The sequence below is a fragment of the Pseudomonas sp. MS01C9 genome (genome assembly GCF_058202755.1).
The window spans coordinates 1,465,001-1,577,124 of sequence record NZ_CM177073.1 but is presented as its reverse complement, the minus strand read 5'-3'; the positions used below and the strand labels follow the sequence as shown (position 1 = coordinate 1,577,124).

Annotated in this window: 104 protein-coding genes, 4 tRNA genes and 1 pseudogene (2 of these 109 running past the window's edge); 61 read left to right on the top strand and 48 right to left on the bottom strand. The window is 61.3% G+C overall.

Going from position 1 to position 112,124, the window contains the following annotated elements; genetic code table 11:
• A protein-coding gene (gene cydB / locus AC1M7R_RS07285; protein ID WP_053151661.1) for a cytochrome d ubiquinol oxidase subunit II crosses the window boundary here: on the top strand, positions 1-669 show its 3' portion. The gene continues 339 nt to the left of window position 1, outside the view; the window shows 669 of its 1,008 coding nt (coding positions 340-1,008); its start codon lies off the left edge, out of view; the stop codon is at positions 667-669.
• A gap of 21 nt (positions 670-690) precedes the next feature.
• Positions 691-855 carry a DUF2474 domain-containing protein gene (locus AC1M7R_RS07280; RefSeq protein WP_072396102.1) on the top strand — a complete coding sequence of 55 codons (165 nt, stop codon included), beginning with the start codon at positions 691-693 and terminating at the stop codon, positions 853-855.
• A gap of 39 nt (positions 856-894) precedes the next feature.
• Here AC1M7R_RS07280 and AC1M7R_RS07275 read toward each other — a convergent pair whose 3' ends face one another.
• Both AC1M7R_RS07275 and AC1M7R_RS07270 read right to left on the bottom strand, forming a co-directional pair.
• Positions 895-2,019 (bottom strand): methyltransferase, encoded by a 1,125-nt coding sequence (locus tag AC1M7R_RS07275; protein ID WP_165887265.1) that lies wholly within the window; start codon positions 2,017-2,019, stop codon positions 895-897.
• A gap of 181 nt (positions 2,020-2,200) precedes the next feature.
• Complete coding sequence (locus AC1M7R_RS07270; protein ID WP_072396050.1) at positions 2,201-2,914, bottom strand: autoinducer binding domain-containing protein; 714 nt, start codon at positions 2,912-2,914, stop codon at positions 2,201-2,203.
• A 295-nt stretch (positions 2,915-3,209) separates the two neighbouring features.
• Between AC1M7R_RS07270 and AC1M7R_RS07265 the strand changes: the two genes are divergently transcribed.
• On the top strand, positions 3,210-3,986 hold the full coding sequence (locus AC1M7R_RS07265; RefSeq protein WP_123595250.1) for a ferredoxin--NADP reductase: 777 nt from the start codon (positions 3,210-3,212) through the stop codon (positions 3,984-3,986).
• A 41-nt stretch (positions 3,987-4,027) separates the two neighbouring features.
• On the opposite strand, the gene mscL is transcribed toward AC1M7R_RS07265, so the two are convergent.
• Complete coding sequence (mscL, locus tag AC1M7R_RS07260; protein ID WP_072396058.1) at positions 4,028-4,441, bottom strand: large-conductance mechanosensitive channel protein MscL; 414 nt, start codon at positions 4,439-4,441, stop codon at positions 4,028-4,030.
• Positions 4,442-4,722: 281 nt separating this feature from the next.
• Here mscL and katB point away from each other — a divergent pair, with 281 nt between their 5' ends.
• From katB to radA, 3 genes are all read left to right on the top strand, one after another.
• Complete coding sequence (gene katB, locus AC1M7R_RS07255; protein ID WP_072431378.1) at positions 4,723-6,264, top strand: catalase KatB; 1,542 nt, start codon at positions 4,723-4,725, stop codon at positions 6,262-6,264.
• Between the two features lie 66 nt (positions 6,265-6,330).
• Positions 6,331-6,879 carry an ankyrin repeat domain-containing protein gene (locus AC1M7R_RS07250; RefSeq protein ID WP_072396082.1) on the top strand — a complete coding sequence of 183 codons (549 nt, stop codon included), beginning with the start codon at positions 6,331-6,333 and terminating at the stop codon, positions 6,877-6,879.
• A gap of 59 nt (positions 6,880-6,938) precedes the next feature.
• Positions 6,939-8,306: a DNA repair protein RadA gene (radA, locus tag AC1M7R_RS07245; RefSeq protein WP_072396084.1), complete on the top strand. Its 1,368-nt coding sequence runs from the start codon at positions 6,939-6,941 to the stop codon at positions 8,304-8,306.
• 229 nt (positions 8,307-8,535) lie between these two features.
• Here the strand turns inward: radA and AC1M7R_RS07240 are convergent, their stop codons facing one another.
• Positions 8,536-8,892, bottom strand: a complete 357-nt coding sequence (locus tag AC1M7R_RS07240; protein WP_165887267.1) for a PilZ domain-containing protein — start codon at positions 8,890-8,892, stop codon at positions 8,536-8,538.
• 160 nt (positions 8,893-9,052) lie between these two features.
• Here AC1M7R_RS07240 and AC1M7R_RS07235 point away from each other — a divergent pair, with 160 nt between their 5' ends.
• The 3 genes from AC1M7R_RS07235 (at position 9,053) to yjiA (ending at position 12,571) form a co-directional block, all read left to right on the top strand.
• Complete coding sequence (locus tag AC1M7R_RS07235; protein ID WP_072431377.1) at positions 9,053-11,119, top strand: carbon starvation CstA family protein; 2,067 nt, start codon at positions 9,053-9,055, stop codon at positions 11,117-11,119.
• 16 nt (positions 11,120-11,135) lie between these two features.
• Complete coding sequence (locus AC1M7R_RS07230) at positions 11,136-11,333, top strand: YbdD/YjiX family protein (protein ID WP_072390895.1); 198 nt, start codon at positions 11,136-11,138, stop codon at positions 11,331-11,333.
• A gap of 269 nt (positions 11,334-11,602) precedes the next feature.
• Complete coding sequence (yjiA, locus tag AC1M7R_RS07225) at positions 11,603-12,571, top strand: GTPase (RefSeq protein ID WP_072459669.1); 969 nt, start codon at positions 11,603-11,605, stop codon at positions 12,569-12,571.
• A 140-nt stretch (positions 12,572-12,711) separates the two neighbouring features.
• On the opposite strand, the gene AC1M7R_RS07220 is transcribed toward yjiA, so the two are convergent.
• The 3 genes from AC1M7R_RS07220 to AC1M7R_RS07210 form a co-directional block, all read right to left on the bottom strand.
• On the bottom strand, positions 12,712-13,257 hold the full coding sequence (locus AC1M7R_RS07220; protein ID WP_490610318.1) for a hypothetical protein: 546 nt from the start codon (positions 13,255-13,257) through the stop codon (positions 12,712-12,714).
• Between the two features lie 228 nt (positions 13,258-13,485).
• Positions 13,486-14,739 carry a serine hydroxymethyltransferase gene (glyA, locus tag AC1M7R_RS07215; RefSeq protein WP_053153674.1) on the bottom strand — a complete coding sequence of 418 codons (1,254 nt, stop codon included), beginning with the start codon at positions 14,737-14,739 and terminating at the stop codon, positions 13,486-13,488.
• A 231-nt stretch (positions 14,740-14,970) separates the two neighbouring features.
• On the bottom strand, positions 14,971-18,819 hold the full coding sequence (locus tag AC1M7R_RS07210; RefSeq protein WP_072432005.1) for a bifunctional diguanylate cyclase/phosphodiesterase: 3,849 nt from the start codon (positions 18,817-18,819) through the stop codon (positions 14,971-14,973).
• Positions 18,820-19,153: 334 nt separating this feature from the next.
• Between AC1M7R_RS07210 and ettA the strand changes: the two genes are divergently transcribed.
• Positions 19,154-20,818 (top strand): energy-dependent translational throttle protein EttA, encoded by a 1,665-nt coding sequence (gene ettA, locus AC1M7R_RS07205; protein WP_072398583.1) that lies wholly within the window; start codon positions 19,154-19,156, stop codon positions 20,816-20,818.
• Between the two features lie 160 nt (positions 20,819-20,978).
• On the opposite strand, the gene AC1M7R_RS07200 is transcribed toward ettA, so the two are convergent.
• The 4 genes from AC1M7R_RS07200 to AC1M7R_RS07185 all read right to left on the bottom strand — a co-directional run bounded on the left by AC1M7R_RS07200 (position 20,979) and on the right by AC1M7R_RS07185 (position 24,443).
• Positions 20,979-21,470, bottom strand: a complete 492-nt coding sequence (locus tag AC1M7R_RS07200) for a GreA/GreB family elongation factor (RefSeq protein ID WP_072398584.1) — start codon at positions 21,468-21,470, stop codon at positions 20,979-20,981.
• 71 nt (positions 21,471-21,541) lie between these two features.
• Positions 21,542-21,898 carry a hypothetical protein gene (locus AC1M7R_RS07195; RefSeq protein WP_072398585.1) on the bottom strand — a complete coding sequence of 119 codons (357 nt, stop codon included), beginning with the start codon at positions 21,896-21,898 and terminating at the stop codon, positions 21,542-21,544.
• Between the two features lie 109 nt (positions 21,899-22,007).
• Positions 22,008-23,861, bottom strand: a complete 1,854-nt coding sequence (locus AC1M7R_RS07190; protein ID WP_072459673.1) for an Lnb N-terminal periplasmic domain-containing protein — start codon at positions 23,859-23,861, stop codon at positions 22,008-22,010.
• A 93-nt stretch (positions 23,862-23,954) separates the two neighbouring features.
• The gene (locus AC1M7R_RS07185; RefSeq protein WP_024780764.1) at positions 23,955-24,443 is read right to left on the bottom strand and encodes a DUF3015 domain-containing protein; all 489 of its coding nucleotides are present in this window, start codon (positions 24,441-24,443) and stop codon (positions 23,955-23,957) included.
• 281 nt (positions 24,444-24,724) lie between these two features.
• Between AC1M7R_RS07185 and AC1M7R_RS07180 the strand changes: the two genes are divergently transcribed.
• The 4 genes from AC1M7R_RS07180 (at position 24,725) to bamJ (ending at position 29,252) form a co-directional block, all read left to right on the top strand.
• Positions 24,725-27,163: a Lon protease family protein gene (locus AC1M7R_RS07180; RefSeq protein ID WP_072398587.1), complete on the top strand. Its 2,439-nt coding sequence runs from the start codon at positions 24,725-24,727 to the stop codon at positions 27,161-27,163.
• 307 nt (positions 27,164-27,470) lie between these two features.
• The gene (locus AC1M7R_RS07175) at positions 27,471-27,809 is read left to right on the top strand and encodes a PA4575 family protein (protein WP_072398660.1); all 339 of its coding nucleotides are present in this window, start codon (positions 27,471-27,473) and stop codon (positions 27,807-27,809) included.
• A gap of 131 nt (positions 27,810-27,940) precedes the next feature.
• Positions 27,941-28,429, top strand: coding sequence for a TIGR00645 family protein (locus AC1M7R_RS07170; protein WP_042731944.1), 489 nt, complete (start codon positions 27,941-27,943; stop codon positions 28,427-28,429).
• Positions 28,430-28,634: 205 nt separating this feature from the next.
• A complete protein-coding gene (bamJ, locus tag AC1M7R_RS07165) occupies positions 28,635-29,252 on the top strand; it encodes a BamJ family beta-barrel-assembly machinery protein (RefSeq protein WP_072398588.1) in 618 nt (205 codons plus the stop codon).
• Positions 29,253-29,400: 148 nt separating this feature from the next.
• On the opposite strand, the gene AC1M7R_RS07160 is transcribed toward bamJ, so the two are convergent.
• The 3 genes from AC1M7R_RS07160 to AC1M7R_RS07150 all read right to left on the bottom strand — a co-directional run bounded on the left by AC1M7R_RS07160 (position 29,401) and on the right by AC1M7R_RS07150 (position 31,409).
• Positions 29,401-29,658, bottom strand: coding sequence for a PA4570 family protein (locus AC1M7R_RS07160; protein WP_072398589.1), 258 nt, complete (start codon positions 29,656-29,658; stop codon positions 29,401-29,403).
• A gap of 202 nt (positions 29,659-29,860) precedes the next feature.
• Complete coding sequence (locus AC1M7R_RS07155; RefSeq protein ID WP_490610317.1) at positions 29,861-30,202, bottom strand: zinc ribbon domain-containing protein YjdM; 342 nt, start codon at positions 30,200-30,202, stop codon at positions 29,861-29,863.
• Between the two features lie 238 nt (positions 30,203-30,440).
• The gene (locus AC1M7R_RS07150) at positions 30,441-31,409 is read right to left on the bottom strand and encodes a polyprenyl synthetase family protein (RefSeq protein WP_072398591.1); all 969 of its coding nucleotides are present in this window, start codon (positions 31,407-31,409) and stop codon (positions 30,441-30,443) included.
• A 253-nt stretch (positions 31,410-31,662) separates the two neighbouring features.
• On the opposite strand from AC1M7R_RS07150, the gene rplU reads away from it, so the two are divergent.
• From rplU to AC1M7R_RS07125, 5 genes are all read left to right on the top strand, one after another.
• Positions 31,663-31,977, top strand: a complete 315-nt coding sequence (gene rplU, locus AC1M7R_RS07145) for a 50S ribosomal protein L21 (protein WP_007950961.1) — start codon at positions 31,663-31,665, stop codon at positions 31,975-31,977.
• Positions 31,978-32,012: 35 nt separating this feature from the next.
• Positions 32,013-32,270: a 50S ribosomal protein L27 gene (gene rpmA / locus AC1M7R_RS07140; RefSeq protein ID WP_053153633.1), complete on the top strand. Its 258-nt coding sequence runs from the start codon at positions 32,013-32,015 to the stop codon at positions 32,268-32,270.
• A 189-nt stretch (positions 32,271-32,459) separates the two neighbouring features.
• Positions 32,460-33,683 carry an Obg family GTPase CgtA gene (cgtA, locus tag AC1M7R_RS07135; RefSeq protein ID WP_072432001.1) on the top strand — a complete coding sequence of 408 codons (1,224 nt, stop codon included), beginning with the start codon at positions 32,460-32,462 and terminating at the stop codon, positions 33,681-33,683.
• Positions 33,684-33,894: 211 nt separating this feature from the next.
• A complete protein-coding gene (gene proB, locus AC1M7R_RS07130; protein WP_072398593.1) occupies positions 33,895-35,013 on the top strand; it encodes a glutamate 5-kinase in 1,119 nt (372 codons plus the stop codon).
• A 9-nt stretch (positions 35,014-35,022) separates the two neighbouring features.
• Positions 35,023-35,487: a CreA family protein gene (locus AC1M7R_RS07125; RefSeq protein WP_072398594.1), complete on the top strand. Its 465-nt coding sequence runs from the start codon at positions 35,023-35,025 to the stop codon at positions 35,485-35,487.
• 117 nt (positions 35,488-35,604) lie between these two features.
• Here the strand turns inward: AC1M7R_RS07125 and rpsT are convergent, their stop codons facing one another.
• The gene (gene rpsT, locus AC1M7R_RS07120; protein WP_020798646.1) at positions 35,605-35,883 is read right to left on the bottom strand and encodes a 30S ribosomal protein S20; all 279 of its coding nucleotides are present in this window, start codon (positions 35,881-35,883) and stop codon (positions 35,605-35,607) included.
• Between the two features lie 253 nt (positions 35,884-36,136).
• Between rpsT and murJ the strand changes: the two genes are divergently transcribed.
• From murJ to ispH, 6 genes are all read left to right on the top strand, one after another.
• Positions 36,137-37,675, top strand: coding sequence for a murein biosynthesis integral membrane protein MurJ (gene murJ, locus AC1M7R_RS07115; protein WP_072398595.1), 1,539 nt, complete (start codon positions 36,137-36,139; stop codon positions 37,673-37,675).
• 108 nt (positions 37,676-37,783) lie between these two features.
• Positions 37,784-38,722, top strand: a complete 939-nt coding sequence (gene ribF / locus AC1M7R_RS07110) for a bifunctional riboflavin kinase/FAD synthetase (protein WP_072398596.1) — start codon at positions 37,784-37,786, stop codon at positions 38,720-38,722.
• Positions 38,723-38,735: 13 nt separating this feature from the next.
• Positions 38,736-41,567 carry an isoleucine--tRNA ligase gene (gene ileS, locus AC1M7R_RS07105; protein WP_165887271.1) on the top strand — a complete coding sequence of 944 codons (2,832 nt, stop codon included), beginning with the start codon at positions 38,736-38,738 and terminating at the stop codon, positions 41,565-41,567.
• Positions 41,560-42,084: a signal peptidase II gene (gene lspA, locus AC1M7R_RS07100; RefSeq protein ID WP_092181880.1), complete on the top strand. Its 525-nt coding sequence runs from the start codon at positions 41,560-41,562 to the stop codon at positions 42,082-42,084. The genes ileS and lspA overlap by 8 nt, the downstream gene beginning before the upstream one ends.
• Positions 42,077-42,514 carry an FKBP-type peptidyl-prolyl cis-trans isomerase gene (gene fkpB, locus AC1M7R_RS07095; protein ID WP_072398599.1) on the top strand — a complete coding sequence of 146 codons (438 nt, stop codon included), beginning with the start codon at positions 42,077-42,079 and terminating at the stop codon, positions 42,512-42,514. The genes lspA and fkpB overlap by 8 nt, the downstream gene beginning before the upstream one ends.
• A gap of 144 nt (positions 42,515-42,658) precedes the next feature.
• Entirely contained in the window at positions 42,659-43,606 is a 948-nt protein-coding gene (gene ispH / locus AC1M7R_RS07090; protein ID WP_072398600.1) for a 4-hydroxy-3-methylbut-2-enyl diphosphate reductase, read from the top strand.
• On the opposite strand, the gene AC1M7R_RS07085 is transcribed toward ispH, so the two are convergent.
• Entirely contained in the window at positions 43,583-44,098 is a 516-nt protein-coding gene (locus AC1M7R_RS07085; protein WP_072398601.1) for a GspH/FimT family pseudopilin, read from the bottom strand. The genes ispH and AC1M7R_RS07085 overlap by 24 nt on opposite strands.
• A 154-nt stretch (positions 44,099-44,252) precedes the next feature.
• Between AC1M7R_RS07085 and AC1M7R_RS07080 the strand changes: the two genes are divergently transcribed.
• The 8 genes from AC1M7R_RS07080 to AC1M7R_RS07045 all read left to right on the top strand — a co-directional run bounded on the left by AC1M7R_RS07080 (position 44,253) and on the right by AC1M7R_RS07045 (position 52,174).
• The gene (locus AC1M7R_RS07080; protein ID WP_072398602.1) at positions 44,253-44,726 is read left to right on the top strand and encodes a GspH/FimT family pseudopilin; all 474 of its coding nucleotides are present in this window, start codon (positions 44,253-44,255) and stop codon (positions 44,724-44,726) included.
• Entirely contained in the window at positions 44,723-45,181 is a 459-nt protein-coding gene (gene pilV, locus AC1M7R_RS07075; RefSeq protein WP_072398603.1) for a type IV pilus modification protein PilV, read from the top strand. The genes AC1M7R_RS07080 and pilV overlap by 4 nt, the downstream gene beginning before the upstream one ends.
• Complete coding sequence (locus AC1M7R_RS07070; protein WP_072398604.1) at positions 45,178-45,891, top strand: PilW family protein; 714 nt, start codon at positions 45,178-45,180, stop codon at positions 45,889-45,891. The genes pilV and AC1M7R_RS07070 overlap by 4 nt, the downstream gene beginning before the upstream one ends.
• Positions 45,892-45,902: 11 nt before the next feature.
• A complete protein-coding gene (locus AC1M7R_RS07065; RefSeq protein ID WP_072398605.1) occupies positions 45,903-46,382 on the top strand; it encodes a pilus assembly PilX family protein in 480 nt (159 codons plus the stop codon).
• Positions 46,369-49,473 carry a pilus assembly protein gene (locus AC1M7R_RS07060; RefSeq protein ID WP_072459675.1) on the top strand — a complete coding sequence of 1,035 codons (3,105 nt, stop codon included), beginning with the start codon at positions 46,369-46,371 and terminating at the stop codon, positions 49,471-49,473. The genes AC1M7R_RS07065 and AC1M7R_RS07060 overlap by 14 nt, the downstream gene beginning before the upstream one ends.
• A 9-nt stretch (positions 49,474-49,482) precedes the next feature.
• A complete protein-coding gene (locus AC1M7R_RS07055; RefSeq protein ID WP_490610316.1) occupies positions 49,483-49,884 on the top strand; it encodes a type IV pilin protein in 402 nt (133 codons plus the stop codon).
• A gap of 53 nt (positions 49,885-49,937) precedes the next feature.
• On the top strand, positions 49,938-51,038 hold the full coding sequence (gene thiO, locus AC1M7R_RS07050; RefSeq protein WP_072431998.1) for a glycine oxidase ThiO: 1,101 nt from the start codon (positions 49,938-49,940) through the stop codon (positions 51,036-51,038).
• 770 nt (positions 51,039-51,808) lie between these two features.
• The gene (locus AC1M7R_RS07045) at positions 51,809-52,174 is read left to right on the top strand and encodes a DUF6124 family protein (protein ID WP_072398609.1); all 366 of its coding nucleotides are present in this window, start codon (positions 51,809-51,811) and stop codon (positions 52,172-52,174) included.
• A gap of 98 nt (positions 52,175-52,272) precedes the next feature.
• Here the strand turns inward: AC1M7R_RS07045 and AC1M7R_RS07040 are convergent, their stop codons facing one another.
• From AC1M7R_RS07040 to AC1M7R_RS07025, 4 genes are all read right to left on the bottom strand, one after another.
• A complete protein-coding gene (locus tag AC1M7R_RS07040; protein WP_072398610.1) occupies positions 52,273-53,619 on the bottom strand; it encodes a sigma-54-dependent transcriptional regulator in 1,347 nt (448 codons plus the stop codon).
• On the bottom strand, positions 53,616-55,205 hold the full coding sequence (locus tag AC1M7R_RS07035; RefSeq protein ID WP_072431995.1) for a sensor histidine kinase: 1,590 nt from the start codon (positions 55,203-55,205) through the stop codon (positions 53,616-53,618). The genes AC1M7R_RS07040 and AC1M7R_RS07035 overlap by 4 nt, the downstream gene beginning before the upstream one ends.
• A complete protein-coding gene (locus AC1M7R_RS07030; RefSeq protein ID WP_072431994.1) occupies positions 55,195-55,428 on the bottom strand; it encodes a PP0621 family protein in 234 nt (77 codons plus the stop codon). Before AC1M7R_RS07030 ends, AC1M7R_RS07035 begins: the two co-directional genes overlap by 11 nt.
• A gap of 126 nt (positions 55,429-55,554) precedes the next feature.
• Entirely contained in the window at positions 55,555-56,571 is a 1,017-nt protein-coding gene (locus tag AC1M7R_RS07025; RefSeq protein WP_072398613.1) for an outer membrane protein assembly factor BamD, read from the bottom strand.
• Positions 56,572-56,721: 150 nt separating this feature from the next.
• Here AC1M7R_RS07025 and rluD point away from each other — a divergent pair, with 150 nt between their 5' ends.
• From rluD to AC1M7R_RS06980, 9 genes and pseudogenes are all read left to right on the top strand, one after another.
• Positions 56,722-57,684, top strand: coding sequence for a 23S rRNA pseudouridine(1911/1915/1917) synthase RluD (gene rluD, locus AC1M7R_RS07020; protein ID WP_072398614.1), 963 nt, complete (start codon positions 56,722-56,724; stop codon positions 57,682-57,684).
• Positions 57,681-58,406 carry a peptidoglycan editing factor PgeF gene (gene pgeF, locus AC1M7R_RS07015; RefSeq protein ID WP_072431993.1) on the top strand — a complete coding sequence of 242 codons (726 nt, stop codon included), beginning with the start codon at positions 57,681-57,683 and terminating at the stop codon, positions 58,404-58,406. The genes rluD and pgeF overlap by 4 nt, the downstream gene beginning before the upstream one ends.
• Before the next feature lie 130 nt (positions 58,407-58,536).
• Positions 58,537-61,101 carry an ATP-dependent chaperone ClpB gene (gene clpB / locus AC1M7R_RS07010; RefSeq protein ID WP_072398616.1) on the top strand — a complete coding sequence of 855 codons (2,565 nt, stop codon included), beginning with the start codon at positions 58,537-58,539 and terminating at the stop codon, positions 61,099-61,101.
• A gap of 308 nt (positions 61,102-61,409) precedes the next feature.
• Positions 61,410-61,485 (top strand) — tRNA-Asn (locus AC1M7R_RS07005).
• A gap of 7 nt (positions 61,486-61,492) precedes the next feature.
• Positions 61,493-61,569: transfer RNA gene (locus AC1M7R_RS07000), tRNA-Pro, on the top strand.
• Between the two features lie 5 nt (positions 61,570-61,574).
• Positions 61,575-61,650, top strand: a tRNA-Lys gene (locus tag AC1M7R_RS06995).
• A 94-nt stretch (positions 61,651-61,744) separates the two neighbouring features.
• Positions 61,745-61,821 (top strand) — tRNA-Pro (locus AC1M7R_RS06990).
• A 155-nt stretch (positions 61,822-61,976) separates the two neighbouring features.
• Positions 61,977-62,699 (top strand): annotated as a pseudogene (locus AC1M7R_RS06985) (MCP four helix bundle domain-containing protein); the annotation flags it as partial.
• 39 nt (positions 62,700-62,738) lie between these two features.
• A complete protein-coding gene (locus AC1M7R_RS06980; RefSeq protein WP_490610479.1) occupies positions 62,739-63,602 on the top strand; it encodes a methyl-accepting chemotaxis protein in 864 nt (287 codons plus the stop codon).
• A 125-nt stretch (positions 63,603-63,727) separates the two neighbouring features.
• Here AC1M7R_RS06980 and AC1M7R_RS06975 read toward each other — a convergent pair whose 3' ends face one another.
• From AC1M7R_RS06975 to AC1M7R_RS06965, 3 genes are all read right to left on the bottom strand, one after another.
• On the bottom strand, positions 63,728-65,026 hold the full coding sequence (locus AC1M7R_RS06975) for an NAD(P)/FAD-dependent oxidoreductase (protein ID WP_072431991.1): 1,299 nt from the start codon (positions 65,024-65,026) through the stop codon (positions 63,728-63,730).
• Positions 65,027-65,107: 81 nt separating this feature from the next.
• Positions 65,108-65,281, bottom strand: coding sequence for a DUF3094 domain-containing protein (locus AC1M7R_RS06970; protein WP_003205686.1), 174 nt, complete (start codon positions 65,279-65,281; stop codon positions 65,108-65,110).
• Positions 65,282-65,410: 129 nt separating this feature from the next.
• Entirely contained in the window at positions 65,411-66,037 is a 627-nt protein-coding gene (locus tag AC1M7R_RS06965) for a DUF1780 domain-containing protein (protein WP_047229866.1), read from the bottom strand.
• A gap of 142 nt (positions 66,038-66,179) precedes the next feature.
• On the opposite strand from AC1M7R_RS06965, the gene AC1M7R_RS06960 reads away from it, so the two are divergent.
• Positions 66,180-66,866 carry an energy-coupling factor ABC transporter permease gene (locus tag AC1M7R_RS06960; RefSeq protein ID WP_072398619.1) on the top strand — a complete coding sequence of 229 codons (687 nt, stop codon included), beginning with the start codon at positions 66,180-66,182 and terminating at the stop codon, positions 66,864-66,866.
• A gap of 63 nt (positions 66,867-66,929) precedes the next feature.
• Positions 66,930-67,145: a hypothetical protein gene (locus tag AC1M7R_RS06955; RefSeq protein ID WP_072398620.1), complete on the top strand. Its 216-nt coding sequence runs from the start codon at positions 66,930-66,932 to the stop codon at positions 67,143-67,145.
• Here the strand turns inward: AC1M7R_RS06955 and yacG are convergent.
• From yacG to pilB, 5 genes are read right to left on the bottom strand one after another with little or no spacing between them, the layout of a single operon-like run.
• Complete coding sequence (gene yacG / locus AC1M7R_RS06950) at positions 67,142-67,348, bottom strand: DNA gyrase inhibitor YacG (protein WP_072398621.1); 207 nt, start codon at positions 67,346-67,348, stop codon at positions 67,142-67,144. The genes AC1M7R_RS06955 and yacG overlap by 4 nt on opposite strands.
• Positions 67,345-67,968 (bottom strand): dephospho-CoA kinase, encoded by a 624-nt coding sequence (coaE, locus tag AC1M7R_RS06945; RefSeq protein ID WP_165887272.1) that lies wholly within the window; start codon positions 67,966-67,968, stop codon positions 67,345-67,347. The genes yacG and coaE overlap by 4 nt, the downstream gene beginning before the upstream one ends.
• Positions 67,968-68,837, bottom strand: a complete 870-nt coding sequence (locus AC1M7R_RS06940) for a prepilin peptidase (protein WP_072398623.1) — start codon at positions 68,835-68,837, stop codon at positions 67,968-67,970. The genes coaE and AC1M7R_RS06940 overlap by 1 nt, the downstream gene beginning before the upstream one ends.
• 1 nt (position 68,838) lies before the next feature.
• Complete coding sequence (locus AC1M7R_RS06935) at positions 68,839-70,056, bottom strand: type II secretion system F family protein (RefSeq protein WP_490610315.1); 1,218 nt, start codon at positions 70,054-70,056, stop codon at positions 68,839-68,841.
• A 2-nt stretch (positions 70,057-70,058) separates the two neighbouring features.
• Positions 70,059-71,759 carry a type IV-A pilus assembly ATPase PilB gene (gene pilB, locus AC1M7R_RS06930; RefSeq protein ID WP_490610314.1) on the bottom strand — a complete coding sequence of 567 codons (1,701 nt, stop codon included), beginning with the start codon at positions 71,757-71,759 and terminating at the stop codon, positions 70,059-70,061.
• A gap of 222 nt (positions 71,760-71,981) precedes the next feature.
• On the opposite strand from pilB, the gene AC1M7R_RS06925 reads away from it, so the two are divergent.
• Both AC1M7R_RS06925 and AC1M7R_RS06920 read left to right on the top strand, forming a co-directional pair.
• The gene (locus AC1M7R_RS06925) at positions 71,982-72,407 is read left to right on the top strand and encodes a pilin (protein WP_072398626.1); all 426 of its coding nucleotides are present in this window, start codon (positions 71,982-71,984) and stop codon (positions 72,405-72,407) included.
• 289 nt (positions 72,408-72,696) lie between these two features.
• The gene (locus AC1M7R_RS06920) at positions 72,697-73,050 is read left to right on the top strand and encodes a BON domain-containing protein (RefSeq protein ID WP_072398627.1); all 354 of its coding nucleotides are present in this window, start codon (positions 72,697-72,699) and stop codon (positions 73,048-73,050) included.
• A gap of 171 nt (positions 73,051-73,221) precedes the next feature.
• Here the strand turns inward: AC1M7R_RS06920 and AC1M7R_RS06915 are convergent, their stop codons facing one another.
• The 15 genes from AC1M7R_RS06915 to dksA form a co-directional block, all read right to left on the bottom strand.
• Positions 73,222-73,518, bottom strand: coding sequence for a DUF2845 domain-containing protein (locus AC1M7R_RS06915; protein WP_072398628.1), 297 nt, complete (start codon positions 73,516-73,518; stop codon positions 73,222-73,224).
• Between the two features lies 1 nt (position 73,519).
• The gene (locus AC1M7R_RS06910) at positions 73,520-76,453 is read right to left on the bottom strand and encodes a DUF748 domain-containing protein (RefSeq protein ID WP_072459662.1); all 2,934 of its coding nucleotides are present in this window, start codon (positions 76,451-76,453) and stop codon (positions 73,520-73,522) included.
• A gap of 118 nt (positions 76,454-76,571) precedes the next feature.
• Complete coding sequence (locus tag AC1M7R_RS06905) at positions 76,572-77,588, bottom strand: class I SAM-dependent rRNA methyltransferase (protein WP_072398630.1); 1,017 nt, start codon at positions 77,586-77,588, stop codon at positions 76,572-76,574.
• A 211-nt stretch (positions 77,589-77,799) separates the two neighbouring features.
• The gene (acs, locus tag AC1M7R_RS06900; RefSeq protein ID WP_490610313.1) at positions 77,800-79,737 is read right to left on the bottom strand and encodes an acetate--CoA ligase; all 1,938 of its coding nucleotides are present in this window, start codon (positions 79,735-79,737) and stop codon (positions 77,800-77,802) included.
• Between the two features lie 188 nt (positions 79,738-79,925).
• Positions 79,926-81,590 carry a glucose-6-phosphate isomerase gene (gene pgi, locus AC1M7R_RS06895; protein WP_072398632.1) on the bottom strand — a complete coding sequence of 555 codons (1,665 nt, stop codon included), beginning with the start codon at positions 81,588-81,590 and terminating at the stop codon, positions 79,926-79,928.
• 300 nt (positions 81,591-81,890) lie between these two features.
• Positions 81,891-82,271 (bottom strand): aspartate 1-decarboxylase, encoded by a 381-nt coding sequence (panD, locus tag AC1M7R_RS06890; protein WP_072398633.1) that lies wholly within the window; start codon positions 82,269-82,271, stop codon positions 81,891-81,893.
• Between the two features lie 176 nt (positions 82,272-82,447).
• The gene (panC, locus tag AC1M7R_RS06885; RefSeq protein WP_072431988.1) at positions 82,448-83,308 is read right to left on the bottom strand and encodes a pantoate--beta-alanine ligase; all 861 of its coding nucleotides are present in this window, start codon (positions 83,306-83,308) and stop codon (positions 82,448-82,450) included.
• A complete protein-coding gene (panB, locus tag AC1M7R_RS06880) occupies positions 83,305-84,105 on the bottom strand; it encodes a 3-methyl-2-oxobutanoate hydroxymethyltransferase (protein WP_072398635.1) in 801 nt (266 codons plus the stop codon). The genes panC and panB overlap by 4 nt, the downstream gene beginning before the upstream one ends.
• Positions 84,106-84,372: 267 nt before the next feature.
• Positions 84,373-84,858 (bottom strand): 2-amino-4-hydroxy-6-hydroxymethyldihydropteridine diphosphokinase, encoded by a 486-nt coding sequence (gene folK / locus AC1M7R_RS06875; RefSeq protein ID WP_072398636.1) that lies wholly within the window; start codon positions 84,856-84,858, stop codon positions 84,373-84,375.
• 3 nt (positions 84,859-84,861) lie between these two features.
• Positions 84,862-86,259, bottom strand: a complete 1,398-nt coding sequence (locus tag AC1M7R_RS06870) for a polynucleotide adenylyltransferase PcnB (protein ID WP_072398637.1) — start codon at positions 86,257-86,259, stop codon at positions 84,862-84,864.
• A 727-nt stretch (positions 86,260-86,986) separates the two neighbouring features.
• Positions 86,987-88,423 (bottom strand): sigma-54-dependent transcriptional regulator, encoded by a 1,437-nt coding sequence (locus AC1M7R_RS06865; RefSeq protein WP_076406253.1) that lies wholly within the window; start codon positions 88,421-88,423, stop codon positions 86,987-86,989.
• 22 nt (positions 88,424-88,445) lie between these two features.
• Positions 88,446-91,400 (bottom strand): sensor histidine kinase, encoded by a 2,955-nt coding sequence (locus AC1M7R_RS06860; RefSeq protein ID WP_165887275.1) that lies wholly within the window; start codon positions 91,398-91,400, stop codon positions 88,446-88,448.
• The gene (locus AC1M7R_RS06855) at positions 91,384-91,560 is read right to left on the bottom strand and encodes a hypothetical protein (protein ID WP_003176118.1); all 177 of its coding nucleotides are present in this window, start codon (positions 91,558-91,560) and stop codon (positions 91,384-91,386) included. The genes AC1M7R_RS06860 and AC1M7R_RS06855 overlap by 17 nt, the downstream gene beginning before the upstream one ends.
• Before the next feature lie 77 nt (positions 91,561-91,637).
• Entirely contained in the window at positions 91,638-92,528 is an 891-nt protein-coding gene (gluQRS, locus tag AC1M7R_RS06850) for a tRNA glutamyl-Q(34) synthetase GluQRS (RefSeq protein ID WP_072459664.1), read from the bottom strand.
• 244 nt (positions 92,529-92,772) lie between these two features.
• On the bottom strand, positions 92,773-93,216 hold the full coding sequence (gene dksA, locus AC1M7R_RS06845; protein WP_072398641.1) for an RNA polymerase-binding protein DksA: 444 nt from the start codon (positions 93,214-93,216) through the stop codon (positions 92,773-92,775).
• Between the two features lie 324 nt (positions 93,217-93,540).
• Here dksA and AC1M7R_RS06840 point away from each other — a divergent pair, with 324 nt between their 5' ends.
• On the top strand, positions 93,541-94,713 hold the full coding sequence (locus AC1M7R_RS06840; RefSeq protein ID WP_072398642.1) for a pyridoxal phosphate-dependent aminotransferase: 1,173 nt from the start codon (positions 93,541-93,543) through the stop codon (positions 94,711-94,713).
• Positions 94,713-95,468: a DNA/RNA nuclease SfsA gene (sfsA, locus tag AC1M7R_RS06835; protein ID WP_072459665.1), complete on the top strand. Its 756-nt coding sequence runs from the start codon at positions 94,713-94,715 to the stop codon at positions 95,466-95,468. The genes AC1M7R_RS06840 and sfsA overlap by 1 nt, the downstream gene beginning before the upstream one ends.
• Here the strand turns inward: sfsA and AC1M7R_RS06830 are convergent.
• Positions 95,424-95,741 (bottom strand): Rieske (2Fe-2S) protein, encoded by a 318-nt coding sequence (locus tag AC1M7R_RS06830; protein WP_072398644.1) that lies wholly within the window; start codon positions 95,739-95,741, stop codon positions 95,424-95,426. The genes sfsA and AC1M7R_RS06830 overlap by 45 nt on opposite strands.
• A 173-nt stretch (positions 95,742-95,914) precedes the next feature.
• On the opposite strand from AC1M7R_RS06830, the gene AC1M7R_RS06825 reads away from it, so the two are divergent.
• From AC1M7R_RS06825 to AC1M7R_RS06810, 4 genes are read left to right on the top strand one after another with little or no spacing between them, the layout of a single operon-like run.
• Positions 95,915-96,790, top strand: a complete 876-nt coding sequence (locus tag AC1M7R_RS06825; protein WP_072398645.1) for a heme/hemin ABC transporter substrate-binding protein — start codon at positions 95,915-95,917, stop codon at positions 96,788-96,790.
• Positions 96,787-97,824: a FecCD family ABC transporter permease gene (locus tag AC1M7R_RS06820; RefSeq protein WP_072398646.1), complete on the top strand. Its 1,038-nt coding sequence runs from the start codon at positions 96,787-96,789 to the stop codon at positions 97,822-97,824. The genes AC1M7R_RS06825 and AC1M7R_RS06820 overlap by 4 nt, the downstream gene beginning before the upstream one ends.
• Positions 97,824-98,591 (top strand): heme ABC transporter ATP-binding protein, encoded by a 768-nt coding sequence (locus AC1M7R_RS06815; RefSeq protein ID WP_072431982.1) that lies wholly within the window; start codon positions 97,824-97,826, stop codon positions 98,589-98,591. The genes AC1M7R_RS06820 and AC1M7R_RS06815 overlap by 1 nt, the downstream gene beginning before the upstream one ends.
• Before the next feature lie 23 nt (positions 98,592-98,614).
• Positions 98,615-99,457: a ChaN family lipoprotein gene (locus AC1M7R_RS06810; protein WP_490610312.1), complete on the top strand. Its 843-nt coding sequence runs from the start codon at positions 98,615-98,617 to the stop codon at positions 99,455-99,457.
• A 239-nt stretch (positions 99,458-99,696) separates the two neighbouring features.
• Here AC1M7R_RS06810 and AC1M7R_RS06805 read toward each other — a convergent pair whose 3' ends face one another.
• The 3 genes from AC1M7R_RS06805 to AC1M7R_RS06795 all read right to left on the bottom strand — a co-directional run bounded on the left by AC1M7R_RS06805 (position 99,697) and on the right by AC1M7R_RS06795 (position 102,159).
• On the bottom strand, positions 99,697-99,969 hold the full coding sequence (locus tag AC1M7R_RS06805; RefSeq protein WP_072398649.1) for a TfoX/Sxy family protein: 273 nt from the start codon (positions 99,967-99,969) through the stop codon (positions 99,697-99,699).
• 203 nt (positions 99,970-100,172) lie between these two features.
• Positions 100,173-100,514, bottom strand: a complete 342-nt coding sequence (locus AC1M7R_RS06800; protein ID WP_072398650.1) for a pentapeptide repeat-containing protein — start codon at positions 100,512-100,514, stop codon at positions 100,173-100,175.
• 91 nt (positions 100,515-100,605) lie between these two features.
• Complete coding sequence (locus tag AC1M7R_RS06795) at positions 100,606-102,159, bottom strand: bifunctional aminoglycoside phosphotransferase/ATP-binding protein (protein WP_072398651.1); 1,554 nt, start codon at positions 102,157-102,159, stop codon at positions 100,606-100,608.
• 139 nt (positions 102,160-102,298) lie between these two features.
• Between AC1M7R_RS06795 and mrcB the strand changes: the two genes are divergently transcribed.
• From mrcB to AC1M7R_RS06780, 3 genes are read left to right on the top strand one after another with little or no spacing between them, the layout of a single operon-like run.
• Positions 102,299-104,617 (top strand): penicillin-binding protein 1B, encoded by a 2,319-nt coding sequence (gene mrcB, locus AC1M7R_RS06790; protein ID WP_072398652.1) that lies wholly within the window; start codon positions 102,299-102,301, stop codon positions 104,615-104,617.
• 16 nt (positions 104,618-104,633) lie between these two features.
• Positions 104,634-105,368: a tetratricopeptide repeat protein gene (locus AC1M7R_RS06785; RefSeq protein WP_072398653.1), complete on the top strand. Its 735-nt coding sequence runs from the start codon at positions 104,634-104,636 to the stop codon at positions 105,366-105,368.
• A complete protein-coding gene (locus tag AC1M7R_RS06780; protein ID WP_072398654.1) occupies positions 105,368-105,697 on the top strand; it encodes a YqcC family protein in 330 nt (109 codons plus the stop codon). Before AC1M7R_RS06785 ends, AC1M7R_RS06780 begins: the two co-directional genes overlap by 1 nt.
• A 6-nt stretch (positions 105,698-105,703) precedes the next feature.
• Here AC1M7R_RS06780 and AC1M7R_RS06775 read toward each other — a convergent pair whose 3' ends face one another.
• The gene (locus AC1M7R_RS06775; RefSeq protein WP_072398655.1) at positions 105,704-106,129 is read right to left on the bottom strand and encodes a DUF4124 domain-containing protein; all 426 of its coding nucleotides are present in this window, start codon (positions 106,127-106,129) and stop codon (positions 105,704-105,706) included.
• A 400-nt stretch (positions 106,130-106,529) separates the two neighbouring features.
• Between AC1M7R_RS06775 and AC1M7R_RS06770 the strand changes: the two genes are divergently transcribed.
• From AC1M7R_RS06770 to msrQ, 6 genes are all read left to right on the top strand, one after another.
• Positions 106,530-108,254 carry an acetolactate synthase 3 large subunit gene (locus AC1M7R_RS06770; protein WP_072398661.1) on the top strand — a complete coding sequence of 575 codons (1,725 nt, stop codon included), beginning with the start codon at positions 106,530-106,532 and terminating at the stop codon, positions 108,252-108,254.
• Between the two features lie 2 nt (positions 108,255-108,256).
• The gene (gene ilvN / locus AC1M7R_RS06765; RefSeq protein ID WP_003205610.1) at positions 108,257-108,748 is read left to right on the top strand and encodes an acetolactate synthase small subunit; all 492 of its coding nucleotides are present in this window, start codon (positions 108,257-108,259) and stop codon (positions 108,746-108,748) included.
• A gap of 45 nt (positions 108,749-108,793) precedes the next feature.
• Positions 108,794-109,810, top strand: coding sequence for a ketol-acid reductoisomerase (gene ilvC, locus AC1M7R_RS06760; RefSeq protein ID WP_072398656.1), 1,017 nt, complete (start codon positions 108,794-108,796; stop codon positions 109,808-109,810).
• A 143-nt stretch (positions 109,811-109,953) separates the two neighbouring features.
• The gene (gene pssA, locus AC1M7R_RS06755) at positions 109,954-110,799 is read left to right on the top strand and encodes a CDP-diacylglycerol--serine O-phosphatidyltransferase (protein WP_072398657.1); all 846 of its coding nucleotides are present in this window, start codon (positions 109,954-109,956) and stop codon (positions 110,797-110,799) included.
• 75 nt (positions 110,800-110,874) lie between these two features.
• Complete coding sequence (msrP, locus tag AC1M7R_RS06750; protein ID WP_072398658.1) at positions 110,875-111,891, top strand: protein-methionine-sulfoxide reductase catalytic subunit MsrP; 1,017 nt, start codon at positions 110,875-110,877, stop codon at positions 111,889-111,891.
• Positions 111,891-112,124, top strand: the beginning of a protein-coding gene (msrQ, locus tag AC1M7R_RS06745; protein ID WP_490610311.1) for a protein-methionine-sulfoxide reductase heme-binding subunit MsrQ. It continues 387 nt past the right edge of the window; 234 of the gene's 621 nt are visible here — the first part of the coding sequence; the start codon lies at positions 111,891-111,893; the stop codon falls past the right edge of the window. Before msrP ends, msrQ begins: the two co-directional genes overlap by 1 nt.

The following is a 112,124-nucleotide window of genomic DNA, read 5'->3' as shown; positions in this document are numbered from 1 at the left end:
CTCTGGGACAAGGCCTTCATCGGCGGCTCGCTGGCGGCCACCTTCTTCCAGGGGGTAGCGCTGGGCGCGTTCATCGACGGCTTCGAGGTGGTCAATCGTCAGTATGCCGGGGGCTCCCTGGACTGGTTCACGCCGTTCACCGTGTTCTGCGGCCTGGCACTGATCGCTGCCTATGCCTTGCTCGGTTGCACCTGGCTGATCATGAAGACCGAAGGCAAGCTGCAGGAACAGATGCACGACCTGGCCCGGCCGCTGGCGTTCGTGGTGCTGGCGGTGATCGGTATCGTCAGCATCTGGACACCGTTGGCCCACGCCGATATCGCGGCCCGCTGGTTCACCCTGCCGAACCTGTTCTGGTTCCTGCCGGTGCCGATCCTGGTGCTGGTAACCATGTACGGGCTATTCCGGGCGGTGGCCCGCAACGCCAACTACACACCGTTCATCCTGACCCTCGTGCTGATCTTCCTTGGCTACAGCGGCCTGGGGATCAGCCTGTGGCCGAACATCGTGCCGCCTTCCATTTCGATCTGGGATGCGTCTTCACCACCCCAGAGCCAGGGGTTCATGCTGGTCGGGACGCTGTTCATCATTCCGTTGATCCTGGTGTACACCTTCTGGAGCTACTACGTGTTCCGGGGCAAGGTGACCCATGATGACGGTTACCATTGATTGACCTGCGAGGTGTTGCGGATGGCCAAGCCAGAGCTCAAAGACATCGAAGCCGCTGAAAAGAAGCCGCTCTGGCAGCGGCTTGGCTGGCTGGTGGGGATCTGGGCGGGCAGTGTGCTGGCGTTGTTCATCGTCGCCAGCCTGATGCGCATGTTCATGAACGCCGCCGGCCTGACCACCCATTGATCGCCGATGGGAGCGAGTCGGGCTCGCATCCCGCGGTCGCTACTTGCGGGCTTTGAGAATGACGAATTTCGGCGTCGCGGCCACTTGCTCGACGCCCCGGAACAGCCGCGCCAGTTTGCTGTGATAACCCAGGTGCCGGTTGCCGACGATGTACAGCGCGCCGCCGACCACCAACGCCTCGCGAGCCTGCTGGAACATCCGCCAGGCCAGGAAGTCGCCCACCACCTGTTGTTGATGGAAGGGTGGATTGCACAGCACCACATCCAATGACTGCGCAGCTTGCCCGGCCAGGCCGTCACCGGCCCGCACGGTCATCTCGCGCTCGCCCAGGGCCGCCCGCCAGTTCTCGGCGGCCGATTGCACGGCCATGTAGGATTCATCCACCAGGGTGTAGTGGGCCTGTGGGTTCTGCAGGGCGCTGGCAATGGCCAACACGCCGTTGCCGCATCCCAGGTCCGCGACTTGGGCGGCCCCCAGGTTCTTCGGCAGATGCGGCAGGAACGCCCGGGTGCCGATGTCCAATCCTTCCCGGCAGAACACGTTGGCGTGATTGAGCAGTTCGATCTTCGGTTCTTCCAGCAGGTAGCGGGTAGGGTAGGGCGATACCGCTGGCGCTCTGTCGGCTGGCGTGGCGATCAGCAAGCGGGCTTTCTTCACCGCCAGCGAGGCCTGCACCGGGCCGATGTAGCGCTCCAGCAGATCACCCGCGGCCCGAGGCAGGTGCTTGACCATGGCAGCGGCGATCACCTGGGCGCCGGGCGCCAACTGACCTTGCAGGCGGATCAGTTGTTCTTCCAGCAGGGCCAGGGTCTTCGGCACTTTGATCAGGACACGGTCGAAGGGCCCGACCAATGGTTCGCTGGCCGGCAATGTAGGCACCGCATCGAAAGCGCGTCCATTGCGCACCAGGTTCTTTTCCAGTGCCTGCAAGGCCAGGAACGAGTCGCTGCTGCTGATCACATTGACCTTGCCGGCCAGGCTGGCGGCCAGGGCACCGAAACCGTCATTGAGCACCAGGACCCGGGTACTGGTGGCCGGTTGCTGCTCGGCCAGATGAGCGAGCAGATATTCATCGGCCGCATCGAAGGCCTGCAGCGGTTCGTTCTGCTGTTCGGGCTGGCGGATCAGGTCGAGCTGGGCGAAGGGGCTGTCAAGCAGGGGCATGGCTGGGGACTCTGGCAATCGACGGATGTCCCGCTGCCCTGGGGCAGGTGTTCGCAGCGGGACCGCCTGAATGAACTGCGTCGCGTGCTAGGCGCGTCATCATTCAAGTGGAGCCGTGAATGGTACGTTTTTTTGCTGTGCAATACTCGTGGGTTTTCAGGCTGACGGTGTGGGTTCGCTCTCAAATCACATGAATGTGGGCCGCCTTGGCGACGGCTGAAATCTTGTTGCTGACGTTCAGTTTGCGCATGCAACTGCACACATGAAAGTTAACGGTGCGTTCGGAAAGGCACAGGATTCTGCCCACTTCCGACGCGGTCTTTCCTTCGGCGGACCACCTGAGCACTTCGATCTCCCTGGGCGATAAATGGCATTTATGCGTGGTTTCGGCGACATCCGACATTTTTTTACTGGCCAGTGCATGCAACCGCTGACTGGCGAAAATGGCGTAGCCGAGATTCCCGTAATGCTCCTCTATATCGATCGGACAATGAGTCCGGGCAAGACTGAACAGGCTGCAATAAACACCGTGATCGTCATGGACGGACTGAGTCCAGCCGTACCTGAGGCCTTGTCGGTTAAGTTCGTGCCATAACTTGGGCGCTTGGGCGAAGAGGTTTTCATCCCAGAGGATTGGAAGGGGTGATTGATTGCAGTGTGCCACTATCGGATCGTTCGAAGCATACCCGTTCTGTTCATATAATCGGTCCCATCCATAGGGATAGTTATTCAGGTTTACCTTGGTGGTATGGTTGCTGGGGCTGCCGAGATAGGCCGCAAATGCGCAAAACTCAAATCCTTGATTGTTAAAGAAATTCAAGACCAGGCGATAGGCGGCCTGGAGGTCTTTTTCGCAAGATAACTTCCTCAACTGTAAGTCCTTCCACTTGTCCATCACACTCTCCTGGGTTGACGTTCAGCTGCGTGGATCCAATCTTGGGGGTGCGAAAGAACAGTGTAGGACTTTTCCTAACTTGTAGTTAGATTTTTTAATGTTGCTTACACGAAGCTACGTTGGATTAAACACTTTGAATAATTGTTACCGTTACAGGCTCGTATATTTGTATAACTTCTGTATACGAGCTGAAGAGCTGGCAATGAGTTTATGACTAAATGCCACTACTCTCTGTCGGTGGTTACGGCGCTCACTTTGCGGGACACTGTGGCCTCTCGTTCCTTTGGAGTGGCTCATGACCGACAGCGCAGAGAAGTTCACCCGCCAGACCTTGCTGGAGGTGCGACCATTGACGCCTCATCTGTTTACCCTGCGGACGTCCCGGGATCGTGGCTTCCGTTTCACGGCAGGTCAATTCGCCCGGCTGGGAGTCGTCAAGGCGGATGGCAGCACCGTCTGGCGCGCCTATTCCATGGTCTCTTCGCCGTTCGACGAGTTTCTCGAATTTTTTTCCATTGTCGTTCCCGGCGGTGAATTCACCAGCGAACTCAGCCGCCTGGAACCGGGTGACAGCCTGCTGGTGGAGCGCCAGGCCTTTGGCTACCTGACATTGGACCGCTTTGTGGACGGCAGGGACTTGTGGCTGTTGTCCACCGGAACAGGGGTCGCGCCGTTTCTTTCGATTCTCCAGAATTTCGAGGTCTGGGAAAGATTCGAGCGGATCGTCCTGGTGTACAGCGTCCGCGAAGCGCGGGAGCTGGCGTATCAGGAGCTGATCGACGGGCTGGCTCGGCGCGATTACCTGGCCGAGCACGCGCACAAGTTTCGTTTCATCGCGACGGTCACCCGCGAGCAGCATCCGGGCACGCTCAATGGGCGTATTACCACGCTGATCGAAAACGGTGAGCTGGAGCGGGCCGCCGGTGTCGCGCTGACCCCGGAGCATTCGCGGGTCATGCTGTGCGGCAACCCGCAAATGATCGACGACACGCGCAAGCTGCTCAAGGCCAGGGGGCTGCAACTGAGCCTTACCCGCCGGCCGGGCCAGGTGGCAGTGGAGAATTACTGGTAGGAACAAGGCGTCGCCAGGACGCCTCGTTCAATGCCGATCGATCAGGGCCGTTCGTTCTGGGCCTTGAGCAGGTCGCGGATTTCGCTCAGCAATTGTTCTTCCTTGGTGGGTACCGGCGGCGCGCTGGGTGCCACGGCCTCTTCGCGCTTGAGACGGTTGATCGCCTTGACGCCCAGGAAGATGGCGAAGGCGACTATGATGAAGTCCACGGTGGTCTGGAGGAACTTTCCGTAGGCCAGCACCACGGCCGGGGCGTCGCCCTGTGCGGCCTTGAGGGTGATGGCCAGGTTGCTGAAATCCACGCCGCCGATCAGCAGGCCGATGGGAGGCATGATCACGTCGCCAACAAATGAAGAAACAATCTTGCCGAACGCAGCCCCGATGATGATCCCGACGGCCATGTCGACGACATTGCCTTTGACCGCGAAGGCCTTGAACTCGCTTAGCACGCCCATGAGTGATTCCTTGTGACTGATGAGGTTGGGTGGCAGTGTAATTCAGCCGGATGCGTCTCGCTCGAAACGCCTGCTTACAAAACACTTCGTTATCGACCCGGTTCCGGCCTGAAAGTTTACAAAGTGCCATCAATCGCGCGTGATACGCGCTTTCCCGTCGGTTCCCCATAACGTTTTTTCTATCGGAGCGGTATGGCATTTCTATTTAGGTTTTGCTTTTTCGGGCACTAGCCTCTGACAAGCGCACATGGATGCGCTCTATAACATCAGAGGAAATTCCTATGAATACTTCCCTTGGCGGCGGGGCTCTTTCCCACCGTCGCGCCCTTTTTGCACTGACCGCCGGCCTGCTGTCCCTTTCCGTCAATGCGGCCACCCTGACCCGGGATAACGGGGCGGCAGTTGGCGACAACCAGAACTCGCAGACGGCGGGTCCCAACGGCCCAACCCTGTTGCAAGACGTGCAACTGATCCAGAAACTCCAGCGCTTCGATCGGGAACGCATTCCAGAGCGCGTGGTCCACGCCCGTGGCACGGGTGCCCATGGCACCTTCACAGTGTCCAACGACCTCAGCGACCTGACCAAGGCGAAGGTCTTCGCGGCAGGCCAGACCACGCCGGTATTCGTGCGTTTTTCGGCCGTGGTGCATGGCAACCATTCGCCGGAAACCCTGCGCGACCCCCGTGGCTTCGCCACCAAGTTCTATACGGCCGACGGTAACTGGGATCTGGTGGGGAACAACTTCCCGACCTTTTTCATCCGCGACGCCATCAAGTTTCCCGATATGGTCCATGCGTTCAAACCCGACCCAAGAACCAATCTGGATGACGATTCACGTCGTTTCGACTTCTTCTCCCATGTTCCCGAGGCGACGCGTACCCTGACCGAGCTGTATTCCAACTCCGGCACGCCGGCCAGTTACCGTGAAATGGACGGTAATGGTGTTCATGCTTACAAACTGGTGAATGCCAAGGGTGAAGTTCATTACGTCAAGTTTCATTGGAAAAGTTTGCAAGGTCTGAAAAACCTCGACCCGAAAGAAGTTGTGAAAGTTCAGGGGCAGGATTACAGCCACATGACCAATGACTTGGTCACGCATATCAACAAGGGCGACTTCCCCAAGTGGGACCTGTATGTCCAGGTGCTCAAGCCGCAAGAGTTGTCCAAGTTCGATTTCGATCCGCTGGACGCCACCAAGATCTGGCCGGGTGTGCCGGAGCGTAAAGTCGGGCAGATGGTTTTGAACCGTAACCCGGCGAATGTCTTCCAGGAAACCGAACAGGTGGCCATGGCGCCTGCCAACCTGGTGCCTGGTATCGAACCTTCCGAGGACCGTCTGTTGCAGGGTCGGGTGTTCTCTTATGCCGATACCCAAATGTACCGGGTAGGCGCCAACGCATTGCAGTTGCCCATCAACGCACCCAAGGTTGCAGTGAACAACGGTAACCAGGACGGCGCGATGAACCTTGGCAGCACCAGTACCGGCGTCAACTATCAACCGAGCCGCCTGATGCCTCGCGACGAGCAGCCTTCGGCACGCTACAGCCAGACCGCGCTTGGCGGCAGCACCCAGCAGGCGAAGATCCAGCGTGAGCAGAACTTCAAGCAGGCCGGTGACCTGTACCGCTCGTTCAACCAGAAGGAGCGCAACGACCTGATCGAAAGCTTCGGTGGGTCGCTGGCGACCACCGATGACGAGAGCAAGCACATCATCCTGTCCTTCCTCTACAAGGCTGACCCTGAATATGGCACCGGCGTGGCCCGGGTTGCCAAGGGCGATCTGGCCCGGGTCAAGGCACTGGCGGAAAAACTGACCGACTGATCCACCTGCGCAAAACCTGTGGGAGCGCGTTCGCTCCCACAGTCACAGGCCCAAGGAGTCGCGCCGATGCGTCTGTTTCTCTTATCGCTGCTCGCCGCCTGGTCATTGAACGGGTGGGCCGACCAACCCGTGCCTACCGACCCGGTGGCGGTGCAGGAACAATTGCAGGCTTATTATTTCGACGCCGCCCGGCGGGGTGACGTGCCGATGCTCGAGACCTTCATCGAAGCCGGTTATTCGCTCGATACCCAGGATGAAAAAGGTTACACCGCCCTGATCCTGGCGGCTTATCACGGCCATGGCCCGGCGGTGGAACGGTTGCTGGCCGCTGGCGCCGATGCCTGCGCCCAGGACAAGCGGGGAAATACCGCACTGATGGGCGCCATCTTCAAAGGCGAGGTGCAGATTGCGCGTCGTTTGCTGTCTACCGATTGCAGTCCGGACCAGCGCAACGGCGCGGGGCAGACCGCGGCGATGTACGCCGGCCTGTTCAAGCGCGCCGAATTGCTCGAGGCCTTGAAGGCCAAGGGGGCAGACCTCGAGGCCCGGGACCCTTTGGGCAATACGGCGGCGGATCTGGCCAAGGGTGAAATCAGAATGCCGGCCCCACGTTGACGAACTGGCCGTTCGGGTCGTCGTCTGGGCTATCATCACGGTTTTTACCCGGAGTTCAGATGGCCAAGGCAAAGCGCATGTATGGCTGCACCGAGTGCGGCGCGACCTTTCCCAAATGGGCCGGCCAATGCAGTGAATGCGGTGCCTGGAATACCCTGACCGAAACCATGGTGGAAAGCGGCGGTGCCGCGGCGCCCACAGGGCGTACGGGCTGGGCTGGCCAGCAGGCGCAGATCAAGACCCTGGCCGAAGTCAGTGTCGAGGAAATCCCGCGCTTTTCCACGGCGTCCGGTGAGCTGGACCGCGTATTGGGAGGCGGACTGGTGGACGGTTCCGTGGTGTTGATCGGCGGGGACCCCGGCATCGGTAAATCCACGATCCTGCTGCAAACCCTGTGCAACCTCGCCACCCGCATGCCTGCGTTGTATGTCACCGGTGAGGAATCCCAGCAACAGGTCGCCATGCGGGCCCGACGCCTGGGCCTGCCCCAGGATCAATTGCGGGTCATGACCGAGACCTGCATCGAAACCATCATCGCCACGGCTCGCCTGGAAAAGCCCAAGGTGATGGTGATCGACTCGATCCAGACGATCTTCACCGAACAATTGCAATCGGCACCGGGGGGCGTGTCCCAGGTGCGGGAGAGCGCGGCGCTGCTGGTGCGTTACGCCAAGCAGAGCGGTACGGCGATTTTCCTCGTGGGCCATGTCACCAAGGAGGGCGCGCTGGCGGGGCCGCGCGTGCTGGAGCATATGGTGGATACGGTGTTGTACTTCGAGGGTGAGTCCGATGGGCGGCTGCGTTTGTTGCGGGCGGTGAAGAACCGCTTCGGCGCCGTCAACGAGCTGGGTGTGTTCGGCATGACCGACAGGGGGCTGAAAGAAGTCTCCAACCCTTCGGCGATCTTTCTGACGCGCGCCCAAGAGGAAGTGCCGGGCAGCGTGGTCATGGCGACCTGGGAAGGCACCCGCCCGATGCTGGTGGAAGTGCAGGCGTTGGTGGATGACAGCCATCTGGCGAACCCACGCCGGGTCACCCTGGGCCTGGATCAGAACCGGCTTGCCATGTTGCTGGCTGTCCTGCATCGCCACGGAGGTATTCCTACCCATGACCAGGATGTTTTCCTCAACGTGGTGGGCGGCGTCAAAGTGCTGGAAACCGCTTCCGACCTGGCCTTGATGGCGGCGGTGATGTCCAGCCTGCGCAATCGACCGCTGCCCCACGACCTGCTGGTGTTCGGTGAAGTGGGGCTGTCAGGTGAGGTTCGGCCGGTGCCCAGTGGGCAGGAGCGGCTCAAGGAAGCGGCCAAGCACGGTTTCAAGCGCGCCATCGTGCCCAAGGGCAATGCGCCCAAGGAAGCACCAGCGGGGTTGCAGATCATCGCGGTGACACGCCTGGAACAGGCGCTGGATGCGTTGTTCGAGTAACCCGGGAGGCTTTGCAAGGCCCTTTGTGAAGAGTGGGCTTGTCTGTGCTGAGGGGACTGTGTGTGGTAAGGGGAGTTATCTGTGGCGAGGGGATTTATCCCCGCTGGGCTGCGAAGCAGCTCCCGAATAAGCGACGCCAATCGACCTGAAACACCGGGTTGTCAGGTTTTAGGGCCGCTGCGCAGCCCAACGGGGATAAATCCCCTCGCCACAAGGGATCGGCGCTGATTCAGACATGGATCAGCGCCCCCAGTTCCCGCTCCAGCTCATCATTATCGGCCAGGTTCAGTTCCACCAGCCGGCGCAGATGGGCGATGGAGTCCAGGTCGATATGCTCGCAGACGAAGCCCAGGTGGCCGTGGTCGTCATGCATCAACCGGACTTCCATCTTCACCTTCACCTCGTTGCTCAGGTGAATGTCGGCGGTAAAGGTATGCTCGGGATCTCCCAGCCAGGGTTCGGGCTTTTCGATCAGCAGGCCCTTGAGGGACAGGTCCAGCAGTTCCACCGGCCATTTGTTGGACCCCTGGATCAGTTCGGTCCGGGCATGGAATTCAATTCGTACGAAGCGGCGGCGATCGCTCATTACGCTTTCCCTCTCGAAGATTCATTGACTATAGACGCCAACGGGCGGGGCATTGCCACCGTTCGCCCGCCGGCAGACGAATGTCGGGTATGGCCTTTGTCCGGGTTAGCGCTAAACTCCTGTGGCTGTCTTTCTTGTCCACCCTGGCTGGAATATAAAAATGAAAAACAATAATAGCCCGCTGCGCCATCTGCCCTGGCTACTGCTGGCCGTCGTGGGAGCGTGCGCCCTGGGCGTCGTGGCCTTGCGTCGAGGCGAGGCGATCAACGCCCTCTGGATCGTCGTCGCAGCCGTGGCCATCTACCTGGTCGCCTACCGCTACTACAGCCTTTTCATCGCCAACAACGTGATGCAACTCGACGCGCGCCGGGCCACTCCCGCCGTGCTCAACAACGATGGCCTGGACTATGTCCCGACCAACAAGCACATCCTCTTCGGCCACCACTTCGCGGCGATTGCCGGCGCGGGGCCGCTGGTCGGGCCGGTGCTGGCGGCGCAGATGGGCTACCTGCCCGGCACGCTCTGGCTGATCGCCGGCGTGGTGCTGGCCGGTGCGGTGCAGGACTTCATGGTCCTGTTCCTGTCCACCCGCCGCAACGGTCGCTCCCTGGGCGACATGGTGCGCGAGGAAATGGGCCGTATCCCCGGCACCATCGCGCTGTTCGGCTGCTTTCTGATCATGATCATCATCCTCGCGGTGCTGGCGCTGATCGTCGTCAAGGCCCTGGCCGAGAGCCCGTGGGGGATCTTCACGGTGATGGCGACCATCCCGATCGCGATGTTCATGGGCATCTACATGCGCTACATCCGCCCGGGCCGCATCGGTGAGATCTCCCTCATCGGCGTGCTGTTGCTGCTGGGTTCGATCTGGCTGGGCGGGCAGGTGGCCGCCGATCCGGTCTGGGCCAAGGCCTTCACCTTTACCGGCGTGCAGATCACCTGGATGCTGATCGGCTACGGCTTTGTCGCGGCGGTGCTGCCGGTGTGGCTGATCCTGGCGCCGCGGGACTACCTGTCCACGTTCCTCAAGATCGGTACCATCGTCGCCCTGGCGATCGGCATCCTGATCACCATGCCCGAGCTGAAGATGCCGGCGCTGACCCAGTTCACCGACGGCACCGGCCCGGTGTGGAAGGGCGGGCTGTTCCCGTTCCTGTTCATCACCATCGCCTGTGGCGCGGTGTCGGGCTTCCATGCGCTGATTTCATCGGGCACCACGCCCAAGCTGCTGGATAACGAAGTCAATGCCCGTTACATCGGCTACGGCGGCATGCTCATGGAGTCCTTCGTGGCGATCATGGCCATGGTCGCCGCTTCGGTGATCGAGCCGGGCGTGTACTTTGCCATGAACAGCCCGGCGGCCATCGTCGGCACCGACGTGGTGGCCGTGGCGCAGACCGTCAGCAACTGGGGCTTTGCCATCACGCCGGACGCGTTGCAGGCGGTGGCCAAGGACATCGGCGAAACCACCATCCTGGCCCGCGCCGGTGGTGCGCCGACCCTGGCGGTGGGTATCGCGCAGATCCTGCACTCGGTGCTGCCGGGTGAGAACACCATGGCGTTCTGGTACCACTTCGCGATCCTGTTCGAAGCGCTGTTCATCCTCACCGCGGTGGACGCCGGCACCCGTGCCGGGCGGTTCATGCTGCAGGACCTGCTGGGCTCGTTCGTGCCGGCCCTCAAGCGCACCGAATCCTGGCCCGCCAACCTGATCGCCACCGCCGGTTGCGTGGCACTGTGGGGCTACCTGCTGTACCAGGGCGTAATCGACCCGCTGGGTGGCATCAACACCCTGTGGCCGCTGTTCGGCATCTCCAACCAGATGCTGGCGGGGATCGCCCTGATGCTCGGTACCGTGGTGCTGATCAAGATGAAGCGCCAGCGCTACGTCTGGGTCACGCTGCTGCCGGCGACGTGGCTGCTGATCTGCACCACCACCGCGGGCCTGATCAAGCTGTTCGACGCCAACCCGGCGATCGGCTTCCTGGCCCTGGCGCGCAAGTACAACGATGCCCTGGCCGCCGGCCAGGTCCTGGCCCCGGCCAAGAGCGTGGAGCAGATGCAGCACGTGGTGTTCAACGCCTACACCAACGCCACGCTGACGGTGCTGTTCCTGTTCGTGGTCTTCAGCATCCTGTTCTACGCGCTCAAGGTCGGCATCGCCGCCTGGGGCACGAAAGAGCGCACGGACAAAGAAGCGCCATTCCAGGCCCTGCCGGACGCGTAACCAGAGGATTGCAACGATGTTCAATGACTTGAGTCGCCTCGGTAAATACCTCGGTCAGGCCGCCCGCCTGATGGTCGGCATGCCCGACTACGACAACTACGTCGAGCACATGCAAACCAAGCACCCGGACAAGCCGCTGATGGACTACGAGGCGTTCTTCCGCGAACGCCAGGAAGCCCGCTACGGCGGCAAGGCCGGGCCCAAATGCTGTTGAACCGCTGATTGCCGGCGGATGATGCAACCCTTGTGGGAGCGAGCTTGCTCGCTCCCACAGTTGTTTCTGGGGGGCTCAAGAGGTGCATACACCACAGACCTCTTTGTGAGGTGACCTCAGGATTTGCTTACGCCACGGATCCCTTGTGGGAGCGAGCTTGCTCGCGATGGCGGAGTGTCAGTTAATGATAATGTCCACTGACCCGATGCCTTCGCGAGCAGGCTCATCCCCAAAAATTGCTTTCCTTTCAGCTATCAAGGAGATTCAGTTTGTCCTCTCCCATCCCGGTCACCATCCTCAGCGGCTTTCTCGGCGCCGGCAAGACCACGCTGTTGCGTCATCTGCTCAAGGCCGAGCACGGCCTGAAAATCGCTGTGATCGAGAACGAATTCAGTGATGCCGGCATTGATACCCAATTGCTGGGCGATGAGCCGGTGCAGGTCATGACCCTGGCCAACGGTTGCGTGTGCTGTACCATCCACACCGACCTGACCAAGGCCCTGTACCTGTTGCTCGAACGGCTGGACAGCGGCGAGATCGCGTTTGACCGGTTGGTGATCGAGTGCACCGGCCTGGCCGATCCGGCGCCGGTGGCCCAGACGTTTTTCATCGATGAGGAACTGCGTGAGCGCTACATTCTCGACGGCATCCTGACCCTGGTGGACGCGGCCCATGCCGACCTGCACCTGGCCCAGTCCATCGCCCAGGCCCAGGTCGGGTTCGCTGACCGTCTGCTGCTCAGCAAGACCGATCTGGTGGACGCTGCGCAAGTGCAAGCGCTTGGTGAACGCCTGACCCGTATCAACCGGCGGGCGCCCATCCGGGTCGTGGAGCACGGCAGGATCGATCTGGCCGAGCTGCTCGATATCCGCGGCTTCAATCTCAATGCCGACCTGGGCGCGGGATTCAGCCTGCGACCGGTCCTCAAGCCGGCCACGGCAGATCGCATCAGCAGCCTGGTATTGCGCACTGACAAACCACTGGACATCGACAGGCTCAGCACCTTCATGAACCAGTTGCTGGAAGACCATGGCAAGCAATTGCTGCGTTACAAGGGTGTGCTGAACATTGCCGGAGAATCCCGGCGCCTGGTGTTCCAGGGCGTGCTCAAGTTGTACGGTTTCGATTGGGACACCGAATGGGCACCGGACGAGGCCAGGGAAAGCGTGATCGTTTTCATTGCCGATGAGCTGCCGGAGGAAAAAATCCGCGCAGGTTTCGAAGCCGTCCTGCTTTGATGTTCCCCAGACTGCGGGCGTTGCTCCGTGCAACGTCCGGCCCGCCTTGCCCGGCCAAGGGGCAAACCCCATGGCGAGGAGACGAATCCCTCGCCATCAGGATCCGCCAGCGTTGACCGTTCGTCATTCTCGTTGCGGGCTCAGGAGCGTTTTTTATCGACGACGCTCAGGATGAAGGTTATCCGGGATTTCTCTTCCGTTTCAGCGAGGTATATATAAGGCGAACCGCGTACTTTCATGCCGCCTATATACTTCTTATTGGCTGTCATCAGTGAAACAGGCAAATGACGCGCGTTGATATCGGCCCGCGTAATGACTGTGTCCTGATGGTCGATCAGCGTGAATGCCGTGGGCGTGTCAATGTCCGGGTCATTTACCCCCAGTACTTCGAGCCAACGGATGCCAATCAACTTATTGTAATGCTCGCCTCGGTTTCTGATGTGCAGCCTGTAGCCATCTGCCGTGGCGCTGAAATGCAGTCTCAGCGGTCGTGGTGCCGCGCCTCCTGCATTGGCTCGCAAGCCCAGCAAACTCGAGTGGTCCAGGGTCTGCGGCCTGCCGGTGAAGAACCCGCCGCTGAAGGAACTGACGGAGGCCAGTGCAGGCTTGCCATGGAGTACTTCCAGCAGGTTTACGTGGTTATCGGGCAGGCGGAGGGTTGCATCAAAAGAAAGATTACGGTCCATGTAATATTCGAATCCTTTGTGAAGTTCACGAGTTGTAGCGTTGTTCGGGGTCGATATTAATGGAATTTCCCAAGGCTATTGCCGGTCGGTGTATTGCAAGGCGTAAAGTGTTAAGGAGTGGAAGTTTCTGAATGGCTTGGAGTTATTTGCCCACTCCAGGGCGGCATTGAATGAAAAAGGCCCGCATCTTTCGATGCGGGCCTTTTTAATGACGGTTGAACGGGCTGATCAGGCGCCGTATACCGGCAGTTTCTTGCAGATGGCCTTGACCTTCTCACGTACGGCGTCGATGACCGCTTCGTTGTTCAGGTCGGCCAGGATGTCGCAGATCCAGCCAGCCAGTTCCTTGCACTCGGCTTCCTTGAAGCCACGAGTGGTCACGGCCGGAGTACCGAAGCGCAGGCCGGAAGTGACGAACGGGGAGCGTGGGTCGTTTGGCACCGAGTTCTTGTTCACGGTGATGAACGCCTTGCCCAGTGCGGCGTCGGCGTCTTTGCCGGAGATGTCCTGCTTGATCAGGGACAACAGGAACAGGTGGTTCTCGGTCCCGCCGGACACCACGTCGAAGCCGCGCTCGATGAACACGCCGGCCATGGCCTTGGCATTCTTCACCACCTGCTGCTGGTAGGCCTTGAACTCAGGCTGCAGCGCTTCCTTGAAGCAGATCGCCTTGGCAGCGATGACGTGTTCCAGGGGGCCGCCCTGGGCGCCCGGGAATACGGCGGAGTTCAACTTCTTCTCGATGTCGGCGTTGGCGCGCGCCAGGATCAGGCCACCACGTGGACCGCGCAGGGTCTTGTGGGTAGTGGTGGTGACCACGTCGGCGAAAGGCACCGGGTTGGGGTAGACACCAGCGGCGACCAGGCCGGCCACGTGGGCCATGTCCACGAACAGGTAGGCACCGACCTTGTCGGCGATTTCGCGGAAACGGGCGAAATCCAGGACCTGCGAATAGGCGGAGAAGCCGGCCACGATCATTTTCGGCTTGTGTTCGAGGGCCAGGCGCTCGACTTCGTCATAGTCGATCAGGCCGTTGCCGTCGATGCCGTACTGGATGGCGTTGTACAGCTTGCCGGAGGACGAAACGCTGGCGCCGTGGGTCAGGTGACCGCCGTGGGCCAGGCTCATGCCCAGGATGGTGTCACCGGCCGACAGCAGGGCCAGGTAGACGGCTGCGTTGGCCTGGGAGCCGGCGTGGGGCTGGACGTTGGCATAGTCGGCACCGAACAGTTGCTTGGCGCGGTCGATGGCCAGTTGCTCAACTACGTCTACGTACTCGCAACCACCGTAGTAGCGCTTGCCCGGGTAGCCCTCGGCGTACTTGTTGGTCAGAACCGAGCCTTGAGCTTCCATCACCGCGGGGCTGGTGTAGTTTTCCGAAGCGATCAGCTCAATGTGCTCTTCCTGGCGCTGAGCTTCTTGCTCCATGGCGGCAAAGAGATCGGCGTCGTACTTGGCAATAGTCAAATCACGGCTGAACATGGCGGTCCTCAAGGATCGGGGGCAGAAAAGGGGGGCATTCTAACCCAACCGGTTTTGGAAGGCATATGAAAGGACGTCATGTCGCGGACGAATGGGATTCAAGCAGCCATGCTGCGTGGCCTTGGCGGGCCCTATCGCGAACAAGCTCGCTCCCACAGGGTGATGGGCACGCAGGTCAACATGTGGGAGCGAGCTTGCTCGCGATGAGGCCACCACAGGCACCGAAGAACCTCAGTCGAGCATGAACAACGCATCATTGCTGAACTGTGCTTCGAACCGATTGGCCGGCATCGGGCGGCCGAACAGGTAACCCTGGACCTCATCACAGCCATGTTCGCGCAGGAAATCGAGTTGTTCGTGGGTCTCGACCCCTTCTGCGATCACCGCCAGGTTGAGGCTGTGGGCCATGGCGATGATCGCCCGGGCGATCTGGGCGTCCTGTTCGCCGGAGGGCAGGCCATCGACGAAGGTCCGGTCGATCTTCAGCACGTCGATGGGGAATTGCTTGAGGTAGTTGAGCGACGAATAGCCGGTGCCGAAGTCATCCACGGCGATGCTCAGGCCGAGGTTCTTCAATCCGGCCAGGATCTGCATGGCCTCGCTGACCTCACGCATCAGGATACTTTCCGTCAGTTCCAGCTCCAGGCAGGCCGGCGGCAGGCCGGTGCTGCGCAGGATGTTGGCGATGCGCGTGCCGAGCTGGCCGTCGGAGAACTGCCGGGCCGAGATGTTGACCGAGACCTTCGGCACCCGGACCTTGGCCTGGTGCCAGGTCTTGAGCTGCCGGCAGGCCTCGCTGATGACCCAGTCGCCGACATCCACCACCAACCCGAGCTCCTCCAGCACCGGGATGAAGTCCCCTGGCGGCACCAGCCCGCGGCGCGGATGACGCCAGCGCAGCAGGGCCTCGGCGCCGGTCAGGCGTTTGCCGTCGCCGCTGAACTGCGGTTGGTAATACAGCACGAATTCGTTCTGTTCCAGGGCGTGGCGCAAGTCGCTTTCCAGTTCCAGGCGCTCCAGGGCGCTGGCGTTCATATCGGCCTGGTAGAACTGGAAGTTGTTCTTGCCGCGTTCCTTGGCGTGGTACATGGCCGTGTCGGCGTTTTTCATCAATTGGCTCAGTTCGTTGCCGTCCTGTGGGCTCAGGGCGATACCGATACTGGCGGTGACGAAGAATTCCCGGCCTTCGAGGACAAATGGCCGGACCAGGCTGGCAAGGATCTGTTCGGCGACGTTGATCGCCCGGTTCAGCGCCATTTCCCGGCTGGCCCGTGGTTGCAGCAGCAGGGTGAACTCGTCGCCGCCCATGCGGGCCACGGTGTCGTCGTCGGCGACGCAGCCCAGCAGCCGGGTTGCCATCTCCTTGAGCATCCGGTCGCCAGCGGCATGGCCCAGGGAGTCGTTGATCGGCTTGAAACGGTCCAGGTCGAGGAACATCAGCACCACCCAGGTCTTCTGCCGTTCGGCCGATTGCAGCGCGGTATGCAGGCGGTCCTGGAACAGCGTGCGGTTGGGCAGGTGGGTGAGGGCGTCGTAATAGGCCAGGCGATGAATGCGCTGCTCGCTGGCCTTGCGCTCGCTGATGTCGCTGAAGAAACACACGTAGCTGGCCAGGTCGCCTTCGTCGTCCAGCACCGCCGTGATGCCGACCCAGGCCGGATAATGCTCGCCGTTGCGGCGCTTTAGCCAGACTTCGCCTTCCCAGGTGCTGTGCTGTTGCAACTGTTTGAGTACGTAGCGCAGGTGGGCTTCCTGCTGGTCGTCCACGGTCAGCATGTTGGGCAACTGGTCGAGCACCTGCGACACCGCGTAGCCGCTGACACGGCTGAAGGCTTCGTTGGCCTGGACGATATAGCCGGCCGGGTCGGTGATCAGGATCGCCGACGTGGAGTGCTCGAACACCGTGGCGGCCATGCGCAGGTCCTTCTCGGCGCGCCGTTGCTGGCTGATATCGCGGCCGACGCCGAGTACGCCTTCGAATGCGCCCAGATCGTCCCACACCAGCACCAGTCGCAACTCGATAGGGATTTTTCGGCCGTCGGCCCGCAGGCAGTCGAACAGGAACAGCTGGGTCTGCATCTGGTTGCGCAGCTCGGCCAGTTGCTCGGGCTTGTCGAGGGCCTTGCTCAGGCGGTCCATCAGGGTGTAGATGCCGGTCAGCTGTTGCGGATTGGCGATGGTCGATTGCCAGCCGTTCTGGAAGATCCAGTCGGCGTTATAGCCCAGCACGGCTTGCACTGACGGGCTGACGTAGTTGAGCGAAAGCTTGTTGTCGGTGGAGAAAATCACGTCGCTGATGCTTTCGGCGAGCATCCGGTAGCGCTGCTCGCTGTCGCGCAGCGACTCACTGGCTTCGATCTGTTCGGTGATGTCCTTGGCCACGCCGATGATCCGCGTCACCTGGTCGTGACGGTCCCGGGCCAGGGCCTGTTCGCGGATCTCGAAACGGCGCCACTTGCCATTGCGATGGCGAAAGCGCAACTGGCACTGGAGCAATTGGCTGTAGCCGCCTCGTCGTTGCTCCTGGCGCAGGTCCTGATAATGGTCGGCGTCGTCGCTGTGCAGCAGGATTTCCCAGAAGTACTCGCCCATCTGGTGCAGTTCGGTACGGTCGTACCCCAGGGTCTGGCCCAGGTGGTGGTTGCTGAAGATCATCCGCTGGCTGATGACGTCCTGCACATAGAGGTGGTCCGGCACGGTGCGCACCACGTCGGACCAGAAGCCTTCGCGTTCGAGCAGGGAGAGTTCGATCAGCTTGCGGCTGGTGATGTCGTTGATGCTCAGGATGACGGCGTTGTAGTCCTCCTGTTTTTCCGGCAGGCGCAAAACCAGCCACAGGTGTTGATCGCGCCCATGGGCGTCCTGGAGCTTGATTTCCAATTCCAGTTGCTTGTGGGGATCGAGCAGGGCTTCCAGGAGTTTCGAACCGACGGGGCTGCTGTCCTGGGGACCGTTGCCCACCAGCAGTTGCCAGGCCTGCCCGCAGGAATCGACATTGAGCAACCGCAACGCCATCTGATTGACTTCGGTGATGCGCACTTCCTGCTGCAACTGCTCGAGTTGGTGCGGGACTTTCATCCAGGTGCGCAGTTGATCGCCGTTATGCAGGCCGGCCTTGGCGAAGAATGACTTGAGCCCCGACAGATCGAGTACGCACAAGGCCACGCCGGTGCCTTCGAAGATGTCTTGATAGCGCCGGCGACCTTCGTGCAACTGCCGTTGACGGCGGCGCATGTTGAGCAGCGCGATCACCGGCAGCATCGAGAAAGCCAGCCCCAGCAGGCACTTGCCGATGAAGGCCGGCAACAGTTGCTCGAGCACCTGCCGGCGGTCGAACAGCCCGCGCAATTGCCAGTCGCTGCTGCTCAGGGGCACGGTCAATACGGTATTGTCCAGATCCTCGGGCGACAGGTGTACCGGGGTGACCGAAGGGTGGCTCTCGTCGCGGCTGATGATCTGCCGGTTGAGGCGGTTTTCCACCAGCCACAGTGGACGCAGGCCTGTATCGGCCTGCTTGGTCAACGTGGCGAAGAAGCTTGGAGTCAGGCGCAGGGCCCAGTAGCCGCGAGTACTGCCGGAAGCCTGGTGCAACAACAGGTGCACCACGGAGCCGTCGTCTGCATTGCTGAAATAGTGCGCCTGGGCGTGGCTGCGGCGCACCAGTTCGGTCAGGTAGCTGGCGTCGTGGCTGTCGGCGTCGCTGTCGCTGAGCACCCGGCCGGAGGGGCTGAGCAACGCCAGGCTGCGCAGTTCAGGCAGCGATTGCTGGAGTTTGCGCAACAGGGCCTGCTGTTCGTCGGCCGTTTGCGGTTGTTCGACGATCGGTAGCAGGTTGAGGGCGATCTGCGCATTCAGGGCCATGTTCAGGCTGACTTGCGCGGCCAGGTCGGCGGTGTAGTCAATGGTGTACTGGCGTTGTTGCTGCTGGGTAACACGCAATTGGTCGAGCAACTGCCAGAAGAGCAATCCGAGCAGCAGCAATACCAGCGTGGCCAGGGCGCCCTTCAATGTCCCGCGCAGGGGCGAGCCAGGCACAGCATCCGGTGCACGTGGGGACAGAGTCGGTGTGACGTTGGACAAGCTGTAATCCTGCAGTTTGCTGGACTGGCGCGACGTGCACTATAAGCTGGACGCCCGAAGGGCGGCTAGCATGCCTTGAGTTGTGGCAAAGTGCCAGTCCCTGGCGGCTGGACCTTGACGGACGGTTGAGGTAGCTTTGCCGGTCAAACCAGGCTTTGTAAGAAAGTTCGCCGAACGGCGGTCAGGCAAGCCGCAGGCACCTTTCCTACAAACCCAGGAGCGCACGCTCAGACTCCCAGGCTTTATCTGCCCGCAGGCATTGATGACCGTCAACTGCCGGCGCCGCGCATGGCCCGGCTCGTTCTTTTCACCTGTCACAGACGCTAGGTTCACCATGGCTCAATACGTCTTCACCATGCATCGGCTGAGCAAAGTTGTTCCGCCGAAGCGGGAAATCCTGAAAAACATTTCATTGTCATTTTTCCCCGGCGCCAAGATCGGCGTGCTGGGCCTCAACGGTTCGGGTAAATCCACGCTGCTGAAAATCATGGCCGGCGTCGATAAGGAATTCGATGGCGAAGCCCGCCCGATGCCGGACCTGAACATTGGTTACCTGCCTCAGGAACCGCAACTGGATCCGACCAAGACCGTTCGTGAAGTGGTCGAGGAGGCCGTCAGCGCGATCAAGGACGCCCAGGCACGCCTGGATGAGGTCTACGCCGCCTACGCCGACCCGGACGCCGATTTCGACAAGCTGGCCGCCGAACAGGCCAAGCTGGAGGCGATCCTGCAGGCCAGCGACGGCCACAACCTGGAGCGCCAGCTGGAAGTCGCCGCCGATGCGCTGCGCCTGCCGGCCTGGGACGCGAAGGTCGAACACCTGTCCGGCGGTGAAAAGCGCCGTGTGGCCCTGTGCCGCCTGCTGCTGTCCGCTCCGGACATGCTGCTGCTCGACGAACCGACCAACCACCTGGACGCCGATTCCGTCGCCTGGCTCGAACATTTCCTGCACGACTTCCCGGGCACCGTGGTGGCGATCACCCACGACCGTTACTTCCTGGACAACGTCGCCGGCTGGATCCTGGAACTCGACCGCGGCGCGGGCATTCCTTACGAGGGCAACTATTCGGGCTGGCTGGAAGCCAAGTCCGAGCGTCTGGCCCAGGAATCCAAGCAGCAGTCGGCCCATGAAAAAGCCATGAAGGAAGAGCTGGAGTGGGTGCGCAAAGGCGCCAAGGCCCGCCAGTCCAAATCCAAGGCTCGTCTGCAACGCTTCGAGGAAATGCAGTCCCAGGAATTCCAGAAGCGCAGCGAAACCAACGAGATCTACATCCCGGCCGGTCCGCGCCTGGGTGACAAGGTCATCGAATTCAAGAACGTCACCAAGGGCTACGGCGATCGCGTGCTGATCGACAATCTGTCGTTCTCCATGCCCAAGGGCGCCATTGTCGGCGTGATCGGTGGTAACGGTGCGGGTAAGTCCACGCTGTTCCGCATGCTGATGGGCAAGGAGACGCCGGATTCGGGCACCATCGAAATCGGTGAAACCGTACAACTGGCCTGCGTCGACCAGAGCCGCGAAGACCTGGATGGCAGCAAGACTGTGTTCCAGCAGATCTCCGACGGTTCCGACCAGATCCGCATCGGCAGCTATGAAATCCCGTCGCGCACCTATGTGGGGCGCTTCAACTTCAAGGGTGGCGACCAGCAGAAGTTCGTCAAGGACCTGTCCGGCGGTGAGCGTGGGCGTCTGCACCTGGCGCTGACCCTGAAGGAGGGTGGCAACGTCCTGCTGCTCGACGAACCGTCCAACGACCTCGACGTCGAAACACTGCGTTCCCTGGAGGAAGCCCTGCTGGACTTCCCGGGCGCCGCCATTGTGATCTCCCACGACCGATGGTTCCTTGACCGCGTGGCGACTCACATCCTGGCGTACGAAGATGACTCCCAGGCGGTGTTCTTCGAGGGCAACTACACCGAGTACGAAGCCGATCGCAAGAAACGCCTCGGCGAAGCCGCTGCCCAGCCGCATCGTGTACGGCACAAGAAACTGGCCTGATCAGCCTGTGGAATTGTTGTAGGCGTGGCTTGCCTGTGCAGGCGTCGGTTCATTCAACATCCGTGTTGCCTGTTCCGCCGCCTTCGCGGGCAAGCCCGCCACGATGCTTGCGCTAGCTCATAATGCCGTGTTCGAAAGGGCCTGGCGGAGGCCATGAGGGTTACCCCGGCTCTATTGCAAGCACTTCGATCGCCAGATCCCCCACCGGTCGTTTCCAGACCACTTCTTCTCCGACCCTGGCTCCCAGCAATGCCCGTCCCAGGGGCGAGCCCCAATTGATCAGCCCACTGGCCGCATCGGCCTGGTCTTCGCCCACCAATTGCACCCGCTGCTCGTGATCATGCTCGTCGACAAAGGTCACCCAATGTCCGATCCGCACCTGGTCCGATGACGTTGGCGTCACCACCTGTGCACTTTTCAAGCGCTGGTTGAAATAGCGCAGATCCCGTTCGATATCCGCGATGCGCTGCTTGTCCGCCTGCTCCTGCCTGGCCGTCTGTTGGCTGTGCAGAGCCTGCAACTGGGCGACCCGGGCCTGCAGTTGGGCAAGCCCGGCGGGGGTGACGTAGTTGATCTGCGCGCTGACCTGGCGTTCGACCGGCTGATCGGCCTGGGCCGCGGCGTTGTCTTCGTTGACGAAGGCACGACTCATGGTTTTTCTCCTTTCCTGGAGTTTGGGCCATGCTGGCAGGCTTTTGGTTTCCCCGAATGCCTGTATGCGACTCACTGCGAGCGATAAGCCCGGGCGGCGTCCCGATCCTTTTCCTGCTGCCAGGCCCGCTCGCGCTCGTCCCAGTGCCGTTCGCGGTAGGCATCGCGCTCTTCGCTTTCGCGCATGGCCAGGCATTGGCGCAAGCCATCCTGCCAGCCTTCGGCGTAATGGGCGTCCTTGAGGTAGCGTGGAACGTCCTTCCTGAACTGGCCGGTGATCACGCCGGCTGCCTGACGGCCACTGCTGCAACCATCATCGAAGCCGTCGGCGAACGCTGGAGGAAAGCCCCGTGCGATCAGGTCCTGGTGGGTGGTTTCACAGCCACCGAGCAGCATCAGCACAGCCATTACCGTCACTACGCGCCTCATCGATCGCCCTGCCTTGCCCATTCATGGAGAAAGTCTAGAAGTCGATTTGTCGGGCCGACGTGAAAGCGTTGTGATGAATCCGTTCACCGAGCGAGCGGTCGTGGGCCGATCAATAGTGGTACCACTTGACCTCCAGCATCACCTCGTTCTCCGGCGAGGCCAGGTGGCTGAACTCGCGCTGTGCACTCAGACGCAGACCAAGGTTGCGGGACAGTTCCCATTGTTGATTCAGGCTCACGCTGCGGCGTACCTCTCCATTGGTGAAGTAGTCGCCCTTGGCCTCCAGGCTCAGGTTGCCCAATGGGTTTTTCCACAGCACGCCGCTGTTGAAGCCGGCGGCCGGGGCGATGAACTGAGCGAAGTCGTTGTTGTGTTCCACCCGCACCGTGCCCAGGGCAAACCCGAGCACGTCTTCGCCCAGCGCCCAGGTGCCCCCGGCACCGCCATTGACGTGGCTGACCAGGGTTTCATCGTCATGCTTGCCCGGCACTCGCTCCAGGCCTCCCGTGACCTGCCAGGACCACGGCTGTAGCAGCTCGTTGCGCGGGGTCAGGGAGCGAATGGTCGCCAGGTCCAGTTGCTGGACCTGCCAATCGTTGCCTTCGTACTGGCGCAGTTTCAACTGCAGGATCTCGATCTGCGCCCCCAGCGGGAAACTCTCGGCATTGTCATTGAGGTCGTGGTAGGCCATGCGCAAGCCATATTCACCGAACGCCCGATCGCCCCGGGTACCAAGGCCGGCTTGCCATGTGCGCGATTGATGACCGTCCTCGGGCAGACCCGGCTGCGGGATATCGAGCTCCGGGGCAGGATTGCGGTTGATGGCCCTCAACAGCTCGAAGCTGCGCTGGGCCCGCTGTGGGTCGCGCTCCTGACCATTGGCTCGGTACCGTTCCAGACGATAGGCCGCGTCGACCACCAGGGCCTGGCGCTCGCGAGGCAGTGCCCTGAACCCGGGCGTTTGCAGGTTCTGCTGGTCGGCGCTGACCTTCAGGACCCATTGCTGTTCGTCGTCATCGAGCGGCTCGGCACGGCTGAGCAGTTCCCGCTCGCGGGACGGCCGATACTGGATGCTCTCCACCAGGCCAGCGTCCTTCACGGCCTTGACGGTGTCGGTGGGAATCGCGGTCAGCGGGAACTGTTCGGTCAGGCGCAGGCCGGGGCGAGCCACTTGCAGCAGTTCCAGCAGGCGATAGGAGCAATTTTCGTCGAAGAAAAAGTAGTCGAACCGGATCTGCTTGAGCTCCCAGACATGCTCGACCATCCGCTCGGTTTCCGCCTGGCTCAGGTTGAGGCGGTATTCCCACAGGTCGCGGTTCTCCAGGCTGCGGTATTCAGAGAGCTTTTCCTGGTAGGGCACCAGGGCGAACAGGCCGGGATAGCCTCCCATCAGGCCTTTCCAGGCGTAGAGCAGGCTGTTGTCGGAGCCCTCGATGTAGGCACCGAAGTTGATCGCGTAGCTGAGCAGGGCGGTCTTGTCGCTCTGCACGTCGGCCTGGTCGATACGCAACAGGGTGTGGCCGAACATCGACGAGGGGCTGTTCAGGTACGCCGCGGGAAAGATCATCACTGCGCTATGAGGAGAGACGTCCTTGAACCATTGGGTGAAATCGCTGCAGTTGACCACCGGCAGGTCCGTCAGGTTGAGCTGCGCCTTGAGCCATCGCGTGCGTGCCGGGTACACGCATTGGGCGTGCTGCTGGCCGGCGTCGGCCGGGCCGTACAGGGCTTGCAGCGTGGCGCTCAACTCGTGGTCGGGGTGTTCGTTGCCGTCAGGGGCGAGGAAGAATTTCTCGTCGTTGATATAGCTGCGCCAGCCGCCCAGCTTGGCGGTTTCGTAGTGGCCCAGGGAAATCCAGAAGGGGTCATTGGCCAGTTGCTGCAAACGTTGGGTGTCGACATGAGGCGCGGCGGACAAAGGGGCGCACACACAGAGCGCCAGCCAGGCAAGGCGTTTGAGCATAGTCGGCTACTTGGAAAGTCAAAAAATAAAAAGACCGGAAGGGGGGCCTCGAAAAGAAAACCCGCTCCCCGAAAGGAGCGAGTGGGGTCGAGCTTAAGCTTGAGTAGCGTACTTGGCCAGGCGAGGATCGTTTTTCAGCACGGCCAGGGTGTTGGTATGCACATCTTCTGCGGTCACGTCAGCCTTGCTGAAGATCTGCTGGAAGTGCTCGTGGGTAACGGCGGAGAAGTGGGCACGGTCTTCCGGTGCCACACCCAGTACCACGGCATAGGTGGTCAGCGCTTCGCCCTGCCCCTTGGCCATGTCTTCGGACAGCTCGTTCATCATGCCATTCATGGCCAGCCAGGACTTGCCACCGTAGGTCAGTGCTGCGTTGGTGGAGCAACCATTGGTGCCGGAGGTCATGCCGAAGGTGGCGTTGCCGGAAGTGCCGTTGGTGGTGGATGCCAGGAAGTGAGCCGGGGTGCCACGCTGACCTTCGAACAGCATGTTGCCCCAACCGCAATCCGGACCGCCTGGCGCCTGAGCCATGGCGTTGAGGGATACAGCGGTGAAGAGAGTACCGAGAAGAATCCGTTTCATAGCTATGTTCTCTTTTATGTGCATACCAATCGGACAGGGTCTGGCCCGAAGGGCCAGGCGCCAGTGGGCCGGTTATTCATCCAGCCGCGCAAGTTGGAGTTTAGGCACGATCCGAGGGTTCCGTGACATTTTGCAAAAAACTATCCATAAACCCATGTATTTTCTGGCCCGCGCCCCGGGTGAACGTCTTGACTATGCTTTGGCCTGAGGCGCTCCTTGCCAGTGCGGTGCGGGGGGCGCCAGAATGCCGCTATCTGCCCCGCCTGATGTAAGGAAGCCCGATGCCTGATCCTGTTGCTGCCAGCCTGCGTCTAGCGCCCGAAGCGCTGACTCGTCCGTTTTCCGCTGAACAGTTCAGCTTCTCTACCACCAATGATCTGGAGCCCTTCCGCGGTGTGCTTGGCCAGGAACGTGCGGTCGAAGCCTTGCAGTTCGGCGTGGCCATGCCGCGCCCCGGTTACAACGTCTTTGTCATGGGCGAACCCGGTACCGGCCGGTTTTCGTTCGTCAAGCGCTACCTCAAGGCCGAAGGCAAGCGCATGCAGACCCCGGCCGACTGGGTCTACGTCAACAACTTCGACGAGCCTCGTGAACCCCGGGCCCTGGAGCTGCCTTCGGGAACCGCTGGCGCTTTCATCGCCGATATCAACGGCCTGATCGACAACCTGCTGGCGACTTTTCCTGCGGTCTTCGAGCACCCGTCCTACCAGCAGAAAAAAAGTGCCATCGACCGCGCGTTCAACCAGCGCTACGACCGTGCCCTCGATGTGATCGAACGCCTGGCGCTGGAGAAGGATGTCGCGCTGTACCGCGACAGCAGCAACATCGCCTTCACCCCGATGAGCGAAGGCAAGGCCCTGGACGAAGCGGAATTCGCCCAGTTGCCGGAGGCCGAGCGCGAGCGTTTCCATGAAGACATTTCCAGCCTGGAAGAGCGCCTGAACGAGGAACTTGCCAGCCTGCCGCAATGGAAGCGCGAGTCCAACAACCAGTTGCGCCAGCTCAACGAAGAGACCATCACCCTGGCCCTGCAACCCCTGCTGGCGCCGCTTTCGGAGAAATATGCCGAGAACGCGGCCGTCTGCGGTTACCTGCAGGCGATGCAGGTCAACCTGCTCAGGACCGTGGTCGAGCAACTGGTGGACGACAGCAAGACCGACGCCATCGCCCGCAAGTTGCTGGAGGAGCAATACGCCCCGAGCCTGGTCGTAGGGCATCCGGCGAGCGGTGGCGCACCCGTGGTGTTCGAGCCGCACCCGACGTACGACAACCTGTTCGGACGCATCGAGTACAGCACGGACCAGGGCGCGCTCTACACCACCTACCGGCAGTTGCGTCCCGGCGCCTTGCACCGGGCCAATGGCGGCTTCCTGATCCTCGAAGCGGAAAAAATGCTTGGCGAGCCATTCGTGTGGGACGCCCTCAAGCGCGCCCTGCAATCGCGCAAGCTGAAGATGGAATCACCGTTGGGTGAGCTGGGCCGGGTGGCCACGGTGAGCCTGACGCCGCAACACATTCCGTTGCAGGTCAAGGTCGTGATCATCGGCGCTCGTCAGCTGTACTACGCCTTGCAGGACCTGGATTCGGATTTCCAGGAAATGTTTCGCGTGCTGGTGGACTTCGACGAAGACATCCCCATGGGCGACGAGAGCCTGGAGCAGTTCGCCCAGTTGCTCAAGACCCGCACCTCGGAAGAGGGCATGGCGCCGCTGACCGCCGATGCGGTGGCGCGCCTGGCCACCTACAGTGCGCGCCTGGCCGAACACCAGGGGCGCCTGTCGGCGCGCATCGGCGATCTGTTCCAGTTGGTCAGCGAGGCGGACTTCATCCGTCAGTTGGCCGGGGACGAAATGACCGATGCGGGCCACATCGAGCGTGCGCTCAAGGCCAAGGCCACCCGGACCGGGCGCGTTTCGGCGCGGATCCTCGACGATATGCTGGCGGGAATCATCCTGATCGACACCGACGGTGCCGCCGTGGGCAAGTGCAACGGCTTGACGGTACTGGAGGTAGGCGATTCGGCATTCGGCGTACCGGCGCGGATTTCCGCCACGGTGTACCCGGGCGGCAGCGGCATCGTCGACATCGAGCGGGAGGTCAACCTGGGCCAGCCGATCCACTCCAAGGGTGTGATGATCCTCACCGGTTACCTGGGCAGTCGCTACGCCCAGGAATTTCCCCTGGCGATTTCCGCCAGTATCGCCCTGGAGCAATCCTACGGTTACGTCGACGGCGACAGCGCTTCCCTGGGGGAGGCCTGCACGCTGATCTCGGCCTTGTCGAAGACGCCGCTGAAGCAGTGTTTCGCCATCACCGGGTCGATCAACCAGTTCGGCGAAGTACAGGCGGTGGGCGGGGTCAACGAGAAGATCGAAGGTTTCTTCCGTCTCTGTGAAGCTCGCGGGCTGACCGGCGAGCAGGGGGCGATCATTCCCCAGGCCAACGTCGCCACCCTGATGCTCGATGAAAAAGTGCTGGCGGCCGTGCGGGCAGGGCAGTTCCACGTCTATGCGGTGCGCCAGGCCGACGAAGCGCTGAGCCTGTTGGTCGGCGAACCTGCCGGTGAGCCGGATGAAAACGGCGAGTTTCCCGAGGGCAGCGTCAACGCCCGGGTGGTGGAGCGACTGCGGGTGATTGCGGAAATGGTCAGTGAGGAGGACATCAAGGAGGCGGAGAAAGAGCAGGCGCAACAAGCGCTGGCAGAGACCAAGCCGGCCTGATACGACTGCCGTTCACCTGGTGCTGATCGGGAATGGGCTGGCTGGCCAAGGTGGTTGTTCGGTGAACATGCCGTTGACTGAAACACCGCCATTGCGAGCCAGCCCGCTCCCGCAATGATTGGGTCAACTCAAGAAAAGCCATCGCTTTGGCGTCAATATTCACACTATGACCATTCGGCGCATTCTGGTCTTGGTGGGCTTGCTGGCGGAACTTTTCTTCTATCCTCAGTTCAAGGATAGCGAGAGATCATCATCGGATCGAAACAGCCTCTCGGGGCTGAACACCGTATCACTGAGGGGCGCCGCCATGTCGCGCAACCTTTGCCTTACCCGTCAATGCCTGGGCCTGGTCACCCGGATCGAATGCGCCATCCGTCCGCTGGCGGGCGACAACGGCATGTGGACCTTGCTCTTTGCCGCCGGAATGGCCGGCGAACAACCTTCCGCTCTCAAGGCCCAAGGGCCTTTCCCAGGCCCGAATGCGGCCGAGTCCATCCTCGATACCATCGTCCAGAGCCTGACATTGCATGGCTACGAACTGGCCGACGACCCTCAGATCTGGTGCCTGCACATGCAAGCCCAGCTGCGTGAAATCAATGGCGGGCGCAGTCGCAACGGCGGCTTCGAGTTCCGTCCACCCCGTTGAGCGCCGGTGCCGGACCGTTTCATTAAGTAAGAATTTGATACAAGGGCAGGGCCCAGGGACGGGCCCGGCGTTTGTGGGGCAGATGGTGGCTGGTATACTCGCCGCCATTTTCAGCCCTGGTGTGAGAATCAATGGAACGCTTTATCGAAAACGCAATGTACGCCTCCCGCTGGCTGCTGGCGCCGATCTACTTCGGGCTGTCCCTGGGTTTGCTGGCGTTGGCGCTGAAATTTTTCCAGGAAGTCTTTCACGTCATCCCTAATGTGTTCTCCATGGCCGAGTCCGACCTGATCCTGGTGCTGCTGTCGCTGATCGACATGGCGCTGGTGGGTGGCCTGCTGGTGATGGTGATGATTTCCGGCTACGAGAACTTCGTCTCGCAACTGGACATCGATTCCGACAAGGAAAAGCTCAACTGGCTCGGCACCATGGACTCCTCTTCGCTGAAGATGAAGGTCGCGGCCTCCATCGTGGCGATCTCGTCCATCCACCTGCTGCGCATCTTCATGGACGCCAAGAACGTCGATCCCGAGCACCTGATGTGGTACGTGATCATTCACATGACCTTCGTGGTGTCGGCCTTTGCCATGGGGTATCTGGACAAGCTGACCAAGCACTGAGGCCAGCCCATCGTCCTGGCGCAGCGCCCGTCTGTCTAAAAACAGGCGGGCGTTGTCGTTTCTGGCGGGGTATCTTTGATGCAAGGGCACGTCACCCGCCGCGGCATCTGTGCTAGTCTGCTCGCCCTTTTGGTTCCGGGCGCTTCGGGAGGCGCTGTGTCACGCACGGCGATTTCCCGAGCCGTCCGCATAGCGGAGCAGCACCATGTCCGAAGTTAACCTGTCCACCGACGAAACCCGCGTCAGCTACGGTATCGGCCGTCAGCTGGGTGACCAGCTGCGCGACAACCCACCGCCGGGCGTCAGCCTGGACGCGATCCTGGCTGGCCTGACCGACGCTTTCGCCGGCAAGCCGAGCCGTGTGGGCCAGGAAGAAATGTCTGCCAGCTTCAAGGTCATCCGCGAAATCATGCAAGCCGAAGCCGCCGCCAAGGCTGAAGCCGCTGCTGGTGCAGGTCGCGCTTTCCTGGCTGAAAACGCCAAGCGCGATGGCGTCACCACCCTGGCGTCGGGGCTGCAATTCGAAGTGCTGACCCAGGGCGAAGGCGCCAAGCCGACCCGTGAAGACCAGGTGCGTACCCACTATCACGGCACCCTGATCGACGGCACTGTGTTCGACAGCTCCTACGATCGTGGCCAGCCTGCCGAATTCCCGGTGGGTGGTGTCATTCCGGGCTGGACCGAAGCGTTGCAACTGATGAACGCTGGCAGCAAATGGCGCCTGTACGTGCCGAGCGAACTGGCTTACGGCGCTCAAGGCGTTGGCAGCATCCCGCCGCACAGCGTATTGGTGTTCGACGTCGAGCTGCTGGACGTCCTGTAAGACCCTGCCCGGTCTTGCACTGGGCAAATGCATGTGGGAGCCGGCTTGCTCCGGGCCGCGGTCCGATGAAGATGGACTGCCAGGCGACGTTGTCGTTAACGGCCACACGGCCTTCGCGAGCAAACCCGCTCCCCCATGAGCTGCGCATTCATCCGTGCAGCCTGCCATTGAAATCGCCAGTGGGGCGCAACGCCCGGGCGTAGCAGAACAGGAACAGATTGCGCACCAGCTCCTTGAGCACCAGCGGCTCGCTGGAGTTCAGGCTGTTGAGGTCCAGGTCACCCTGGTCCTGCAGTTCGCTCAGGGCTTCTTCCTCAAGTACCGCACAGACTTCCCCGGTTTCCCGATGCAGGATCCTGAGGTAGGGGTGTGGGCGGTCCAGCCAGGCATCGATCAAATAAGTCATGGTTCTCATCTCCTTGATGGGTTCGATGAGAATAATTCCTATTCGCTAAATAGCAAGCGTCTATTTGTATTCCGATTTTTTTTCGGACGATGGGTTGTGGTGGTTCGGATGGCTGGCGTTTGGCCAAGGTGCTAGTAACGGGGCTAAAGCGGGGAGGGGTAGGCACCATCCCACGCAGGGCGCGGGATGGAATACAGAAGGCTCAGACTTTTCTGACGAGCTCGGATTTGAGCTTCATCGGGCCGATGCCGTCGATCTTGCAGTCGATGTCGTGGTCGCCGTCGCACAGGCGGATGTTCTTCACCTTGGTGCCTACCTTGACCACCAGGGAAGTGCCCTTGACCTTGAGGTCCTTGATCACGGTGATGGTGTCGCCGTCCTGCAGGACGTTGCCGACCGAATCTTTTTTCACGGTGTCGTCGGCTGCCGCTTCAGCTTCGCCGCTGGCGGACCATTCGTGGGCACACTCCGGGCAGACCAGTTGGGTGCCGTCTTCGTAAGTGTATTCGGAATTGCATTTCGGGCAGGGTGGCAACGTGCTCACTAAGGTTCCTTGGGTATCAGGAGGGCAAAAGGGCGCACATTATATAGGGTTTTGTTGTGGGAGGGTGACGTCGCTGCGTTTGGAGGCCTTTGGCAAGGGGATTTGTCCTCGCTGGGCTGCGTAGCAGCCCCAAGAGCGGTGCTCAACTCCATCTGCCTGGGACACGGGGAATGACTTTTAGGGCTGCTTCGCAGCCCGGCGGGGGAAAACCCCCACGCCAGAAAAAATCCCAGGGATGTCAGTGGGTGCGGGCGACCGCGAACTCGCTCAGTTCCACCAGTGCGTCGCGATATTCGCTGGCCGGCAGGGCATCGAGGCATTTGATGGCGCGGGCGACATAGTCACGGGCCAGTTGCGCGGTGTAATCCAGCGAGCCGGATGCCTCGACGGCCTCGCGGATGCTTTCCAGATCCTCGATGCCGCCTTTCTGGATCGCCTGGCGTACCAGCGCTGCCTGCTCGGGGGTGCCTTCGCGCATGGTATAGATCAGCGGCAGGGTCGGCTTGCCTTCGGCCAGGTCGTCGCCGACGTTCTTGCCCAGGGTCTCGGCGTCGCCCTTGTAGTCCAGCAGGTCGTCCACCAGTTGGAAGGCTACGCCCAAGTGGTCGCCGAAGGTGCGCAGGGCTTCGCTCTGTTCGGCGTTGGCGCCGGCCAGGGCGGCGGCGCTGTGGGTCGAGGCTTCGAAAAGCATGGCGGTCTTGCCGCGGATGACTTCCATGTAGGTTTCTTCCGTGGTGCTGGCGTCGCGTACCTTGGACAGCTGCAGCACTTCGCCTTCGGCGATGATGCGAGTGGCCTGGGACAGGATCTTCATGACCGGCATCGAGCCCAGCTCGACCATCATTTCGAACGAGCGCGAGTACAGGAAGTCGCCCACCAGCACGCTTGGGGCATTGCCCCACATGGCATTGGCGGTGGAGCGGCCGCGGCGCATGCCGGACATGTCCACCACGTCGTCATGCAGCAGGGTAGCGGTGTGCAGGAACTCGATGGTGGCGGCCAGCAGGCGCAGGTCGTCGCCCTCCCGGCCCAGGGCCTTGCCGCACAGGAGCACCAATAAAGGACGCAGGCGCTTGCCTCCGGCCGAGGTGATGTAGTCGCCGATTTTCGATACCAGCGGCACTCGGGAAGTCAGCTGCTTCTTGATGATGCCGTCGACGGCACTAAAATCGTCCGCCACTGCGCGGTAGAAAGCTTGGGGTTGCATCAGCGACAGGCGCTCCAGAAGGGTTGCGCGGCATGCTAGGACCCACACCCAGGCCTGTCAAGGCGTGAAGCTTTGGCGGGATTGGCGGCCACTTGCAAGGCTTCGTCGGCTTGCGTACAATCGCGCACCCTGAACTTCCTGGGCAGCACCTGCCTTACGCAATTGCATCCCGGGCCTTCCAGCCCATGCAGCCATGCCAGCCAATACCTTTTCCTATAAAGCGCTGGGTGAGCAGGATTATCGGAGAAATACCATGTCGTATGCAGTAATCGTTACTGGTGGCAAGCAATACAAGGTCGCCCCAGGTGAATACCTGAAGATCGAAAAACTGGAAGTCGCCACTGGCGAATCCGTGACTTTTGATCGCGTTCTGTTGGTCGCCAATGGCGACGACGTGAATATCGGCGCTCCAGTCGTTGCTGGCGCTACCGTTGTGGCTGAAGTGATCTCCCAAGGTCGTCACGATAAAGTCCGCATCATCAAGTTCCGTCGTCGTAAGCACCACATGAAGCGTATGGGCCACCGCCAGTGGTACACCGAGATCAAAATCACCGGTATTCAGGCTTAATTTCAGCCTAATTCCTCACTAGGAGAATTGAACTCATGGCACACAAAAAAGCTGGTGGTAGTACCCGTAACGGTCGCGACTCAGAAGCCAAACGCCTTGGCGTGAAGATGTATGGCGGCCAGGCTATCAAGGCAGGCAACATCATCGTGCGTCAGCGCGGCACCCAATTCCACGCTGGCTACGGCGTAGGCATGGGCAAGGATCACACTCTCTTCGCTAAAATCGAAGGCGTGATCAAGTTCGAAGTAAAGGGCGCCTTCGGTCGTCGTTACGTAAGCGTTATCGCAGCTTAATAGCGAGATCGCTGGAAAAGCCCTGTCTTGCGACGGGGCTTTTTCGTTTGTGGGGTGAGTCTCTTGCAAAGCTGTTTGTATGGGCTGTCGGCGCTGCAGTTGGGCGTGAATCAGGCCGCTGCGCTCATTTTTGCAAGAGTCTTATGTCTTGTTTTTTTCGGCTCGTCCATATGACGAGAGGCGTGTGTCATGAAGTTTGTTGATGAAGTATCGATTCGAGTGAAGGCTGGTGACGGCGGCAATGGTTGCATGAGTTTCCGTCGGGAAAAGTTCATTGAAAACGGCGGTCCGAACGGCGGTGATGGTGGTGATGGCGGCTCGATCTTCATGGTCGCCGATGAAAACCTCAACACCCTGGTGGATTATCGCTACACCCGGCATTTCGATGCCGAGCGCGGCTCCAACGGCGGCAGCACCGACTGCACTGGCAAGAAAGGCGAGGATCTGGTCCTGCGCGTGCCGGTTGGTACCACGGTGATCGACTCCGCCACTCAGGAAGTGATTGGCGACCTGACCAAGCCGGGCCAGCGCCTGCTGGTGGCTCATGGTGGCTGGCATGGGTTGGGAAACACTCGTTTCAAGTCCAGTACCAACCGTGCGCCGCGCCAGACCACGCCAGGCAAGCCCGGCGAGCAGCGTGACCTGAAGCTGGAAATGAAAGTGCTGGCTGACGTGGGGCTGCTGGGTCTGCCGAACGCGGGCAAGAGTACCTTCATTCGTTCGGTCTCGGCCGCCAAGCCAAAGGTCGCCGATTATCCGTTCACCACCCTGGTGCCTAACCTCGGGGTGGTCAGCGTCGATCGTTGGAAGAGCTTCGTGATTGCGGATATCCCGGGTCTGATCGAAGGTGCTTCCGAGGGTGCCGGCCTGGGGATTCGTTTCCTCAAGCACTTGTCTCGTACCCGTCTGTTGCTGCACCTCGTCGATATGGCGCCGCTGGACGAAAGCTCCCCCGCCGATGCCGCCGAAGTCATCGTCAACGAGCTGGCCAAGTTCAGTCCGGCCCTGGTCGAGCGCGATCGTTGGCTGGTATTGAACAAGTGCGACCAGATCCTTGAGGAAGAGCATGAGGAGCGGGTCAAGGAAATCGTCGATCGCCTGGAGTGGGAAGGTCCGGTCTATGTGATCTCGGCCATTGCCAAAGAGGGCACCGAGCGCTTGTGCCACGACATCATGCGTTACCTGGAAGATCGTGCCGATCGCCTGGCCAATGACCCGGCCTACAAGGAAGAGCTGGCCGAGCTTGATCAGCGTATCGAAGACGAGGCGCGTGCGCAGTTGCAGGCACTGGATGACCAGCGTGCCTTGCGTCGCAGTGGCGTGAAGTCGGTCCATGACATCGGTGACGACGATTGGGACGAAGAAGATGTGGATGATGAAGATGGTCCGGAAATCATCTACGTGCGCGATTGATCTTCTTCCGGTGTCGGTCGTTTGAGGCGGCACTGATGAAATGGCTGGCACGCAGGCGGGTTTAACTGCTTCGGCCGGTGGTATCATCGCTGTCAGCCGGTTTCCAGGGCGCCGCTCATTCGAGCGGCGTTTTGGTATCTGTAGAACGCAAATACGAATAATCCCATGGGTGGCGCTGGGTCGCGTCGTCCGCTGGCAAAGGTTGAAGATGATGCGGAGCAAGGTGACGGGTGCGCAGCGTTGGGTCGTGAAGATCGGCAGCGCACTGCTGACGGCGGATGGCAAGGGCCTGGATCGCAAGGCGATGGCGGTGTGGGTCGAGCAGATGGTGGCCTTGCATGAGGCTGGCGTCGAGCTGGTATTGGTCTCCTCGGGGGCTGTGGCGGCTGGCATGAGTCGTCTGGGCTGGACATCGCGACCCAGCGCGATGCACGAATTGCAGGCCGCCGCCGCCATCGGCCAGATGGGGCTGGTGCAGGCCTGGGAGTCCAGTTTTGCCGAGCATGACCGCCATACGGCGCAGATCCTGCTCACTCACGACGACCTGTCCGACCGCAAGCGCTACCTCAATGCGCGCAGTACCCTGCGGGCGCTGGTGGAGCTGAAGGTGATTCCGGTGATCAACGAAAACGACACGGTGGTCACCGACGAGATCCGCTTTGGCGATAACGATACCCTGGCGGCCTTGGTGGCGAACCTGGTCGAGGCTGATCTGCTGGTGATCCTCACGGACCGCGACGGCATGTTCGATGCGGATCCGCGCAACAATCCCGATGCCAGATTGATCTACGAGGCTCGTGCCGACGATCCTGCACTGGATGCGGTTGCCGGTGGTACCGGTGGTGCATTGGGGCGCGGTGGCATGCAGACCAAGCTGCGCGCCGCACGCCTTGCGGCGCGTTCCGGAGCGCACACCATCATTGTCGGTGGGCGCCTGGAGCGGGTGCTGGATCGTCTGAAGGCGGGAGAGCGCATCGGCACCCTGCTTTCGCCTGAGCGCGGCATGCTGGCCGCTCGCAAGCAGTGGCTGGCGGGCCATCTGCAGACCCGTGGCACGCTGGTGTTGGATGCGGGGGCCGTGGCGGCGCTGTCCCAGGGTAATAAAAGTCTGTTGCCGGTGGGCGTAAAGCTGGTCCAGGGCAGTTTCCGTCGTGGCGAAATGGTTGTGTGCGTGGCGCCGGACGGTCGTGAGATCGCCCGCGGCCTGGCCAATTACAGTGCGCTGGAAGCTCAGAAAATCATCGGCCAATCGTCTGATGCGATTGTTGGCCTGCTGGGTTACATGGCTGAGCCCGAGCTGGTTCATCGTGACAACCTGATTCTTGTCTAAGGAAAAATCATGGGTTTGGCTAAAGGATTGATCGGCTTGCTGTTGGCATTGCCGCTGCTGGCTTCGGCCGAGGAAATCGGTCAGGTCTCGACGGTGTTCAAGTTCGTCGGGCCGAACGACCGGATCGTGGTCGAGGCGTTCGATGATCCCAAGGTGGATGGGGTGACCTGCTACCTGTCTCGGGCCAAGACTGGAGGCGTCAAGGGTGGCCTGGGCTTGGCCGAGGACCGTGCCGAGGCGTCCATCGCCTGCCGTCAGGTCGGGCCGATCAGCTTCAAGGGCGAGCTCAAGGATGGGGAAGAGGTGTTCAGGGAGCGCACTTCGCTGGTCTTCAAGACCATGCAGGTGGTGCGATTCCTCGACAAGAAACGCAATACGCTGGTGTATCTGGTCTACAGCGATCGGATCATCGAGGGTAGTCCCCAGAACGCGGTGACGGCAATTCCGATCTTGCCGTGGGCTCACGCTCAATAACCCTGCCCGTCGATCGCTCGTGCGGGAGCGGGCCTGCTCCCGCATTTTTGATGTGCCTGTCAAATTGCAGGCAATAAAAAACCGACCCTGGGGTCGGTTTTTTAACGAGCGCGTCGCTTAGGCAGCAGCGGCAACGTTCAAGGCCTTTACGTGGCCATTCAGGCGGCTCTTATGGCGAGCAGCCTTGTTCTTGTGGATGATGCCTTTATCGGCCATACGGTCGATAACAGGCACAGCCAGAACGTAAGCAGCTTGGGCTTTTTCAGCGTCTTTTGCGTCGATGGCCTTAACTACGTTTTTGATGTAGGTACGAACCATGGAACGCAGGCTGGCGTTGTGGCTGCGACGCTTCTCAGCCTGTTTTGCACGTTTTTTGGCGGAAGGTGAGTTGGCCACCGTCGAGCTCCTCGAAAGACTTTTTGGGAAATAGCAAACAAAATAGGCCGCGAATCATGCCGATGAGTTGGGGTCTTGTCAAGGGCGGGTGACGCGTTCCGCTGAATGGCAGGTACATCGCACCGGATGATTTCTTTCCGGCGTGCGACCTGTAAACTCGCGGGCTTTGGCGCAGTGCTGTTGGCGGCGCGGAGTATCGCACAAGTGGGCGCGTTGTTCGCCTGCTGTTTATCGACAGGCAAAAACTCTTTTCATGAATCTGCTCAAATCGTTGGCTGCCGTCAGCTCTATCACGATGCTTTCCCGTGTCCTGGGGTTCGTTCGCGATACGCTGATCGCACGGATATTCGGCGCCGGTATGGCCACCGACGCCTTCTTCATCGCCTTCAAGTTGCCCAACCTGCTGCGGCGGATTTTCGCCGAAGGTGCGTTTTCCCAGGCGTTCGTGCCCATCCTGGCGGAATACAAGAACCAGAAGGGCGATGAAGCGACCCGTACGTTCATTGCCTATGTCAGCGGTTTGCTGACCCTGGTGCTGGCCCTGGTGACTGCGGCCGGCATGCTGGCCGCGCCCTGGATCATCTGGGCCACGGCGCCGGGCTTTACCGATACCCCGGAGAAGTTCCAGCTCACCACCGACCTGCTGCGGGTGACCTTTCCTTATATATTGCTGATTTCCCTGTCATCCCTGGCCGGGGCCATTCTCAATACATGGAACCGTTTCTCGGTGCCGGCCTTCGTGCCGACCCTGCTCAACGTCAGCATGATCATATTTGCGGTCTTCCTGACGCCGTATTTCGATCCGCCGGTGATGGCGCTCGGCTGGGCGGTGCTGGTGGGAGGGCTGGCGCAGCTGCTGTATCAACTGCCTTACCTCAAGAAGATCGGCATGCTGGTACTGCCCCGCCTGAACCTGCGCGACAGCGGCGTCTGGCGGGTGCTCAAGCAGATGCTGCCGGCGATCCTGGGGGTTTCGGTGAGCCAGATTTCCCTGATCATCAACACCATCTTCGCCTCGTTCCTGGTGGCCGGTTCGGTGTCCTGGATGTATTACGCCGACCGACTGATGGAGTTACCGTCCGGTGTACTGGGCGTGGCCCTGGGCACGATCCTGTTGCCAACCCTGGCCAAGACCTACGCCAGCCAGGATCGCCAGGAGTACTCGCGGATTCTCGACTGGGGCCTGCGCCTGTGTTTCGTGCTGGTGCTGCCCTGCGCTCTGGCACTGGGGATCCTGGCCGAGCCACTGACTGTTTCGCTGTTCCAGTATGGCCAGTTCAAGGCGTTCGATGCCGCCATGACCCAGCGCGCCCTGGTCGCCTATTCGGTCGGGCTGCTTGGCATCATCCTGATCAAGGTCCTGGCGCCAGGTTTCTATGCTCAGCAGAACATCCGCACGCCGGTGAAGATTGCCATCTTCACCCTGGTGATGACCCAATTGTTCAACCTTCTGCTGATCGGCCCCCTGGCCCATGCCGGCCTGGCCCTGGCGATCAGCATCGGCGCCTGCCTCAACGCCGGGCTGCTGTTCTATCAGCTACGCAAGCAGAAAATGTATCAGCCGCAGCCGGGCTGGGGAAAATTCGGCCTCAAGCTGCTGATCGCCGTGGCGGTGATGTCGGCGGTCCTGCTGGGGGGGATGCATTTCATGCCGGCCTGGGGCGAAGGGCAGATGCCCGAGCGTTTCCTGCGCCTGGGTGTGCTGGTTGTCGCCGGCGTGGTGGCGTATTTCGGCATGTTGCTGCTGCTGGGCTTCCGTCTGCGGGACTTCAATCGCAAGGCCTTGAGCTGAGGCTTGGGCAGCGGTTTTGTCGGTTCGATCACTTTGGGTTACGGTGCTGCCTGTCGTTGACCGCCGGGTGTGGTTATAATCGGCCACTTTATGAGCAAGAAGCGCGTTATGCAGCTGGTTCGAGGCCTTCACAACCTGCGTCCCCGGCATCGGGGCTGTGTCGCCACCATTGGCAACTTCGACGGTGTTCACCGTGGCCACCAGGCTATCCTGGCGCGGCTGCGCGAGCGTGCGCTGGAGCTGGGCGTGCCCAGTTGCGTGGTGATCTTCGAGCCTCAGCCCCGGGAGTTTTTCGCCCCGGACACCGCCCCGGCCCGCCTGGCCAGGCTGCGAGACAAACTGCAGCTGCTGGCGGCCGAAGGCGTCGACCGGGTCCTTTGCCTGGCGTTCAACCAACGCTTGAGCCAGCTCAGCGCAGCCGAGTTCGTCGAGACCATCCTGGTGGATGGCCTGGATGTGAAGCATCTGGAAGTGGGCGACGATTTCCGTTTCGGTTGTGACCGGGCAGGGGATTTCGATTACCTGCAGCGGGCTGGCGCCGTCCATGGTTTTACTGTCGAAGCGGCGCAGACTGTCGAGATGGATGGCCTGCGTGTCAGCAGTACTCAGGTCCGCAATGCCCTGGCGGCCGCCGACTTCGAACTGGCCGAGCGCCTGCTCGGCCGGCCATACCGGATTGCCGGGCGGATCCTGCATGGGCAGAAGCTGGCGCGCCAGTTGGGCACGCCAACGGCCAACGTGCAGCTCAAGCGTCGTCGCGTACCGCTGACCGGGGTGTTCCTGGTGAGTATCGAGATCGACGGCAAGGCCTGGCCCGGCGTCGCCAACATTGGCGTACGACCCACGGTCCAGGGAGATGGCAAGGCCCATCTCGAAGTACATGTTCTGGATTTTGCCGGCGATCTGTATGACCGGCGTTTGACGGTGGTTTTCCACCATAAGCTGCGTGAAGAGCAGCGTTTTGCCTCTCTGGAGGCGCTCAAGGCGGCGATCCATGCCGATATCGCCGCCGCCCGTGCCCTTGTCGCAACCAGCGCCAATCGCTAATGAAGAGCCTTAAATGACCGACTATAAAGCCACGCTAAACCTTCCGGACACCGCCTTCCCTATGAAGGCCGGCCTGCCTCAGCGCGAACCACAGATTCTGCAGCGTTGGGACAGCATTGGCCTGTACGGAAAGTTGCGCGAGATTGGCAAGGACCGCCCGAAGTTCGTCCTGCACGACGGTCCTCCGTACGCCAACGGCACCATTCATATCGGTCACGCGCTGAACAAGATCCTCAAGGACATGATTGTCCGTTCCAAGACCCTGTCGGGTTTTGACGCACCTTATGTCCCGGGCTGGGATTGCCACGGCCTGCCGATCGAGCACAAGGTGGAAGTGACCCACGGCAAGAACCTGGGCGCGGACAAGACCCGCGAACTGTGCCGTGCCTACGCCACCGAGCAGATCGAGGGGCAGAAGTCCGAATTCATCCGCCTCGGCGTGCTGGGCGACTTCGCCAATCCGTACAAGACCATGGACTTCAAGAACGAAGCCGGCGAAATCCGTGCCCTGGCGAAAATCGTCGAGGGTGGTTTCGTGTTCAAGGGCCTCAAGCCCGTGAACTGGTGCTTCGATTGCGGTTCGGCCCTGGCCGAGGCGGAAGTCGAGTACGAAAACAAGAAATCGTCGACCATCGACGTAGCCTTCCCGATCGCCGATGAAGACAAGCTCGCCGCCGCATTCGGCCTGGGCAAGCTGGCCAAACCGGCCGCCATCGTGATCTGGACCACCACCCCGTGGACCATCCCGGCCAACCAGGCGCTGAACGTCCATCCGGAATTCAACTATGCCTTGGTGGACGTCGGCGACCGGCTGCTGGTTCTGGCCGAAGAGCTGGTCGAGTCCTGCCTGGCCCGCTACAGCCTCGAAGGCTCGGTGATCGCCACCGCGCCAGGCTCGTCACTGGAGCTGATCAACTTCCGCCACCCGTTCTATGACCGCCTGTCGCCGGTATACCTGGCCGACTACGTGGAACTGGGCGCTGGCACCGGCGTCGTTCACTCCGCGCCAGCCTATGGCGTCGACGACTTCGTGACCTGCAAGAAATACGGCATGGTCAACGACGACATCCTCAACCCGGTGCAGAGCAACGGCGTCTATGTGCCGTCCCTGGAGTTTTTTGGCGGCCAGTTCATCTTCAAGGCCAACCCGGCCATCATCGACAAGTTGACCGAAGTCGGCTCTCTGCTGCACACCACCGTCATCGAACACAGCTACATGCACTGCTGGCGGCACAAGACACCGTTGATCTACCGTGCCACCGCGCAGTGGTTCATCGGCATGGACAAGCAGCCCGTCAGTGGCGATACCCTGCGCCAGCGTTCGCTCAAGGCCATCGAAGAGACCAAGTTCGTACCGGCCTGGGGCCAGGCGCGCCTGCACTCGATGATCGCCAACCGGCCGGACTGGTGCATCTCCCGCCAGCGCAACTGGGGCGTGCCGATCCCGTTTTTCCTGAACAAGGAAAGCGGCGAGCTGCACCCGCGCACCGTCGAGCTGATGGAAGAGGTTGCCAAGCGCGTCGAAGTCGAAGGCATCGAAGCCTGGTTCAAGCTGGACGCCGCCGAACTGCTGGGCGACGAGGCGCCGCTGTACGACAAGATCAGCGATACCCTGGACGTGTGGTTCGACTCCGGCACCACTCATTGGCACGTGCTGCGCGATTCGCACCCGGTGGGCCATGAAAACGGCCCGCGTGCCGACCTGTACCTGGAAGGTTCCGACCAGCATCGCGGCTGGTTCCACTCCTCGCTGCTGACCGGCTGCGCCATCGATAACCACGCACCGTACCGCGAGCTGCTGACCCATGGTTTCACCGTGGACGAGGCCGGGCGCAAGATGTCCAAGTCCCTGGGCAACGTGATCGCGCCGCAGAAGGTCAACGATACCCTGGGCGCCGACATCATGCGCCTGTGGGTGGCCTCCACCGATTATTCCGGCGAGATGGCCGTTTCCGAGCAGATCCTGCAGCGCAGCGCGGACGCCTACCGGCGCATCCGTAACACCGCGCGCTTCCTGCTGTCGAACCTGACCGGTTTCAACCCGGCCACCGACCTGTTGCCGGCCGAGGACATGCTTGCCCTGGACCGTTGGGCCGTGGACCGTACCCTGTTGCTGCAACGCGAGCTGCAGGAGCATTACGGCGAATACCGTTTCTGGAACGTCTACTCCAAGATCCACAACTTCTGCGTGCAGGAGCTGGGCGGTTTCTATCTCGACATCATCAAGGATCGCCAGTACACCACCGGCGCCAACAGCAAGGCACGTCGTTCGTGCCAGACCGCGCTGTTCCACATCAGCGAGGCGCTGGTGCGCTGGATCGCGCCGATCCTGGCATTCACCGCCGACGAGCTGTGGCAGTACCTGCCGGGCGAGCGCAACGAATCGGTGATGCTCAATACCTGGTACGAGGGCCTGACCGAGCTGCCGCAAGGCTTCGAGCTGGACCGTGCCTACTGGGACCGCGTCATGGCGGTCAAGGCGGCGGTGAACAAGGAAATGGAGATCCAGCGTGCGGCCAAGGCCGTCGGTGGCAACCTGCAGGCCGAAGTCACCCTCTACGCCGAGCAAGCCCTGGGCGCCGACCTGGCGAAGCTGGGCAACGAGCTGCGCTTCGTGCTGATCACCTCCACCGCCAGTGTCGCTCCATTGGTGCAGGCGCCGGCCGATGCGGTGGTCACTGAAGTGGCTGGCCTGAAGCTCAAGGTGGTCAAGTCGAGCTTCGTCAAGTGCGCCCGTTGCTGGCACTGCCGCGAAGACGTTGGCGTGAACCCGGAGCATCCGGAAATCTGCGGGCGTTGTGTCGACAACATCAGCGGCACCGGCGAGGTTCGCCACTATGCCTGATGTGGCGCCTAACGCAGCGGGCCGTTTCGGACGGCTGGGCTGGCTCTGGTTGAGCGTGCTGGTACTGGTCATCGACCAGGCCAGCAAGTTCCACTTCGAAAGCTCGTTGACCATGTACCAGCAGATCGTGGTCATCCCCGACTACTTCAGCTGGACCCTGGCCTATAACACCGGCGCGGCGTTCAGCTTCCTGGCCGACAGCTCGGGCTGGCAGCGCTGGCTCTTCGCGCTGATCGCCATCGTGGTCAGCGGCGTGCTGGTGGTCTGGCTCAAGCGCCTGGGCCGCGACGAAACCTGGCTGGCCGTGGCGCTGGCGCTGGTGCTCGGTGGCGCGCTGGGCAATCTGTATGACCGCATTGCCTTGGGCCATGTGATCGATTTCATCCTGGTGCACTGGCAGAACCGTTGGTACTTCCCGGCGTTCAATTTTGCCGACAGCGCCATTACCGTGGGCGCGGTGATGCTCGCCCTGGACATGTTCAAGAGCAAGAAAACCGGAGAAGCCGTCCATGACTGAGCAGCGTATCGCTCAAAATACAGAAGTGAAGCTTCACTTCGCCCTGCATCTGGAAAACGGCGACACCGTTGACAGCACCTTCGACAAGGCCCCTGCCGTGTTCAAGGTCGGCGACGGCAACCTGCTGCCAGGCTTCGAAGCGGCGATCTTCGGTTTCAAGGCCGGCGACAAGCGCACGGTGGTGGTGACGCCAGAGAATGCCTTTGGTCAGCCCAACCCGCAAAACGTGCAGACCATGCCACGCTCCCAGTTCCAGGACATGGAACTGTCGGAGGGGTTGCTGGTGATCTTCAACGACGCGGCCAATACTGAACTGCCGGGCGTAGTGAAGGCCTTCGACGACACCCAGGTGACGGTTGACTTCAATCACCCGCTGGCGGGCAAGACCTTGAATTTCGAAGTGGAAATCATCGACGTCAAGGCGGTTTAGGATTTAACAGGCAGTTCCTGCTGCCACTGATTCTCTGTGGGAGCGAGCTTGCTCGCTCCCACATGGGGTCTCCTTGTTTTCGGGCCTTTCGCTCGATTAACAGGCAAGCATTCAATTTCTTGCGCGCAAGACACGAGGCACAGCATGCAAATCAAACTCGCCAATCCCCGTGGCTTCTGCGCCGGCGTGGACCGGGCGATCGAAATCGTCAACCGCGCCCTGGAGGTCTTCGGGCCGCCGATCTATGTGCGCCATGAAGTGGTCCACAACAAATTCGTCGTCGAGGACCTGCGCAGCCGCGGTGCCATTTTCGTCGAAGAGCTGGACCAGGTGCCGGACGACGTCATCGTGATCTTCAGCGCCCATGGGGTTTCCCAGGCGGTGCGTACTGAAGCCGCCGGTCGCGGCCTGAAAGTATTCGATGCCACCTGTCCCCTGGTGACCAAGGTGCACATCGAAGTGGCGCGCTACAGCCGCGACGGTCGTGAATGCATCCTGATCGGCCATGAAGGACATCCGGAAGTCGAAGGCACCATGGGGCAATACGATGCCAGCAATGGTGGCGCGATCTACCTGGTGGAGGATGAGGACGACGTGGCGGCCTTGCAGGTGCGCAACCCGGAAAAGCTCGCCTTTGTCACCCAGACCACCCTGTCCATGGACGATACCAGTCGTGTGATCGACGCCCTGCGCTCCCGCTTCCCGGCCATCGGTGGGCCACGCAAGGACGACATCTGCTACGCCACCCAGAACCGTCAGGACGCGGTCAAGCAACTGGCCGACGAATGCGATGTGGTGCTGGTGGTTGGCAGCCCGAACAGTTCCAACTCCAACCGCTTGCGTGAGCTGGCCGAACGCATGGGAACGCCGGCCTATCTGATCGACGGTGCCGAGGACATGCAACACAGCTGGTTCGATGGCATCGAGCGCATTGGCATCACCGCCGGCGCTTCGGCTCCCGAAGTCCTAGTGCGTGGCGTGATCCAGCAATTGCAGGCCTGGGGCGCCACCGGTGCCGATGAGCTGGCCGGTCGTGAAGAGAACATTACTTTCTCGATGCCCAAGGAACTACGCGTTCGCTCCCTGCTTTGAGTCTTTTTCGCACAATGCCTGTTCAGTTTTCTCGCTGCGCAGGCTGATGCGTCCGGTGCGCGCCAGCACCACCTGATGGTGGCTGATCGGCTCGCGTTTGCCGCAGACATGCAATGTACCGGCTTGGAAGGCGTCGCTGGGCAGTAACGCTTGCCCTTGGCTGCCAAACCTCACCGAACGCTTCACCGGCCAGTTGCCGACCACTCGCGCGCGGCCGCTGCGCTCCATCACCAATGTCTTCGCCTTGTCGTCCAGCGTGATCCGCCAGCCTCGGCCCCAATCGTCGTCTATTCCTCTGATCACGACGGTCCGGCTGCGCGTGATGGCTTCGCTGCGGGCGTTACGCAAACCACTGGCCAGCAGTTGCGCGGCGTCCTTGCGTTCGGTGGCTTCGACCAGGGCTGTGTAGCTGGCGCTGGCCCACGGTAGAACAATTGCCGCAATCGCCAGTCCCATGAGCAGTTCAATGAGGCTGAAGCCCTGTTGGTGCATGACATCTCCTCCCTGGAGAATGGAAGCGGATTCAAGATCAATGGCCCATTGTGGCGAGGGATAAAACCCCTCGCCACAGGTCGGTATTGGGCACAGGCGGTGGTTTGTTCTAGCGTGTACAAGCAGGTATAGCCGACGGCAACGGAGGGCATCGATGGATCTTCGTACAAAAGGTTTCACGCTGGTGGAGGTGCTGGTGGCCCTCGGTGTGCTGCTGATCCTGATCACCCTGGCGGTGCCTGCCTTCACTGGCTCGATGCAGGGCACCAAGGCCGATACCGAGATCGGCGATCTGCGTCGGGCGCTGAACTTTGCCCGCATGACCGCGATCGACCGTGGCACCACGATACGTATCCGCCCCACGGTGCAGGGGAGTGTCTGGAGCGGCGAGCTGGCGGTGTATGACAGTACTGGCACGCCGGCCAATGTATTGCGGGTTGTTCCAGCGATGAGCAGCGGCGCGACTCTGACGCTAACCTCAGAAGTGACCGGCATCGATTTCAACAACCTGGGCGGCTTGGCGGCACCGACCACGCCGGTGAGTTTCAATTACGTACGAGGGGCGCAGAGCAGGACGCTGAGTGTTTGCCTCAATGGACGAATCGTATTGGGTGGAAGTTGCGGATGAAGGGTTGCAGTAAAAGGACACAGGAGGGCATGACGCTGATCGAGGTGTTGGTGGCGATGCTGATCCTCGGCATAGGCTTGCTGGGCGCGGCGATGATCCAGCTCAACGCACTCAAATACACCGACAGCTCGCGCATGACCAGCCAGGCCAGTTTCATCGCCTACGACATGCTGGATCGTATCCGCGCCAACGCCGGCGCCGACTACACCGTCACGCCACCCACCTCGCCCAATCTCAACGTCGCCCGGGACCAGGATCTCTACGACTTCAAGACCAATATCACCAGTTTCGGCGGCGCCACGGCCACCGGCACCATCGCCCTGAACCAGCGGGTCTACACCATCACCATTTCCTGGGACGATGCCCGGGCCGCCAACACCAGCAACGCTGCCGAGGCACGGCGCAGCTTCGTGCTGACCAGCCGCGTCGCCGTCGACCCGGTGGCGACGCCATGAACAACCGTTGCCGGGGCTTCGGCCTGATCGAACTGATGATCGCGCTGGTGCTCAGCCTGATCATCGTGCTGGGTGTGGTGCAGATTTTCATTGCCGCGAAAAACACCTATGTCAGCCAGAACGCAGCAGCAGTCATGCAGGAAGATGCACGGTTCGCCCTGAGCAAGATGCTCCAGGAGCTGCGCATGGTCGGCATGTTCGGCTGCCTGGGAAGCATTACCGACGCCTCGTCCGCGGGGGATTTCAACGCCAGCCAGGTCACGCCGATCCGTTGGGACAACGCCAATCTCAGGATGACCCTGGTCACGGCGGATGTGGGCAGCAACGCAGGGGTGCCGACCTGGACGGTCGTTTCCGATTGCCGCACCAGCGCGACCGCCTACACCGGAGCCCGGGCGCCTGCGGCCGGGCAACTGGCCTTTCCCATACGCCGGCTGGTCTACAGCTTCAGCAATAACCAGTTGTTGATGGGCACGGGCGCCGGCAACCCGACCCTGGCGGTGCTGGTGGACAACGTGCGGGCGTTCAACGTGACCTTCGGCGTCGCGGGCAGTTCGACCGACATCGCGGCATCGAGCTACACCGGCAACCCGGCGGATCCGGCCCTGATCCGCAGCGTGCGCCTGACCCTGACGCTGTACGACCCGAAGAACAACGTGCGCGACCAGACCTTCAACGTGGTTGCCGCTTTGCGCAATCGGCTTTTGTGAGGGCGGCGAGAATGAATCCGAGATCCAATGGGCACCGTCAGCGTGGCATGGCCCTGCTGGTCAGTCTGGTTTTCCTGCTGCTGCTCACGCTGATCGGCTTGTCGTCGATGCAGAGCGCCACGCTTCAGGAAAAAATGACCAACAGCGTCATGCTGCGCAACCAGTCATTCCAGACGGCCGAGGCGGCGTTGAGGATGGGGGAGAGCGCGGTACAGGCCGAGACGTATTCGCTTGCGGTCTGTACCACTGCCACCCAATGCGCGCCTCCGGCCGAGTCGGCGACGCTCACGGCAGCCGGGCGCAACTCCTCGTCGGGAGTGACCTGGGTCGCCGCCGCTGGTGGGTTCTACGGTGTACAGAACATCGGCACCACCCTCACGGCGGTCAACGTACCGAGCAACACGTCGGCGACGCTGTACCGGATCACGGCGGTGGCCGTGGCGGGAAATAACCAGCGCAGCGTGGTGGAGAGCATCTATGCGAAATATTGAGGCGCTCCGGGGCTGGATGCAGTTGATAGGGGGGGCGCTGCTCAGCCTTTACCTGGCGGCGCCGGCCTATGCGTTCACGCCCTCGGAGTCGCCGCTGTTGAGTGCGGCTGCGGTTACGCCGAACGTGATGCTGCTGATCGACGATTCGGGAAGTATGAACAACATCATCTGGGCGTCGGGGTTCGATCCAACGGCGGCGCAACCGCGCACGTTTGCATGCAACTCCAGCAGCAGTTGCAATGACAGGTACGAGCTGGACCTGGACGATTCGAACATCCTGCTAGTGAGCCTGTTGCGCGGTGGCTGCTCCTCCGGTTGGTACGGCTTCTATCGTTCCACCATCGGCCGGGTCTGTCTCCGGCTCCCGGATCCGGTAGGCGGTGGCAATACCCGCTATACCGCCAGATACCTGGCCTATCTCGTGACCCTGGCCAACGGTTCGAGCCGGGACTTCACCACAGGCTCGATTCCCACCGACTATCGGATAAACGTGGCGCGCGACGTTTCCAATGATCTGGTCGCCGGCAACCGGGCCTTGCGCATCGGCCTTGCCACGTTCAATCCTCCCAACAGCGGCAACTCAGGTCCGGGCGGTTACATCGCCCGGGCCATCAGCGACCTTTCACCCGTCAGCGGCAGCGTCACCCAGACCCAGGCCAATGCCAACTACAGTGCCCTGGTCACCGCCATCAATGCCCTGGGAGCCGTCGCGAATACGCCGTTGGCCGAGAGTTATTACGAGGTCACCCGTTACTTCAGGGGCATGGCGCCGTATTACAACGGCACGCCCAGTACCTATACCAGCCCGATCCAGTACCGCTGCCAGAAAAACTTCGGCGTGGTGATCACCGACGGCTTGCCCACCTATGACCGGACGTTTCCCACCAACGATCCCCTGGGCGGCTCACGCTTGCCGAACTGGGATGGCATCGGCACCAACGATGGCGACAATCCCAGTGGCGACGCCGAGGGCGACACGCTCTACCTGGACGACATCGCCAAGTTCGCCTTCGATATCGACATGCGTGCCACCGGTACCGACGCCACCGGCAAGAGCTGGAACTCGACGGACTTTCCCCGGCAGTACCTCAACACCTATACCGTCGGTTTTGCCGTCAATAACCAGATGCTGTCCGACGCGGCCCGTTATGGCGCGGGCCGGTATTACCCGGCGTCCGATAGCGAGGGTCTGAACTCAGCCCTGTCATCGGCCCTGAGCGATATCACTTCAAAGGCCGGCTCGGGAGGGGGCGGCGCCGCCAACAGCGCCACGTTGTCCAGCACTTCCAGTTTCTACCAGACCACCTACGACCCCAAGGACTGGCGCGGCACCATCCGGGCGTTCGGCTTCACTTCGGCAGGTACCGTCAACACGGCAGCGGTGCAATGGACCACCGATACCGCCATCGTGCCCGGCGCCACCGCCCCGGTCTATCAGTCCTGGAACAGTGCGACCAACACGCCGGTGACCCTGGCCTATGGCAACTTCTCACCGGCCCAGCAGACCAGTCTCAGCCAGAACCTGCCCACGGGCATCACCGGCAACGACCTGGTGGAGTGGAGCAAGGGGGTCAACAAGACCGGCCTGAAGGTGCGCAGCGCGTTGCTGGGGGACATCATCAATTCGCCCCTGGTGCTGGCATCGCCCAATGACCAGACCGCCGCGGACCTGCTGAACGACACCAGCTACAGCAATTACCTGACAACCAAGGCGACGAACATGAACGCCAGCCTGGCGGTGAATGCCAACGACGGCTTCTTCAGTGTCATCAACAGCACCAACGGGACTCGGCGCTACGCCTATATGCCTTCGAGCGTATTGCCGTCCCTGCAATTGATCGCCAATACCGGCTACATCAATGGTGTCAGCCACAAATTCCTGGTGGACGGGCAGATCGGGGTATTCGATACGCAACTGGGCAGTGCCTGGAAGACCGTCGCCGTGGGAGGGACGGGGGCCGGGGGCAAGGCGTTCTTCGCCGTGCAACTGTTCGACGCGACGGCCGGCAACACGATCCGGGCGTTGTGGGAAATCAGCGCCCCGGCCATCGCCAATACGGCCAACGTCTTCAACGACCTGGGCTATGCCTACGCGCGCCCGGAGGTCGCCCGATTGGCGGATGGTCGCTGGGCCGCGTTCATCTCCAATGGCTACGGCAGCCATTCCGGCGTGGCCGCGCTGTATGTGGTGGATATTCGCGACGGCTCGTTGATCAGGAAGATCGTCATCAACAGCAGCGAGACCGATAACGGCCTGTCTTCGGTCAAGCTCCGGGTCAACTCCCAGAATGTGGTTCAGGCCGCCTACGGCGGCGACCTGAAAGGGCGCATGTGGAAGTTCGACCTCAGCGGCACCTCCCCGACCACCTGGGGCCTGGCGTTCGCCGGCCAGCCGTTGTTCACCGCACCGGGTGGCGCGACCCAGCCGATCACGGTTCAACCCTTGCTGGCGGACAACCCCCAAGGCGGCGTCCAGGTCTTTTTCGGTACCGGCAAGTTCAACGAGGCAGTGGACAAGCTCAACAAGGACCTGCAGGGCTTCTACTCGATCTGGGACGCTCCCGGAGGCACCGGGCAGGTCACCGTGTCGAACCTGCAGGCCCAATCGATCACCGGGGTTTTTTCAGGCAGCACAGGGGGGCAATTCGTGACCACCAGCCAGACCAACGTGGCTTACCCGGTGCGCAAGGGCTGGTACCTGCCCTTGGTGTACAACAATGCGTTGACGGGGGAGCGAGTGATCAATCCGGCCAACCTGGTACTCGGACGCGTTGTGTTCACCACCGCCGCAGTGGACACCACCGACCCCTGTGCCAGCTTCGGTACTGGCAAATTGATCGAAGTGGATGCTTTCAACGGTAAGATGCTCAACTATGCGGTGCTCGACACCAACGGTGACGGCATGCTCAACAGCCTCGACACGATTTCCGCCGGGGTGGTCTTCACCGGTGGTATCCCGACCTTGAGTGCCGTCGTCAGTGCCAACGGCGCCACCAACATGGTCGTGAACGACTCCGGCGGCGGTATCACCGACCTGCTGGGGAAAGCCGTTGGCGGCAGCCGCCGCATCATGTGGCGGCAAATACAATGAGGGATAGACATGCGCAGAGCCAACCGGGGTTTCACCTTGATCGAAATCATGATCGTGATCGCCATCATCGGTATCGTGATCACCGTCGGTTATCCGAGCCTGACCGAGTACATGAAAAAAGGCCGTCGCGCCGAAATCGCCGGCCTGCTGTCGGAACAGGCGCAGATCCTCGAACGCTACTATTCGGAGAACAATGTGTACACCAATGCCACCGGGCTGAGCAGTGGCAATGATTTCTACACCATCACCCAGACATTGGCGGACCAGAGCTTCACCCTGACCGCCGTACGCAAAAGCGGTTCGTCCATGGCCACGGACAAGTGCGGTGATTTCACGATCAACAACACGGGCGCCAGGGGCATGCTCAACGCCGCTGCCGGGTTGACCGCCAAGGATTGCTGGGGCCGCTGAGTTTTTTATCCGGGCGCTCTGCGGCGCTCCTGTCTTATGAGTCGAATCGGAACATGATCAGGCAACAACAAGTGGTGGTTGTCGGCGGCGGAGTCATTGGCCTGCTGACGGCGTTCAATCTGGCTTCGGAAGGCCAGCGCGTGGTCCTGCTGGACCGTTCCAGTGTCGGCCAGGAGTCGTCCTGGGCTGGTGGCGGTATCGTGTCGCCGCTGTACCCCTGGCGCTACAGCCCGGCGGTTACGGCGCTGGCGCATTGGTCGCAGGATTTTTATCCACAGCTGGGGCAACGCTTGTTCGCAACTACCGGAATCGACCCCCAGGTGCATGTCACTGGCCTGTATTGGCTGGACCTGGACGATCAGGACGAAGCGTTGGCCTGGGCCGGGCGGCAAGGACGTCCGTTGCGGGCTGTGGACATCTGCGCCGTCCATGATGCGGTTCCGGTACTGGGGGCGGGTTTCTCCCGGGCGATCCATATGGCCGACGTAGCCAATGTGCGCAATCCACGGCTGGTTAAATCCCTCAAGGCCGCCTTGCTGGCGTTGCCCAACGTCACCCTGCATGAACAGTGCGAAGTCAGCGGCTTCATTCGTGACGGCGGGCGTGTCGTCGGGGTGGACTGCTCGGCGGGGCAAGTGCGTGGCGACCAAGTGGTGCTGGCCGCCGGTGCCTGGAGCGGTGAGTTGTTGCAGACGCTGGGATTGAAGTTGCCCGTCGAGCCGGTCAAGGGCCAGATGATTCTGTACAAATGTGCGTCGGACTTCCTGTCCAGCATGGTTCTGGCCAGGGGCCGTTATGCAATCCCACGTCGCGACGGGCATATCCTGGTGGGCAGTACGCTGGAGCATGCAGGTTTCGACAAGACTCCCACCGATGTCGCGTTGCAGAGCCTCAAGGCTTCGGCAGAGCAATTGATTCCGGGGCTGGCAGATGCCGAAGTGGTCGGCCACTGGGCCGGGCTGCGGCCTGGGTCGCCGGAGGGGATTCCCTATATCGGTGAAGTCCCGGGGGTTGCCGGCTTGTGGTTGAACTGTGGGCATTACCGCAACGGGTTGGTATTGGCGCCAGCATCGTGTCAGCTGCTGGCGGATGTGATGCTGGGGCGTGAGCCGGTGATTGATCCTGCGCCGTATGCGCCGGCGGGGCGGATGTAGGGGCTTGCGGTTGTACTCCGATCCAATGTGGCAGCGAGCCTGTTCGCGATGGCGTCCTTGCAGTTGGTCAGTTTTTTGACCGAGTACATATCCATTGCTGCGGTAACGGCCACCTATGGTTTCGCCCTTACGGCGACCTACTTTCTTTCAAACGCCAAAGAAAGTAGGCAAAGAACGCTCCGCCCCAGCGTACGGCCCCTCGCCAAGGCTCGGGGTTCCTTCGCTCCGGCATTCATCAGGGGGGCATCGGCTCCGGTCCGCTGCGCTTGACCTCCACTCGATGGGTTCGACTGCGTCGAACGGCGCTGCGCGCCATCCCCCTGATGAACGCCTGCGCTCAGCCTGCCGAAGGGGCGGAAGATCAAAAGCCGCGGCGCCGCTTATAGCTCGACACGGCTCTCGAAAGCGTACACAGACCCATTGTGGGAGCGAGCCCTGCTCGCGATGGCGGTGGATCAGTCGATGCAAATGCTGAATGACAGACCGCTATCGTCGGATCGCCGCCCGGAGCAGGCTCGCCCCCACGAGGATTGACGTTGGCTGAGAAATAACCGGCCGCCGCAGAGTTGTTGTGAACCAGCTGACAGCTGTTCGAGATTTGTGGGAATGGTCGGACAACGTCCAAGCTGAAGCTGATTTTTCCGACGAGCTTTGGCGGTTGCCGGGTGGGAAGGCTTATCGCTAACCTTTTTCGGTCGCTGCCAATTCAGCGTCCGGGCGTCGCGGTCTGTCTAAAACTTGGTAATCCATTTTCTTGTTGGAGTACCGCAATGAGTGACAAATCTCAATCACGTTCAGAAACCAACAACGCTTCTCCCTGTTCCAGCCTTAATCCAGAAAAGCTCGATGAAGCCGCCAAGCGCGCCCTCGACTATTACCTGACCCCTGCACCTGAAGTCAAAAAGAAGCCAGCCTCAAACCAATTGTTCACCGTCGTGGAGGGCGTAGACGCCGAATGTCTCCTCGCCAACCTGAGCGAAACCCTGGCATCCGCCAACGCAACGCTAAGCGACCTGGCTTTCGAGCTTGATGGTTCGCGCCGGCATGTTGCCCTGGGTGTGCAGCAACTGATCGAGCTGAGCGAATTGCTGGCTAATCGAGTGTTGGATGAGCGGGTGCCGGTGGCAGTGGATTAGAGGAGATGTTGCAGCTCAGTGGAGCTGCAAGGCAACACAAGATCTGTGGCGAGGGGATTCATCCCCTCGCCACAGGGGGCAGCATGGCTCTTGGTTGATCAATCCAACCCCAACTTCTTCAACCGGTACCGCATCGACCGAAACGACAACTTCAACCGCTGCGCCGCCGCCGTGCGATTCCAGCGGGTTTCCTCCAGGGCCTGGAGGATGACTTTGCGTTCGACGTCCTCCAGATAGTCTTCCAGGTTGTCGACCCGCATCAGATCGGGGTTGGTGGTGTCGGTGATTCCATTGCCTTCGGCCAGGCGTAGGTCGCCGGCTTCGATCTGTTGGTGCTCGCAGAGCGTATAGGCCCGTTCGAGCATGTTTTCCAGCTCTCGCACGTTACCGGGGAAGCGGTAGTTTCGAAGGGCCTCGAGGGCTTGGGGATGGAGCCTGGCGGCTGGGTTGCCGGTGGTGGCAGCCAGGCGCTGGAGCATGTGGTTGGCCAGCGGTTCGATGTCTTCGCGGCGTTCGCGTAGGGGCGGGACACGCAGTTCGATGACGTTCAGTCGATAGTACAGGTCCTGGCGAAAGCGTCCGGCGGCGACTTCGGCGTCCAGGTCCTTATGGGTGGCGCAGAGGATGCGGACATCCACCACTTCCTCCTGCTGTCCGCCAACGGCGCGCACGGCTTTTTCCTGGATCGCCCGCAGCAGTTTGACCTGCATCGCCAGAGGCAGGTCGGCCACTTCATCGAGAAACAGGGTGCCACCATTGGCGGCTTGGAACAGGCCGGGCTTGTCCTCGATGGCGCCGCTGAAGCTGCCTTTTCGATGGCCGAAAAACTCGCTTTCCATCAGTTCTGTCGGAATGGCCCCACAGTTGACTGGCACGAAAGCCTGGCTGGAGCGTGGCCCTTGCTCATGGATCAGGCGCGCCACCAGTTCCTTGCCGCAACCCGATTCCCCGCTGATGTAGACCGGTGCCTGGCTGCGGGCGAGTTTCTCGATCTGTTTGCGCACATTGCGCATTGGCGGAGAGTCCCCCAGCAGGCAGCGTTCGATGGTGGCGGTCGGGGCGGCGACTGTCGGCAGGCGCAGGGCGCTGGCGACCAGTTCCCGCAGCCGGCCCAGGTCCACCGGCTTGGTAAGAAAATCAAAAGCCCCTGCCTTCAAGGCGTCGATGGCTATTTCCAGGCTGCCATAGGCGGTGATCATCGCCACTGGCAATTGGGGATAGCGCTGCTGGATGTGCTGTACCAGCTCCAGGCCCGTGCCGTCGGGCAGGCGCATGTCGGTCAGGCACAAGTCGAAGGCATCGCTCGCCAGCAGGGCACGGGCCTCGGCAAGGTCCCTGGCGCTGCGGGTGTCGAGTTTCATCCGTCCCAGGGTGATGTCCAGGAGTTCGCGGATGTCCGGCTCGTCATCGACGATCAGGATTCGTTGCCGTGAGCGTGTATTCAAATCTGTTTCCGTCCATGAGCAAAAGTGATGCGAAAGCAGCCGCCGCCTTGGCGTGGTTTGAAGTCTAGGCGGGCCTGGTTGCTTTCGCACAGCTCACGGGACAGGTAGAGCCCAAGGCCGGTGCCCTGGCTGCTGGTGGTAAAGAAGGGTTCGAACAGGTGCGCCTGCTGGTCCGGCGTCACGCCGGCGCCGTTATCGATGATGTCCAGGGTGGGCAGGTGGCTGTGAGGGTCGATGAACAGATTCAGCCAGGCCTCGGCCTGTTCATGAAGCTGCGCGCTGTGGCGCCAGGCGTTGCGCAGCAGATTGTCGACCACTTGGGTCAGCTGATCCGGATCCATGAGCGTGGTGTAGTCGCCCGGCTCTATGCTCAGGTGCAATTGCTGGTATGCGGCCGCGCTTTGGCGCGCCTGCTGGACAAACTGGTCGAGCCAGGCGCGAAGATCCAGCCGTTGGGGCGTGGTCTGCTGGCGGCGGGAAAGCTGCAGGACGTTTTCGATGACGCGGTTCATTCGCTGGGAGTGATCTTGAATAATCTGCGTCAGACGCCGGTCTGCGTCGTTCAGTTCCTCGGATTCGCGCAGCAATTGCGCCGCGTGGCTGATGGCCCCCAGGGGATTGCGGATCTCATGGGCAATACCGGCGGTGAGGCGCCCGAGGGAGGCGAGTTTCAGTTGCTGGGCCTGCTGGGCCACCTGGGCCAGGTCTTCGAGGAATACCAGAATCTGATGCTGTTCGTTGTGCCCCAGGGCGATGAAGCTCGGTTGCAGGGTCAGGCCCGTGCCGGCGATGGTCAGGCTTGGCGGACGCAGGCTGGGGTTGTTCTGCCACAGCAGCAGACGCTCGACCAGGGCCGTGGAGTAGTCGTCGATGGGCTGGCCGATCAGGTCGTGCATGCCCAGCAGGTTCAGCGCGCTTTCGTTGGCCAATTGCACCCGCCGCTCACGGTCCAGGACCAGGATGCCGGTGCGCATGCGTTGCAGGATCAGCGCGTTGAGCGCTTCGAGGCCGATGACTTCACTGGCGCGCTGCTCGGCCAGGGTTTCACTGGCTTCCAGGCGCCGGGTCAGGCCCTGCACCAGCAGTGCTGCGGCAAAGCACAGCGCTCCCAGGGTGCCGGCCTGTAGATAACTGCTGGGACGGTTCGAATCGCTCAGGCCGAGAAAAAACGTCGAACTGACGATGCCGAGGGTGGCGACGGCCGCGATCAACAGGCCGATGCGGCCTCGCAGCAGCGTATTGCCGATGGCCACGGAAACGATGAGCAGGTTGCCGACGGCGCTGGGGGCGCCGCCTGCGGCGAAGAACAGCCATGAAAGCAGCAAGACGTCGGTCAGTGCCAGGCCGAACAGCCGGGCAGGGCGCCGAGTGTTTTCAAGAAACACCACCAGCAGGATGTTCAGGACCAGATACAACCAGCTGCCGCTGCGCAGCAGGTCGTCGCTGGCGAACTCCAGCAGGCGGTTATCCATGTTGCTGGTAATCAGTAGCACCAGCGTGATGCCGATGCTCAATCGGTACAGGTGATACAGGCGCAGCAGGCGTTGCGTCTGCTTGACGCGAGGGCTCGCTGTCTCAGTGGTCACGAGGACCTGGGCCTTGCTCGAGATGAGCCTGGCTGCAATACCACTGTTGTTCGAGGGCCAGCGCCCGGTCCCGGGGCAGGTGTACGCCGCAATGGGCGCAACGAACCATGGGGGAAGGGTCCCGATCCTGGGTGGAACGCGACGAGCGGGAGCCGGACTTCATCCCGCGAAAGATCCATATGGCGGCGGCGACAACGGCGAACAAGATCAATAAACGAAGCATGATGGGGAGCTTTCTGGCAAGTGATCCGGCAGTTTAGCCAAAGGACTGGAGCGGCGCACAGCGCAATAAAGTCCAGGCACAAAAAAAGGAGACCCGAGGGTCTCCTTTTTTGCCGGCGCGTTAGCGTCAGTCGAACAGACCGAAGGTCATGTAGCTGAACCAGGATCGGTCGCTGGACTCGCTTTCGGGCTCTTCTTCCTCGATCACGTCGCCATTTTCGTCCTTGGGCTTGAGCTCGTTGGGGATGGCTTCCTTGGCGTCCTGGAACTGGCGCTGTACGTCCTGGTTGGCGCGGGTTTCGCCCGGCGGCAGGGGCGGACGGGACTCGATCAGGCCCAGTGTCGCCTTGCTCAGCCACGAGCGGTTGTCGGCTTCGTCGACCCGCGGGGTGAACTGGCCGTCGACCAGGGAGGGGTGATCCGGATAGTTGAGCTTGAGGGTTTCCAGGCTGGTGGCTGCCAGTTCGTCCAGGTGCAGGCGCTGGTAGGCTTCGGTCATCACCGCCAGGCCGTCGCCTACCGAGGGGGTTTCCTGGAAGTTTTCCACCACGTAGCGGCCACGGTTGGCGGCGGCGACGTAGGCCTGGCGGGTCAGGTAGTAATCCGCCACATGGATTTCGTAGGCGGCCAGCAGGTTGCGCAGGTAGATCATGCGCTGCTTGGCATCGGGCGAATAACGGCTGTTGGGGAAGCGGCTGGTCAGCTGGGCGAACTCATTGTAGGAGTCGCGCGCGGCGCCCGGGTCACGCTTGGTCATGTCCAGCGGCAGGAAGCGCGCCAGCAGGCCAACGTCCTGGTCGAAGGAAGTCAGGCCCTTGAGGTAGTAGGCGTAGTCGACGTTCGGGTGCTGCGGGTGCAGACGAATGAAACGCTCGGCGGCGGATTTCGCAGCTTCGGGCTCGGCGTTCTTGTAGTTGGCGTAGATCAGCTCCAGCTGGGCCTGGTCGGCGTAGCGGCCGAACGGATACCGCGATTCCAGCGCCTTGAGCTTGGCGGTGGCGCTGGTGTAGCTGTTGTTGTCCAGGTCGTTCTGTGCCTGTTGGTACAGTTCGACTTCGCTCAGGTTTTCGTCTACGACTTCCTTCGATGAGCAAGCGGCGGTCAATGCGAGGATGGCGATCAGCAGCAGGTGTTTCACTTGCATGGCGGCTTGCGTCCCTATGACGGCCGCTGTCTTGGGCGGGGCCGTCCTGTTATGATGAGCGCCCCGTTGAAAGCCTCGGGGCAAAAGACGCCGTATTTAACCACAAGCGCGCAGCCGAAACCAAAGGCTGTGCCGACGCCCAGTCCGAGCATGTCCGATAAAATAGAACTTCGCGCAGAGGTGCCGTCCGAAATGGGCGGTCAACGCCTCGATCAAGTCGCCGCCCAACTCTTCGCCGAGCATTCGCGCTCGCGCCTTTCCGCCTGGATCAAGGACGGCCGCCTGACGGTGGACGGCGCGGTGATCCGCCCGCGCGACATCGTCCATGGTGGCGCCATCCTCGAGCTGACGGCCGAACAGGAAGCCCAGGGAGAATGGGTCGCCCAGGACATCGCCCTGGACATCGTCTACGAAGACGATGACATCCTGGTGATCAACAAGCCTGCGGGCCTGGTGGTACATCCGGCGGCCGGCCACGCCGATGGCACCCTGCTCAACGCCTTGCTGCACCACGTGCCGGATATCATCAACGTACCTCGCGCCGGCATCGTGCACCGTCTCGACAAGGACACCACCGGCCTGATGGTGGTGGCCAAGACCATCCAGGCACAGACACAGCTGGTTGCACAATTGCAAAGCCGCAGCGTCAGCCGTATCTATGAATGCATCGTGATCGGCGTGGTCACTGCCGGTGGCAAGATCAATGCGCCCATCGGTCGTCACGGCCAGCAGCGCCAGCGCATGGCGGTGATGGAAGGTGGCAAGCCCGCAGTCAGCCATTATCGCGTGCTGGAACGCTTCCGCTCCCACACCCATGTACGGGTCAAGCTGGAAACCGGCCGCACCCACCAGATCCGCGTGCATATGGCCCACATCAACTTCCCGTTGGTGGGTGACCCGGCCTATGGCGGTCGTTTCCGCATTCCCCCAGCCGCCAGCATGACGATGGTCGAGTCTTTGAAGAACTTCCCGCGCCAGGCGTTGCACGCGCGTTTCCTGGAGCTGGATCATCCGACCACCGGCAAGCGCATGAGCTGGGAGTCGCCGTTGCCGGATGACTTCGTCTGGCTGCTGACCTTGCTCAAGCAGGACCGCGAGGCGTTCGTCGGATGACCGACTGGCTGATACCCGACTGGCCTGCACCGGCCGGGGTAAAGGCCTGTGTGACCACCCGAGCGGGCGGGGTCAGCCTGGCGCCGTTCGACAGCCTCAACCTGGGCGATCATGTCGGCGACGATCCCGGGGCCGTTGCCGAAAACCGTCGTCGCCTGACCCAGCGCTTCGCCATCGAGCCGGCCTGGTTGCAACAGGTCCATGGCATTGCCGTGGTCGAGGCCGACCCGGCCCAGGTGGCGACCGCCGACGCCAGTTGGACCGCTACGCCGGGTATCGCCTGCGCAGCGATGACTGCGGACTGCCTGCCGGTGTTGTTCTGTGACCGCGCCGGTAGCCGCGTCGCGGCGGCCCATGCCGGTTGGCGCGGGTTGGCGAGCGGCGTGCTGGAAGCCACCCTCGACCGCTTCCAGGAGCCATCCGAGGAAATACTCGCCTGGCTCGGCCCGGCCATCGGTCCACAAGCCTTCGAAGTCGGGCCGGAAGTGCGCGAAGCCTTCGTCGCGCAACTGCCCCAGGCGACGCAGGCTTTCGTGCCCAGCCATAACGCCGGCAAGTTCCTGGCCGACATTTATGAGCTGGCGCGCCTGCGCCTGGCGGCGCGCGGTGTCACGGCGGTCTACGGTGGCGGCCTGTGCACCGTGGGCGATCCACGCTTCTTCTCCTACCGCCGAAATCCGCGCACCGGTCGTTTCGCCTCCCTGGTCTGGCTCGAACGCTAGAATTCTCTGATCTGCATCAACAGCGCACTGCTTGAATCTTCCAGAATCGTCCACATCTATAACGGTATCTGGCAGGTTTCTTCATTCAGGATGTTTTTCGGTCCGGCCTGCTCAAAAGGAAGGTGACCTTATGCGTATTGACCGTTTAACCAGCAAATTACAACTGGCCCTGTCCGATGCCCAATCGTTGGCTGTCGGCATGGACCATCCGGGTATCGAGCCGGCGCACCTGATGCAGGCCATGCTTGAGCAGCAGGGCGGATCCATCAAGCCGCTGTTGATGCAAGTAGGCTTCGACGTCAACAGCCTGCGCAAAGAGCTGGCCAAGGAACTCGACCATCTACCCAAGATCCAGAACCCCACCGGGGACGTGAACATGTCCCAGGACCTGGCACGGCTGCTCAACCAGGCCGACCGCCTGGCGCAGCAGAAGGGTGACCAGTTCATTTCCAGTGAACTGGTGCTGCTCGCCGCCATGGACGAGAACAGCAAGCTGGGTAAATTGTTGCTTGGCCAGGGCGTGAGCAAGAAAGCCCTGGAAAATGCCATCAACAACCTGCGTGGCGGCGAAGCGGTGAACGACGCCAACCACGAGGAATCCCGCCAGGCTCTGGACAAGTACACCGTTGACCTGACCAAGCGTGCCGAGGAAGGCAAGCTCGATCCGGTGATCGGTCGCGACGATGAAATTCGACGCACGATCCAGGTGCTGCAGCGCCGCACCAAGAACAATCCGGTACTGATCGGTGAGCCAGGCGTGGGCAAGACCGCCATCGCCGAGGGCCTGGCCCAGCGCATCATCAACGGTGAAGTGCCCGATGGCCTCCGGGGCAAGCGATTGCTGTCCCTGGACATGGGGGCGTTGATCGCCGGGGCCAAGTACCGGGGCGAGTTCGAGGAGCGGCTCAAGGCTCTGCTCAACGAATTGTCCAAGCAGGAAGGGCAGATCATCCTGTTCATCGACGAATTGCACACCATGGTCGGTGCGGGCAAGGGTGAGGGCTCCATGGATGCCGGCAACATGCTCAAGCCTGCGCTGGCCCGTGGCGAGTTGCACTGCGTCGGTGCGACCACGCTCAACGAGTACCGCCAATATATAGAGAAGGATGCGGCGCTTGAGCGGCGCTTCCAGAAAGTACTGGTGGACGAGCCGAGCGAAGAAGACACCATCGCCATCCTGCGTGGCCTGAAAGAGCGCTATGAGGTCCACCACAAGGTGGCGATTACCGATGGTGCGATCATCGCGGCGGCCAAACTCAGCCACCGCTATATCACCGACCGGCAATTGCCCGACAAGGCCATCGACCTCATCGACGAGGCCGCCAGCCGTATCCGCATGGAGATCGACTCCAAGCCTGAGGTACTGGATCGTCTGGAGCGACGCCTGATCCAGCTCAAGGTCGAATCCCAGGCCCTGAAGAAGGAAAGCGACGAAGCGGCGAAGAAACGCCTGGAAAAGCTGCAGGAAGAAATCGTGCGTCACGAGCGCGAGTATTCCGATCTGGAGGAAATCTGGAACTCGGAAAAAGCCGAGGTCCAGGGTTCTGCGCAGATCCAGCAGAAGATCGAACAATCGCGCCAGGAGCTGGAAGCAGCCCGTCGTAAAGGCGACCTCAACCGCATGGCCGAGCTGCAATACGGGGTGATCCCGGATCTGGAGCGCAGCCTGCAGATGGTCGACCAGCACGGCAAGAGTGAGAACCAGTTGTTGCGCAGCAAGGTCACCGAGGAAGAGATTGCCGAAGTGGTTTCCAAGTGGACCGGCATCCCCGTGTCGAAAATGCTCGAAGGCGAGCGCGACAAACTGCTGAAGATGGAAAGCCTGCTGCACCAGCGCGTGATTGGTCAGGAAGAGGCCGTGGTGGCGGTGTCCAACGCGGTGCGCCGGTCTCGTGCGGGGCTTTCGGACCCCAATCGTCCCAGTGGTTCGTTCATGTTCCTCGGCCCGACCGGTGTCGGTAAGACCGAGTTGTGCAAGGCGCTGGCCGAGTTTCTCTTCGATACCGAAGAGGCGATGGTGCGCATCGACATGTCCGAGTTCATGGAGAAACATTCCGTGGCGCGACTGATCGGCGCGCCGCCGGGCTATGTGGGTTACGAGGAGGGTGGCTACCTGACCGAGGCCGTGCGGCGTAAGCCGTACTCGGTGATCCTGCTCGATGAAGTCGAGAAGGCTCACCCGGATGTCTTCAACATCCTGCTGCAGGTACTGGAAGATGGCCGCCTGACCGACAGCCACGGGCGCACGGTGGATTTCCGCAATACCGTGATCGTGATGACCTCCAACCTGGGGTCGACGCAGATCCAGGAGCTGGTGGGCGACCGCGAGGCCCAGCGCGCCGCGGTGATGGACGCGATCTCCACGCACTTCCGGCCGGAGTTCATCAACCGTGTCGACGAAGTGGTGATCTTCGAGCCATTGGCCCGCGACCAGATCGCCGGTATCACCGAGATCCAGCTGGGCCGGCTGCGCAGCCGCCTCACCGAGCGTGAACTGAAGCTGCAACTGAGCGACGAGGCCTTGGACAAGCTGATCGCCGTGGGCTACGACCCGGTCTATGGCGCACGCCCACTCAAGCGTGCGATCCAGCGCTGGATCGAAAACCCGCTGGCGCAGTTGATTCTCTCCGGTCGGTTCATGCCCGGCGAAACCGTCACCGGCACGGTGGAAAACGACGAAATCGTCTTCAACTGAAAGCCAGCAAGTCCCTGTGATCGAATGGCCTCGCATTGCGAGGCCATTTTTTTCATCAGGCCGTTGAACTCAAAGGAAAAGGCTTGTAAAGTGCGCCCCGCAGTCAGTCACCCACGGGTTACTTCTCCCTGAGAAGCAATCCAAAATAAGTTGCAAATCATTGTCTTGAAAGCAATTTAGGGGGTTGACAGCGGTTTTGAAGATTGTAGAATAGCGCGCCTCAGACACACGAACGCAGAGATGCAGACGAGTAGAAGAGGTTGAAGCTGGATACAATCGGTTTCAATGCAGTAACTTGAAATATCAGTTCCGTGATAGCTCAGTCGGTAGAGCAAATGACTGTTAATCATTGGGTCCCAGGTTCGAGTCCTGGTCACGGAGCCATTTCAATCGGGGTATAGCGCAGTCCGGTAGCGCGCCTGCTTTGGGAGCAGGATGTCAGGAGTTCGAATCCCCTTACCCCGACCATTTTTGGGTCGTTAGCTCAGTTGGTAGAGCAGTTGGCTTTTAACCAATTGGTCGTAGGTTCGAATCCCACACGACCCACCATTTTTGAAACCAGTTCGCTGGAATCGAATCTTAAGATCAGAGGCCAAAAGCGCTGATCGAGGAAGGCGACTTGCGAAGGTCGCCTTTTTTTTACCGGGGTATAGCGCAGTCCGGTAGCGCGCCTGCTTTGGGAGCAGGATGTCAGGAGTTCGAATCCCCTTACCCCGACCATATTGAAAATCCTCGTATCGAAAGATACGGGGATTTTTTTCGCCTGCGGAAAAGTAAATCACTTCAAGTCATCATACAACTTGCCGATAACCCGCCGACGGGGCCATGGGATGATCGCCCCCTTTTCAGGCCGATAACAAAAAAAGGCAACCGCTATGTTTCTTCGCCAATTGAATATCGCCCCTCGTGCGGCGCTGGGTTTTGCCCTGATCGCTGTGCTGGTGGCATTGCTCGGAGTGTTTGCGCTGGGGCAGATGTCGAGCATCCGCGACAGTGAGGTCGCGGTGGAAACCCAATGGTTGCCCAGTATTCGCGGCGGTGACGAGATCCGCGAACTGATGTTGCGCATCCGCACCATTTCCCTGCGCATGGCCCTGGACGAGGATCCGAAGAACATTGCGGTGTACCGGGGACAGATGGACACCCGTGACAAGGAACTGAGCGAAAAAATCGCCAGTTACGACAGGCTGGTCGTCACGCCTGAAGGCAAGGCCCTCTATGAGCAATTCAAGCAGACCTTCGCCGCCTATCGCTCGGGGATCGCTCAATCGTTCACCCTGGCGGAACAGGGGCGGCGCGATGAACTGATCAAGCTGTTGCTGGTGGACATGAAAACTGTCGTGGACGGCTCGGGCAAGCAACTCAACGACCTGGCGGAGCTGTTTTCCAAGCAGGTCTCCATCGAAAGCCGGAAATCCCAGGAGCACTACGCCAATTCCCGGATGATCGTCAGCCTGTTCATCGTGCTGGCGGCATTGGCTACGGTCGCCTTGGCCATGCTGCTTACCCGCAGCATCGTCAAACCCCTTGGCGAGGCATTGAGCGCCGCACAGAGCGTGGCTCGTGGCGACCTCACCCGTCCCATCGAAACCCATGGCAACGACGAGGTGAGTCGCTTGCTGGAAGCATTGGCGACCATGCAGCGGAACCTGCGCGAGACATTGCAGGGTATCAGCGGTTCGGCCACGCAGCTGGCGACCGCCGCCGACGAGCTGAATGCGGTAACCCTCGACAGCACCCACAGCCTGCAACAGCAGAACGACGAAATCGAACAGGCCGCCACCGCTGTCACCGAGATGACCACGGCGGTGGAGGAAGTAGCACGTAATGCTGTCTCCACCTCAGATGCCACCCGCCAGTCCAGTGAGTCGGCGGTGTTCGGGCAGGAGCGGGTCAGCGATACCGTGGACGCCATTGGCGCGCTTGCCAGCGATGTGCAGATCACCGGCGGCCTGGTGCAATCCCTGGCGAATCAGTCACAAGACATCGGCAAGGTCCTGGACGTGATCCGGGCCATTGCCGAGCAGACCAACCTGCTGGCCCTCAACGCCGCTATCGAAGCGGCGAGAGCGGGGGAAAGCGGGCGCGGATTTGCCGTAGTGGCCGATGAAGTGCGGGCACTGGCCTATCGTACCCAGCAATCGACCCTGGAAATCGAACAAATGGTCCAGGGCATGCGCAACGGCGCCGCCCAGGCACTGGACTCCATGCAGACCAGCTCCAGTCGCGCGGCCAGTACCCTGGCATTGGCGGAGCGGGCGGGGGAAGCGCTGCAGACCATCACGAGTTCGGTGAACGAGATCCACGAACGTAACCTGGTGATTGCCAGTGCCGCAGAGGAACAGGCGCAGGTGGCCCGTGAGGTGGATCGCAACCTGGTGAACATCCGGGATTTGTCCGCTCGGTCGGCGAGCGGAGCGGACCAGACCAGCGCCTCCAGCCATGAGTTGTCGCAACTGGCCAATTCGTTGCGCACGATGGTTCAGCGGTTCCAGGTGTGATGCAGGGACAGTGTCGCCTGTGTTGCCGTCATCGAGAGCAGGGCTCGTTTGCACAGGGACCGTATCCACTTGAGGACACTTGGCCACTGTGAAGACGAGCCTGCTTGCGACAGTGGTGTATCGGCTCAGTGCAACTTGAGCCTGGGCTCGGTTCCGCGTCCGATCTTGCTGCCCAGCATCAGCATCGCTGTACGGAACATCCCGTACAGCGCCATCTGGTGCATGCGGTACAGCGACACGTAGAACATCCGTGCCAGCCAGCCTTCGAGCATTACGCTGCCGGTGAGGTTGCCCATCAGGTTACCTACCGCCGAAAACCGCGACAGGGAAATCAGCGAGCCGTAATCCGTGTATTTATAGTGCGGCAGCGCTTTGCCTTCGATCCGCAGTTTCAGGGATTTGGCCAGCAGTGAAGCCTGCTGGTGCGCAGCCTGGGCGCGAGGCGGCACGTTGCGATCCGAGCCCGGTTGCGGACAGGCGGCGCAATCGCCGAAGGCGAAAATGTTCTCGTCACGGGTGGTCTGCAGGGTCGGCAGAACCAGCAATTGATTGATCCGGTTGGTTTCCAGTCCGTCGATTTCCTTGAGGAACTCCGGGGCGCGGATCCCGGCGGCCCAGACCTTCAGGCTCGCATTGATCACTTTGCCGTCGACGGTGACCAGGCTGTCGGCCGTGACCTGGCCGACGGCGGCGTTGGTCATGACATTGACGCCGAGTTTCTCCAGGGTCTTGTGCACGGGCCCGCCGATGCGCTCGGGCAGTGCTGGTAACACCCTTGGCCCGGCCTCGATCAGGGTGATATGCATGTTTTCCGGCTTGATCCTATCCAGGCCATAGGCCGCGAGTTCATGGGCCGCATTGTGCAGCTCGGCGGCCAGTTCGACGCCGGTGGCCCCGGCTCCGACGATGGCGACGCTGATTCGCTCTTCCGTGTCGGTCTGGCCGGCGTGGGCGCGCAGGTAATGATTGAGCAACTGCTGGTGGAAGCGCTCGGCCTGTTTGCGGGTGTCGAGGAACAGGCAATGTTGCGCCGCACCCTCGGTGCCGAAGTCATTGGTAGTGCTGCCGACCGCAATCACCAGAGTGTCATAGCTCAGTTCGCGGGCCGGCAGCAGTTCCAGGCCGGCCTCGTCGTAGGTGGCGGCCAGTTGGATACGCTTGCGTTCGCGGTCCAGGGCACTCATGCGCCCTAGCTGGAACTGGAAGTGGTTCCATTTCGCCTGGGCGACGTAGTTGAGTTCGTCTTCGGAAGAGTTCAGAGAGCCGGCCGCCACTTCGTGCAGCAGCGGCTTCCAGATGTGGGTCAGGTTCGCGTCGACCAGCATTACACTGGCCGTGCCACGCTTGCCCAGAGTCTTACCCAGGCGGGTAGCCAACTCCAGACCGCCGGCTCCGCCGCCAACGATGACAATACGATGGGTCATGGGGATATCTCGCAAGGCTAAAGGAAATCGGTGCCGTTACCCGAGCGAGCGCCGGTGTCGTATCCCTCGATACCAGGCTGCTCATAGCGTCAGGTAACTGATCAATCGGCTCAACAGGCCCAGGCCGATGGTCACGGCCAGTACCACCACCAGGAGCATCCACGGCCGGAAGGGCCGGCGCTCGACTCGGTGCTGGGACAGTTGCAGGTACTCTTCGACATGCTTCTGGTCTTCGGGGTTCAGGCGGCTGGTCATAAAGGCCTCGTCAGGTAGACGTTGCAGAACGGGTAGACGTTACAGGAGCGCCGGTCGTCCAGGCGAATGGACGGGTTGTAACATCCCTGTGGTGCCAACACCACGGTTGTGTGCGGCGCCGGCGTGTTTTCACAGGCTGATCCCGACATCGAAGACGATGCTGCGTCCCAGGTTGCTGCGCAGGAAGTCCGGTGCGTCGGGATGGGCGAACAGCACCCGGGCGAAGGTCGGCCCCACCAGCGATAACGAGCGCCAGCCCTGGCGCAGATATTCGGTGGGTGGCGGGAAATGGCTGTTGAGGTCCAGCACTTCGCGCTTGAGGCTGGCGAAGGCGATGATGTCCAGCTCCCCCAGGTCCATGCCTCGTTCGGTGTAGTTGTGGGCTTTCTTGCGCAGGGTGGGCGCCAGTCGCAGCAGGAATTCGTTGGCCGGGATCCGCCGGGGCTTGGCCTCGCGGCGCACCAGTTGGCTGAGGGAAAAAGCGCTGCGGCGGCGTTGCAGCTCATCGCGCCATTCGTCATTGAGGCGACGGCCTTCGTCGAGGACAAAAAACACCTCGAAGTTCGCATCGCGAAACAAGACGTCCGGTGGTTCCCCGGCGGGGGCGAACTCATCGGCGCGATAGGGCACGTTCAACCCTTGCAGCAGCCGTTGGCAGACCCAACGCTCACGCTCCCATTTGCGGGCATTGGAGAGAAAGGCGTTGGCTTGCTCGGCCGCGATGGTGAGCAGGCGTAAATAATCGGAGTCATCCATGAGCCCAAGCTTAGCGTTCAATTGCGACAAGCTGGAAGCCTTGCGTTGATTAATACGCGTCGGCCGGGGTGTAGACTGCCGGCTTGAATTCGAAGGCGATGACGGAGTCTGTGATGCCAGGGCAAGCGAAAGGAGGAGTCCCATGATCGGTGCCGAGCTGCTCTCTTCGCAGACCCTCACGGCGGGTTGGCTGATCTATGTGCCGGTGCTCGCCTGGGCGGTCTGGCGCGCGCCCTGGGTCGAGCTGTTCACCGACAGTCGACGCCAGCATCTGCTGTTCGGGACGGTGCTCGCGTTGTTCATGTTGTGGCTGGTGCGCCGGGATTTCGAGACCGGCGTGTCGTATCACTTCATCGGCATGACCGCCGTGACGCTGCTGCTGGACTGGCCCCTGGCGATCCTCGGCGGCTTTCTGGCCCAGCTGGCGCTGGTCCTGCTCGGGCGCCAGGACATGGTGGCGGTGGGCGTCAACGGTATGCTGCTGGTCCTGCTGCCGGTGTGGGTCACCGAATGCTGCGCGATCCTGGTGGAGCGAGCCCAGCCACGCAACCTGTTCGTATACATATTCTGTTCGGGGTTCCTGGCCGCTGCGCTGTCGGCGCTGCTGTGCCTGCTGCTGGGGCTCGGTCTGCTGTGGTATGACGGTGTATTCGCCATGCCTTACTGGCTGAGCGACTTTGTCGGCTATCTCTGGCTGGTCATTTTCCCCGAGGCCTTCATCAACGGCATGGTGATCAGTGCGCTGGTGGTGTTCAGCCCCGAATGGCTGGAGACATTCAACCGTACGCGGTATCTGTCGGCTCCCTGGAAGGACAACGACAAGCCTTGATTCACATCAAGGCTGCGCGGGCGAGCGCCCGGCATGCTCTGCAAAAATTTCGGGAGCACAACCATGAGTGTTTATGAGTGGGCGAGACAGGAGATCAGGCGCAGCCAGGACGCGGCCATGGAAATAGGCTTCGATCCGGGACTGAGCCTGCGGGCCTTGCTCAGTGCGGTGGTGCAGCAGAGCAAGGCCGTGCGCAGTGTCGAGGACCTGGCCGACGAATTGGGTTTCCTGGCGGAAAACCTCGACGACAGCCAGGACTACGGTTTCATGCGCCCTTAATGATGTGAGCGGGGGTTGAAGTCTTCGCTGAACAACTCGTCCTCGGCCTCAGGGCTGACCGGGATCTTGTGTTCCTCCGACGCCCAGGCGCCCAGGTCGATCAGTTTGCAGCGATCGGAGCAGAAGGGCCGGAATTTGCTCTCCGGGCTCCATTCCACGGGGGCGCCACAGGTCGGGCAATCAACGGTTGGGTTCTGGCTCATGACTGGCCTCCACGCAAGGTAAGGTAAAAATGATGCAGGCGTTCGACCTCGCTGTGCAGCCAGGCGAGGTCGCGGTCGTTGACCACCACGTCGTCCGCATGGCTCAGGCGATCCTGACGGCTTGACTGTGCCTTGAGGATGGCCTGGACCTGTTGTTCGCTGGTCTGGTCGCGCTGCAAGGTACGTTCGATCTGCATTCGTTCCGGAGCATCGATCACCAGGATGCGCTGGGTCATGGCGTACTGTCCCGACTCGATCAGCAGTGGCGAGACCAGGATCGCATAGGGCGATTGTGCCAGTGCCAGATGATGGGCGATTTCGTCGGCGATCAACGGATGCAGCAATGCCTCGAGCCAGCGACGCTCCTCGGCATTTTCAAAGATGAGTTTTCGCAGCGCCCCTCGATCGAGGCTGCCGTCGGCCTGCACCACGCCAGGGCCGAAATGCTTGGCGATTTGCGCCAGGGCCGGGCGTCCGGGTTCGACGACCCAGCGTGCGGCGTGATCGGCGTCGACCACGTGCACGCCCAGGTCGATGAAGTGCTGGGCCGCCGCGCTTTTACCGCTGCCGATACCGCCGGTCAGGCCGAGAATCCAGGGTTTTTCCACAGGGGTATTCATTAGAAACCGACAGACTGCCAATAGAAGTCGGTTATTTGACCACCCCAGAGCAGCGCAATCCAGCCGGCAATGGCCAGATAAGGCCCAAAGGGGATTTGCGTCGACGCCGGAGCGTCACGCATGCGCAGTACAACCACGCCGACGACTGCGCCTACCAGGGACGACAGCAGCAGCGTCAACGGCAGGATCTGCCAGCCGCCCCAGGCGCCCAGCATCGCCAATAGCTTGAAATCCCCATAGCCCATGCCTTCCTTGCCGGTGATCAGCTTGAACGCCCAGAACACCGACCACAGCGCCAGATAGCCGGCCACAGCGCCCCACATGGCCTCGTTCAGCGAAGCGAACAATCCAAAGCTGTTGACGATCAGGCCCAGCCACAACAAAGGCAGTACCAGCGTATCGGGCAGCAATTGGTGCTCGGCATCGATCAGGCTCATGCCCAGCAGGCCCCAGCTCAGGACCATCACCATTGCCGCCTGCCAGCCGAAGCCGAAATGCCAGGCGACGAACGCCGATAACACCCCACAGGCCAGTTCAGTCAGGGGGTAGCGCCTGCCGATGGGAGTGGCGCAACTGGAACAGCGGCCGCGCAGCGCCAGGTAGCTCAACACCGGGATATTTTCCCAGGCCCGGATGCGGTGGCCGCAATGGGGGCACTGGGAGTGGGGCAGTATCAGGTTATAGGCCGGGCCGGGCGTTTCGGCGGGCAGGCCCAGCAAGTCATGAGCCTGCAGTCGCCATTCCCGGCTCAACATCCTGGGCAGGCGCCACACCAGGACATTGAGAAAGCTGCCGACGATCAGCCCGAGCAATAACGCCGTCAGCACGAAGGCCAGGGGATAAAGCGCGAAGAATTCGGTCAGGGGCATGTCAGATCGCAGAGCCGAGTTGAAAGATGGGCAGGTACATGGCAACCACCAGGCCGCCGACGACCACCCCCAGTACCACCATGATGAACGGCTCCATCAGGCTGGTGAGATTGTCCACCAGATTGTCCACTTCGGCCTCATAAAAACTCGCCACCTTGTCCAGCATATCGTCCAGCGCGCCGGACTCCTCGCCGATGGCGGTCATCTGGATCGCCAGGTTCGGAAAGATGCCTGACGCGCGCATGGAGAAATTCAGCTGCATGCCCGTCGAGACATCCTGTCGGATGCGTTGCACCGCTCGTTTGAATACCACGTTGCCGGTGGCGCCGGACACCGAATCCAGCGCTTCCACCAGCGGCACGCCGGCGGCGAAGGTCGTGGAAAGCGTGCGGGCGAAGCGGGCCACGGCGGATTTGTACATCAAGGCACCGATCAGCGGCAGCTTGAGCAGCCACTTGTCGCGCCAGTCACGAAAGCCCTGGGAGCGCTTGAGGGCATATCTCACCCCGAAAAAACCGCCGACCAGCGCACCCAGCAGCAGCCACCACCATTGCTGCATGAACTCCGACAGGCCAATGACCATCACCGTGAACCCCGGCAGCTCCGCGCCGAACCCGGCGAACACCGATTCGAACTGCGGCACCACCTTGACCAGCAGGATGCCCGTGACCACCGCCGCAACCAGTATCACGGCTGTCGGGTAGGTCATGGCCTTCTTGATCTTGGCCTTGAGGGCCTCGCTCTTTTCCTTGTAGGTGGCGACCCGGTCCAGCAAGGTATCCAGGGCGCCAGCCTGTTCCCCGGCGTCCACCAGGTTGCAATACAGCTCGTCGAAGTACTGCGGGCATTTGCGCAGCGACGCGGCGAAGCTGTTACCGGCTGCGACTTCCTGCTTTACCTCGTCGATCAGCTTGCGCATGTTGGCGTTGTCGAAGCCTTCGCCGATGATGTCGAAGGCCTGGAGCAGGGGGACGCCGGCCTTGAGCATCGTTGCCATCTGACGAGTGAAGAGGGCGATATCCAGGGGCTTGATGCGCTTGCCCTTGCTGAATATCGAGCTGGACTTCTTGCGCACCCTGTCCGGGTTGATCCCTTGCTTGCGCAACTGTGCCTTGACCAGCGCCGGGCTCTGGCCGGTCAGCTCGCCGGACATTTTCGTGCCCTTGCGGTCCTTGCCTTCCCAAGTGTAGGTATCGGTTTTTACTGCCTTGACCGCCATGCTCAGTCCTTGGTGACCCGGTTGATTTCTTCGAGGCTGGTCACGCCTTGCATCACTTTGAGCAGCCCGGAGGCGCGCAGGTCGTTGAAGCCGTCCTTGCGCATCTGCAGGTCGATTTCCAGCGAGTTGCCTTCGGCCATGATCAGGCGTTGCAGCTCGGGGGTGTTCTTGACCACTTCGTAAATCCCCACGCGGCCCTTGTAGCCGTTGTTGCACTGTTCGCAACCGACCGGCTCATAGATCGTGAACGAGCCGATGCGTTCCCGAGGGAAACCTTCCTTGTGCAGGGTTTCCTCTGGAATCTCGATGGCCTTCTTGCAATAAGTGCACAACTTGCGCGCTAGTCGCTGGGCGATGATCAGGTGCACGGCCGTGGCGATGTTGAAGCCGGGAATGCCCATGTTCTGCAGGCGGATGAGGGTTTCGGCGGCGCTGTTGGTGTGCAGTGTGGACAGCACCATGTGCCCGGTCTGCGCAGCCTTGATGGCGATCTCGGCCGTTTCCAGGTCGCGGATCTCGCCAACCATGATCACGTCCGGGTCCTGGCGCAGGAATGAGCGCAGGGCTTGTGCGAAGTCCAGCCCCTGGCGCGGGTTCACGTTGACCTGGTTGATCCCCTCCATGTTGATTTCAACCGGGTCTTCGGCGGTGGAAATATTGATGTCCACCGTATTGAGGATGTTCAACCCCGTATACAGCGAGACGGTCTTGCCCGAGCCGGTCGGCCCGGTCACCAGGATCAGCCCTTGGGGTTGCTTGAGCGCCGCCAGGTACAGTTCTTTCTGGTCCGGCTCATAGCCCAGGGCGTCGATGCCCATTTGCGCGCTGGAGGGGTCGAGGATCCGGATCACCACCTTTTCGCCCCAGAGGGTTGGCAGGGTGTTGACCCTGAAATCGATGGACTTGGTCTTCGACAGTCGCATTTTCAGCCGTCCGTCCTGGGGTTTGCGCCGTTCGGAAATATCCAGGTTCGCCATGACCTTCAGGCGCGCCGCGATGCGGGTCGCCAACTGGATAGGCGGCTTGGCCACTTCCCGCAACATGCCATCGGTGCGCACCCGTACCCGGTAGGATTTTTCATAAGGCTCGAAATGCAGGTCGGATGAGCCGCCCTTGATCGCATCCAGCAGCATCTTGTTGACGAAGCGCACCACCGGCGCATCGTCGGCGTCCAGCCCGGCGATAGTGTCCTGCTTGCGGTCGTCGCCTGATTCGATGTCGAGGCCGTCGAGGTCGACATCGCCCATGCCCTCCAGCCCCGTGGTACTGGACTCGAAGAATTTCTCGATGGCATCGCTGAGCTTGTCGTCCTCCACCAGGATGGCTTCAGTGGTCAGGCCTGTGCTGAACTGGATGTCGTTGATGGCCTGGTGATTGGTGGGGTCGGAAATGCCCACGAACAGCTTGTTGCCGCGCCGCCACAATGGCAGCGCGTGATGCTGGCGTACCAGCTTTTCGCTGACCAGCCCCGTGGGCTGGATGTCCTTGTCGAGGCTGTTGAGGTCCAGCAGGGCGACACCGAAATGTTCCGAGGCGATCTCGGCAACACGGCGGCTCTGGACCAGTTTGTTCTGCACCAGATAACTGACCAGGGGGATGCGATTGCGCTGGGCCTGCTGGTGCGCCTGTTGGGCATTTTGCTCGGTGATCAGTTCGGCCAGTACCAGTTGCTTGGTCAGTCCACTGAGGGCGATGTCAGTCATGGGGATCCCGGATACGGCAATTCATGACCTATAGCCTAGTCAAGCCTCGACGCCCTACCAGCGGAGCGGGGTGACAAAAAATGTCAGATAGTGCGGTTGTTGGGGTAGGCCGTAGCGCTTTGACGGGCTGCAGGGCCTTGCCCGCGCGGCTCGGGGCGGTTGGCATGTGCCATGCAATGACTGCTCCAACCATGAGATTTCGCCTCATGTATGGAGATGTCTATGAACAAGCAGAATGGCTTTACGCTGATCGAGCTGCTGATCGTCGTGGCGATCATCGGCATTCTGGCGACCTTTGCGTTGCCGCAGTATTCCAAATACCAGGCGCGAGCCAAGGTGACCGCGGGCCTGGCGGAGATCACCGCATTGAAAGTGCCGTTCGAGGACACGATCAACTCGGGCACCAACCCGACCCTCGAGCTTATCGGCGGGACGGCAACTACCAGTAACTGCACCACCACTGCCTCGGGTGTTGCCTCTACAGGGGTCGGCACCATCGGCTGCACGATCCTCAATGCACCGGGCCCGGTGGTGGGCAAGACGATCACGCTGAGTCGTTCGGGAACCGGCGTATGGACCTGTGCCACCACGGCTGAACAGGAATACGCTCCCAAGGGCTGCACCGGTGCTGCCGCTGCAGGTAGTTGAGGCATACAGGTTGATCTGACCGGCCCCGCTTTTAGCGGGGTTTTTTTGCGTGTAGGAAATGCCCGGCAATTCAGTGGCTTAAGCCGTCGTAAAAAAACCGCAACTTGCATGTACAAAATCGGAGGGTCATGCATTTTGCATGATTCTGTAAATCGCCGTTTCGCTTAACTTATTGATTTAAAATAAATTATTTGAATTTATAAAACTGGCACAGCCTTCGCACTACTCCTGACAACCCTGCCGGAATGCATTACCCCGGCAGTTTCTGAGAAAAACAGGAGTTACTCGTATGAAGAAGTTCGCTATCACTGCCGCTGCAGCCACCGCACTGACCCTGACCATGGCTAGCGCTTTCGCCGAGACCACTCAAGCAACTCAGGCTCCAATGATGCTGGCTGCGGGCGAAGTGACAGAGGCCAAGGAAGCCACCTCCGATACCTGGATCACCACCAAGGTCAAGGCTGACCTGGTCACCGAAAAAGGTATTCCAGGCACCGATATCAAAGTAGAAACCAACAAAGGCGTCGTGTCCCTGTCTTCCACTGTTGCCGTGACCGAGGCTCAGAAAGACACAGCAGTGGCAATCGCCAAGAAAATCAAAGGCGTCAAGGCTGTATCGGCTGATGGCCTGAAGGCCGAATAAGGCCAAGACTTCTCCGCCTGAACCGGGAGAAGGCACGGCAAGCGGGCCTAGTCATACGTTTGCCGTTGCTTAGGGTTCATGCGAAAGGCCACATGGATGTGGCCGTCCCAGGCCCTCGGCGTTTGCCGGGGGCCTGTCTATTTTGGGCAGGGTGTTGATCGATCAGATGGGCTAGCGCCCGCGTTTGCTGGTGATCTGCACCAGGCGATTGCCTTCGAAGCGCAGGTACTGATACATGCCGCTGTTGGGGCCGTAAGTCCATTCCTCTACCGGATATTCTTCGCGGCGATTGACACTGCGCTTGTAGCCCAGGTCGTCTCGAGCCGTGGGTTGTCCGCATTTGTGCAGCACTTCACTGGAGCGATCGCCAACGCTGATCAGCTGGCTGCCGCAGCGCAACGTGTCGGCCGCCAACGCCGGGCCGGCAACCAGCAGCAATCCCAGGGAGAGCCATTGGAAGCGGTTCATCTTATTCGGCATCCAGGTGCATGGGGGTGATCACGCGTCCATCGCTTTCGGCCTGGCCGAGGGTCGCGTCGATGAAATACACCCGTTCGTCAGCCAGTTGGCCCTTGTCCACCAGGAAGTCCTTGATGCTGCTGGCTCTCTCCTGCCCCAGTTCACGCAGCAGAACGTCACTGCCGCTCCAGAACTTGATGACCCCTTCACGCAGCTTCTCGATACGAGCCTTTTTATCCAGTTGCGACCATTCGGCCGGTGGCTGGGTCTTGAGGCGGGTGCGGTAGATGCCTTCCAGCAGCGGGGCCTTCTCGTCCTCCGGTACCTGCAGCAACAAAGCCTTGGCCGGGACCTTGTCGCCCCTGCGTTGCAGCATCTTGTAGTAGTTGTACTGGTATTCGCGTTCCAGGCGCTGGGCGGCGAGTAACGGGCCGTCGCTACTTTCGGCGGCGGTGCCTTCGATTTCCAGGCGCAGTTCGGGACGTTTGCCCAGGGCTTCGGACAGCTTGAGCAGTACGCCCTGGTTCTCCTGGCTCAGCTCGCTGGAGCCCGGTGCGAACGACACGCTGCCCAGGTCTTGCGAGCCGCCTCCGGCCACTAGCCCACCGATGAGCTTGAACGGTGCCTGGGCCGCTCGTACCACCAGGTTGCGCAAGGTTTGCCAGACAATCGGCATGACGCTGAATTGCGGGTCGTTGAGATTGCCGGACACCGGCAGTTCGATGGAAATTCTGCCTTCGGAGTCCTTCAGCAACGCGACGGCCAGCTTGAGCGGCAGGCTGACGGCGTCCGGGCTGTCGACTTTTTCCCCCAGTTGCAGTTGCTCCACCACCACCTTGTTGTCGGCCTGGAGCTGGCCTTGGGTGATGCGGTAATGCAGGTCCAGGTTGAGCCGGCCCTTGCGGATGCGGTAGCCGGCGAATTTACCGGAGTAGGGTGTCAGGGTCGTCAGTTCGACACGCTTGAAGCTGGTGGCGATATCAAGGCTGGCCATCGGATCGAACGGATTGAGTGCTCCCTTGATCGTGACAGGTGCGTAGCGGTCGACCTTGCCCTTGATGTCGACGCTGGCCGGTTTGGCCTGGCGACTGTCGATGGTGCCGATCTGGCCGTTGAGCTGCTGGATGGCGGTGGCGAAGTTCGGTGTCAGGCTGAAGTCGGCGAAATTGGCCGAGCCGTCATTGATGGCAATCGCGCCGATGTGGATGCCCAGGGGTTTTTCCTTGGAAGCCGGTTTTGCCGCAGTGTTCTTCGGGCCGCTGTCGGCCGGTTGCGGGATGAGCAGGTCATCGACGTTGGTGGTGCGATCGTCGTTGATCATGAAGCGCGCATAAGGCTGGAGCAGGTTGACCTTGTCGATGGACAGGCTGTCGCCGTGCTGATAACTGAGGCCTTCTAGCACCAGGCGCTGCCATTTGACGAAGTCGCGGGTCTTGAGGGTATCCAGGGTGTGCAACTGATCGACCTGGGCGCGACCGGTGATTGCGAAAGCCAGCGGCTCGGTGCTCTTGAGATCCACTGCCAGGTCGCTGCCGAGCATGCCTGAACGCAGCTCCAGGCGAATGAACGGGTTGATATAGGCCTGGGCCACACGCAGGTCGATGTCCTGGGTCTTGACCTTGAGCCTGGCCGTGACGGGGCTCAGGTTGACCTCGCCGTCGGCGAGGATCTTGCCCTGTTTACCCAATCCGGTGTCCAGTTTGAGGGTAAAGGGTGAGCCGTTGAGGGTGTCGAAGTTCTGCAGGTCGAGATTCAGCGGGCCGACCTCCAGTGCCACGGCAGGCTGTGCCTGGCGGTCGGCCAGGTGCACCCGGTAATCGCGCAATTGAACGTCCTTCAACAGCACCTGCCAAGGCTTGCCGGGGGCTTGCGGGGCTGGCTTGGGCGAATCGGCCGCCGCCGGGGCCGATGCAGGCTCTACCTTCACCTGGGGTTTTGCCGGCTGGCTGGCGAAGAGCTTCTGCCAGTCCAGTTGGCCGTCCGCCTCGCGGGCGGCCCAGGTCTCCAGCTTCTGGCTACGGACTTTGCCTACCAACACTTGCTGCTTGGCCAGGTCCACCGTCGTTTCGCTGACATCCAGGCGCTCGAGCTTCGCCAGCGGTCGACCGTCGGGCGCCTTGATGGCGAAGGGCGCGACGCTGACGGCCGCGTTGCTGAGCAACAGTTCGGTGCCCTTGGCCAGGTTGAGCTTGTAGTCGGTGCTCAGGTTGAGCACGCCATTTTCCAGCACCAGGGGCACCGCGTCGCGTACGTAGGGCCACCAGGCTTTCATCTGGCCGTCAGTGATCTTGAGTTTGCCTTGCGAAGCGATGGGCGAAAGACTGAAATTGCCGGTCCAGTCGACCTGTCCACCTTCAGGGCCGACGGCGACCAGGGTCATGTCGGCGCTGTCGTCAGGCAGGGTACTCAGGTTCTTCAGTTCGAAATCAAGCGTGTCGTAGAGGAACTCGATGGGTTCGCTGGGCCGGAGATCCTGGAAATGCACATAGCCGGTGGCCAGTTTGATCCGGTCGACGCGCAGGGGGAACGGCTTGGCGTCGGGATCGGCCGGGGTCGGTTCGCTGGGCGGCAGCTTGAACAGGCCCAGCAGGTTCAACTGCCCGTCCTTGGCGAACACGATCTCGGTCTTGGGCTTGTCCAGCTCGATATCGGCCAGGTGCAGGGCGCCTGACCAGAGGCTGTCGACCTGCAGGTTGGCGTACAGGCGTTCGAAGCCGACCTGTTCCTTGCCCGGTTCGCCCACATTCAGTCCCCACAGGGTGACTTCGAGGCTGAAAGGATTGAGTTCGATACGCTGCAACTGTGCCGGAACCGTGGCAAGGCTGGCCAGTTGCTGGTTGGCGATCCGCAAGGCGATGCCCGGCAATATCAGAAACCCCAGCAGGCTATAGAGGGCCAGTGCGATAAGCAGTGCGGCGAAAGCGCGTTTCAATCCTTTGGACATGTGTGGCTTCGTCTGGTGTGAATCGGAGTGCCTTGGAGTATGGCATGCGTTTACGGTTCCGAAACCACTGAGATTTATCGGATTTGTCCGTTTTTTGCGTAGGTGTGCGGAGGTTGGCTCAGAAGTGCAGGACCAGTGTCTTGAGCGGTGGATTGCCATCCTTGGAGGGAAAGTCATCGCCGGGCATCAGCACGCTCCATTCCCGCACCGGTCGACCGGCTTTGCTTGCGCAGCGCAACACCTGTTCGCGCCAGTCGTCCATGGAGACTTTCGCCAGGTTGTTGCAGCAGATCAGCACTCCGTCGTCGGCGGTGCTGAGTAACGCAGGCTTGAGCAGGCTCTGGTAATCGCGTAACAAGTCGACGGTGCCGAAGGCGCTCTTCGCCCATGCCGGTGGATCGAGCAGCACCAGGTCGTACTGGCGTTGTTCCAGGCGCACATAGCCGGGCAGTTTCTGCCCGCGTCGCTGGCTGACGGGCAGGCCGGCCAGTTGCCGGATCGCCGGGAAATAATCCGATTGCACGAATTCCATGGCCGGCAGGCCGGGGTTGAGCAGGCCGTTCTCCTGTCCCACCGCGAGGTTGCCTTCGGCAAAGTCCAGGTTACACACCTCCCGCGCGCCGCCGGCCGCGGCGCTCAGGCCGACACCGCAGGTATAGGCGAACAGGTTCAGCACGCTTTTGTTGCGGCTGTTTGCCTTGACCCAGCCACGGGCATTGCGCAGGTCCAGGAACAGAAGAGGGTCTTGTCCGGCGTGGCGCCCGCGAACGCGATAGTTCAGCCCCCATTCGTGGCCGACGAGATCCTGCAGGGCGGCCTCTTCGGCCTGATAGACGCTGTCCTGGCGGTCGATCCGCGAATTGCCCCGCGCACGGTCGTTGTAGACCAGCAGGGTGTCCAGGCCCAGGCGTTCGTTGACGATGCCGTGCAGTTGCAACAAGGCTTCGCGCTCCAGTGACTGGTGAAAGCTCTGCACCATCAGTTGCGGGCCGTAGCGATCGACGGTGAGTCCGGGAGCGCCTTCCTGGCTGCCATGGAACAGGCGATAGCAATCGGTGCCTTGCTGCTCCAGGTCGTCAAGCAGGTCCCGACGCTGATCGAGGGCGGCGCGCAGCGCCTGATTCAAGGAAGACATGCCAAGCGCGCCTTAAGGAAATGAGGCGCGAGAGTTTAACAGTTATGCAAACCCGGGTTGGCGATTGCATACGGATTCGAGGTCGGGCACCGACCTGTGGCGAGGGTGGCATTTGTGGCGAGGAGATTTATCCCCTCGCCACAGAAGATGCTCCTGCCACAGACAGATGCCCGAAGAGGGGCCGGGCTTCTGGGAGGCCAAGCCGGCTGACTCAGCGATTCAGGCGCTTGTCGATCAGCCCCTCCACCACGCTTGGGTCAGCCAGGGTCGAGGTATCGCCGAGGCTGTCCAGTTCGTTGCAGGCGATCTTGCGCAGGATGCGTCGCATGATCTTGCCCGACCGGGTCTTGGGCAGCGCCGGCGCCCATTGGATCAGTTCGGGCTTGGCGAAGCTGCCGATTTCCTTGCTGACATGGGCAAGCAGTTCCTTCTTCAGATCGTCGTTGGCTTCGACGCCGTTCATTGGCGTGACAAAGGCATAGATGCCCTGGCCCTTGAGGTCGTGGGGATAACCGACGACGGCCGCTTCGGCGATGCTGTCGTGCAGCACCAGGGCGCTTTCCACTTCGGCGGTGCCGATGCGGTGCCCGGAAACGTTGATCACGTCATCGATGCGTCCGGTGATCCAGTAATCGCCGTCTTCGTCGCGACGGGCGCCGTCGCCGGTGAAGTAATAGCCGGGGTAGGGCTTGAAGTAGGTGTCGACCATGCGCTGATGGTCCCTGTAGACGCTGCGGATCTGGCCAGGCCAGCTGGACTTGATGGCCAGCACGCCACTGCCCGGGCCATTGATCTCCTTGCCCGCTTCATCCAGCAGCACCGGTTGGACCCCGAACAGTGGCCGGGTCGCGCAGCCTGGCTTGAGTTTCTGTTGGCTCACCAGCGGGCTGAGCATGATGCCGCCGGTTTCGGTCTGCCACCAGGTATCGACAATCGGGCAACGTTGCTCGCCGACCTTGTTGAAATACCATTCCCACGCTTCCGGGTTGATCGGCTCACCGACGCTGCCGAGCAATCGCAAACTCTTGCGGGAAGTTTTCTGTAAGGGTTCGGCACCTTCGCGCATTAACGCGCGCAGAGCGGTGGGGGCGGTGTAGAAGATATTGACCTGATGCTTGTCGATCACCTGCCAGAAGCGCGAGCTGTCGGGGTAGCTCGGCACGCCTTCGAAGATCAGGGTGGTCGCGCCATTGGCCAGGGGGCCGTAGACGATATAACTGTGGCCGGTGACCCAGCCGACATCGGCGGTGCACCAGAACACCTCGTTGTCGCGGTAGTCCAGCACGTACCTGAAGGTCATGGCTGCTTGCAGCAGATAACCGCCAGTGGTGTGCAGCACACCCTTGGGTTTGCCGGTGCTGCCGGAGGTGTAGAGGATGAACAGCGGGTCTTCGGCATCCATCGGTTCGGGCGGGCAATCGTCGCCGGCATCGTGCATGGCCTGGTGGTACCAGATGTCGCGGCCATCGACCCAGCTTATCTCGGCCTGGGTGCGTTCGATCACCAGGACCGTGCTGACATCGGGGCAGCTTTCCAGGGCTTTGTCGACATTGCGCTTGAGCGGTATGGCGCGTCCTCCGCGCACGCCCTCGTCGGCGGTGATCACCGTGCGGCAATCGGCATCGAGTATCCGGTCGCGCAGCGAGTCCGGCGAAAAACCACCGAACACCACCGAGTGCACCGCGCCAATACGGGTGCAGGCGAGCATGGCATAGGCGGCCTCCGGGATCATCGGCATGTAGATGCACACCCGATCGCCTTTCTTCACGCCTCGGCTTTTCAACACATTGGCCAGGCGGCACACGTGATGATGGAGTTTTCGGTAGCTGATCTGCGCTGATTCGGCGGGGTTGTCGCCCTCCCAGATGATTGCAGTCTGGTCGGCACGGTGTTCAAGGTGACGGTCGATGCAGTTGGCGCTGACGTTCAGCTTGCCGCCAGCGAACCAGGCGGCGTCGCCGGCCTTGAGGTCGTAGCGCTGGACAGTCTGCCAAGGAGCCATCCAATCGAGGAAGCGGGTGGCCTGTTCAGCCCAGAAGGTGCTGGGGTGTTCGATGGATTCCTTGTAGAGCCGCTTGTATTGGTCCTGACTCAGTTGCGCAGCCTGGCGGACGGCATCGGCTTGAGGGAACTGGCTGATATCGAGCATGGCGGTTCCTTATTCTTGTTTTGCGACAAGTCATAAAGATGCGCCCAGTAGCCGGAGGGTTCAAGTCATGCACAAATGACTGTGGGAGCGAGTCTGCTCGCGATGGTAGATCAATCAACCTTCCATTGACTGACACACCGCCATCGCGAACAGGCTCGCTCCCACAGAGGGTAATGCAGGTCAACGACTCAGCCGCGGTGACGTCCGCGGAAGTAGCTGATCAGGCCTTGGGTCGAGGCATCCTCGGCCGGGCTTTCTTCGCTGCCCACCAGGCGGTTGTAGACGCCTTTGCCCAGTTCCTTGCCCAGTTCCACGCCCCACTGGTCGAAGGCATTGATGCCCCAGACCACGCTTTGCACGAACACCTTGTGTTCATACAGCGCCACCAGCGCGCCAAGGCGACGGGGGCTGATGCGTTCGACCACCAGGGTGTTGCTCGGACGGTTGCCCGGGATGACCTTGTGGGAGGCCAGTTTCTGCACTTCCTCTTCACTCGCACCCTTGTCCCGCAATTCGGCTTCTGCCTCGGCGCGGGTCTTGCCAAGCATCAGCGCCTGGCTCTGGGACAGGCAGTTGGCGTACAGCCACTGGTGATGGTCGGCCACCGGGTTGAAGCTGACCACCGGCACGATGAAGTCGGCCGGGATCAACTGGGTGCCCTGGTGCAGCAACTGGTGATAGGCGTGCTGGCCGTTGCAACCGACGCCACCCCAGATGACCGGGCCAGTGTCGGTGGACGCCGGCGTGCCGTCCTGGCGTACGCTCTTGCCGTTGGACTCCATGTCCAGTTGCTGCAGGTGTTTGGTGATGTTGCGCAAGTAGTGGTCGTACGGCAGGATCGCGTGGCTTTGCGCGCCCCAGAAATTGCCGTACCACACGCCGAGCAACGCCAGCAGGACCGGCATGTTCTGCTCGAACGGGGCGCTCTGGAAGTGCTGGTCCATGGAGTAGGCACCGGACAGCAGTTCCTTGAAGTTCGACATGCCGATGGCCAGGGCGATGGGCAAGCCGATGGCCGACCACAGCGAGTAGCGCCCGCCGACCCAGTCCCACATCGGGAAGATATTCTCTTCACGGATACCGAAGGCCACGGCGGCCGCGTTGTTGCTCGATACCGCGATAAAGTGCCGATACAGCTCGGCTTCGGAGCCGCCCTGGGCCAGGTACCAGGCACGGGCGGCCTGGGCGTTCTTCAGGGTCTCGAGGGTGTTGAAGGACTTCGACGAGACGATGAACAGGGTGGTCTCGGCGCGCAGCTTCATGGTCAGCTCATGGAATTCGCTGCCATCGATGTTCGCCAGGTAGTGGCAGCGAACGCCCTTCTGCGCGTAGGACAACAGCGCTTCGGATACCAGTTCCGGGCCGAGGAACGAACCGCCGATGCCAATGTTCACCACGTCGGTGATCGGTTTTTCGGTGTAGCCACGCCACAGCCCGTCGTGAATGCGGCCCACCAGGTCGGTGATCTGGTTGAGCACCTTGTGCACGTCAGGCATCACGTTGACGCCGTTCACCAGCAGTTTATCGCCCACCGGCCGGCGCAGGGCCGTGTGCAGGGCCGGGCGGTTTTCGGAGGCATTGACGATTTCGCCTTCGAACAGCGCCTTGATCGCGCCCTTGAGGTCGACTTCGTTGGCCAGGTTCACCAGCAGGTCGCGGGTCTGGGCGTTGATCAGGTTCTTCGAATAATCGAGAAACAGGCCGCAGCTCGACAGGGTGAATTGATTGAAACGCTGCGGATCGGCGTTGAACGCTTCGCGCATGCTGAAATCCTGCATGGCTTTGCGGTGGTCATTCAGCGCTTGCCAGGCGGGCAGAGCGGTCACGTCATGAGGGTTTCGGTAATACGCCATCGCTGCGGGTTTCCTTTTACTTGAACGACCTTTTGTACACTAAAAACTCCGGCAAGGCCCGAGGCGGGCGTCCGGACAACTGCGTCGACACGATCTCTGGGCGCAGGGCGACTACAGTAAACCTCGCGTTGCGATCTGTCTTGACTTTGTCTGACAGGATCCCGGTACTTTTTTATACAGCCAGGGTGGGAATTGGCCGACAGACGGAAGCGCGATGGGCGCTTCCTGGTGCTCTGGCTATCGAGGGGGCGGGATTGACGCTATCGCGAGCGAGCCCGTTCCCACAGGCAAGTCCATCGGTCAGGCGACCTGGACCGGGATGGCGTTGCTGGTGTGGCTCAGTTCGTTGCCCGGCGCCATGTACAACATGCGCGGTTTGAAATTGACCAGTTCGGCTTCGCTGTAGTGAGCATAGGCGCAGATGATGACGCGGTCACCGACCTTGGCCTTGTGCGCCGCGGCGCCGTTGACCGAAATCATCCGCGAGCCTTCCTCGCCACGAATGGCGTAGGTGGTGAAGCGCTCGCCATTGTCGACGTTGTAGATCTGGATCTGTTCGTATTCGCGGATTCCCGACAGGTCCAGCCATTCACCATCGATGGCGCAGGAGCCTTCGTAATCGAGCACGGCGTGAGTGACTTCGGCGCGGTGCAGCTTGGCCTTGAGCATGATGGTGTGCATGGAGTTTCCTAGAGTCCGAACGGCGGGCAGTTTGCCCGAAGGCCACCGAGGCGGCAATAACGCTGGAAGGCCCCGTGGGAGCGGGTTTGCTCGCGGCAAGGCCGGCATCCTTCACGTTGATGTGACAGACATCGCATTGGCGGACAAGCTCGTTCCCACAGGGCGTGCGTTAGGGGTCAGATGGGGGCATCGAGGTCCAGGTGCAGGTTATCGATCAACCGTGTGCTGCCCAGGAATGCCGCTACCAGGATCACCAGGTCGCGATCCTCCCTCGACGCCGGGCGCAACGTCTTGGCGTGGCGCACTTCCAGGTAGTCGGGGCGCAGGCCGGCGGCTTCGAGTTGCTTGAGCTGCTCGGCGATCAACGCCGGGAAATCCCGCTGCCCCTGGCGGATCGCCTCGGCAATGTGGCTCAGGCTGCGGTAGACCACTGGCGCCACGACGCGTTGCTCGGGGCTGAGGAAGCCGTTGCGCGATGAAAGCGCCAGGCCGTCTTCGGCCCGGACGGTCGGCTCGCCGATGATCTGGATCGGCATGTTCAGGTCGTGGACCAGCGCCCGGATCACCGCCAACTGCTGGAAGTCCTTCTGGCCGAATACCGCCAGGTCAGGCTGGACCATGTTGAACAGCTTGCTGACCACTGTCGCCACACCTTCGAAATGCCCGGGACGGCTGGCACCGCACAGGCCTTCGGACAATTGCGGAACGCTGACCCGGGTCTGTCCGGCCATGCCGTCGGGATACATCTCTTCCACGCTGGGGGCAAACAGCAAATGGCAGCCGGCCTGCAGCAGCTTCTCCTGGTCTGCCGCCAGGGTGCGGGGATATTTGTCCAGGTCTTCGCCGGCACCGAATTGCAGCGGGTTGACGAAAATGCTCGCCACCACGAAATCGGCCCGCTGCGCCGCCTTGGTCACCAGTGCCATGTGGCCACTGTGCAGGTTGCCCATGGTGGGCACGAAGGCGATGCGTTTGCCTTCGCCGCGGGCACGGGCCACGGCGGCCCGCAGTTCACGTACGGTCTTGACGGTGTTCATGCGGAGAATCCGTGTTCGGCCCCAGGGAAGGTCGCGGCCTTGACTTGCGCCACGTAGTCAGCCAAGGCGGCCTGCACGCTGGTTTGCCCGACCATGAAGTTCTTCACGAACTTGGGCACGCGACCGGTGATCGACAGCCCGAGCATGTCGTGCAGCACCAGCACCTGGCCATCGGTGGCATTGCCGGCGCCGATGCCGATCACCGGGATCTTCACTGCCTGGGTAATCTCTTCGGCCAGCTCGCTGGGCACGCATTCGAGCAGCAACATCGCGGCGCCGGCCTGCTCCAGCGCAATGGCATCGGCACGCATCTGCCGAGCCTGGTTCTCGTTGCGACCCTGGACCTTGTAGCCACCGAGCACATTCACCGACTGCGGTGTCAGCCCCAGGTGTGCGCAGACCGGAATGCCTCGTTCGGCCAGCAGCCGGATCGACTCGGCCAGCCACAATGCACCTTCGACTTTCACCATGTGGGCGCCGGCCTGCATCAGCTGGGCGCTGTTGGTCATGGTCTGTTCCAGGGTGGCATAGGCCATGAACGGCAGGTCGGCGAGGATCAGCGCATCGGTGTTACCGCGTTTGACGCAAGCGACATGATAAGCCATGTCGGCGGTGGTGGCCGGCAGTGTGCTGTCGTGGCCTTGCAACACCATGCCGAGGGAATCGCCCACCAGTAGCACTTCGACACCGGCCTCGTTACAGGCGTGGGCGAACGTTGCGTCATAGCAGGTCAGCATGGCGATCTTTTCACCTTTTTGCTTGAGACCTTGCAGCGTGGTCAGGGTAATAGCTGGCATGAAAAAGTCCTCATTAGGCGCTCGATACAGGCGCACCCTCTATGCGTGGTGCTTGTAAGGCCTGGATTGCGCCCCTCAACGCCGCATTGGCGGCAACGGGACGCCTATAGTCGTGAGGAGCACCGGGGAAGTCAATTGGATGTGTTACCGCCAGGTGTTACCGGGGTTACTGATGCGTTTCAGCGTAGAGGTGTGTTTCGAATCTGACTGCCTGGTCCCGATCTTGTGGGGTAGCGAGCAGTCTCGCTCCCACTTGCAAGGTCTTCGTCAGGCAGGTGGCAGGCGCTCCAGGCCAACGAATGGGCACGCTGCGAGCAGGTCCGCGAGCAGGCGTCCATCGGCCAGCCGCAGATCGGCGGGAGCCAGTTCCGCCAGCGGATACAGGACGAAGGCCCGGGCATGCATATGGTAATGGGGGACCTTGAGACGCGGCTGGTCGATCAACTGGTCGCCATACAAGAGAATGTCCAGGTCCAGGGTCCGCGGGCCCCAGCGTTCCAGGCGCTCGCGGCCCTGGCCGGTTTCGATGGCTTGCAGCGCGTCGAGCAGCTCCAGCGGCGCGAGCGGGCTGTCCAGCGCCGCTACGGCGTTGGTGTAGCGCGGTTGGCCGGGTAGCAGGGAATCGCTCTGATAGAACGCCGAAACGCCCGCCAGTCGGGTGCCGGGCAATTGCGCCAGCGCCTGGACGGCACTGCGCAGTTGTTCGGCGGGTTCGGCCAGGTTGCTACCCATGCCGATATAGATGCGTTCCATCGATCAATCGCCCGATGCGCTCGGCACACCGGCGCGCTTGCGCTTGGCGCCGCTGCTGCGACGACGTTTGCGTGGGCCGCTGGCGCCGTCATCCTTGCCGCTGAGCTCACGAATCATATCGCGGCGCTCGCTGTCGTTGGCGTCCTGGTAGTCGGTCCACCATTCGCCCAGGCCATCGGTTTGCTCGCCCGCGCTTTCACGCAGCAGCAGGAAATCGTAGCCGGCGCGGAAGCGCGGGTTGTCCAGCAACAGGTCGGCGCGTTTGCCGCTGCGCCGTGGCAGGCGTTCCTGCATGTCCCAGATTTCGCGGATCGGCATTGTGAAACGCTTGGGAATCGCGATGCGCTGGCACTGTTCGCTGATGAGCTCGTGGGCGGCCTCCTGCATGGCCGGGATCGGTGGCATGCCCCGCTCCTGCAGACGCAGCACCCGGGCCGGGAGGGCCGGCCAGAGCAGTGCGGCGAACAGGAAGGCCGGGGTCACCGGTTTGTTCTGCTTGATGCGCAGGTCGGTGTTGATCAGTGCTTCGCTGATCAAGGTGTGGGTGTAGGTCGGATTGTGCTCCAGCGCCTCGGCACTGGCCGGGAACAGCGGATCGAACAGTTGCAGGTCCACCAGCATCTCGAAGGTGTCCGCCGCGTTGCCCGACAGAAACAGCTTGAGCACTTCCTCGAACAGGCGTGCCGAAGGAATTTCCCGCAGCATCGGCGCCAGGTCGCGAATCGGCGCGGCACTGTGTTTTTCGATACCGAAATCCAGCTTGGCCGCGAAACGCACTGCCCGCAACATCCGCACCGGATCTTCCTGGTAACGCTGCCGAGGATCGCCAATCAGGCGGATCAGGCGATTGCGGATGTCGTGTACGCCATTGGCGTAGTCGAGGATGCGCTCGCTGACCGGGTCGTAATACAAGGCGTTGATGGTGAAGTCGCGACGTTGCGCGTCTTCTTCCAGCGTGCCGTAGACATTATCGCGCAGGATGCGCCCGCTCTCGTTGCGGGAAGACTGGTTGCTGTCCTCTTCCTCTTCGTTTTGCGGGTGATTGGCGCGAAAAGTCGCGACTTCGATGATTTCACGACCGAAATGGATATGGACCAGCTTGAAGCGCCGGCCAATGATGCGCGCGTTACGAAACTCGGCCCGGATCTGTTCCGGCGTGGCGCTGGTCGCCACGTCGAAATCCTTCGGGGTGATGTTGAGCAGCATGTCGCGCACGCACCCGCCAACCAGGTAAGCCTGGTAGCCGGCGCCCTGCAGGCGTTCGACGATGTTCACCGCATAACGGCTGAACTGGGCCTTTTGCAGCGAGTGCTGGCTGCTGTTGAGCACTTCAGGCGTGCTGCGAATGTGTTGCGTACGACGCAAGGGAGAACGGAATGACTGGAACAGCTTCTTCAGCATGGGATGCACTGTTTGAAGGAATATTCGACCAAAAACGAAGAATGGCCGCATGATGGGCGGGGATTCTAGCATTTAGTCGGAGGATGGTGTAGGACACAGCAGTTTTGAGCTGCAAGCTACAAGTGGCAAGCCCTGTAGGCTTCATGGAAGGGGAATGTCAGAAACCACAAGGGGAGCCGAAGCTCCCCCAGAATTAGTTGCGTGCTCTGTTTTTATTATGGTTTTCGGGCTTCTTGTTTTTGTGAGTGCCCTCGCCACGAGGTTTCCCTTCGTGACCCTCCCAATCGGGAGCCAAGAGCAAACGGATTGCTTTGGTCGCTGAGTTGCAGTGATCGATCGATCCAACCAGTTCAGGCAGCTGTCTTGAGACAGTTTTTATTGTTCTCGGCCTGGTTGTGGGGCAAGCCCCAAATACAACGCCTCTCCAAAAGAATCAGTTAGCTGCGCCTCTCGCCGTCTTGTTTTTATTGTGCGTGAGTCGATTCGTCTTATTTTTATTGTCTTGTGCATTGCTTGTTATTGTTCTTGTACCAAAGCTATAGCAGGGTGCGTGCCAACTTTTGTGAGGCCCAGGAAAACCGGGAGGTTGAAGGGCTAGGCCATTTTTTCAAGACGAAAAAAAGCCGGGATTTCGTTACCGTAAACCCCGGCTTCTGTTACGTGAAAAAGCTGAGGTAACAGTTTTTTCACATAGGTATACCTTTCAGCTTCCGCTGTGGGAGCTGGCTCAGCTCTCGCTGGCCACGCCGGTCTTGCGCCGTGGAATGCCCAGGCGCTGGCGCCGTTCCCACAGGCACTTGCGGCTTACACCCAGCTTGCGAGCCAGTTCGGTCTCGGTCATATGGTCCTGGTGCTCCAGGACGAAATGCTGGAAATAGTCTTCCAGGGAAAGGTCCTCGGTGGGCTCATGGCTGGTATTGTTGGCTGCGTTACCCTGTTGCGGGGCCAGGCCGATGAATTCTTCGTCGTCCATATCGCTGAGCTCGATGTCGATGCCCAGCAGGTCGGCGGAGATTTCCGGGCTTTCGCACAGGATCACCGCCCGCTCCACTGCGTTTTCCAATTCTCGAACGTTACCCGGCCAGGCGTAATGACGAATGGCCTGTTCGGCGTCCGGGGCGAACTTCAAGTCGGTGCGGTTGACTCGCGCACTTTGGCGGGCGAGGAAGGCATTGGCGATTTCGTTGACGTCCGCGCCCCGTTCGCGCAGAGCCGGCAGTTTCAGCGCGATGACATGCAAGCGGTAATACAGGTCTTCACGGAACTGGCCGATCTTTGCCAGGCTCTTGAGGTCCCGGTGGGTCGCTGCGATCAGGCGTACATCGACTTTCTGCGACTGCACCGACCCGACCCGACGGATCTCGCCTTCCTGAAGCACCCGCAGCAAACGTGCCTGGGCTTCCAAAGGCAGTTCGCCGATTTCATCGAGGAACAGTGTGCCGCCATCCGCGGCTTCCACCAGGCCGGCGCGTCCAGCGCTGGCGCCAGTGAATGCACCTTTCTCGTGCCCGAACAACTCGGACTCGATCAGGCTTTCCGGGATTGCCGCGCAGTTCACCGAGATCATCGGTGCCTTGGCCCGGCGAGACAGGTTGTGCAGGGCGCGGGCCACCAACTCCTTGCCGGTACCGGATTCGCCCTGGATCAGGACGTTGGAGTCGGTCGGCGCCACTTTGCGGATCTTGACGTATAGGTCCTGCATTGGAGGGCAGGAGCCGATGATGCCGATTTCACCGTTGGCATTGCCGGCGACCGTTTTCGCAGAAGTCGCGGCTTTACCGTTCGTCGGCTCTACCGGATTGTTGGCCGCCGTCTGTCGGTCACGCAGGATCCGGGCCACGGCCTGGAGCATTTCATCGTGGTCGAACGGTTTGGCGATGTAGTCCACCGCACCCATTTTCATGGAATCGACCGCCGAGCGCAGGCTGGCGTAGCTGGTCATGATCAGCACCGGAGTGCCCTGGCCGAGCTTGATCAGTTCGGTGCCGGGGGCGCCGGGCAGGCGCAGGTCGCTGACGATCAGGTCAAACGTGGGAATGCTGAAACGCTCTTGTGCTTCCTGCACGGAACCGGCTTCGCTGACCTGGTACTGGTTGCGTTCCAGCAGGCGGCGCAAGGCGGAGCGGATAATTGTTTCGTCTTCGACGATCAAAATGTGCGGCATTGATTCGATTCTCTCGACGGTCTCAGTTCACAGCGGACGTCGCTTCGACATGACGCGGCAAGGTTACCCGAATACGGGTGCCGCGCTGGCTTTGAACATCGGCCGGGCTGTCGATGGTGATTTGTCCATAATGCTCTTCAACGATGGAATAGACCAGTGCGAGGCCCAGTCCGGTGCCTTCGCCAGGATCCTTGGTGGTGAAGAAGGGTTCGAACAATCGATCCATGATGTTCTGTGGGATACCGCTGCCTTCGTCTTCGACGATCAGATCGATCGTGTGTTCGCTGGCTTCGCTCTTGACTCGCACGGCGCTGCCGGCAGGCGAGGCGTCGCGCGCGTTGGACAACAGGTTGATCAGCACCTGGGCGAGCCGCTGGGGATCGCCGTCGACCCAGTGGTCCGGGTCGCACAGGTTGAAGAACTGCACTTCGAAATTGCGCCGGTTGAGGGCCAGCAGACCAATCGCATCCTGGGCCACTTCGGCCAGGCAGACGGGCTCATCGTTGTGCTGGTGGCCGCCGGCATGGGCGAAGCTCATCAGCGATTGGACGATACGCGACACGCGTCGGGTCTGTTCGAGGATCTGGCTGCTGATTTCCGTGAGTTCGGCATCGTCCTCGCGCTCTTCGCGCAGGTTCTGCGCCAGGCAGGCGATGCCGGTGATCGGGTTGCCGATTTCGTGCGCCACGCCGGCGGCGAGCCGGCCGATGCTTGCCAGTCGCTCGGAGTGGACCAGCTTGTCTTCGAGCATCTGGGTATCGGTCAGGTCTTCGACCAGTAACACCAAGCCGCTGTTGCCGGGCGCCAGCGGCTCATCGATGGCGGCTTTGTGAAGGTTCAACCAGCGGGTCTGTCCATCGAGGGCCAGGTGCTGCTTGTGCAAGTGTTCGTCCGGAAGGTCGATGAAACCCTGCAACAGGCCTTTCCAGGGTTCGCCCAGGGTGCTCAGCCGCGAACCGACCACGCGTTGGGCGGCGATCCCGGTCAGTTCTTCCATGGCCTTGTTCCACATCAGGATTTCCTGGTCCTTGGCCAGGGAACACACGCCCATCGGCAGTTCCTGCAGGGTCTGGCGGTGATAACGACGCAGGGCGTCCAGTTCGGCGGCAAGGCCCGTCAGGCGCGAGTGGTAGTCTTCGAGGCGGCTTTCAATGAAGTGGATGTCCTCGGTGACATAGTTTTCCCCGCCCGCCTTGTAGGGCAGGAAGGTCTCGACCATGTCCTGGGCCACGCTGGGGCCCATCAGGCCGGACAGGTTGGCTTCGATGCGGTCGCGCAGGCGGCGCAGGGCATAGGGGCGGCGTTCGTCGAAGGGCAGGTACAGGTCGCGCAGGGCTTGTTCGACTTCCTTCTGAGCAGCCTTGGCACCCAGGGGCTTGGCCAGTTGCGTGGCGAACTCCTGGGGCGAGGCGGCGTGCAGTTCGCGGCGCTGTGGGCGGCGGACGTTATCCACGGCGCAGGCTTCGGCGGCGCTGGCCTCTTCGCTGCTGGCGTTGGTGAACAGGGAGATCAAGGTGAACATCAGTACGTTCGCCGCCAGCGAGGCGATGGCCGCCATGTGCCAGCTGGTGTCGTCGAGCACGTAGATCATGTTCAGCAGGGGGATGTAGAAACCCTGCAAATTGCCCAGCAACGGCAGCAGCATGGCGACCAGCCAGACCAGGATGCCCGCCAGCAGGCCGGCGATGAAGCCGCGACGGTTGGCGGTGGGCCAATACAGCACCGACAGCACACCCGGCAGGAACTGCAGGGTGGCGACGAAGGCGACGATGCCCAGGTTGGCCAGGTCCTGTCCGTCCCCCAGCATCAGGTAGAACCCGTAGCCGGCCATGATGATCGCCACGATCAGTGCCCGCCGGGTCCATTTCAGCCAGCGATAGATATTGCCTTCGGCCGGCGGCTGGTAAAGCGGCAGCACCAGATGGTTGAGGGCCATCCCCGACAGTGCCAGGGTGGTCACGATGATCAGCCCGCTGGCCGCCGACAACCCGCCGATATACGCCAGCAAGGCCAGGGCCGGGCTGTTGGCGGCGATGCCGATGCCCAGGGTGAAGTACTCGGGATTGGTGCTGGCTCCCAGTTTCAATCCGGCCCAGAGAATCAGCGGCACTGCCAGGCTCATCAACAGCAGGAACAGTGGCAGGCCCCAGCTCGCGCTTACCAGTGAGCGCGGGTTGAGGTTCTCGGTGAAGGTCATGTGGTACATGTGCGGCATCACGATCGCCGAGGCGAAGAACACCAGCAGCAGCGTGCGCCATGGACCTTCCTGCAAGGGCGTGTGCAGCGCGGCGAGGGCAGTCTGGTTCTGCAGCAGCCAGAGTTCGAGCTGTTGCGGGCCATCGAACACGCCGTACAGGGCATAGAGGCCGACCCCGCCGATGGCGATCAGCTTGATCACCGACTCGAAGGCGATGGCGAACACCAGGCCTTCGTGCTTTTCCCGGGTGGCGATATGCCGGGAGCCGAAGAAAATGGTGAACAGGATGATCAGGACACAGAAGCTCAACGCTACCCGGTGCTGCACCGGCTCGTGGGTAAGGATGCTGATGGAATCGGCCACGGCCTGCATCTGCAGGGCCAGCAAGGGCAGCACGCCCACCAGCATGAAGATCGTGGTGAGCGCGCCGGCCCAGGTACTGCGGAATCGAAAGGCGAACAGGTCGGCCAGGGACGACAGTTGGTAGGTGCGGGTGATCTTCAGGATCGGATAAAGCAGCACCGGCGCCAGCAGGAACGCGCCCGACACACCAAGGTAGCTCGACAGGAAGCCGTAGCCGTACTGGTAGGCCAGCCCGACCGTGCCATAGAACGCCCATGCACTGGCGTAGACGCCCAGCGACAGGGTGTAGGTCAGCGGGTGGCGGATGATCGCCCGGGGAATCATGCCCCGTTCACTGATCCAGGCCACGCCGAACAGCACCGCCAGGTAGGCTGCGCTGATCAGGATCATCTGGGTCAGGCTAAAGCTCATCGGCATCTTTTTGGCTCTGCAGGATGAAGGTCACGACGATCAGGATCAGCCAGAGCAGATAAGGCCGATACCAGGCGCCCGTGGCATCGATCCACCAATCCATGATGGCCGGGGAGAAAAGGTAGATCCCCACTACCAGGAGCAGGACCAAGCGATAGATGTACATCCCGGCCTCTCTTTTTTAAGCGCGTGCCCGAAAACGTGCGGCGATGGTAACGGATGGGTGCCAGGCTGCAAGAGCCGTCAGCGTATTTGCGCTTCGGGCAGGGTCAGTGTGCGCGGGATCTTGCCTGCGTCCCAGTGGCCAATGCCCCAATCCAGCAGTTCCCGGGGGCTGGCGTCGACCAGTTCCGCGGGCGGTTGTTGACCTAGCGCCCGCAACGCCCGCAGCAGCAGCGGCGCGGCCTGGTCCGCCGCCAGCGGTGGCGAACGATAGGATTTGCCGAGCTTGTGCCCGTCCGGCTGAGTGATCAACGGCACGTGCAGGTAACGCGGCTGCGGCAGTCCGAGCAATTCCTGCAGGTATAGCTGGCGTGGCGTGGAATCCAGCAGGTCGGCGCCACGCACGATGTCGGTCACCCCTTGCCAGGCATCGTCCAGGACCACCGCCAATTGATAAGCGTGGAGCCCGTCGCGACGACGGATCACGAAATCCCCCACCTCGCGGCCCAGGTGTTGGCGGAACGGACCTTGTACCCGGTCGGTGAAATGATATTCGAGCTCCGGCACCCGCAAGCGGATCGCGGCATCGGCGGTGTCGTGCCCGGCGTTGCGGCACAACCCCGGATAAACACCCTGATAAGCCTCCAGTTGTTTGCGCGAGCAGGTGCAGGCATAGGCGAGGCCCTGGCTGAACAGGCGATTGATGACCTGATCGTAGGCTTCATGGCGTTCGCTCTGGCGAACCATCTCGCCGTCCCATTCGAAACCGTAGGCCTCCAGGGCCTTGAGAATCGCCGCCTGTGCGCCAGGCTCTTCCCTGGGCGGGTCGAGGTCTTCCATGCGCAACAGCCAGCGCCCACCCACGGACCGGGCGTCCAGGTACGAAGCCAGCGCAGCGACCAGCGAACCGAAATGCAGATGGCCACTCGGGGTAGGGGCGAAGCGGCCGATGTAGGCAGAGGTGGCGGTCATGGGAATGGTTACTGTTGTTTAAGTCAGGCATGGCGTTGTTGCGAGGGGATTTTATCCCCGTTGGGTCGCGAAGCGGCCCCATCCAGACGGCACGGCCTTCTCGGTTTCGGGTTTCAGGGCTGTTTCGCAGCCCAACGGGGATAAAATCCCTCGCCACAAAATGCCAGGCCTCGTTATCCCGTATTCAAGCCAGAAACAAAAAACGGAGCGTGTGGACGCTCCGTTTTCATGACAGCCCGGGCAATTACTTGCCGACCTGTTTTTCCTTGATTTCCGCCAGGGTCTTGCAGTCGATGCACAGGTCGGCGGTCGGGCGGGCTTCCAGTCGGCGGATGCCGATCTCGATGCCGCAGGACTCGCACCAGCCGTATTCTTCGTCCTCGATCAGTTGCAGCGTCTTGTCGATCTTCTTGATCAACTTGCGTTCACGATCACGGGCGCGCAGTTCGAGGCTGAATTCTTCTTCCTGGCTGGCACGGTCGGCCGGGTCGGGGAAGTTGGCCGCTTCGTCTTTCATATGGTCCACGGTGCGGTCGACTTCCTGCATCAGGTCCTGTTTCCACTTGTTCAGGATCCTGGTGAAGTGCGCGCGCATGGGAGCGCCCATGTACTCTTCGCCCTCTTTAGGGACATAAGGCTCAAACCCGCTGAGCGACTGGTTCTGATTTTGCTTTGCTTGGGTGGGCATGAATGGACCGCCTCTACTCTTGTAATCCACTACGCAGGATTGCTCCATCACCGACACCTGCCGGCCCTGCGGCTGCAAGCGGGCGAACTTACCAGATCGAATCGGGCCGCGCTACTCCCGGTTGTCGAGCCTGCGGTGCGTGGGGCTTGCAGGAACTGGCCGGGGGCGGTGCGGTGAAGTGGTAATCCTGCTCAATGCTTGATTCTAGTCAAGCCTGGGTCAATCGCCGGACTCATTTCTTGCGACAGGGCTCTGACAGCTTTGGGTTCGCGCTCGTTCCCGGCTTGGGTAGAATCGGTTCTTTTTCCTTTGCAAGGAAGGCCAATGGCTCAGCCCTACAGTGCGCGTAGCCGCGCCATCGAACCGTTCCACGTCATGGCACTGCTGGCCCGGGCCAACGAACTGCAGGCCAGCGGCCACGATGTCATCCACCTGGAGATTGGCGAGCCGGATTTCACCACCGCCGAGCCGATCATCCAGGCTGGCCAGGCCGCGCTGGCGGCGGGCAAGACCCGCTACACCGCGGCCCGTGGGATCCCCGAGCTGCGCGAAGCCATCGCCGGTTTCTATGGGCAGCGCTATGGCGTACAGATCGATCCCCGGCGCATCCTGGTCACCCCGGGCGGCTCCGGCGCATTGTTGCTGGCCAGTGCCTTGCTGGTGGATCCGGGCAAGCATTGGCTGCTGGCCGATCCCGGCTATCCCTGCAATCGTCATTTCCTGCGGTTGGTGGAGGGGGCGGCGCAGTTGGTTCCGGTGGGGCCGGAGGTGCGGTACCAGCTGACGCCGGACCTGGTGAACCGTCACTGGGACCAGGACAGTGTCGGCGCACTGGTGGCCTCGCCGGCCAACCCTACCGGGACGATCCTCACCCGGGACGAGCTGGCCGGACTGTCCAGGGCCATCAAGGGGCACAATGGTCATTTGGTGGTGGACGAGATCTACCACGGCCTGACCTACGGCACCGATGCCGCCAGCGTGCTGGAAGTCGACGACGAGGCCTTTGTCCTGAACAGTTTTTCCAAGTATTTCGGCATGACCGGCTGGCGACTTGGCTGGCTGGTGGCTCCTCTGGCCGCTGTCGGGGAGCTGGAAAAGCTCGCGCAGAATCTCTACATCAGCGCACCAAGCATGGCCCAGCACGCCGCCCTGGCCTGTTTCGAGCCGGCCACCATCGAGATTTTCGAGCAGCGCCGGGCCGAGTTCGCACTGCGTCGCGACTTTCTGCTGCCGGCCTTGCGTGAGCTGGGCTTCGGCATCGCGGTCGAGCCGCAGGGCGCATTCTACCTCTACGCCGATATCAGCGCGTTCGGTGGCGATGCCTTTGCTTTCTGCCAGCATTTCCTGGAAACCGAACACGTGGCGTTTACGCCGGGGCTGGATTTCGGCCGCCATCAGGCCGGGCACCATGTGCGTTTCGCCTACACCCAGAGCTTGCCGCGCTTGCAGGAAGCGGTGGAGCGTATCGCGCGCGGGCTTCGGAGCTGGCAAGGCTGATGCGTTTTTCTCCTGCACTCGAAGAAGGCCGGTTGATCCGACGTTACAAGCGTTTTCTCGCCGATATCGAAACCGCCGACGGCGAGCAATTGACCATTCACTGTCCCAACACCGGTTCGATGCTCAACTGCATGTCGCCAGGCGCGCGCGTCTGGTTCAGCCGTTCCAGCGACCCCAAGCGCAAGTTGCCCGGCACCTGGGAAATCGGCGAAACCCCTCAGGGCAGGCTGGCCTGCATCAATACGGCGCGGGCCAATGCCTTGGTCGAAGAAGCGCTGCGTGCCGGCGTGATCAGTGAGCTGAACGGCTTTGTCGGGTTGAAACGTGAAGTGGCTTACGGTGTGGAGAACAGCCGCATCGATTTTCGCCTGGACTATGAGCTCGGCTCGGCCTGGGTCGAAGTCAAGAGTGTCACCTTGGGGTTCGATGGAACGGATGTCGCCGCGTTTCCCGATGCGGTGACCCAGCGCGGGGCACGACACCTGCGAGAACTGGCGGGCCTGGCCCGGCAGGGCGTGCGTGCGGTGCAGCTGTATTGTGTGAACCTGAGTGGCATCCAGGCCGTGCGTCCTGCGGGGGAGATCGACCCGCTATACGCGGCCGCGCTTCGCGAGGCCGTGGCGGCGGGAGTGGAGGTGTTGGCTTATGGGGTCACGTTGACGCCCGAGCAGATGTGGGTGGATCGTCCGCTGCCGGTGCTGCTCGAGCCGCTACAGCTTGACCCAGATGCCTTGCTCGTCCTCCCGGCACTCTAGAGCGACCAGGAACTGGCCGGCACAAGGGCCGGCCACGCACTCGCCGCTTTCGATCAGAAACAGGGCGCCATGGGTGGCGCATTGGATCAGGCTGGCGCTGGGGTCGAGGAACTGGTCGGGTTGCCATTCCAGTGGCACGCCGCGATGCGGGCAGCGGTTGAAATACGCATGGACCTGGCCCGCGCGACGTACCGCTAGCACCTTTCGCCCATCGATGTCGAAACCGCGACTACTGTTGTCAGGTAGTTCGACGGCGCTGCAAAGAAACTTCATGGATGTCCTGATATTTCATGGCGAATGGAACCTGTCTTGAACGCGAGTCTCGGAGCGCTTGACGGTCAAATGAAAACAATTATCAAATGGCGCTTCCTTCGCAGCAGTGAGGATACTTGGCCTGACGGGTCTGTGCCCGCACCTGCGAACAACTTCTTTGAGGAAGCTGCCTGATGCGCCTGAATATCCGCGTTGCCGTACTGTTTGCTGCGTTACTGGCCAGCCAGTGGGCCAGTGCAGCGCAGGCGCCACAGCGCTGGGTCAGTGCCGGTGGCGCATTGTCTGAGTGGGTGAGTGCGCTGGGAGGGGAGTCGAAGCTGGTTGGCGTGGACACCACCAGCCAGCACCCCGAATCCCTGCGCGCGCTACCCAGCATCGGCTACCAGCGGCAGTTATCGGCAGAGGGTGTGCTGAGCCTGCGGCCACAGATCCTGGTGGGCACCGAGGAAATGGGCCCGCCGCCTGTATTGGCACAGATTCGCAGCGCCGGGGTGCAGGTCGAACTGTTCTCGGCAACCCCTGACGTCCCGACCCTCAAGGAAAACCTGTCACATCTGGGCCGTTTGCTGGGCGCCGAGGCCAAGGCTGAGCAGTTGTTCCAGCAATATCAAGAACAGCTTGCGGTGCAAAAAGAGCGAGTGTCCCAGGCTCAACTCAAGCAAAAGGCGCCCGGCGTGCTGCTGTTGGTGGGGCACTCGGGAGGCAAGCCATTGGTCGCTGGCAAAGGCACTGCTGCCGATTGGCTGTTGCAACAGGCCGGAGGCCAGAACCTGGCGACCCACAGCGGTTACAAGCCGTTTTCGGTGGAGACCCTGGCCAGTCTGAATCCTGAAGTATTGGTGTTCGCCGATCGAGTGCTCAGTGGCGAAGAAGCCCGTGTGGCGCTGTTCAAGGAAAATCCGATTCTCGCCTCGACCCGTGCCGCCAGGGACGGGCGTGTGATCGAGCTCGACCCGACCTTGCTGGTCGGCGGGTTGGGCCCACGCTTGCCGCAAAGCCTGGCAGCCCTGGCCGCCAGGTTCTATCCCGGGCTGGTCGAGACACAATGAGGCCGCAGGTCCAGCCGCGCGTCCTGTTCATCGGCCTGAGTCTGTTGTGTCTATTGGCGATCTGGCTGTCACTGGCCCTGGGGCCGGTAAGCCTGCCGTTGCTCGATACCGGGCGTGCCGCCTTGCATCTGATGGGGTTGCCGGTGGCTGCCGACAACCTGGAGCAGGCTGAACTGATCCTTGGCCAGATCCGTTTGCCGCGCACGTTGCTGGGCCTGGCGACAGGGGGGGTACTGGCCTTGTCCGGCGTGGCGATGCAGGGGTTGTTCCGCAACCCGCTGGCGGACCCGGGACTGGTCGGAGTGTCCAGCGGCGCGGCGCTGGGCGCTGCATTCGCCATTGTCGGCGGGGCCGTGATGGGCGGGCTGCCCGAAGCGTTCGGCCCCTATGTATTGTCGCTGTGTGCGTTTCTCGGTGGGCTTGGTGTCACAGCACTGGTCTATCGCCTGGGCCGACGCAACGGCCAGACTCACGTCGCTACGATGCTGCTGGCCGGCATTGCCCTGACCGCGCTATCGGCTTCGGCCGTCGGCCTGTTCACCTACCTGGCGGATGACGCGACCCTGCGCACCCTGACCTTCTGGAACCTGGGCAGCCTCAATGGTGCCAGTTATGCGCGGTTATGGCCGCTGTTGCTGGTCTGCGCTGGCGTTGTGGCCTGGCTGCCACGTCGGGCCCGGGCCCTCAATGCCCTGTTGCTGGGAGAGTCCGAGGCTGCTCACCTGGGGATCGACGTCGAGCGACTCAAGCGCGAACTGGTGTTCTGCACCGCCCTGGGCGTTGGCGCGGCAGTGGCGGCAGCGGGCATGATCGGTTTTGTCGGGCTCGTGGTACCGCACCTGGTGCGCCTGATAGCCGGCCCTGATCATCGCATCCTGCTGCCGGCCTCAGTGCTGGCGGGTGGCAGCCTGCTGCTGTTGGCCGATCTGGTGGCGCGCCTGGCACTGGCTCCGGCGGAATTGCCGATCGGCATTGTCACGGCGTTCATCGGCGCGCCGTTCTTCCTTTATCTATTGGTGCGAGGGCGTGCCTGATGCTGCGCGCGCAGAACCTGCACATTCATCGTGGCCGGAAAACCGTATTGGCCGGCGTTGACCTGGCGCTTGAGCGCGGCGAGGTGCTTGGGGTACTCGGCCCCAATGGCGCGGGCAAAAGCACGTTGCTGGCGGGCCTGTGTGGCGAGTTGCGTCCCAGCCAGGGGCAGGTCTGGCTCGATGAAAGGCCCCTGTCCCAGTGGGACGGCTCCGAACGTGCCCGTCGCCTGGCGGTATTGCCGCAGTCGTCGACGCTGGATTTCGCGTTCCGGGTGGAAGAGGTGGTCGGCATGGGCCGCTTGCCGCATCGCAGCGGTCGGGTGCGCGATGGACAAATCGTGGCCTCGGCGCTGCAAGCCGCCGACGCCGCGCATCTGCATGGCCGCAGTTACCTGGCATTGTCCGGGGGCGAGCGCCAGCGGGTGCATCTGGCGCGGGTGCTTGCGCAGTTGTGGCCGGGAGAGGCGGGGCAAACCTTGCTGCTGGACGAACCGACCTCGATGCTCGATCCGCTGCACCAGCATACGATCCTGCAGGCGGTGCGTGAATTCGCCGATCGCGGCGCTGCCGTGCTGGTGATTCTGCATGACCTGAATCTGGCGGCGCGTTACTGTGATCGCCTGTTGTTGCTTGCGTCCGGCCGTCCGGTGGCGCTGGATACACCGCAACATGTGCTGCGCCCGGAAACGCTCAAGGCGGTATTCGGCCTGGAAGTGCTGGTACAACCCCATCCGGAGCGCGGGCACCCATTGATCATCGCCCGCTGAAGGGCTCAATGAGGATACAGCTTGTGCGCCTGATCCTGATTCTATTGCTGAGTGTATTGTCAGCCTGCCAAAGCATCTCGCCACCCCCGGTCGCCGGGCGTATTCGCGATCTGCACACAGGCCAGGCCGTCACGCCCCAGGCGTTGGTCGAACAGTTGGCAATGGCACCTCGGTTGATCGTGGGGGAGCGACACGACAATCAGGATCACCACGCCTTGCAAGAATGGTTGCTCCAGGCCCTCGGCGCACAACGGCCTCAAGGCAGCCTGTTGCTGGAAATGCTGACACCGGAACAACAGCCGCGGGTCGATGCGGTGCGCAAGTCATCGGTATTGCCTGAGGAGCTGCCAGCCGCGCTGGGTTGGTCGCCCGGCTGGGACTGGAATCTGTATGGACCGGTAGTGACGTTTGCGCTGGCTCAACCCTATCCACTGCTGGCCGCCAACCTGGACACCGTCGAAATCCAGCGCTTTTACAAGCAGGCACCGGGCCTCACTGGGCCTCGCTCCAACGCGGCGGTTGTGAAAGACGAACTGCTGGGACAGATCAGGGAATCCCATTGTGGCTTGTTGCCGGAGTCGCAGATGCCGGCGATGCTGGCTGTCCAGCAGCAACGTGACAGGCGCATGGCCGAGCGATTGCTGCAGGCGCCGACGCCTGCATTATTGCTGGCTGGCGCCTGGCATGGCCGCAAGGACGTCGGCGTGCCGCTGCACACGCTGGATCTCGGCGCGGCAGAAGCGCCGCGGGTGCTGATGCTGGCCGAGGAGGGCAGCGAGGTGACGTCGGCCATGGCGGATTACGTGTGGTACACACCCGCCACGCCACCGGTGGACTACTGCGCGCAGATGCGCGGAGAGTCGTAGGCGCGAGCACCTGTTTCCGGCAGGCAAAAAAAGACCCGGCAAGAGCCGGGTCGAATAACCGTGATTAGCCTGATGAGGAGATATCTGAGAGTCCGAACCAAGGGCTGTTCAAATATCGACCAGTCTCGCGACTGGATGTGGTAATCATAGCGATTCTCATTACCAAGTCAAACTTTCTTTTCCTGAACCTTCGAAATAATCCGAGCGACATGCCGGGTGCCGCCAGCCAAGTGGTTCGATCAGGCTTTGTGACGTGTCGAAATAGCATCCAGCTGTTGGTTCAGGGCCTCCTTGCGTTCGGCGGGGATGTCGTTCCAGTGCACATCCATCAAGGCCCCCTCGATGGCGTACAGCAATACCTTCGAGGCTCGGAATCCACGAGTGCGCACGGCGCGGTAGGCATCGACCGCGCCGAGCCGACGCAGATCGGAAGCACTGTGGATACCCACGGCGTGCAGCCACTGGGCCGATGTCTTGCCCAGATTTTTCAGATGTTGCAGTTCATCATTCATCGAGCCTCCTTGCGACGGCCGACTGGTGCAGTGGGCAAGTTTCTCAGGAGTGTAGCGCTCAGTAGGAAAAGCGTGATTCTTTGGTCGGAATCGGCGCAAAAGCTTCTAATGCATAACGCACGATGCAGCAGGGCACGCGACGACGTGCCTGCCTCCAGCGCGAGCAGGGGCTCTGGAGGCGATGGCGCTTGGGTGTCACATCCTCAGCGAGTGCGATAACGCAGTCGGGTACCGAAATTCATCGACATGAGGATCTCGTCGGCTGACAGCTCCGGCGGAAAATAGGCACCGGAGATCTGGGCGTGGGCCAGGCTTGCGCCCTCCAGTTTCGATTTGCGGAAATCGACGCCGCGCAAATCGGCGGAACGGAAATACGCATCGGTAAAATCGACGTCGTCCACGTTCAATTCCCGCAGATCGAGACCACGGAAGTCGCCGCCACGCATGTCGACCGGACCTTGAGGGCGCTCGCTGTTGAAGCCTGCGATGTCATCCTTGCGCAGCAAGTCATAAAGCGGAGTGTTGAGAAGCTTGGGATGGCTCATGTCATCGCACCTGTTGGTTTTATGACGCCAGTATAGTGCCACCAGTTGACGGTCGTGAAGCCGAGCGTCGCTTCACGACCGAAATAGTTGTTTACAGATTTGGCAGGCGCTGGCGAATTTGCGCGACGACCTCATCGAGCGAGGCGCTTTCATTGGTCTGGACCGGCTTGCTGCACAGGATTTCCTCCGGCGTCAGGGGCTCGCGGCTGGCCTGCTGGGCAGCGATCACGGCGAGGTTCGCGTCGGACGGATCCTTGTGGTCGGCCTGACGCTGCGCCAGGCGGCTTTCGATGACTGCCTGCGGCGCATCGCAGTCCAGGATCAGGAACGGCGCGCCCGTTGCTTCGGCGATCTTCGCGGCTGCGTTGCGTTGATCATGTTTGAGATAGGTCGCGTCGATGATCACCGGGAGCCCGGCGTGCAGGATGGCCCCTGCGACGTCATGCAGGCGGGCATAGGTGGTAGCGCTGGCGTCACTGCTGTAAATGCCGGCTTGTGGATCGTTCTGAACCTGTTGCTCGCCGAACAGGCGCTTGCGTTCCACATCCGAACGCAGGCGAATCGCGCCCAGTGCTTCCACCAGGCGCATCGCGACATGGCTTTTGCCCACTGCCGAAACACCGTGGGTGATGGCCAGGAAAGGAGATGGGATGGTGCTGTAGCTTTCAGCCAGGTTGGCGTAGTTGCGGTATTGGCGCAGGGTAGTGGCACGCTGTACGGGGTCTTCGGCCGACATGCTGAACAGCGCGACCTTGGCCCGTACCAGCGCACGGTAGGCCTTGTAGAAGTTCAGCAGTTCCAGGCCCTGGTAATCGCCGGTCAGCTCCAGGTACTGGCTGACGAAGCGCCGGGCCAGCGATTTGAGGCCGCGGTCTTCCAGGTCCATGGCCAGGAATCCGGTGTCGGCATAGACGTCGGTGAAGCGGAATGGCTCGTTGAACTCGATGCAATCGAAAATCACCACCTTGCCGTCGATCACGGTAGCGTTACCCAGGTGGATGTCGCCGTGGCATTCACGGATGAAGCCTTCGGCCTTGCGTTGGGTAAACAGTGGCTTGAGGCGTTCGAAGCTGCTTTCGGCCCAGGCCTGCAGGGCCTCGAGCTGCGCCAGGTCGGCCTTGTCACTGAGGAAGGGGCGGATCTGTTCGAAGTTCTGCCGCACCGGAGCCATCACGCTGTCGGGAGTGCCCGCCTGGTTTTCGGCTGGGACCTTGGGCGTGGAAAGGTGGAACCTGGCGATCTGTTCAGCCATTTCATCGATGTGTGCGGTCGTCAGTTCGCCATTGGCCTGCAATGTACTGAGCAGTTGGCTCTGGGGAAATTGACGCATCTTCAAGGCATATTCGATGGCTGGGCCGTCGCCTCCCAGCTGTGGTGCTTCGACGCTGCCGGTAATCGGGAGCACCTCCAGGTAGAGATCCTGGGTCAATCGCTGGTTCAGGCGCAGCTCTTCGCCGCAGAAATGCTTGCGGGACTCGAGGTCGGTGAAATCGAGGAAGCCGAAATTGACCGGCTTCTTGAACTTGTAGGCGTACGGGCCGGTAAGCAAGACCCAGGAAATATGGGTTTCGATGACCTGGAACCCTTCGACGGGATGCGGGTAGAGGGCCGGGTTTTGCAGGGCAGCGATCAGGGACTGGCTCACAGGCGATCCTTCAGAGTCTGGAAATCAAGGTCGTCATTATGGCGGCAAGCCGCGCTAACGCAAACCGGATGGTCCCGTTCTGTCAGGCGGGTTTGCGGGCTCATGTTGAACCGCCGCAAAGTGCGTATAATCCGCCGCCATGACTCGTACCCGATCCCCCCGTACCCCCAAGAAACCACCCGCCAGCCGCCTGCGGCCCTGGTTGGGCTGGGCCCTTAAACTCAGCCTGGTGGGCCTCGTCGTGCTCGCCGGTTTTGCCGTCTACCTCGATGCCGTGGTCCAGGAGAAGTTCTCCGGCAAGCGCTGGATGATTCCGGCCAAGGTCTACGCGCGTCCGCTGGAGTTGTTCGTCGGCCAGAAACTGAGCCGCGATGATTTCCTCACCGAACTCGATGCCCTGGGCTACCGCCGTGAGAGCGTGGCCAACGGGCCGGGGGCGGCTTCCGTCAATGGCAATACCGTTGAACTCAATACCCGGGGGTTCCAGTTCTATGAAGGCATGGAGCAGGCGCAACCGGTGCGGGTGCGGTTTTCGGGCGACTATGTGGCCGCGCTGACCGGTGCCAAGAATGCGAATCTATCGGTGGTGCGCCTCGAGCCCCTGTTGATCGGTGGGCTATATCCCAAGAACCTGGAAGACCGGATCCTGATCAAGATCGACCAGGTACCGCCGTTCCTGATCGACACGCTGATCGCCGTCGAGGACCGGGACTTCTATCATCACTTCGGCGTTTCACCCAAGTCGATAGCCCGCGCTGTCTGGGTCAACACGTCCTCGGGCCACATGCGCCAGGGCGGCAGTACCCTGACCCAACAGTTGGTCAAGAACTTCTACCTGACCAACGAGCGCAGCCTCTCTCGCAAGCTCACCGAAGCCATGATGGCCTTGCTGTTGGAGCTGCATTACGACAAGCAGGAAATCCTCGAGGCTTACCTCAACGAGGTCTTCATCGGCCAGGATGGCCAGCGGGCGGTGCACGGTTTCGGCCTTGCCAGCCAGTTCTTCTTCAGCCAGCCACTGTCCGAGCTCAAGCTGCACCAGGTGGCGTTGCTGGTGGGCATGGTCAAGGGGCCGTCTTCCTATAATCCGCGTCGCAATCCCGAACGCGCCCTCGAACGACGCAACCTGGTGCTGGATCTGTTGCAGCAACAGGGCGTGGCGACGGCCGAGCAGGTCGAGGCGGCGAAAAAAATGCCACTGGGCGTGACCAAGCGCGGCAGTCTGGCGGACAGTTCGTTCCCCGGTTTTCTTGACCTGGTCAAGCGTCAACTGCGTGAGGACTACCGCGACGAAGACTTGACCGAAGAAGGCCTGCGCATCTTTACCAGTTTTGATCCGATCCTGCAGATGAAGGCCGAGGCCTCGGTCGAAGACACGTTCAAGCGACTGGGCGGGCGCAAGGGCGCCGATGAAGTCGAGGCTGCCATGGTGGTGACCAATCCGGAAACCGGTGAAGTCCAGGCCATGATCGGCAGTCGCCAGGCCAGTTTTGCCGGATTCAACCGGGCCTTGGATGCGGTGCGTCCGATCGGCTCGCTGATCAAGCCGGCGGTGTACCTCACGGCCTTGGAGAAACCGAGCCAGTACACCTTGACCAGTTGGTTGTCCGACGAGGCCTTCTCGGTCAAGGGGGCGGATGGCCAGGTCTGGAAGCCGCAGAACTATGATCGCCGCACCCACGGTACGGTGTTCCTGTACCAGGGGCTGGCGCATTCCTACAACCTGTCCACGGCGCGCCTTGGCATGGAAGTCGGTGTGCCGAACGTGCTCAAGACCCTGGCGCGCCTGGGGGTCAACCGTGAACTCCCGGCGTTCCCATCGATGTTGCTGGGCGCCGGTGGTCTCACGCCGATCGAAGTAGCGGCCATGTACCAGACGCTGGCCAACGGTGGCTTCAATACACCGATGCGCGGGATCCGCAGCGTGCTCACCGCCGACGGCGAGCCTCTCAAGCGCTACCCGTTCCAGATCCAGCAGCGTTTCGATCCGGCCTCCATCTATCTGATCCAGAGCGCCATGCAGCGGGTCATGCGTGAAGGTACCGGCAGTTCGGTTTATAACGTGCTGCCCCGGACCCTGACTCTGGCGGGCAAGACCGGTACCAGTAACGATTCGCGCGATAGCTGGTTCGCCGGTTTCAGCCAGGATCTGTTGGCAGTGGTCTGGCTTGGTCGTGATGACAACGGCAAGACGCCATTCACCGGTGCCACTGGCGCGCTGCAAGTCTGGACCAGTTTCATGCGCAAGGCTGATCCGTTGCCGCTGGATATGCCGCAACCGGACAACATCGTCCAGGCCTGGGTCGATTCCCGTACCGGACAGGGCTCCGACGCCAATTGTCCGGGGGCGGTACAGATGCCGTATATTCGCGGCAGCGAACCGCCACCCGGTGCCGCCTGTGGCGGTACGAATCCCGCCGAATCGGTGATGGATTGGGTCAAGGACTGGATGAATTAAGCAAAGAGGGTTTCAAGTGAACAAGTGGTTGATTCCAGCGGTGACTGCCGTGGCTTTGCTCAGTGGTTGCTCCACCGTACAACGTGGTTCTATTCCGGTGGTCGATGCCGGCACGGCGGTTTCCAACAGCGAGCGGGTCTCGGCCAGCGGCGGTTTCCGTCAGACGACAGTGAAGCGCCCGGTGCAAGGGCAGGCCCAGGCTATTCCCCAGGGTGACTCCGGTGTCGTGGTCATGGTACCGGGCGGTGGTGCGGCCACTTCGGCTCCGATCAGCAGCCAGCCGATCACGCCGGGTCCGGTCACGTCTGGCCCGATCACGCCAGGGCCTGTCAACGGTTCGCCGATCGACCAGGGCAGCTACAGCATGCCGTCGACGTCGGGTAGCATTGCGCCGTCCAACAGCGGTGGCTTGTCCGCCGATGAACAGCTGGACGGGCCGGTACTGGCCCTGTTGACCACGGCCCAGCAGCAACAGGCCGGCGGTGACTTGAATGGTGCTTCCTCCAGCCTGGAGCGCGCTCAACGCGTTGCGCCACGTGAACCCCAGGTTCTTTATCGCCTGGCCCAGGTGCGTCTGGCCCAAGGCGATGCGCCGCAAGCCGAGCAACTGGCTCGTCGTGGCCTGACATTTACTAGTGGTCGTCCGGCACTTCAGGCCAGCCTGTGGGAATTGATCGCCCAGGCCCGTGAGAAGCAGGGCGATTCTGCTGGCGCGGCGCTGGCCCGCCAGAAGGCCAAGGTTTCGCTCTGATGGACGGTCGCTTCCCTCGGATCGCCGACCAGTTGCTGCTGATCGAGCGAGAGCTGCGGGTTCAGGGTTGGTGGAGCAGCGTTTCGCCTTCGGCCGAAGCGCTGGCCAGTGTCGAGCCATTCGCGGTCGATACCCTGGACTTTGAACAATGGCTGCAGTGGATCTTCCTGCCTCGCATGAAAGCCATCCTGGAAAACGACCTGCCATTGCCCAATGCCTCGGGCATCCTGGCCATGGCCGAAATGGTCTATGCCCAGCGCCCGGGACAGGGCGTCGAGCTGCAACGGTTGCTGGCGCAGTTCGACCAGTTGATCAGCGAGGCCAGCTGACCGTCGTCACTGGCAGTGCTCTTCGATCTGCTGGCGCGTTTCGTCGATACGCTGACGCCGCTCTTCATCCGTGAGGCGGCGTATTTCCCCCTCCACTTCCTCGCGCAGCCTCGGGTTGTTCTGCAGTTGCGCCAGGTTGGTCCGGGCCTGTTCGCAGAAAGCCTTGAGCTGGGCCTCCTGCTCGGCGACCTGTTTCTTCACCTCCTGATCGATGACCTTCTGGTCACCAATGGCACCGCCGGTGGGGGGCGCTGGCGGCTTGCCGGCAGGCGATGGAGCGGATTTAATCACGGTGGTGGCTTCTGCGCCTTGTGGCGGCTGGGAACCGAAATGGGTAACGCCCTGGGCGTCCACCCACTTGTAGACCTGGCCGGCCATGCACATTGGGCTCAGGCCAGCCAGCAGGCTGGCGGTCAGGAGGATCATTCGCATGCTGTTTCCTTGTCATGGGTTGCGCAATTGAAGCTAACACAGTAGCCGTTTAAAGGTTTTTTCTTGCGTTCTCATGCGCTTACTTCAATAAAGCACATAGACGACTTGACTTGCAGAAGGCGAAACAGAAGAATCCAAAGTCCGCTGTAGAGGGACTGCCAGAAGCAGACCCACTCGGCAGATCATGAGGCGCATATCCGCGTCGACCTGTTACACCCGCAACGCGTTACCTCGCGCTGGGTGGGAAAGGCCCGCAACACTTGGGACGATCCCAATACTTGCTCAGTCAGTGCTGACGTAGTCGGCGACCACCGTCGCTCATGCTCTGCCGAGAAGTAAACCTATTAAGACCCGTCCCCTTGTCGAGGGTCGGTATTCTGGCGTTTTAGAGGTGAACAACGTGGAGCTTTTATCTGGCGGTGAGATGCTCGTCCGCTTCTTGCGTGACGAAGGCGTCAAATATATCTACGGGTACCCGGGTGGTGCTCTTCTTCATGTCTATGATGCCCTGTTCAAAGAGCCGGAAGTGACCCACATCCTGGTTCGTCACGAGCAGGCGGCGACCCACATGGCTGACGGCTATGCCCGCGCCACCGGCAAGGCCGGCGTGGTACTGGTAACTTCCGGCCCTGGCGCCACGAACGCCATCACCGGTATCGCCACCGCCTACATGGACTCCATTCCGATGGTGATCATCTCCGGCCAGGTGCCTAGCACCATGGTCGGCACCGATGCGTTCCAGGAAACCGACATGATCGGTATCTCCCGGCCGATCGTGAAGCACAGCTTCATGATCAAGCACGCCTCGGAAATCCCGGAGGTCATGAAGAAGGCCTTCTACCTGGCCGAATCCGGCCGTCCCGGCCCGGTGGTGGTCGATGTCCCGAAAGACATGACCAACCCGGCCGAGAAATTCGAATACGTCTTTCCGAAAAAAGCCAAGCTGCGCTCCTACAGTCCAGCTGTACGCGGTCACTCAGGGCAAATCCGCAAGGCGGCAGAAATGCTGCTGGCGGCCAAGCGTCCCGTGCTGTATTCCGGCGGCGGCGTGATCCTGGGGGGCGGCTCCGCGCCGCTGACTGAACTGGCGAAGATGCTTAACCTGCCGGTAACCAATACGCTGATGGGCCTGGGCGCGTTTCCGGGTACCGACCGTCAGTTCATCGGCATGCTCGGCATGCACGGCAGCTACACCGCCAACCTGGCGATGCACCATGCGGACGTGATCCTGGCCGTCGGTGCGCGTTTCGATGACCGGGTCATCAACGGCCCGGCGAAATTCTGCCCGAACGCCAAGATCATCCATATCGACATCGACCCTGCGTCCATTTCCAAGACCATCAAGGCAGACGTGCCGATTGTCGGGCCGGTGGAAAGCGTATTGACCGAGATGGTCGCTATCCTCAAGGAGATCGGCGAGACGCCGAACAAGGACGCTGTCGCCAGCTGGTGGAAGCAGGTGGATGAATGGCGTGGCGACCGTGGCCTGTTCCCTTATGACAAGGGCGACGGCAGCGTGATCAAGCCGCAGACAGTGATCGAAACCCTGTGCGAAGTGACCAAGGGCGATGCCTTCATCACCTCGGACGTGGGCCAGCACCAGATGTTTGCCGCGCAATACTACAAGTTCAACAAACCCAACCGCTGGATCAACTCCGGTGGCCTGGGCACCATGGGCTTCGGTTTCCCCGCGGCCATGGGCGTCAAGCTGAGCTTTCCGGATAACGATGTCGCCTGCGTCACGGGCGAAGGCAGTATCCAGATGAACATCCAGGAGCTGTCCACCTGCCTGCAGTACGGTTTGCCGGTGAAGATCGTCAACCTGAACAACGGCGTGCTGGGTATGGTTCGCCAATGGCAGGACATGAGCTATGGCAGCCGTCATTCGCATTCCTACATGGAATCTCTGCCGGACTTCGTCAAGCTGGTCGAAGCCTATGGTCACGTGGGGATTCGCATCACCGAGCTTAAAGACCTGAAGTCCGGGCTCGAGGAGGCTTTCGCCATGAAGGATCGCCTGGTATTCCTCGATATCCAGGTCGATACCAGCGAACACGTCTATCCGATGCAGATCAAAGACGGTTCCATGCGCGATATGTGGCTGAGCAAGACGGAGCGTACCTAATCATGCGGCATATTATTTCCCTGCTTCTGGAAAACGAACCGGGTGCTCTGTCTCGTGTAGTAGGCCTGTTCTCGCAGCGCAACTACAACATCGAAAGCCTGACCGTGGCGCCTACCGAGGACCCGACCCTGTCGCGTCTGACGCTGACTACGGTGGGGCATGATGAAATCATCGAGCAGATCACCAAAAACCTGAACAAGCTGATCGAGGTGGTCAAGCTCGTGGACCTGTCGGAGAGCGCTCACATCGAGCGCGAACTGATGCTGGTCAAGGTCAAGGCCACCGGCGCCCAGCGCGCCGAGATCAAGCGCACCACCGATATTTATCGTGGGCAGATCGTTGATGTCAGCGCCAGCGTCTATACCGTTCAGTTGACCGGTACCAGCGACAAGCTCGACAGCTTCATTCAATCGATCGGCACCGCCTCGATTCTGGAAACCGTACGCAGTGGCGTTACCGGCATTGCCCGTGGCGACAAAGTACTGAGCATCTAAACCAAATTAGCGAATGGCCTGAACGGCCGGATATAGGGGAAATTCATGAAAGTTTTCTACGATAAAGATTGCGACCTGTCGATCATCCAGAGCAAGAAAGTCGCCATTATCGGTTACGGTTCCCAAGGCCACGCCCAGGCGTGCAACCTGAAAGATTCCGGTGTCGACGTGACCGTCGGCCTGCGTAAAGGCTCGGCCACCGTTGCCAAGGCGGAAGCCCACGGTCTGAAAGTGGCTGATGTGGCTTCCGCCGTTGCCGCTGCCGATCTGGTCATGATCCTGACTCCGGACGAGTTCCAGGGCGCTCTGTATCGCGACGAAATCGAACCGAACATCAAGAAGGGTGCGACCCTGGCTTTCTCCCACGGTTTTTCGATCCATTACAACCAGGTCGTGCCGCGTGCTGACCTCGACGTGATCATGATCGCACCGAAGGCCCCGGGCCACACCGTGCGTTCCGAATTCGTCAAGGGTGGCGGTATCCCTGACCTGATCGCTATCTACCAGGATGCCTCGGGCAACGCCAAGAATGTGGCACTGTCCTACGCCGCCGGTGTGGGCGGTGGCCGTACCGGCATCATCGAAACCACTTTCAAGGACGAGACCGAAACCGACCTGTTTGGTGAACAGGCTGTTCTGTGCGGTGGTACCGTGGAGCTGGTCAAGGCTGGTTTCGAAACCCTGGTTGAAGCCGGCTATGCGCCAGAAATGGCTTACTTCGAATGCCTGCACGAGCTGAAGCTGATCGTTGACCTCATGTACGAAGGCGGTATCGCCAACATGAACTACTCGATCTCCAACAACGCCGAATACGGCGAGTACGTGACTGGCCCGGAAGTGATCAACGCCGAGTCCCGCCAGGCCATGCGCAACGCCCTGAAACGCATTCAGGACGGCGAGTACGCCAAGATGTTCATCAGTGAAGGCGCCACCGGCTACCCTTCGATGACTGCCAAGCGTCGCAACAACGCTGCCCACGGTATCGAGATCATTGGTGAGCAACTGCGCTCGATGATGCCTTGGATCAGCGCCAACAAGATCGTCGACAAAGCCAAGAACTGAGTCGCGAGCTTGATCGAAAACGCGGCCATGGCCGCGTTTTTTCGTTTGGACGGCTGCTTCTGGTATAAAGCTGCATCGTTTGCGGCCGAACCGTCGTCCCAGACACCTGTCGAATTTTTTCACACCGTTGCAAGGTACTGTCCATGAGCGAACGTCCCGACGAGCCAAACCAGGCTCCTGACGCCGAAAGCATGCTGCCCATCGATGAGCACGTCGAAGAAGGTCATGACGCTGAAGGCCGCAAGGTCCGGCATCGTGGCATCTATCTGCTGCCGAATCTGTTCACCACCGCCAACCTGTTCGCCGGTTTCTATTCCATCATCAGCTCCATGAGTGCCCAGGCTGCGTTGAGCGCTGGCGATGCTGCCGGGGCGAGCCGTTATTTCGCGTTCGCGGCCATCGCGATCTTTGTCGCCATGGTGCTCGATGGCCTGGACGGGCGCGTGGCTCGCATGACCAATACCCAGAGCGCTTTCGGCGCCGAGTACGACTCCCTGTCAGACATGGTCGCCTTTGGTGTGGCCCCGGCCTTGCTGGCATTCGGTTGGGCGCTGGGGGATATGGGCAAGGTCGGCTGGATGGTCGCTTTCATCTATGTGGCGGGCGCGGCCTTGCGGCTGGCGCGTTTCAATACGCAGGTGGGCAAGGCTGACAAGCGTTACTTCATCGGCCTGGCGAGTCCGGCTGCGGCAGGCGTCGTGGCGGGGGTTGTGTGGGCGTTCAGCGACTATGGCATCCAGGGGTCGAAAATGTCCTTCCTGGTGGCGCTGCTGGTAGCGGCGGCCGGTATGCTGATGGTCAGTAACATCAAGTACAACAGCTTCAAGGAACTGGATCTGAAGGGGCGCGTGCCGTTCGTTGCGATCCTGGCGGTGGTATTGGTATTCGCGGTTGTCTTCAGCGATCCGCCGCGTATCCTGCTGCTGGTATTCCTCGCCTATGCCGCTTCCGGGCCAGCGCAGTATCTGTTGCGTCTTCGCCGAGGCTAAACGTTGCCTTAATGTAATTTCCCCCATACTCCGCAGTCTATTGGTGCATCTGCCCTCCAATGCTGCGGAGTTGTCATGTTGATCAAAGTCTCCAAGTCGTCCGACTGCCGTGAATCGGATGTCACGCCTGAATCCCTCTATCTTTCTCGTCGCCAGATACTGGCGGCTACCGTGGTGGCTGGCGTTGCCATGAGTGGCGTTTCCCGTTGGGCGAGTGCTGCTGATGCCGCACGTTATCCCGATGTGGAGCCTGGCATGGCGCCTGCCTGGTTCACCGAGAAACTGCCATCCGCCCAGTGGGGCGCCGTCACGGTCAAGAATGAGTCAATCACGCCATTCAAGGACGCGACCCATTACAACAACTTCTATGAGTTCGGAACCGACAAGGGGGACCCGGCGGCCAATGCCGGCGCCTTGAAAACCGAGCCTTGGAGCGTGGTAGTGGATGGCGAGGTGGGCAAGCCGGGGCGCTATGCGCTGGAAGATTTCATGAAGCCTTATCAATTGGAGGAGCGTATCTATCGCTTGCGCTGCGTTGAGGCCTGGTCGATGGTCATTCCATGGATCGGCTTTCCCCTTTCCGCGTTGCTCAAGCAGGTCGAGCCGACCTCAAAGGCCCGATACATCCGCTTCGAAACGTTGCAGGATCCAAAGATGATGCCCGGGCAGCGCTCTGGGTTTGCCTTGATCGATTGGCCTTATGTGGAGGGTTTGCGGCTGGATGAGGCGATGAACCCGTTGGCGATCCTGGCTGTCGGCATGTATGGGCGAGAGCTGCCAAACCAGAATGGCGCACCTTTGCGGCTGGTTGTTCCATGGAAGTACGGTTTCAAGAGCGTGAAGTCCATTGTGCGCATCAGCCTGGTCAGCGAGCAGCCTAAAACCACCTGGCAAAGCATTGCCTCGGACGAGTACGGTTTCTATGCCAACGTCAACCCGACGGTAGACCATCCGCGCTGGACCCAGGCGCGCGAGCGTCGCTTGCCGAGCGGGTTATTCAGTCCAAACGTCCGCGATACATTGATGTTCAATGGTTACCAGGATGAAGTGGCCTCTCTTTATGCAGGGATGGACCTGAGGAAGGATTACTGATGCATTTTCCAGTGTGGCGGATCGGCGTCTTCATGGCGGTGGCAGTCTGGCCGCTGCTCTGGCTTTATGAGGCGTTGATGAGTGCGTTGGGGCCTGATCCGGGCAAGGTGCTGGTGGATAGGCTTGGGTTGGGAGCACTGATTCTGCTGCTACTGACCTTGAGCATGACGCCAATGCAGAAATTGACGGGATGGGCGGGGTGGATTGCAGTAAGGCGCCAACTCGGGTTGTGG

Bases quoted from the DNA above. Each gene is read 5' to 3' on its own strand.
- AC1M7R_RS07280 (WP_072396102.1), top strand. From the start codon at position 691: ATGGCCAAGCCAGAGCTCAAAGACATCGAAGCCGCTGAAAAGAAGCCG.
- AC1M7R_RS07275 (WP_165887265.1), bottom strand. From the start codon at position 2,019: ATGCCCCTGCTTGACAGCCCCTTCGCCCAGCTCGACCTGATCCGCCAG.
- AC1M7R_RS07270 (WP_072396050.1), bottom strand. From the start codon at position 2,914: ATGGACAAGTGGAAGGACTTACAGTTGAGGAAGTTATCTTGCGAAAAA.
- AC1M7R_RS07265 (WP_123595250.1), top strand. From the start codon at position 3,210: ATGACCGACAGCGCAGAGAAGTTCACCCGCCAGACCTTGCTGGAGGTG.
- mscL (WP_072396058.1), bottom strand. From the start codon at position 4,441: ATGGGCGTGCTAAGCGAGTTCAAGGCCTTCGCGGTCAAAGGCAATGTC.
- katB (WP_072431378.1), top strand. From the start codon at position 4,723: ATGAATACTTCCCTTGGCGGCGGGGCTCTTTCCCACCGTCGCGCCCTT.
- AC1M7R_RS07250 (WP_072396082.1), top strand. From the start codon at position 6,331: ATGCGTCTGTTTCTCTTATCGCTGCTCGCCGCCTGGTCATTGAACGGG.
- radA (WP_072396084.1), top strand. From the start codon at position 6,939: ATGGCCAAGGCAAAGCGCATGTATGGCTGCACCGAGTGCGGCGCGACC.
- AC1M7R_RS07240 (WP_165887267.1), bottom strand. From the start codon at position 8,892: ATGAGCGATCGCCGCCGCTTCGTACGAATTGAATTCCATGCCCGGACC.
- AC1M7R_RS07235 (WP_072431377.1), top strand. From the start codon at position 9,053: ATGAAAAACAATAATAGCCCGCTGCGCCATCTGCCCTGGCTACTGCTG.
- AC1M7R_RS07230 (WP_072390895.1), top strand. From the start codon at position 11,136: ATGTTCAATGACTTGAGTCGCCTCGGTAAATACCTCGGTCAGGCCGCC.
- AC1M7R_RS07220 (WP_490610318.1), bottom strand. From the start codon at position 13,257: ATGGACCGTAATCTTTCTTTTGATGCAACCCTCCGCCTGCCCGATAAC.
- glyA (WP_053153674.1), bottom strand. From the start codon at position 14,739: ATGTTCAGCCGTGATTTGACTATTGCCAAGTACGACGCCGATCTCTTT.
- ettA (WP_072398583.1), top strand. From the start codon at position 19,154: ATGGCTCAATACGTCTTCACCATGCATCGGCTGAGCAAAGTTGTTCCG.
- AC1M7R_RS07200 (WP_072398584.1), bottom strand. From the start codon at position 21,470: ATGAGTCGTGCCTTCGTCAACGAAGACAACGCCGCGGCCCAGGCCGAT.
- AC1M7R_RS07195 (WP_072398585.1), bottom strand. From the start codon at position 21,898: ATGAGGCGCGTAGTGACGGTAATGGCTGTGCTGATGCTGCTCGGTGGC.
- AC1M7R_RS07190 (WP_072459673.1), bottom strand. From the start codon at position 23,861: ATGCTCAAACGCCTTGCCTGGCTGGCGCTCTGTGTGTGCGCCCCTTTG.
- AC1M7R_RS07185 (WP_024780764.1), bottom strand. From the start codon at position 24,443: ATGAAACGGATTCTTCTCGGTACTCTCTTCACCGCTGTATCCCTCAAC.
- AC1M7R_RS07180 (WP_072398587.1), top strand. From the start codon at position 24,725: ATGCCTGATCCTGTTGCTGCCAGCCTGCGTCTAGCGCCCGAAGCGCTG.
- AC1M7R_RS07175 (WP_072398660.1), top strand. From the start codon at position 27,471: ATGTCGCGCAACCTTTGCCTTACCCGTCAATGCCTGGGCCTGGTCACC.
- AC1M7R_RS07170 (WP_042731944.1), top strand. From the start codon at position 27,941: ATGGAACGCTTTATCGAAAACGCAATGTACGCCTCCCGCTGGCTGCTG.
- bamJ (WP_072398588.1), top strand. From the start codon at position 28,635: ATGTCCGAAGTTAACCTGTCCACCGACGAAACCCGCGTCAGCTACGGT.
- AC1M7R_RS07160 (WP_072398589.1), bottom strand. From the start codon at position 29,658: ATGACTTATTTGATCGATGCCTGGCTGGACCGCCCACACCCCTACCTC.
- AC1M7R_RS07150 (WP_072398591.1), bottom strand. From the start codon at position 31,409: ATGCAACCCCAAGCTTTCTACCGCGCAGTGGCGGACGATTTTAGTGCC.
- rplU (WP_007950961.1), top strand. From the start codon at position 31,663: ATGTCGTATGCAGTAATCGTTACTGGTGGCAAGCAATACAAGGTCGCC.
- rpmA (WP_053153633.1), top strand. From the start codon at position 32,013: ATGGCACACAAAAAAGCTGGTGGTAGTACCCGTAACGGTCGCGACTCA.
- cgtA (WP_072432001.1), top strand. From the start codon at position 32,460: ATGAAGTTTGTTGATGAAGTATCGATTCGAGTGAAGGCTGGTGACGGC.
- proB (WP_072398593.1), top strand. From the start codon at position 33,895: ATGCGGAGCAAGGTGACGGGTGCGCAGCGTTGGGTCGTGAAGATCGGC.
- AC1M7R_RS07125 (WP_072398594.1), top strand. From the start codon at position 35,023: ATGGGTTTGGCTAAAGGATTGATCGGCTTGCTGTTGGCATTGCCGCTG.
- murJ (WP_072398595.1), top strand. From the start codon at position 36,137: ATGAATCTGCTCAAATCGTTGGCTGCCGTCAGCTCTATCACGATGCTT.
- ribF (WP_072398596.1), top strand. From the start codon at position 37,784: ATGCAGCTGGTTCGAGGCCTTCACAACCTGCGTCCCCGGCATCGGGGC.
- ileS (WP_165887271.1), top strand. From the start codon at position 38,736: ATGACCGACTATAAAGCCACGCTAAACCTTCCGGACACCGCCTTCCCT.
- lspA (WP_092181880.1), top strand. From the start codon at position 41,560: ATGCCTGATGTGGCGCCTAACGCAGCGGGCCGTTTCGGACGGCTGGGC.
- fkpB (WP_072398599.1), top strand. From the start codon at position 42,077: ATGACTGAGCAGCGTATCGCTCAAAATACAGAAGTGAAGCTTCACTTC.
- ispH (WP_072398600.1), top strand. From the start codon at position 42,659: ATGCAAATCAAACTCGCCAATCCCCGTGGCTTCTGCGCCGGCGTGGAC.
- AC1M7R_RS07085 (WP_072398601.1), bottom strand. From the start codon at position 44,098: ATGCACCAACAGGGCTTCAGCCTCATTGAACTGCTCATGGGACTGGCG.
- AC1M7R_RS07080 (WP_072398602.1), top strand. From the start codon at position 44,253: ATGGATCTTCGTACAAAAGGTTTCACGCTGGTGGAGGTGCTGGTGGCC.
- pilV (WP_072398603.1), top strand. From the start codon at position 44,723: ATGAAGGGTTGCAGTAAAAGGACACAGGAGGGCATGACGCTGATCGAG.
- AC1M7R_RS07070 (WP_072398604.1), top strand. From the start codon at position 45,178: ATGAACAACCGTTGCCGGGGCTTCGGCCTGATCGAACTGATGATCGCG.
- AC1M7R_RS07065 (WP_072398605.1), top strand. From the start codon at position 45,903: ATGAATCCGAGATCCAATGGGCACCGTCAGCGTGGCATGGCCCTGCTG.
- AC1M7R_RS07060 (WP_072459675.1), top strand. From the start codon at position 46,369: ATGCGAAATATTGAGGCGCTCCGGGGCTGGATGCAGTTGATAGGGGGG.
- AC1M7R_RS07055 (WP_490610316.1), top strand. From the start codon at position 49,483: ATGCGCAGAGCCAACCGGGGTTTCACCTTGATCGAAATCATGATCGTG.
- thiO (WP_072431998.1), top strand. From the start codon at position 49,938: ATGATCAGGCAACAACAAGTGGTGGTTGTCGGCGGCGGAGTCATTGGC.
- AC1M7R_RS07045 (WP_072398609.1), top strand. From the start codon at position 51,809: ATGAGTGACAAATCTCAATCACGTTCAGAAACCAACAACGCTTCTCCC.
- AC1M7R_RS07030 (WP_072431994.1), bottom strand. From the start codon at position 55,428: ATGCTTCGTTTATTGATCTTGTTCGCCGTTGTCGCCGCCGCCATATGG.
- AC1M7R_RS07025 (WP_072398613.1), bottom strand. From the start codon at position 56,571: ATGCAAGTGAAACACCTGCTGCTGATCGCCATCCTCGCATTGACCGCC.
- rluD (WP_072398614.1), top strand. From the start codon at position 56,722: ATGTCCGATAAAATAGAACTTCGCGCAGAGGTGCCGTCCGAAATGGGC.
- pgeF (WP_072431993.1), top strand. From the start codon at position 57,681: ATGACCGACTGGCTGATACCCGACTGGCCTGCACCGGCCGGGGTAAAG.
- clpB (WP_072398616.1), top strand. From the start codon at position 58,537: ATGCGTATTGACCGTTTAACCAGCAAATTACAACTGGCCCTGTCCGAT.
- AC1M7R_RS06980 (WP_490610479.1), top strand. From the start codon at position 62,739: ATGCAGCGGAACCTGCGCGAGACATTGCAGGGTATCAGCGGTTCGGCC.
- AC1M7R_RS06975 (WP_072431991.1), bottom strand. From the start codon at position 65,026: ATGACCCATCGTATTGTCATCGTTGGCGGCGGAGCCGGCGGTCTGGAG.
- AC1M7R_RS06970 (WP_003205686.1), bottom strand. From the start codon at position 65,281: ATGACCAGCCGCCTGAACCCCGAAGACCAGAAGCATGTCGAAGAGTAC.
- AC1M7R_RS06965 (WP_047229866.1), bottom strand. From the start codon at position 66,037: ATGGATGACTCCGATTATTTACGCCTGCTCACCATCGCGGCCGAGCAA.
- AC1M7R_RS06960 (WP_072398619.1), top strand. From the start codon at position 66,180: ATGATCGGTGCCGAGCTGCTCTCTTCGCAGACCCTCACGGCGGGTTGG.
- AC1M7R_RS06955 (WP_072398620.1), top strand. From the start codon at position 66,930: ATGAGTGTTTATGAGTGGGCGAGACAGGAGATCAGGCGCAGCCAGGAC.
- yacG (WP_072398621.1), bottom strand. From the start codon at position 67,348: ATGAGCCAGAACCCAACCGTTGATTGCCCGACCTGTGGCGCCCCCGTG.
- coaE (WP_165887272.1), bottom strand. From the start codon at position 67,968: ATGAATACCCCTGTGGAAAAACCCTGGATTCTCGGCCTGACCGGCGGT.
- AC1M7R_RS06940 (WP_072398623.1), bottom strand. From the start codon at position 68,837: ATGCCCCTGACCGAATTCTTCGCGCTTTATCCCCTGGCCTTCGTGCTG.
- AC1M7R_RS06935 (WP_490610315.1), bottom strand. From the start codon at position 70,056: ATGGCGGTCAAGGCAGTAAAAACCGATACCTACACTTGGGAAGGCAAG.
- pilB (WP_490610314.1), bottom strand. From the start codon at position 71,759: ATGACTGACATCGCCCTCAGTGGACTGACCAAGCAACTGGTACTGGCC.
- AC1M7R_RS06925 (WP_072398626.1), top strand. From the start codon at position 71,982: ATGAACAAGCAGAATGGCTTTACGCTGATCGAGCTGCTGATCGTCGTG.
- AC1M7R_RS06920 (WP_072398627.1), top strand. From the start codon at position 72,697: ATGAAGAAGTTCGCTATCACTGCCGCTGCAGCCACCGCACTGACCCTG.
- AC1M7R_RS06915 (WP_072398628.1), bottom strand. From the start codon at position 73,518: ATGAACCGCTTCCAATGGCTCTCCCTGGGATTGCTGCTGGTTGCCGGC.
- AC1M7R_RS06910 (WP_072459662.1), bottom strand. From the start codon at position 76,453: ATGTCCAAAGGATTGAAACGCGCTTTCGCCGCACTGCTTATCGCACTG.
- AC1M7R_RS06905 (WP_072398630.1), bottom strand. From the start codon at position 77,588: ATGTCTTCCTTGAATCAGGCGCTGCGCGCCGCCCTCGATCAGCGTCGG.
- acs (WP_490610313.1), bottom strand. From the start codon at position 79,737: ATGCTCGATATCAGCCAGTTCCCTCAAGCCGATGCCGTCCGCCAGGCT.
- pgi (WP_072398632.1), bottom strand. From the start codon at position 81,590: ATGGCGTATTACCGAAACCCTCATGACGTGACCGCTCTGCCCGCCTGG.
- panD (WP_072398633.1), bottom strand. From the start codon at position 82,271: ATGCACACCATCATGCTCAAGGCCAAGCTGCACCGCGCCGAAGTCACT.
- panC (WP_072431988.1), bottom strand. From the start codon at position 83,308: ATGAACACCGTCAAGACCGTACGTGAACTGCGGGCCGCCGTGGCCCGT.
- panB (WP_072398635.1), bottom strand. From the start codon at position 84,105: ATGCCAGCTATTACCCTGACCACGCTGCAAGGTCTCAAGCAAAAAGGT.
- folK (WP_072398636.1), bottom strand. From the start codon at position 84,858: ATGGAACGCATCTATATCGGCATGGGTAGCAACCTGGCCGAACCCGCC.
- AC1M7R_RS06870 (WP_072398637.1), bottom strand. From the start codon at position 86,259: ATGCTGAAGAAGCTGTTCCAGTCATTCCGTTCTCCCTTGCGTCGTACG.
- AC1M7R_RS06865 (WP_076406253.1), bottom strand. From the start codon at position 88,423: ATGCCGCACATTTTGATCGTCGAAGACGAAACAATTATCCGCTCCGCC.
- AC1M7R_RS06860 (WP_165887275.1), bottom strand. From the start codon at position 91,400: ATGCCGATGAGCTTTAGCCTGACCCAGATGATCCTGATCAGCGCAGCC.
- AC1M7R_RS06855 (WP_003176118.1), bottom strand. From the start codon at position 91,560: ATGTACATCTATCGCTTGGTCCTGCTCCTGGTAGTGGGGATCTACCTT.
- gluQRS (WP_072459664.1), bottom strand. From the start codon at position 92,528: ATGACCGCCACCTCTGCCTACATCGGCCGCTTCGCCCCTACCCCGAGT.
- dksA (WP_072398641.1), bottom strand. From the start codon at position 93,216: ATGCCCACCCAAGCAAAGCAAAATCAGAACCAGTCGCTCAGCGGGTTT.
- AC1M7R_RS06840 (WP_072398642.1), top strand. From the start codon at position 93,541: ATGGCTCAGCCCTACAGTGCGCGTAGCCGCGCCATCGAACCGTTCCAC.
- sfsA (WP_072459665.1), top strand. From the start codon at position 94,713: ATGCGTTTTTCTCCTGCACTCGAAGAAGGCCGGTTGATCCGACGTTAC.
- AC1M7R_RS06830 (WP_072398644.1), bottom strand. From the start codon at position 95,741: ATGAAGTTTCTTTGCAGCGCCGTCGAACTACCTGACAACAGTAGTCGC.
- AC1M7R_RS06825 (WP_072398645.1), top strand. From the start codon at position 95,915: ATGCGCCTGAATATCCGCGTTGCCGTACTGTTTGCTGCGTTACTGGCC.
- AC1M7R_RS06820 (WP_072398646.1), top strand. From the start codon at position 96,787: ATGAGGCCGCAGGTCCAGCCGCGCGTCCTGTTCATCGGCCTGAGTCTG.
- AC1M7R_RS06815 (WP_072431982.1), top strand. From the start codon at position 97,824: ATGCTGCGCGCGCAGAACCTGCACATTCATCGTGGCCGGAAAACCGTA.
- AC1M7R_RS06805 (WP_072398649.1), bottom strand. From the start codon at position 99,969: ATGAATGATGAACTGCAACATCTGAAAAATCTGGGCAAGACATCGGCC.
- AC1M7R_RS06800 (WP_072398650.1), bottom strand. From the start codon at position 100,514: ATGAGCCATCCCAAGCTTCTCAACACTCCGCTTTATGACTTGCTGCGC.
- mrcB (WP_072398652.1), top strand. From the start codon at position 102,299: ATGACTCGTACCCGATCCCCCCGTACCCCCAAGAAACCACCCGCCAGC.
- AC1M7R_RS06780 (WP_072398654.1), top strand. From the start codon at position 105,368: ATGGACGGTCGCTTCCCTCGGATCGCCGACCAGTTGCTGCTGATCGAG.
- AC1M7R_RS06775 (WP_072398655.1), bottom strand. From the start codon at position 106,129: ATGCGAATGATCCTCCTGACCGCCAGCCTGCTGGCTGGCCTGAGCCCA.
- ilvN (WP_003205610.1), top strand. From the start codon at position 108,257: ATGCGGCATATTATTTCCCTGCTTCTGGAAAACGAACCGGGTGCTCTG.
- ilvC (WP_072398656.1), top strand. From the start codon at position 108,794: ATGAAAGTTTTCTACGATAAAGATTGCGACCTGTCGATCATCCAGAGC.
- pssA (WP_072398657.1), top strand. From the start codon at position 109,954: ATGAGCGAACGTCCCGACGAGCCAAACCAGGCTCCTGACGCCGAAAGC.
- msrP (WP_072398658.1), top strand. From the start codon at position 110,875: ATGTTGATCAAAGTCTCCAAGTCGTCCGACTGCCGTGAATCGGATGTC.